Consider the following 100,890-nt stretch of genomic DNA (forward strand, 5'->3'; position numbering starts at 1 on the left):
GTCTTGCCGTGGTCAACGTGGCCAATCGTGCCGATGTTGACGTGCGGCTTATTACGCTCAAACTTTTCCTTTGCCATTCCTCAGGCGCCCTTTTGTGCTTTGGGGGACCCTTGGTCCCGTGGTTACATCTGCGCGCGCGAGATATTGGGTTCAAAGGAGAAAATCAAGCACATCCTGCGGGAAATGCCGTTCTTTAAGCCGGATTTTGCGTTGCTACACCTGAATCGAGTGGCTGGATCAGTTCGGGACGCCGGTCGAACCAACCGTTTTCCAAATGTTCCTCGGCCAACCATTCTTCGACTCGGTCCGCAACTTTCAGAGCCAGCCCGCTCATTTGCTCTTGCTTTGTCCGTTCATGGCCCGACCCTTTCAGGGCACTGCCGCCGGTTGTGTCTTCCAGCACCTGGAATTGCTTACCTTTGGCAAGAAACTCTTTCTTGTTCACGTCATAAACGTTGACCAGAACAATCGCAGTGCTCTTGGGGTTATAGATCACCGGAATGCCGGGAGGGGCCAGCATGTAGCCCTCGAGGCTGATGCCGATGTCGTATTCCTGAGCGCCCGTATAGCGCCCAAGGCGGATGTCCAACGCGTTTTGAATGGCAGCAGTCCATTCGTCGGGCGTCGCATCCCGGCTTACCGGTCCCTGCACCGCCTTATCGGCAAAGGCATAGTTTACCCGCAACTTGAATTCGCCCAGCGACTCAGGCTCTTCGTAAACCTGCGTTTGGGTGCAGGCGCCCATCAGGGCCAATCCGGTGATCAGTGTCAAAATGCGCAACATATCTCGTCTCGATAGGCCTGTTTTTCTTTGATCTAACGCACCGATACGGCTTGTGCCAAGCGGTATCGGCATAAATCCTCTGTGACCGGGCCTGATCAGGAGAATTTAAAATCACGCGGGAAGCCGTATGGCGGCTTTTTCCCGACGCTGGCACGCTTGGCCAGCCATTGCGAAAGATCTGCCTCGTGCCGGGTCTTGTCGCCACCCATGGACCATTTCAGGCCCTCTTCCCAGTTGAAGGTGGTGATATCTGACAGCCCGCCGTCCAATTCCAGCGTCCCCTGCCGCCCGCGCGCCATATTGTATTTTTGCAGGCGAACGCCCTTGCCGCGGGTCATTTCAGGCAGTTCCTCGGTCGGGAAGACCAGAAACTTGCCGTTCTGAGAAACCACTGCAACGTGGTCACCTTCGATCGGTTTACAGATAATCGCTGTTTCGTCGCCTTTGACGTTCAGCACCTGTTTGCCGTTTCGGGTCTGTGCCAGCACATCATCCTCGGGCACGGTGAAGCCGTTACCCGCATCCGAGGCCACCAGCAGCTTGCGCCCCGGCTTGTGGATCAGGATGTCGATTATCTGCGCCTCATTCGGCAGGTCAACCATCAGGCGCAGCGGCTCGCCCATACCCCGACCGCCGGGCAGATTCGCGGCACTGATGGTATAGAATCGACCGTTCGAGGCAAAGACCAGCAGCCGATCGGTGGTTTCCGCATGGAAGATAAACCGTGGCCCATCGCCATCCTTGAACTTCAACTCGCGGTTCAGGTCGATATGGCCGGTCATGGCGCGAATCCAGCCCATCTGAGAGCAGACAACCGTTATCGGTTCGCGGTCGATCATCGCCTCAAGCGGGACCTCTTCGACCTGACCGGCTTCGGCAAACTGGGTGCGCCGCGCGCCGCCCTCATAGTCCTTGCCGAAGGTTTTCTTGGTCTCTTTCAACTGCTCGGCGATACTGGCCCATTGCAGGCTTTCATCGGCTAGCAGATCTTCGAGATTGGCACGTTCCAACATCAGCTCATCGCGTTCGCGAACCAGCTCCATCTCTTCCAGACGGCGCAAGCTGCGCAGACGCATGTTGAGAATTGCGTCGACCTGGACCTCGGACAGCTCGCCCTCGCCCGGTTTGGGCGAGACATAGTCGGCCTCATTGGTGGCGCGGACATGGTCGATGCCCCAGTCTTCGCGCATCAGCGCAGCCTTGGGGTCATCGTCATAGCGGATAATGTCGATCACGCGGTCAAGATTCAGGAAGGCAACGATAAAGCCCTCCAACACCTCCAGCCGATGGTCGATCTTGGCCATCCGGTGGCGCGACCGGCGCAGCAGAACCTCTTGCCGGTGATCAAGGAAGGCGCGAAGCACTTCTTTCATCGAGCAGACTTTGGGTGTCACCCCGTCGATCAGCACGTTCATGTTCAGGCTGAACCGCACCTCAAGGTCCGAGTTGCGATAGAGCATGCCCATCAGAACCTCGGGGTCCACATTCTTGGAACGCGGCTCAAGGATCAGGCGGATGTCATCGGCGGATTCGTCACGAACGTCGCCAAGGATCGGGATTTTCTTGGTCTGAATCAGCTCGGCGATCTTTTCGATCAGCTTCGATTTCTGAACCTGATAGGGAATCTCGGTGACGACGATCTGCCACTGACCGCGGCCCAGATCCTCGACCTCGAACTTACAGCGCAGGCGGAATGACCCGCGCCCGGTGCGATAGGCCTGCGCGATATTCGCAGGCGGTTCAACGATTACGCCGCCGGTTGGAAAATCCGGTCCGGGCACGTAGTTCAGAAGCGTATCGTCGCGCGCATCCGGCGTCTTGATCAGATGCAAACAGGCGTCACACAGTTCCGAGATGTTATGTGGCGGGATATTCGTCGCCATGCCCACCGCAATACCGCTGGAGCCATTGGCCAGCAGATTCGGAAATTGCGCGGGCAGAACCACCGGTTCGGTCAGCGTGCCGTCATAGTTGTCACGGAAATCGACAGCATCCTCGTTCAGACCCTCAAGCAGAGCCTCGGCCACGATGGTCATCCGAGCCTCGGTATAACGAGAGGCCGCCGGGTTATCGCCGTCGATATTGCCGAAATTCCCCTGCCCGTCGACCAGCGGATAGCGCACATTAAAATCCTGCGCCAAACGCGCCATCGCGTCATAAATCGCGGCATCGCCGTGCGGGTGATAGTTACCCATCACATCGCCCGAGATTTTCGCCGACTTACGGAACCCGCCCGTTGCACTGAGTCGCAACTCGCGCATCGCATAGAGGATTCGCCGATGCACCGGCTTCAAACCATCCCGTGCATCGGGCAAGGCCCGGTGCATGATGGTGGACAGCGCATAGGTCAGATAACGTTCACCAATCGCGCGGCGCAGCGGTTCGGCTACTTCGCCCCCGTTTTCGGGGGCCACCATATTGGGGTCGTCGATCGTATCATTCATAGATGATGTGATACGACGCAAGGGCGCGCGGGTAAAGCAAGCAAGACATATTTTACTGGGGACAAGTGGCGCTTTTTGCAACAGGGGGAGGCAACCCCCCGATTTCCCCCGTTTTTCGACTTGGGTCGCGAATTATGCTAGGATGTCTGACATTAGTCTGCTGCCTTTTTTTGTTTTGATTGATCGACCGGGGGATGCGCCATGACGCGCCTGATTGTAATGAGTTTCGCTGCACTTGGCTGGTGCTTTTACGTCATGAGTGGCGGGCCTAATTTCGAGCCGCGCGGTGTGCGGTCAGAACAGCCTGTGCGAGTCGCCTCGAAAGCGGCCCCCAAAACCGTAGCACCGTCTCCGGCAAAAGAGCTTGTGACAAATGTCGCTATGCGCTCGCCGGTCGTGCGCGAGCGCCCGATTGATCCCCAGCCAGCAGTCGCAGCGATTGTCGCAGAACCCGCCAGTCTGGACACTTTCAACGCGCTTTCGGTGTTTGACGATCAGACTGCCAGCATCACGCTTGCGTCCCTGGAAGACGGTGTAACTGGCCTGAAGCAAATCACCAAGGACGTGCAGCCTGAACCCGCCGCCCAGCCTGAACCCAGGAAAGATATCCGGGAAATCTCCGGGACCCGCGTGAACATGCGTGACGGCCCTGGAACGATCTACCCGATTGTTGGCAAAGCGCGCATCGGCCAGAAGGTCGAGGTGCTAAGTGACTCGGGCACCGGATGGTTGCGACTGCGCGTGTTGCCGCAGCAACAGGTGGGGTGGATTTCGACCTCTTTGGTCAGAAAAACACCAGACTGACGTGGAGCAATGATTGTCCCCATACTCTGTGCACACTAGCTTGGGGCTGGTTCAGAATCGGGAAAATCATGCAGAAGACCATTCTAATTACTGGCTGCTCATCGGGCATCGGACTGGATGCGGCGCATGGGATGCGCGCGCGGGGTTGGCGCGTGTTTGCCTCGTGCAAACAACAGCGCGATTGCGACCGGTTGCGGGCGCAGGGGTTTGAAAGCCCGCGCATTGATTATACCGATACGGCCAGCATATCGTCGGGTTTGAACGAAGTGTTGGAGGCCACCGGAGGCACCCTGGACGCGCTGTTCAACAATGGCGCACATGGCCTGCCCGGCGCGGTCGAGGACCTGCCGACCGAAGGCCTGCGTCAGATTTTCGAGGCGAACTTCTTTGGCTGGCACGAACTGACCAGGCAGGTCATCCCGATTATGCGCAGTCAAGGACACGGGCGAATCGTTCAGAACTCTTCGGTGCTGGGTCTGGTGGCCTATCCGTGGCGCGGCGCCTATGTGGCCACGAAATATGCAATCGAAGGGCTGACGGATACACTGCGCCTGGAACTGGCTGATACGGGGATCAAGGTCATTTTGATCGAACCTGGCCCGATCACATCTAAAATCCGCGAAAACTCAATCCCATTCTTCGAGCGGTTCATCAACTGGCAAAACTCGGCCCTGCGCGAGCGGTATGAGTCCTCTTTGTTGAAAAGACTGTACGAATCGTCGGGGCCGGATCGGTTTGAACTGCCCGCATCAGCGGTTACGACCAAGCTGGCCCACGCCGTAGAATCCAAGCGCCCGCGCCCCCGATACTATGTGACAACACCTACATTTATCGCCGGTTGTTTGCGCCGCATTCTATCGACACGTGCGATTGACCGCATCCTTGCAGGGGTCTGAGGCGAAATAACCCGTTCGCTTTTGGCACGCACGGGGCTAGATGATAGCCCTAGGCAAACAGAAACACGGACGGTGTACTCATGGACCTAATGATGGTCATTTTGCTTTTGGCCATGGCGGCGGTTGTCGTCGTATTGGCGCTTGGCATCTCGAATTTTGGCAAAAGCGGCAGGGACGCGGCACTGAAAAGCAACAAGTATATGCGCCTGCGTATCCTGTTTCAGTTCATCGCCGTGATTCTGATCGTGCTTTACGTCTGGCTGCGCGGTCAGGGAGGTCAGTAAATGGTCGTATTGAACAAGATTTACACCCGCACCGGTGATGATGGCAAAACCGCACTCGGCAATGGCGAACGCGTTGCCAAATACTCGGGCCGCGTCACCGCTTATGGCACCGTGGACGAGTTGAACGCCTTTGTCGGCGTCGCCCGGACCGAGGCAGATGGGGATGTCGAAGCTGCACTCGCCCGCATTCAGAATGACCTGTTTGATCTGGGCGCGGATTTCTGTCGTCCCGACATGGAAAAGGATGCCGAAGCAGACTATCCGCCTCTGCGCATCGTGCCCTCGCAGATTGACCGGCTGGAGGTTGAAATCGACGCGATGAACGAAGCCTTGGAACCACTGCGCAGTTTCATCCTGCCCGGTGGCTCGCGTCTTGCGGCGCATCTGCATGTATGTCGAACCGTATCGCGCCGGGCCGAACGGCTTGCGGTTGAGCTGACCAACATGGAGCCGGTCAACGGAACCGCAGTCAAGTACCTGAACCGTCTGAGCGACTGGTTCTTCGTCGCAGCCCGTTGTGCCAATGAAAACGGAACCCAAGATGTTCTGTGGGTTCCGGGCGCGAACCGCTGAAAGCGGCGTCGCGTCCAGTGGACGCGGCGGCGACCGGAAGGGCGAAGCCCCGGCCCGACGGGCGGGCGCAAACCGATAGCTTCCTGCCTTTTGGGTGGATGTGTGGTGCTTGGTCACGTCAAAAATAGCAAAACGCGACGTCCGTTGCAGATGACGTGACGATTTTGCCCTGTTGCCGCCTGAATTGAATCGCTATTCAAGCCCTCATGAACATTGGTGGAGTCGCGACGCGGCTTGCCGTTTTTTGTGAGGAGCTAGCGCAAAATGAAGGTACTCGTGCCTGTCAAACGCGTGATTGACTATAACGTTAAAGTTCGCGTCAAAGCGGATGGCAGCGGTGTCGATCTCGCCAATGTCAAGATGTCGATGAACCCGTTCGACGAAATTTCTGTCGAAGAGGCAATCCGTCTGAAAGAAGCCGGCAAGGCAGACGAAGTCGTCGTTGTTTCTATCGGCGTAAAACAAGCCCAGGAAACACTGCGCACTGCGCTGGCCATGGGCGCGGACCGTGCCATCCTGGTCATTGCTGCAGATGATGTCCATCAGGACATCGAACCCCTGGCCGTTGCCAAGATCCTGGCCAAAGTGGTCGAAGAAGAGCAGCCCGGTATCGTTCTGTGCGGCAAGCAGTCTATCGACAACGACATGAATGCAACTGGTCAGATGTTGTCAGCTCTTTTGGGCTGGTCACAAGGCACCTTTGCGTCCGACATCGACATCGACGGCGACAGCGCAAAGATCACTCGCGAAGTCGATGGTGGCATGCAAACCATCAGCGTCAAAATGCCGACAATCGTGACCGTGGACCTGCGCCTGAACGAGCCCCGTTACGCGTCGCTGCCCAACATCATGAAGGCGAAGAAAAAGCCGCTGGACGAGAAAACCGCCGCCGATTACGGCGTCGACGTCTCGCCGCGCCTGGAAGTCGTCAAAACCGAAGAACCACAGGCACGTGCCGCTGGCATCATCGTCGGCTCGGTAGACGAGCTTGTCGCGAAACTCAAAGAAGCGGGGGCTGTGTAATGGCTGTTCTTCTTCTCGCCGAAGTCAACAATGGTGAACTGGCGCTGGACGCAACCGCCAAAGCTGTAAACGCAGCAAAGGCACTGGGTGATGTAACCGTTCTGGCCGCAGGCGGTTCCGCTGCTGCTGCCGGTGAAGCTGCCGCCAAGATCACCGGCGTCTCAAAGGTTCTGGTCGCCGAGGACGAATCGCTGGGCCATCGCCTGGCAGAATCCACTGCTGCGCTGATCGTAGGTCTTGCTGATGGTTATGAGCACATCGTTGCCCCCGCCACCACCGATGCCAAGAACGTTATGCCGCGCGTTGCCGCGCTGCTGGACGTCATGGTCATCTCGGACGCGTCCGGTGTCGTCGACGGCTCGACCTTCGAACGCCCAATCTATGCGGGCAACGCGATCCAGACCGTCAAATCTGTGGACGCCAAAAAAGTCGTCACTTTCCGAACCGCAAGTTTTGATGCTGCGGGCGAAGATGGCTCGGCAGCAGTTGAGACCATCTCGGTCGGCGAGAACCCCGGTCTATCGTCCTGGGTCGAGGACAAGGTAGCCACAAGCGACCGCCCCGAGCTGACTTCGGCTGGCGTTGTTGTGTCGGGTGGCCGTGGTGTCGGTTCTGAAGAGGACTTTAAGCTGATCGAAGGTCTCGCTGACAAACTGGGGGCCGCAGTTGGCGCATCGCGCGCCGCAGTCGACTCGGGCTATGCTCCGAACGATTGGCAGGTGGGTCAGACCGGCAAGGTTGTTGCCCCGGATCTGTATGTCGCTGTCGGCATCTCGGGTGCGATTCAGCATCTGGCAGGTATGAAAGACTCGAAAATCATCGTGGCGATCAACAAAGACGAAGAAGCGCCGATCTTCCAGGTTGCCGATTACGGTCTGGTCGCCGACCTGTTCCAGGCCGTTCCGGAACTGACCGAGAAACTCGGCTGATCAACGGGCTAGACTTTTCCACGAAGAATCTTGCATTGGGCCCGCCATCGGCGGGCCCTTTTCATTGCAGGTTTCTGATCGGACCGACCAAGGCGTCAGCAATCGACCTGTGTGCCGCAGGACCTATCATATATTCCGCCATGGGCTGTTGCAGTGTTCCAAACAGCATATCTTCAAGCTCATCGGACTGCCCCGACACGCTGACCGTCACCTCAACGATCTCGGCGCTGAGAGGGCGCAGGGCCTCGATCATCTGTGGCGTGATCCGAATATCAGCACCGTGCTTGGGCTGATCACTTTCTGCCTCACGCAGGACCTGCAAATTCAACAAGACAACAGGCACTTCAAGCGCCTCAACAAGCCCCCCAATGCGGTCGATCCAATTCCGTCGCAGCTCTTCTGCGATTACCTCGAACCGCGCATCATTGCGGCCCTGCAACAAAATCATCAGGTGATGTACGAAATGGACATCGGCAAAGTCGATCTCGGGATAGAGAGATTTCAGATCCTCTGTCGGAGCCAGAAAACGGTCGTTGCGTCGGGGATGAACCCGGTAGAATCGATTGGACTGCCCCAATATGTCGCTAAGCTGCACCAAGCAGAGCTCTGCTTGGTTCAGTAAACCCCTCAACTCCGTGTCATCGCACAGCGCATCTACGCCGCAAAAAAGGCTTCCGAAATTCAGGCACCGTCTGTCCAACCTCTCTTCGAGAACTGCCGCGAATGGCTGCTCGACGAATCGCCCGAATGTTTCGGTCCCACCTGCGCAGGCCACAAATGACTTCTCCAGCGAACGCATTGGCCCACGAAACCACAATCGTGACTCACCGTATTGGCACACGTCATGCTCGAGTCGCCCCGAGCCAGCTTGATGATAGCTCATATCACTCACCCAATTTTCACCCGGATGCCATCTTGCAGCCGCAAGTCTTGAGAATCTCCTAATGTGCGCATTTGAAGCAAAGTCGAACGGTCTGATCCCCTTGCCGCCCGCCCCGATCTGCCGATAGTGTCATCCTACCCCGTGGCACAGAGGCATCAAAAAATGGATGTAAAATCAGTCGGAGTGATTGGCGCAGGCCAAATGGGCAATGGTATCGCCCACGTACTGGCTTTGGCGGAATATGACGTTCTGCTGAACGACGTTAGCCAGGACGCGCTGAACAGCGCCATGGCGACGATTGAAGGAAATATGGCGCGCCAGGCATCGCGCGGAAAAATTTCGGATGAGGAGATGCAATCCGCGCTGAAACGCATCACGACCACAATGGAGCTGCCACAGCTGGGCCAGACTGACCTGGTGATCGAGGCCGCAACCGAGCGTGAGACCGTCAAACAAGCCATTTTCGAAAGTTTGCTGCCACATCTGCAACCGCATACAATCCTGACGTCAAATACGTCATCTATTTCGATCACACGTTTGGCGAGCCGAACAGACCGGCCCGAACGCTTTATGGGTTTTCACTTCATGAACCCAGTTCCGGTGATGCAACTGGTTGAACTGATCCGGGGCATTGCTACGGATCAACCAACATTTGCTGCCTGTAAGGCCGTTGTAGACCGCCTTGGCAAAACCGCCGCCAGCGCCGAAGATTTCCCGGCTTTCATTGTCAACCGCATCCTGATGCCGATGATCAACGAGGCCGTATACACCCTGTATGAAGGCGTGGGGAATGTTCAGTCGATTGACCAATCGATGAAATTGGGCGCAAACCACCCGATGGGACCACTAGAACTGGCTGACTTTATCGGTCTGGACACCTGTTTGGCCATTATGAACGTGCTGCATGATGGATTGGCCGATACCAAATATCGCCCTTGTCCGCTGTTGACGAAATATGTCGAAGCGGGCTGGCTGGGACGTAAAACGCAGCGTGGTTTTTATGACTATCGGGGCGAGGCGCCAGTGCCGACCCGGTAAAGGCCACCGCCCGGAATTCATCCGGGCGCAGCCACGAGATTGTCCTGATCAGGTGAAATTGCAGGTCAGAGCTTGGTTGCCTGCCCAAGACCCAGCGTGTGCTTTCTGAGCCAAGCCATAAAGCCGCGCGGATCTCGCTCCAGCAGCTGCATATCCTCATCCGAGATCGGTTCTCCGATCACCGGGGATTGCGGTTTGTTGCAGGATCGAACGATCTCGTGCAGCAACAAACCCTGGCGCAGAATCGCAGAAAGTTTGTTGGCGATCTGGTAGGCACGCGAATTCCTGCCAGGGAAAAAGATCGGCAGGACCTGCGCGCCGGATCGACGGATCATTTTGGCCGTGAACACGTTCCACTCACGCTCGATCACCGGCCCGAACCAGTCATCCGAAGACATCACAACGCCTGAAGGGAACAAGGCCACAACGCCCCCGTTTTTCAGATGCTCCATCGCATTGCCGCGCATCTCAAGCATCTTGGCCTGTGCCTCGGGATCGTGCGGGAAGGGCACCGGAATCATGAACGACGTCGCCGCCTCGTCCAAACCTGTCAGAACCGAACGGGTCAAGATCCGATAGTCGCTGCGGACCCTGCCGATCAGCTCTGCCAGAATCATGCCGTCGACCATGCCATGGGGATGGTTGGCTACGACGACCACGGGCCCCGTTTTTGGAATACGCGCGATCTGTTCCTCTGGTGTGGTCAGGTCGATGCCCATTATATTAAGCGCACCTGCCCAGAACCGTTGGCCGCGGAATTGTTCATTCTGCTTCTCGAACTTGTTAACCATACCCAAAATGGTCAACTTACCCGTACACCATTCAATGGTGCGGATCGCTGTTGCAGTCCAAGGGTCGTCGAACGAGTTTGCGTAGGTCAGGGTCTTACGATCATAGATCTCGCCCTGGTCCTTGGTCCCATCCACCACCGGGCCTGTCTTGGTCTCGTGCGTTGTTTCCGCCAATTCCTGGTTATCCCGTTCTTCGTATCACGGCGGGTGCGGTCAGAAACCTTCTCCGAACTTGTCGTTCACCAGAGTCTCCAACGCATCAGCCAACGCCTCAGCATCCGGTCCGGACGTCTCGACGTCAATAGTCGTTCCGCGAGACGCTGCCAACATCAAAAGACCCATAATGCTGTCGCCGGATGCGGAAAGCCCGTCTTTCGACACCTCGGCCTGAGCGTCGAACCCTTCTACCAACTCAACCAGCTTGGCCGAGGCGCGGGCATGCAGGCCCTTTTCATTGATAATTTTCAAGCTTCGGGTGGTCATTCTTTATCTGTCCGGTTCTCGTCAAACGTCACATTTTGCGCATTGATATACTTACGTCCAGCTTCCATTGCCTGTCGCACGGCTTCGCCAATCGGCAGGTGGCGGGATTTGGCCAGTTTTATCAACATGGGAAGATTTGCGCCGTAAAGGATACGGCGATCCTGCGGCGCGCAGGCACGCAGGCTGAGATTCGACGGGCTTCCGCCAAACAGATCGGTCACGACGACAACACCGTCACCAACATCAACACTGTCGGCGGCCGCACAGATTTCCGATTGCTTCGCTTCGCGATCATGATCGGCCTCGATCGAGATCGCGGCCAGGCCGGGCTGATTGCCGACCACATGCTGCATCGCGGCCAAATATTCTTTGGCCAGCCCACCATGTGCTACGAGTACGATCCCGATCAATCCGGCCTCACATTCAACGATCGTCTTTCCATTTCGCGATGCCTAATTGCCACTTGCTGCCCCCCCTCTGCAAGGGCCTTTGCAACCGCTTCGGCCATTGCAACCGATCTGTGTTGCCCTCCGGTACAGCCAAAGGCCACGGACAGGTAGGCTTTGCCCTCGGCCCGGTAGGCGGGCAACAACAAAGTCAGCAGGTCAACCACCCTTTCGAAGAAAGGCGCATAGTTCGCGTCGGTTTGAATATAGCTCGCCACATCCGAATTGCGACCATCTTCGGCCCGAAGTTCGGGACGCCAGTACGGGTTGGTGAGAAAACGGCAGTCAAAGACCATATCCAATCCGCGAGGCAAACCACGCTTATAGGAAAATGATTCGATGGTTACCGCCAGATGCCGCCCACCCTGAGGTGCAAACCAGCGCTCAACCTCTTCGCGCAGTTGGTGAACATTCAGTGGCGTGGTGTCGATCAACGTATCTGCGAGTTCACGAATTGGGGCCAGCGACTCTTTTTCCTGGCGCACTCCGGTTTCAGGGCTGGCATCCGCAGACACCGGGTGACGTCTGCGGGTTTCCGAATACCGGCGCAGCAGGACTTCATCGCTGCAATCGAGATAAAGCGTGGTCAGGTCAACCTGTTCCATCCACCGAAGCTTAGCCAGCAATTCGATGACGCCAATCGTGGAAAAATCGCGGTTGCGTGCATCAATACCAAGCGCCATGGGACGGTCGGTTTTTGGCCCGTCTAATAGACGCAGCAAAAGACCCATGGGAAGGTTGTCGATGGCCTCGAACCCCAGATCCTCTAACACACGGATTGCGGTGGACCGGCCTGCGCCGGATGGGCCGGTGACAAGTACGATGCGTCTTTGGGTCGTCATTGATTGGGCCATTCCGGGTCTGCGCACCCGTTTTTCATCAGTAGCAAGAGCGCTGCTGGTAAATTGGAGACGCCAGCACCCCGAAGCAAGGGAACAGTTTGTCTCAGGATAAGAATTGAACGGGGTTCTGGCAGGCGCTCGGGTTCTTCTTGCGCCATGTCCACCACAAAGCCAACCGGTACCGGCCCAACCGAGACTGCCCGCAACAGGCCAAGACCTCTTGCCTCGATCAGTCCACCGATATTTGGAGCCGCCTCTGCCAGGGCGAGATTGCCATCCATATACAACCGAACCCGATCGTCCGCGACCAGATCGGCCCCCAACGCCATCATCTGCAAAGACAGCGCTGACTTCCCGGTGCCCGAAGGCCCCACGATCAAAACAGCACGGTCTGCTATCGCGACGCAAGAGGCGTGAACGATGGCAGTATCTTTGTGTTCAACAGAGGAGAGTGCGGACGTGCTCACCGCGTCAAACCGGCAGGCCCACGACGAATCGCGCGCCCTGAGGGTCTGAAGTTATGTCCGCTTCGGTCGGGCGGATATTCTCGGCCCAAATCACCCCGCCATGCGCCTCGACAATCTGTTTCGAGATCGCCAGACCCAACCCCGAGTTATTGCCGAAATGCTCAACGGGACGTTGGGAATAGAACCGTTTGAACACTTTGGTCAGGGCCTGCTCGGGGATGCCTGGGCCGGTGTCTTCAACAACAACCAGAACCCGATCCTCGCGCCGGCGTACCCACACACGTATGGCATCGCTTTCTTCGCAGAAGGAAATCGCATTGGTGATCAGGTTTACGAACACCTGCGCCAATCGCGCCTCAAGCCCGGTCACGGTGATTGGTTCGGGCGGCAGATCAGTGATGTAATCGATTCCCTTGGCGCGCGCATCCTCGCCCAGATACTGACCGAGGTTTCCGATCAGGTTCAACAAATCAAATGGCTGTTCTTCCTCCTTGACCAGTTCGGCGTCCAGGCGCGAGGCGTTCGAAATGTCGCTGACCAGACGATCCAGCCGACGGACATCATGTTCGATCACCCCCAACAGCTTGTCGCGCTGGTCGTCTCTTTTAACCATGCGCAACGTGCCCACAGCAGATTGAAGGCTGGCTAGGGGGTTTTTGATCTCATGCGCCACATCTGCCGCGAATTGTTCGTTTGCATCAATCCGGTTGTACAGCGCTGTAACCATGCCGCGCAAAGCTCGGCTGAGTCGTCCGATTTCGTCCGGTCGCGCGCTCAGATCGGGGATGCGGATGCGGCCCGGGTTGACCCCCGCACCGCGGTCTTTGCCCATCTCGGCGGCGGATGCCAGATCGGCCAGCGGGTTGGCGATGGTCGATGCAAGGACAAGGCTCAAGCCAACGGAAACCAAAAGCGCCACGACGAACATGCGCAGGATCCGTTCTTGATCACGGCGGGCCAATGCGTCGATTTCTCCGGCGGGACCGGCCATGGCAACTGCGCCAACGGGCTTTCCATCCAGTTGGATCGGGGCCGCAGCAACGATAACCGTTTCGCCTGCGTCATCCTGAACCGCCTGAACCTGAATATGCCCGGTCAGCGCCTGTGGAATGATGGCCTGAACGCGTTGGGCCAAGGTTGGCGCTTCGCTGGTTTCATCTTGCTTGAACACTTTGGACAGCCCGGTCCAGACCGCGTTCAAGGCATCACTGATCAGTGTGCTTCCAGTCTGCGCATCAGCTTCTGAGCGCAGCATGACCGGCATCTCTGAGACCGCAGGCGCGCCGCGCGTCCAACCAATCAGCGTCCCACGAGCATCGTAAACAAAGACTTCACCGCCGACCGGCAGGCTGAGACCAGCCAACGTATCTTTGACATCCAGGATGGCCGCGTCGCGGGTAATGCCAGTCACATTCTGTCGCAGTTGGGTTTCAAATACGTTGCTGACCAACTGCGCATCCCCAACCAGGTTCCGGGCGGTCTGCTGCACCTGTTCTTCTCGCGAATTATCCAGATATAGCAATCCGGTGACCAGAATCACCAATGCAATCATGTTGAATGTGATGATCTTGCGCGCCAGAGGCGAGCCCCGCAGGGAAAACAGATTGCGGCGGCCGCGTGTGGCCCTGAGTTCGGCGGAATCGTCGCTCTGGGGGATGACCCAGTCATCTCCAAGAACGACGTCACCGTCGCGTAACTCGTTTTCTTGCTCAGTATCGCGCACGAGACCCAGTAACCCCTTAACTTAGGCCACGCTTATTCTTCGTTGTACCGATACCCAATACCATACAACGTTTCGATGGCCGAAAACTCCGGATCAGCAGCGCGCATCTTTTTGCGCAGACGCTTGATGTGGCTGTCGATCGTGCGGTCATCTACATAGACCTGATCGTCATAGGCAACATCCATCAGCTGATCGCGGCTTTTGACAAATCCCGGACGCTGCGCCAAGGCCTGCAGCAGCAGGAACTCGGTCACTGTCAAAGAGACATCCGATCCCTTCCAGCTCACCGCGTGGCGCAAGGGGTCCATCCGCAATTCGCCCCGTTCCATCACCTTGGCATCGCCGGTGCTGGCGGCTACGGGATCACCCGAGGTCGCTTCCTGACGGCGCAGCAAGGCCCGTATCCGTTCTACCAGCAACCGTTGCGAAAAGGGCTTTTTGACATAATCATCAGCACCCATACGCAAACCCAGAACTTCGTCGATCTCGTCATCTTTCGAAGTCAGAAAGATCACCGGCATCTGAGTCTTCTGCCGCAGTCGCTGCAGCAAATCCATGCCATCCATACGCGGCATCTTGATATCCAGCACTGCCATATCGGGCAGCTTCTTGTTAAACGCATCCAGAGCAGCCTGCCCGTCGTTATACGTTTCTACCTCGAAACCCTCGGCTTCGAGCGTCATGGATACGGACGTCAGAATGTTCCTGTCGTCATCCACCAGTGCAATCTTTGACATCGGGTTAACCCCTATTCCTGCTCTCATACGAAACAATTCGCTTATTTGTAGGGCATTTTTGTCGTTTTTATGGCCGCGAATCAATCGCCATCTACGAATCGTGCGATTGTTGTCACACACATGCGGCAAAAAAGCCGTTAATGGTCTTCGAAAAGTGTCTGTATTTCCGGCAGAAAAAACATGGTGGCGCTAAACCTGAACTTGGTTGCGCTAACTGCGCCAAACCGTCCTGTTCACGCCCTAAACGACCATGATAAGACCCGCCCAATCGCCGGTTTTCCCGGTACACTGCCCCAAGAGCGCACCTTGGCCAATCTGCCACCGCGCCGCCACAGGAGAAGACACACATGACATCTGGACGGGTGAACCCGCAATTCCGCCTCGAAGATCAGGGCATCGAGGGTCTGGGCAATGTCTATTACAACTTCATGGAACCGGCACTGATTGAAGAAGCCCTCAAGCGGGGTGAAGGTACACTTGGCAATGGCGGAGCTTTTCTTGTCAGTACCGGCAAGTTCACTGGCCGTTCTCCCAAGGACAAACATGTTGTCAGCACCGACAGTGTCGCCGATTCGATCTGGTGGGAAAACAACGCCGAGATGAGTCCCGAGGGTTTCGAAACGCTTTATGCCGATATGATCGAGCACATGAAGGGTCGTGACTATTTTGTGCAGGATCTGGTCGGTGGCGCCGACCCCGCTTATTCGATCAACGTGCGCATGGTCACCGAACTGGCATGGCATAATCTGTTCATCCGTCACTTGCTGCGCCGCCCGGATCGTGAAGACCTGGATGAGTTCTTCGCGGATTTCACAATCATCAACTGTCCCAGCTTCCAGGCTGATCCGGCCAAGCACAACTGCCGTAGCGAGACAGTGATCGCACTGAACTTCGACCGCAAATTGATTCTGATCGGCGGCACAGAATATGCCGGTGAAAACAAGAAGTCCGTCTTCACCCTGCTGAATTACATGCTGCCCGAAAAAGGCGTGATGCCGATGCATTGCTCGGCGAACCACGCGGTCGGCAATCCCGTTGATACCGCAGTCTTCTTTGGCCTCTCGGGAACTGGCAAGACCACCCTGTCCGCTGATCCGGCCCGCACCTTGATTGGCGATGACGAACATGGATGGTCAGACCGTGGCACTTTCAACTTCGAGGGCGGGTGCTATGCCAAGACGATCAACCTGAACGCCGAGGCCGAACCCGAGATCTATGCAACCACCAGCAAATTCGGCACCGTGATCGAGAATATGGTTTTCGATCCCGAGACCAAGGAGCTGGATTTCGAAGATGACTCGCTGACCGCAAACATGCGTTGCGCCTATCCGCTCGAGTATATCTCCAATGCCTCGAAAAGCGCGTTGGGCGGGCATCCGAAGAACATCATCATGCTGACTTGTGACGCATTTGGTGTTCTGCCCCCGATTGCGCGGCTGACCCCCGCTCAGGCGATGTACCACTTCCTGTCGGGCTTCACCTCGAAGGTTGCTGGCACAGAGCGCGGCGTGACCGAGCCCCAACCCACATTCTCGACATGCTTTGGCGCGCCGTTCATGCCGCGTCGCCCAGAAGTCTATGGCAACCTGCTGCGCGACAAGATCGCCCAGCACGGCGCGACCTGCTGGCTGGTGAATACCGGCTGGACTGGCGGCGCCTATGGCGTTGGCAGCCGGATGCCGATCCGTGCGACCCGCGGTTTGCTGACTGCCGCCCTGGATGGATCGCTTCGGGATGCGGAATTCCGCAAGGATGCAAATTTTGGCTTTGATGTGCCGGTTTCCGTCCCCGGTGTCGCCGAAGTTCTGCTGGATCCGCGTCGCACCTGGGACGACCAGGCCGCTTTCGATAAACAGGCTGAGAAGCTGGTTCAGATGTTTGCCGAAAACTTTGAGCAGTATCTGCCTTTCATCGACGAAGACATCAAAGCCGTAGCAATCGGCTAATGTTGCAAAGGGGGGGCAAACCTCTCCCCTTTTTTCGGACAGCACATCTGCAGGCAATCGTCCTTATTCGTCTAACGTAAGGTGTCCTTACAAATTCGTTGCCCGATTTGCCGGTTTAAGCTATCCAATGATGTCATTAAGACAAATTCGCCCGACGCAATCGCGCCGGGCGTTGTTTAAAAAATACCTTGGGTAACTCAGCCGCGCACTCACATTCGCGAATTGAGAAACCTAATCAGATAGCAAGTGTATGCCAATGGGGATGAGTGTCAATATGAGACCTTCTGAACATTCAGATTTCAGTTCGTCTCATACCGCTGCTTTGTCGCAGCGCGTGACATGGGAAACGACAGGTAACGAAATGACTGAAATCTTGAAACTGACCGAACTGCGCAAACTGATGCAAAGCATGGAGCGCACGCTGGGGCTGGAACAACTCTCACCGGTAGAGCGCGATATCTATTACGCCGCCGAAGAACTGTCCAAAGCTGACCAGGAAGTTCGGACATTTGGCTTGATTGAACACACGCTTGTGCAAAGCGTCTCGCGCCCGACCTTTTTTCGTGCGCTGAAGTCGCTGGTGCAGAAGGGGTATTTGTCACAAAGCGGTAGCGCGAACCGTGGACGGTATGTTGTGCATGCGCCTAAGTAATAAAGCGTTTGATCTGCGCATTGCTGGCTGACCGCCGTGCGCAGATGGGCCTCTGAAACGTTCTTTGCCTCACTGGCCTACGTGATTGCCTCGTTCCTTACGTTCGAGGTTCTGATGCCACTGCAGAACGTATTCTTCCCCGAATATCCCAGCAAGGCCAGCTTGCTGTTTCTCCCGCATGGTGTGCGTGTGCTCTCTGCTTGGTTGTTGGGGTGGCGGGCGATTTTTGCGCTCTTGCCCGGTGTCTTTCTTGTCTTTGCCTTTCTCGGCGGAAGCGACGTCTTCCTGCCCAACCGTCTGGCCGCCATAGCAATCGCCGTCACAACCGTTCCTGCTGTATTTTACCTATGCAAATGGATCGGCTTCGATCTGTTCCCCCACCCGGACCGCAAACCATGCTGGTCCTGCGTCATGGGGGTCGGGATCGTCACGTCAATATTGGTGTCCGTACTGACCAATCTGGCTTTTGGCAGCGGTGGGCTGGAATATATCGCCTTCCTGATCGGCGATATCTCGGGCCTGTTCTTTCTGATGCTGGGGCTTTATTTCACGCTGCGCGCGATAGATCGGCGTGCCTAGCCCATCAGCCCGCGTCGCAACAGGTTCAGCCCTGCGATAAGCAGCACGAACAGGGTGATCTTGCGAAACAGCGCCTGATCTATGCGCGACTGCAGTTGCAACCCTACCCACATGCCAGCCAGCCCCGGTAGCACCAGAGCAGCCGAGAACGGCGCGGTTTCGGCGCGGAAAATCCCGGAGCCCATATGCGCGAACAGCAAGCCCAACGCCCCCAAACCATAGATGACCCCCTGCACACGCATCTGCACCGCTTTCGGGGTGTTTAAGGCGGTCAGATAAGCCACGGTTGGTGGTCCCCAAATTCCAGACATCCCCCCGACAAAGCCTGCAACCGCAGCGATCATGCCCTCTATTCGGGCAGATGGGCTGGCCAATTTCAGACGCAGCCCCAATACCTGGATCAATGCAAAGACTGTCACCGGGATGCCAATCATCAACAAAAAAGTTGATGCTGGCACTGCGCTGACCAACTGAGCACCAATCAGCAGAAACACCAACCCGACAACCAGAAATACACGGAATTGACGGATCGAGGACACGGCGGCCGGAACACCCCCGCGCAATGCCTGCACCCCATTTGTCACCAGGGTTGGCAGGATAAGCCCCGCGATCGCCATATCCGGCGAAAGGAACATGCTCAGCCCCGAGATCAGAACCATTGGCATGGCGAACCCGACCATGCCTTTGACCCAACCGGCAATGAAGGCAACCCCACAGGCCAGCAGCAGTTCTTGGGCAGAGAGTATAGAAAACAACGTCATGTCCCCCTGATATCACTCCTGACAGGTGCTGCACTGCAAAAATGATCAAGCAACTTTAGAACTTTTTAGTCGCATAATTCGTATTTTTGTTGCGCTGCACGTGCAGCATGATATGACCAGACGACTTTAGGAGAAAGCTGATTCATGGCCCATGACGGACAGGATATGACCCAGATGATTGCATCCGCGATTTTGCCCGAGCTTCTGACGCTGACACGTGCGGCTCTGCCCGCCGTGGACACCGTATTCGAACGCGCCCGCGAGTCGGTCCGCGCGATGGTGACAGAAGATGGTCGCGTGTCCGGCGCTCTGATCGAGGCCAATCAGACCGCCGCTCATGGGTTGGCATGGCTGGCGACATACAACCAGTCGCTGCAGCAAATGCAACGCTGGGCCGATGCTTTGGAGGCAGAAGGCAAATTCGGCGAGATCGAACAGCTGCTGCACCAAATCGCCTTTGGTGAATACTTGCATCAGGTCGCGGGCGGCATCCCGATGAACCAGGGTGAGGTTCTGCGCCTTCAGGATATGGGATTGGGCTGGGACGCCCTGTCCGGTTTTCAATGCGCAGAAGTGCAGACACTAATGGCGCAGGCCAACTCTCAGGCCGCCCGTACGCGTCTTGTTCAGCTGATGGAAGATCAGGCCGGTGCTACAATGTTTGGCGCTTCCGGTTTGGACGAAGAACTTGAGATGATCCGCGACCAGTTCCGCCGCTATGCGCAGGAAAAAGTCGAACCCAACGCCCACGATTGGCACCTCAAAGACGAGCTGATCCCGATGGAAATCATTGAGGAACTGGCCGAAATGGGTGTTTTCGGCCTGACCATCCCCGAAGAGTTCGGCGGATTTGGCCTGTCCAAAGCCTCTATGTGTGTGGTCTCGGAAGAGCTGTCGCGCGGCTATATCGGCGTTGGCTCATTGGGTACCCGGTCCGAAATTGCGGCCGAGCTGATCATCGCAGGCGGCACAGACGAGCAAAAAGCCAATTGGCTGCCTAAAATCGCCAGCGCCGAGATTTTGCCGACCGCCGTATTCACTGAACCCAACACAGGTTCGGACCTTGGCAGTCTGCGCGCCCGCGCCGTCAAGGATGAGAACGGCGATTACCAGATCACCGGCAATAAAACCTGGATCACCCACGCGGCGCGGACCCATGTGATGACCCTGCTAGCCCGCACCAACCCCGACAGTACCGATCACCGCGGCCTGTCGATGTTCCTGGCGGAAAAGACGCCCGGCACGGACGACAACCCCTTCCCCACCCCAGGCATGACCGGTGGCGAGATCGAAGTTCTGGGTTATCGCGGGATGAAAGAATACGAGTTGGGCTTCGATGGGTTCAAGGTCAAGGGTGAGAACCTACTGGGCGGCGAAGAAGGCAAAGGCTTTAAGCAGCTCATGGAAACCTTCGAATCCGCCCGCATCCAGACCGCAGCCCGCGCCATCGGTGTGGCCCAAAGCGCGCTGGACATCGCCATGCAATATGCGCAGGACCGCAAACAGTTCGGCAAGTCGCTGATCAACTTCCCCCGCGTGTCCGGCAAGCTGGCGATGATGGCGGTCGAGATCATGATCGCACGACAGCTGACCTATTTCTCGGCTTGGGAAAAAGACAACGGTCATCGCTGCGATCTTGAGGCCGGGATGGCCAAGCTGCTGGGCGCCCGCGTGGCCTGGGCTGCTGCCGATAACGGCCTGCAGATCCACGGCGGCAACGGCTTTGCACTGGAATACAAGATCAGTCGCGTGCTGTGTGACGCACGTATTCTCAATATTTTTGAAGGGGCTGCCGAAATTCAGGCACAGGTGATCGCGCGGCGTTTGCTGAGCTAACCTGTAACGGCAACCCTGTTTCCCCGACTTGACCCGGCGCGCGCGCCGGGTCTTTTTTTGCCCAAACTACTGCAGCCCTCAATTCCTCAAAATCCTGCCCTTACCTTCCCTGCTGTCTGCGTTCAGCCATGACCAGCCACCGCAGAAACTTCCCCCTATCGCAGCGCCGATATTCCCGGTAGATCAGCGTGCGATCACGAACCAGCGGCGAACCACATGACCCGATCCATTCTTGCCCTTCTGGCCACGCTTGCGGCCTTGGCCCTTGCTGGCTGTGCCACCACCTCTCAGCCGACAGCAACGCAGAACGACATAGACGAACTGGCGTTGGCCATCCGTTCCATGGGTCCCGCGGTTGATCCGGCCGAGGCACAGAAGGCGGCCAACATTGCCTATACCTATTCGCAGCGTCTGGCCCGAGAATGGCAGGTCACCGACCCGGCCATCATCCACAACGCCAAGGTCATTAACGGATTTCGTGAGCGCGGCCTGTGCAACGACTGGGCCGAAGCGATGACCAGCCGTTTAAGGGCCGAAAACTTCCGCACCCTGGAAATGCACTGGGCTACATCACCGCCAACGCCGCTGAGGATCATCCACCATTCCGCAGTGATCAGCGCAAAGGGCGACACGATGTTCGAAGGCATCATCCTTGACCCATGGCGCAACAGTGGCGCGCTGACATGGGCGCCAACGCGCGAAGATACGCGATACAACTGGCGTACCCGGATGGAGGTGCGCACCGCTTTGCTAAACGGAGAGCAACCCTACTGAGGTCAGGACGGGGTCTTACACTGGCTGATCCGTTCCGCCACCACGGGCAGCATCCGCGCAGCCACCAGCTTTGACCCTTCGGGCGTCAGATGCGTGTAATCGACATACAGCACCTTGTCTTTGTGGAGGGGACCGCCGATCTCGGCAATATCGGTGAAAGGCACATTGGCCTCTTCAAACAAAGCAGGGAAATCGACCCGCGCGCGATGCATCAGATCTTCGCGTCCCGGCTTGTACCAATCCCGCGTGAGCTGGGCGATTTCGCGGTCGGTCTCGCTTAGGACATTGGTGTCCTCATAGACGACCTCAGGCTGCAAAAAGACGTGATAGCAAAACCCGTGGTAGTCGCCGAATGTTTCGATCAGCTTGTAATTGCGCAAAAATCCGACCTTTGCAGTCTGCGCAAGCTCTGCTGAAAAGTCTCTTTGCAAGGCGGTAACATCCCCATACGTGATATTTTTGGGGATTTCATAGCGGTCGAACAAGCCTTGCGTAAATTTCGAAGCCAGTTTGAAGGTATAGGAATACTGCGCCGGGTACCGCAGGAACGCATAGGCTGAAAAGAAGGGTTTGCGATCATTCAAGGCGTCAATCATGCGTGCGGACGAGTAAGCATAACTTTGGACCGGATTATCGACCCCAACATTGTAAAAATCATTGTGGCCATCCAGAAACACAATCATGTCCGGGCTGTACTCATATAGCGTCTCGTACAGGTACAACACATGTTGAAAACTGTGATACGCAACAACTCCGGCGTTGATCACTTCAATCGTCACACCGGGCATCTGATCGCCCAACCGCTCGCGCAGGTCCTGCTGCAGGAAATACGCAACCGTTTCCTGATTGGCGAGCGTTGGGTGGTCAGGATAAATACTGCCCTGCGATCCGATGGCATAAGCAGTTGAGCCACCCATCAGAAAAATGCGGAACGTGTCGTCGGGTTTTGGCTGTTCAATCAGCGTATCGTGGCGGAACCCTTGATCGGAATGGATACGCTGTCCGCCAGTATCAAATCCTCGCTGATAGTCTGGGTTCAGTTTGTGACCACGGATCGAAGAGTATAGATGTCGCTCTGCCGTATTGCCCAGCGTGTTGTCATACACATAAACCACGGTGAAATACGAAAGCAGTTCAACCAGCAGGAAGAGAAAGAGGGCATAGATCAAAATCATAAAAAACTTGGTTACAGGTCGCATCCGCCCCATGCCAACATCATCATTTCCGCTCACTACGAAGCTCCAATTCTATCAGGTCAAAATCAAATAAACCTGGCGTATATACCGGTGTAAAAATTCCACCTAACTGCCCAAATCTTAGGAAAGGCCCGTTATTCGCTTTCAATATGTCCAAGATGTTTTGCAAGTCAACGGTCACCATTGTATCCGATCCTTTACCTAGTCGGTTCAAAACAATGCGTCCAAGCCCAGGAAACTGTTCTTCGCTGATTTCAGGAATTCTGCCATGTTGCGTTACATAATGCTGCTTTCCCTTTCCGGATTACTCCAATGTCAGAAGGATGAAACCGTTGCAGCCTATGGTGCTGCCGACCGGGAATGGGCCCTGCAAGAGATCAACGGTCAGCCCTACAATGCCAGTGCCCTATTGCGATTTCCGGAAGAAGGCAAAGTAGCGGGCAACGCCCCCTGCAACAGCTACACGGGCAGGCTTAACGCGCCCTATCCATGGTTTGAGCTGACCGGCCTGACAGCAACCCGTGCCGCCTGTGCCGGGCTTGAGGCAGAAGGGATCTATTTCGCCGCCCTGCTTGCCATGACCCAATCAGAAGTATCAGGGAACCTGCTGATATTGCGCAATGAGGACGGGCAGGAAATGGTGTTCAAAGCTGCCGATTGATCTGATCAATAAACCGCGCCCGTGCGCCGGGCAGAGGGTTGTTCCCCAACGACGGAGCAACACGGTTCTCTAGAAAATGTCCGGTGGTCAGCAATCCTTGCACCACTTCGGTATCCGGCGCGTCGCCCACGCCACGCAGGCAAGGTGGCAAGGGAAGCAACCTATCCACCCAGTCCCCTGCCCCATCAGCGCTTACCGCACGACCTGTTTTCGGAGAAACATAATCCAAACCTTCTGTTACACCCGTCACGGCACAGCGTGTCAGGTCAAGGCCAAACCCCAGCTCTTCCAGCAGCGACAATTCCCACCGCAGATAGGCAAGCACCCAAATTTCGTCCTGACCCAGCAGATCCATCAACTGTTCGGTTTGTTTATAGATGCGCGGATGCGCTTCGCGCTCAGGCAAACAGAACGAGAGCAGGGCCACCACCGTATTCAATCCAGCCAGCGCAAGCCTACCCGAAAACGCCGCCGCCGCCCGCGACCGCAGGGGCTCGACCTGAAAAGTGCCGATATGCTCTTCGAGCCGTGCGCGCCAAAGCACATCTAATTGCGCCCCGGGCTGCAGGATCGGCGCAATCTTGCGGCTGGTTCCACCACGTACGACGCCGGCATGACGACCGTGGCCTTCGGTAAAGACCTCGATAATTGCCGCCGTTTCGCCATGGCGGCGTGAGGTCAGAAGTATGCCGTGGTCGCGCCAGTCCAAAGCGTGTCCAATCTTGTGGGGTCAGTCCTGCCCGAGCAAAAGAACGCAAAGCCGGGACCACTGCAAGAGAGACAGGGAAATCGACGACCTATTGAGTCAGAACGTGACCCCCGCGTGGATCAGGATGCCCAGGACCATAAGAAGGTTCAGCACCATAGAAATGCCGTTGCCAACATAGATGGGCAACTTCTTGACGATCAGACCGTAGATGAACCAAAGCAAAGACAACGCCGCATAGAGCGACCATGTTAACAGCGATTGGCCCGACGCATGTTGAGAGTGGGTAAAGAAGAGCTTCACAAGCTGTGGAAGCGTGGCAAATGGGCCTAAAATGCCGACAAATACCATGAAGCCCTCGAAGTGCTTCATCACAAGACCAAGGTTTGACTTTATGAACTTCTGACCAATTGTTTCAGCCAACGTAAGACCTCTATCCTTGTCATAGGCTGCAACGACCCGTTTCCGCACCATCCGTTAAATACGCGTACAAATAGCGAAAATGGACCGTCTTACCAAGACCTATGCCATAACTTTGGCAGAGGCCTGCACCGCGTCTGTGCTAGTACCGCTAATCCAGACCGTCCTCACCCAGCAAATGGCGCCCCTGCCGGTCTTCGACCTCTATCACCCAGAGGTCAGGGTCAAAGCTGCGCTGGCGTTGGATCGCCTCGTCCACATCGACCTCGGGACCAGAGGAGAGTTCAACCCACTTGCGCTCACCGCTCATCAGATCAAAGCTGCGCTGAAAGGCTGTGGCCTGACCGTCCAACGTGTTGAGCTTGATCAAAACCGCGCCGGCTGTGTCGTCACCATGGGCCACAACAAAGGCCGGTATTTCCTGAAATCGCAACCGTGCCAGATAGGCGTGAACCCAGAAGTCTGCCGTCAGTCGCGTCATGCGTTTCCGTCTTTGAATTCCAGACCCATTTCCGAATAGCGCTCAGATTCCTCCAGCCAGTTTGGCCGGACTTTGACCTGCAGGAACAGGTGGATCTTGCGATCAAGGAACTCTTCCAGCTCGGCACGGGCCGCCTGGCTGACGGCCTTGATTGTCTCGCCCTTTTTGCCCAGAACGATACCTTTATGGCCGTCGCGCATGACATAGATGATCTGGTCGATCTTTGCCGACCCGTCCTTGCGCTCTTCCCAATTCTCGGTCTCGACGGTCAGCTGATAGGGCAGTTCCTGATGCAGCCTCAGGGTCAGCTTTTCGCGTGTCATTTCCGCCGCAATCATACGCAATGGCAGATCAGCGATCTGGTCTTCGGGATACAGCCACGGGCTTTCGGGCAATTCGCCTGCCAGCCATTTGCGCAGATCGTCAACCCCATGGCCTTTCTCGGCCGAGATCATGAAGGTCTCGGCAAACGCGTAGCGCGAATTGAGGTCGCTGGTCAGGGCCAGCAAAACTTCGGACTGCACCCTGTCGATCTTGTTGATGGCCAGCGCGACGGTGCGGCCCTGCCCGATCTCATTCAGACCTTCAAGGATGCGCTCTACGCCCTCGGTAATGCCACGATGCGCTTCGACCATCAGGACAACCACATCGGCATCCGCGGCCCCGCCCCATGCGGCGGCCACCATTGCCCGATCCAGACGGCGGCGCGGTTTGAAAAGGCCCGGCGTGTCCACAAAGACCAGCTGTGCATCTCCTTCCATCGCCACGCCCCGGATGCGGGCGCGGGTCGTCTGAACCTTATGTGTCACGATCGAGACCTTGGCCCCGACCATGCGATTCAGAAGGGTGGATTTGCCTGCGTTGGGCTCTCCGATCAGGGCGATAAATCCGGCGCGTGTCGTCATCTGGGGTTTGATCCTGTTTGCAGATGGGCCTCCCTATCGCAGAAAGAGGCAGCGGACCAGAGCGATTTGCAGCTTTGGCACATGCGTTCAGGATGGCATTGGGTGGGGTATGGTGGGCGACCCGTCACCGAAATGACCCGGGTTCGACCGATAGGCATTTCCGGCCAGCCCTCAGGAGACCGACTATTTTTACCCGGTAGACTAATTCTGCAAACGGTCCAGCAACGACTTGGCAGCCGCCTGTTCGGCCTGACGCTTTGACCCTGCTGTTGCCTGCTCTTCTGCCCCGTCCTGAAGACGCGCAGCAATGGTGAAGACCGGCGCATGGTCCGGGCCAGAGCGTCTGACTTCGACATAGCTGGGCGGTTTCTGGCCCCGTGCCTGCGCCCATTCCTGAAGCGCCGTTTTGGCGTCACGGGCGTCGGCCTCGACATCGTGGATGCGATCACCCCAGAGTTTTAGGATAACGGCGCTGGCGACCTCGAACCCGGCGTCGCGATAAACTGCAGCGATGACCGCCTCCATCGCGTCGCCAAGCAAAGCTTGTTTGCGCCGCCCACCGGACAGCATTTCAGACCGGCCCAGTTTCAGTACAGCACCCAAATCAATCTGCAGCGCCACATCTGCACAGGCCTCTTTGCGCACAAGCGCATTGAACCGGGGTGCAAGCTGACCTTCGCTGGCCTTTTTGTCCGCCTCCAGCAAGGCCGTCGCCATCACCAGACCCAGCACCCGGTCGCCCAGAAACTCGAGCCGCTGGTTGTCCGGGCGCGTAGCCGAGGATACCGATCCATGGGTCAACGCGCGCACCAACAGCTCGGGGTTGGCAAATTCATACCCTAGACGCTTTTGAAACGCCTTTATTTCGGCGGATAGCTTCAATTCACGGCCTTAAAGAAACGGTCTCCGCGCCAGGTCCAGAAGAACAGCATCGACCGGCCAGCGGAGGAGAACATGATGCGATCTGCACGACCAATCAGGTTTTCATAGGGTACATATCCGACACCCCCGGCCGATTGCGGCAGGCGGCTGTCGCTGGAATTGTCGCGGTTATCGCCCATAAAGAAGTATTCGCCTTCGGGCACTGTATAGACGCCGGTATTGTCCGACCCCTGATTACCGATATTGAGCACATCATAGGACACCCCGTTGGGCAGGGTTTCGATCATGCGGGATTTCTCACACACGCCACCACGGCCAACCGGGCCGTTTTCACAGCGCGGGCGCAACCCTTGCGGACCTTGCGGCGCCGCGACCTCGGTGAAGACGCCATCGGGTTGCTGCGGAACCGGAGTACCGTTCAGGATGATCTGGCCCTCGATGATCTGGATACGATCGCCGGGCAGGCCAATCAGGCGTTTGATATAATCGCGGCCCGTTACCGGATGACGGAATACGATCACATCCCCGCGCTCGGGATCGCCGGCCCAAATACGGGTGTTGTCATCACTTTGCATCCAGCCACAAACATCCTCGGCGTCGATATTGAGGCCGACGCTGGGGATGATCAGACTGGGGCAAGAGGCATAGGAATATCCATAGGCCATTTTGTTGACGAACAGGAAATCCCCGATCAACAGGGTCTGTTTCATCGACCCTGACGGAATCCAGAACGGCTGAAAGAACAGGGTACGGAAAACGCCCGCGATCAACAGCGCATAGACGATGGTTTTGATCGTCTCCCACACGGGATTTCCGGTTTTGACGTCCTCGGCCATACTGCTCTCCGGTCCTTGGTTTGTTGGGGTGCTACATGCGCGGCGCGGCGGGGTTAGTCAAGACAGAGCGCTGCGTTCGCGAATTGGGCGCGCCTCGATCACCACGAAGGCCTGCGCCCAGGGGTGGTCATCGGTTAGGGTGACGTGGATGATCGCCGCATGACCCTCGGGGGTCATATCGTTGAGCCGTTCCGCCGCCCAACCGGTCACATGCATCACTGGCTGGCCGGTTTTAAGGTTGGTGACAGCCATGTCCTTCCAGGAAATCCCCATACGAAGCCCGGTGCCCAGCGCCTTGGAGCACGCCTCTTTCGCGGCCCAGCGCTTGGCATAGGTGCCCGCGGTGTCGTGGCGGCGTTCGGCCTTGCGCTGTTCGATGTCGGTAAAAACACGGTTGCGAAACCGGTCACCAAACCGGTCGAGCGTGCCTTGAATGCGGTCTATGTTTGCGAGGTCTGTGCCGATGCCTAGGATCAAAGGTTATTTCCCGAGTTGTGTTTTTCTTAATCTGGACTTTAACGCCCCCTTCGCGCCCATCTGCACACACCACCGATTCACGAAATAAGTGAGAACAAAAAGAAAGAGAATTACCGCGACCATCAAGATTTTGCCGTCAGCTTGTGCAACCGATGAAAGAAACTGAATAAACTCAGCACCCATCAACAAGTATCCCCACACTAGTGACGTGATAGCTTCTGCTGCAATTGCAACAAAGATCGCCCTGCGTGCAAATCTGGTCACTTCTGATTGCGGTATCAACTCACCATACCTGTTTCCGTATTGCTGGCCTACAATCATTGCCGCAATCATTGGAGCGATTATCGAGATTCCGGATGATCCGATTTCGTAATTTAGAAACATCGCGATAAGGATCGCTAAAGCCGGGAAAGCCATTCGAATTCCGAAAAGCAATACTGTGTAGAGCGCCAGATTGGTCTTCTTCATGGTAACTCTGATATCCTGATTTTGTGTTCCAGATACATATTCAACGCCCGAAGCGTCGGCTTGTGAACTAAGAGCTAACGTTTACGACAACCGCACCGTCAAAATCTTGTAACTTGCCACCCCAAAGAACCCGGCAAAGGCAAAATCGAACCAGCGGCGGGCGCGACGGTAGGCGCGGACTGTGCGTTCGGAAGAGAAAAGGAATGCATAGCTGATGAAAATGAGCAGCGAGCCCGCGTAAAGTAGGCCGAAATAGCCAAGCAGCATCGACAAGCTGGCGTCATTCGGGGCAACGATGGCATAGATCGAGCCCCAGCTGAGGATCGCCTTGGGGTTGGTCAGGTGGATCGCCGCACCTTTGGCAAAGATGGTGCGTAGCGAGCCGGTGACCGGGTTGCCCAACGCCATCTCATCCGACGACAGCGCCCGTTTCAGGGCCTTGAGCGCCAGCCAGCCCAGATAGGCTACACCAACATAGCGGATCACTTCGAACACCCAGACATTGGCCAGCATGATCGCCGACAGGCCCAGCGCGGCGGCGATGCCCCAGGCAGCGGACCCAGCACAGATGCCCAGTGCAAAGACCAGACCGGCGCGGCGGCCTTCGTTCATTGCAGTTCCGGCGATGCCCATGGTTGCCGGACCGGGTGAGCCTCCGGCCATCAACCAGGCGATCCAGATTGCTATGAAACCCGAGGTTATCATCCCCGCGCCTCATCCATCAGGCGGCGCATTTCCTGAATGGCGGGGGTCATGCCCAAAAAGATCGATTCGCCAATCAGAAAGTGACCAATGTTCAACTCGCGCACCTCGGGAAAAGCAGCGACAGGTTTGACCGTGTCGTATGTCAGACCATGTCCGGCATGCACTTCGAGGCCAAGCGAATGGGCAAAGGCGGACATGTCGCGCAGGCCTTCCAGCTCTTGCGCTGCCTCATCCAGTTTGCCTTCGGCATGGGCGTCACAATAGGCGCCTGTGTGCAGTTCGATCACTTCGGCGCCGATGCGATGCGCGGCCTCGATCTGGCGACGGTCGGCGGCGATAAAGATCGACACGCGACAGCCCGCATCACGCAAAGGTGCAATGAAATGGGCCAGTTTGTTTTCTTCGCGCGCGACTTCCAGCCCGCCTTCGGTGGTCCGTTCCTCGCGCTTTTCGGGGACGATGCAGACCGCGTGCGGCTTATGGCGCAAAGCGATTTGTTGCATCTCGGGCGTGGCTGCCATTTCAAAATTCAGAGGTACCGAAAGAACCTCCATCAACCCGTCAATATCTGCGTCCGAAATATGCCTGCGATCTTCGCGCAGATGGGCAGTAATGCCATCTGCACCGGCCTGCTCGGCCAGCGTGGCCGCGCGCAAAGGGTCGGGATAGACCCCACCACGTGCATTCCGCACTGTGGCCACATGGTCGATATTCACACCGAGACGCAAACGGTTCTCAGACATCCTTTGATTCCTTTCCCAAATCCTGGCTCGAGCCTAGTTGGTTTGACTCTGGAACGGCAGCCTCGGATTCAGCCAGACGTTTGATTTCTTCAAACTTCTTTTTGATCCTGTCGCGACGCCGTTGCTGATAGGTGTGGACCAGCGGCAGGCTGAGATAGTAGCAAACCACCCCAGCCAGCAATCCGGGAAGAATGCCGCCAATCAGGTACGGAAAGAAAACCTCGTCGTAGAAAATTCCCAGCCCGTGCCAGTCAGCTACCCGGTCAGTGAATACTGCAATCAGGTTGTCTTTGAGATCACCGATCGCATTGGCAAACTTCCCCATAAGCCCATGGGTGTCGCCCTCTTCAAACTCGGTGCCCAACAGGAAATGCCCGGTCTGAAGGCAAACCACCCCGATGGGCACATAGGTCAAAGGGTTTCCGAAAAACGTACCGCTGAGTGCAGCCAGCATATTGCCGTTGAACAATCGCGCAGCCAGGGCGGCAATGCCAAAATGCAGCCCGTAAAAAGGTGTAAAGGCCGCAAACACTCCAAACCCTACCCCGCGGGCGATGCGTTCAGGTGAATCCGGCAATCGCCGGACGCGGTGTTTCACATAGTGAAAGGCCCGGGTCCAGCCACCACGAGGATAGACGAATTCCGATGCGATCTGGACAGGCGAGCGTCGATCTCGGCGCTTGAATACCACTCCTGATCACCCCTTCTCAGCCAGCCGCAACTGCGGATTTAGCTCTGTCTCTGAAACGTTCAACCGCTGCAACATCGCTTTCGGCCTCAAGCATCAACATCAACGAATGCAACTGCTCAAGGTCGCGCAGCTCTACGTTGACCAGCAGGCGGTAAAAATCCGGTTTGCGATCCACAAATTCTAGGTTCGAGATATTGGCCTTTTTCTCGCCGATCAATGTACAAATGCGACCCAGCACACCTGCGTCATTGCCAATCGTAACATCAATCGTTGCCCCGTAAACAGCCGGGTGAGTTCCCGAGTGCCAGTGCAGATCGACCCAGCGTTTGGGCTCACTCTCGTATTCGCTCAGGCGATCACAGTCGATTGCATGCACGACAACACCTTTGCCGCGATAAGTGATCCCGACGATCCGTTCACCCGGCAATGGCTGGCAGCAAGGGGCGCGGTCAAACTTCTGCCCCGGCTCAAGACCGATCACGGCCCGGCGCATCGGAATGGCATCACCATCATCTTGCGTCAGTTCCGGGTAGACGGCGCTGACCACATCATGGGCAGTTAGTTCTGCACTGCCCAGGCGCGCCAGCAGCTCATGCCGGTCTTTCAGGCGCAGATGCTTGGCAGCAGTGTCCAGCGCCTTGTCGGTCGCTTTGCGCCCGACATGTTCAAATCCCGATCGCGCGAGTTCTTTGCCCAGCTTGATGAACCGCTCTCGGTCAACCTCGCGCAGGGCGCGACGAATGGCTGTACGGGCTTTGCCGGTGACGGCAATTTCCAACCACGTGACTTGGGGAGTCTGACCGTCAGCTGTTATGATATCCACCGACTGACCGTTTTTGATCCGGGTCCAAAGTGGCACGCGAATACCATCAACCTTGGCCCCTACACAGGCGTGCCCGATGCGCGTGTGGATGGCATAGGCAAAGTCAATCGGCGTCGCACCACGCGGCAGTTTCACCACGTCCCCCTTAGGCGTGAAACAAAAGACCTGGTCCGAATACATCTCGAGCTTGACTGCCTCGAGGAAATCCTCGTGATCCTCTTCGCTGTCGAATTGTTCAGTCAGGTTGGCGATCCACTTAGCCGGGTCGACGGCAAAGGGGTTTTCCGAACGCACGCCATCCCGATAGGACCAGTGCGCGGCCACGCCGGTTTCGGCGACATCATGCATCTGACGGGTGCGGATCTGAACCTCGACCCGCTTGCCGTCACGGCCTGAAACGGTGGTGTGGATCGACCGATAACCGTTCGATTTCGGCTGACTGATATAATCCTTGAACCGCCCCGGCACGGCGCGCCAACGCTGGTGGATCGCGCCAAGGGTTCGATAGCAGTCTTCTTCGCTTTGCGTAATGATGCGGAACCCGTAAATGTCGGACAGACGCGAGAACCCCTGGTCCTTTTCCTGCATCTTACGCCAAATCGAATAGGGTTTCTTGGCACGGCCAAAAACCTCGGCTTCAATCCCGGCCTTTTCAAGTTCGTGCCGCATGTCGCCGGTGATCCGGTGGATCACGTCACCCGTTTCGCGCTGCAGCGTGATGAAGCGGCGGATGATGGACTGTCGGCCTTCAGAGTTGAGAACGCGGAAGGCGAGGTCTTCCAGCTCTTCCCGCATCCATTGCATACCCATACGGCCTGCAAGCGGCGCGTAGATATCCATCGTCTCGCGCGCTTTGACGATCTGCTTTTCGGGCCGCATCGCCTTGATTGTGCGCATATTGTGCAGACGGTCTGCCAGCTTGACCAGAATGACCCGCAAATCCTTGGACATCGCCATAAACAGCTTGCGGAAGTTCTCGGCCTGTTTGGTTTCGCGGCTGGACAGCTGAAGGTTTGTCAGTTTGGTGACCCCATCAACCAGCTTGGCGACTTCTTCGCCAAACAGCTCAGACACTTTGCCGTAATTGGCCTTGGTGTCTTCGATCGTATCGTGCAGCAGCGCCGTGATAATAGTCGCATCATCCAGACGCTGTTCGGTCAGGATGGCGGCAACGGCAACAGGGTGGGTGAAATAGGGCTCGCCAGAATGGCGGAATTGCCCATCATGCATCTGCTTGCCGAACTCATACGCCTTGGCAATGCGGTCTGCATTCGTTTTTGGATTGTAGTTGCGGACCAGCGCAATCAGGTCTTCAGCAGAAATCATCCGGTCCGCACCTTCATTTGTGGGGATTACCCCTGGCCTTGAGCCTCCATCAGAGCGCGCAGCAGCTTTTCTTCGGACATGTCGTCATCCGCAGGCTTGTCTGTTTCCGCACCCATCAGCAGCGCCATCTGGTCTTCTTCGGGCTCGTCGACCTCGATTTGGGTCTGGTTGGCCTCGATCAGCCGCTCGCGCAGCTCGTCAGCGCTCTGGGTCTCGTCAGCGATCTCACGCAGAGAAACAACCGGGTTTTTGTCGTTGTCACGGTCAACGGTGATCGGACCACCGGCGGAAATCTCGCGCGCACGATGGGCGGCAAGCATCACCAGTTCAAACCGGTTCGGAACCTTGTCTACGCAATCTTCAACCGTCACGCGGGCCATGGGGCGCTCTCCGTTACTGAATCCATGTCAGGAAGAGGTTTATCTAAGGGCGAATCCCTGCCTTGACAAGCAGGAAATGCTGCAAATGCACCAATCATAACGGGGTAACTGCCGCAATATCGTCCGAAGGAAGCCCCGCAAGCATTTCCCTGACGGTCAGGTCCAGTATCGGATGCCGCCAATTCGGGGCAACATCCGCCATGGGAACAAGCACAAACGCACGATCCTGTACCCTTGGGTGCGGCAGGATCAACTGATCCGGCGCCTGCTGTTTCTGATCTTCGGGCGGCAGCGATAACCAGCTTTGAAAAACCTCGCGGTCGGGCAGAACCAGATCATCGTAACAGACCAGGTCCAGATCCAACGTCCGCATTCCCCAGCGCTGAATCCTCTCGCGCCCGTAATCATGTTCAATTCCATGCAATATCTGCAGCAACTCAATGGGTGACCTTTCAGTCTCGATCAACACGGCCGCATTCACATAGTCAGGGCCCGCGCCCTCAGGAAAACAAGGGGTCGCATAAAAGCGGCTTTCAGCCCGAATCAACAGCCCCTGGCGCAAAATCGCTTCAATGGCATGCCGTAGCGTCAGATGGGGCTCAAAACCTCTCACTTTGAGATTTGCACCGAGGGCAAGCACTGCTTTTGAGGTGGTTTTGCGCATCCTACTCCCTATATTCGGCGAATTGCATACTTGCGATACACCATAAAACCCCTAATTATGGGGATATCAATGCGCTGTATTTTCCCAAGACTCACTCACGTAACACGCAGCGCGCTGATTTGTACCGGAAGGACCTATTTATGTTTTATAAAGACGAACGGCTAGCGCTGTTCATCGACGGCTCGAATCTTTATGCAGCCGCAAAAGCACTGGGGTTTGACATTGACTATAAACTGCTGCGCCAGGAATTCATGCGCCGCGGTAAGATGCTCAGAGCTTTCTATTACACAGCGCTACTTGAAAATGACGAGTATTCGCCCATCCGTCCACTGGTTGATTGGCTGCATTACAATGGCTTCACCATGGTTACGAAACCGGCAAAAGAATACACCGACAGCATGGGGCGTCGGAAAGTCAAAGGTAACATGGATATCGAACTGACCGTCGATGCCATGGAGCTTGCACCACGTGTAGACCATATCGTGCTGTTTTCCGGCGATGGGGATTTCCGCCCGCTGATTGCAAGCCTGCAACGTCAGGGGGTACGCGTTTCTGTGGTGTCGACCATCCGCAGCCAGCCACCCATGATCTCGGACGAATTGCGCCGCCAGGCCGACAACTTCATCGAGCTGGAAGATCTCCGCGACGTGATCGGTCGCCCGCCGCGCGAAATGCCGATGGAACCGCGCACCGTTGCCGCAGGCGGGTAATAACCTGGCCCCAAAGCAAACTCGGTTGAAAATAAGCGCGGTCAGGGGAAACCCTGGCCGCGCTTTTTAAACAAAGATCAGGTGCTGAAAACACCTATTGGCTAGCATTGAACCATGTCGGATCAATGACATTGTCCTGACTGGACCATGGCCGTGAAAAGACTTACCTGTGTCGGTAAGGAGAACGCGACATGACCAAGCCCCCCCTGACCCTCTATCTTGCCGCCCCGCGCGGGTTCTGTGCTGGTGTCGACAGGGCCATAAAGATTGTCGAGATGGCGCTGCAGAAATGGGGCGTCCCGGTCTATGTTCGGCACGAGATTGTCCATAACAAATTCGTGGTCGATGGATTGCGCGCCAAAGGTGCGATCTTTGTCGATGAACTGGAAGACTGCCCCGACGATCGCCCGGTAATATTCTCGGCGCACGGGGTTCCCAAATCGATACCCGCGACGGCGGCGCAGCGCCAGATGGTCTATGTCGACGCCACCTGCCCGCTGGTCTCCAAAGTCCATGTCGAAGCACAGCGCCACGCCGAAGCCGGGCTGCAGATGATCATGATCGGACATAAGGGCCATCCCGAAACTATCGGAACGATGGGACAGCTACCGGAAGGAGAGGTTTTGCTGGTCGAAACCGTTGCAGACGTCGCAGACGTCCAGGTCCGCGACCCTGACAAACTGGCCTTTGTCACTCAGACGACCCTGTCGGTTGACGATACAAAGGATATCATTGCAGCGCTTCAGACCCGATTTCCATCTATCGTCGGCCCTCACAAAGAAGATATCTGTTACGCTACAACCAACCGGCAAGAAGCAGTCAAGGTTGTGGCCCGGAAGTCCGATGCCCTGTTGGTTGTGGGGGCGCCGAATTCATCTAACTCACGCCGTTTGGTCGAGGTCGCGGCACGCGCTGGATGCAGCTATGCCCAACTGGTGCAGCGCGCGACCGACATCGACTGGCGCGCACTCGAAGGTATCTCTTCGATCGCTCTGACAGCAGGCGCTTCTGCCCCCGAGGTTCTGATCAACGAAGTTATTGATGCGTTCAGACAGCATTACGATGTGACGGTCGAGATGGTCGAAACAGCGACCGAGAATGTCGAATTCAAAGTCCCGCGCGTCCTGCGCCAACCCGCATGAGTGGCATACCAAGGGCGCCGCTGTTTCTGGGGTTGGCCGGGCTGATCCCCTTCATCTGGGGCGCGCTGACCTATCTGAACGGCGATCTGAACGACTGGGGCCGACAGGCGCTGGGCGCACGTTTTGTCGGTCCGTATATCCAGTTGTATTATGGGGCGATCATCCTCAGCTTTATGTCCGGCGTGCTGTGGGGGTTTTCCAGTAAAACCTCTGGCAGCAAGGCCGCGACCTGTTATGCGCTGTCCACATTACCCGCCCTGTGGGCCTTTCTGAAAACCGGCAGCGGGCCTGTCAGCACTGGCACAAATCTGATGTGGGGGTTTGGCGGGCTACTGGTGTTGGATGCCATCTTTTCGTATTGGCGGCTAACACCAGTCTGGTGGATGCGGTTGCGCATTTTGCTGACCGCAGTCGTATTGGCCTGCCTTGCCGTCGGAGTCTATCTGTGAGCGATCCCAAAACTATCAACGCCTATACCAACAACGTGGCCGAATACCTCAAGGTTCCTCTACCACCGGAGCAGCTGACATCGCGTCAGGAATTTGTCGATGCCGTCGGAAAGGGGCATGTGTTGGATCTGGGCTCGGGCCCCGGGTCAGACAGCGCGTTCTTTCTACGCCAGGGCCTGAGCGTGCATGCGCTGGATGCGACGCCCGCTTTTGTTGACTATGCGCGTGCCAATGGCGTGGACGCGCATCTGGGTACTTTCGACGACGTGACCGAAGTGGCCGCATATGACGGCATCTACGCCAGCTTCTCGCTGCTGCACGCGCCTCGCAAGGATTTCCCACGCCATTTGGCGGCCATCCACCGGGCGCTGAAACCGCAGGGCGTTTTTTTCCTGGGCCTCAAACTGGGCACGGGCGAACATCGCGATCATCTGGATCGCTATTATAGCTACTTCTCGCAGAACGAGATCGAGGAGGCCCTGGCAGATGCCGGCTTTACCATCGACGGGATTAGGACCGGGATCGGCAAAGGTCTGGCGGGTTCTTACGATGGCTTCATTCTGGTGCTGGCCCATGCCTGAACTGTTTGCCTATACTGACGGTGCTTGTTCCGGCAATCCAGGCCCGGGTGGCTGGGGCGTGTTGCTGCGTGCAATGGAAGGCGACACCGTCCTGAAACAGCGTGAACTGAGCGGCGGCGAAGCTGAAACCACCAACAACCGAATGGAACTGCTGGCCGCGATCAGCGCGCTTGAAACGCTTGAACGTGCCTCTAAAATCACCGTAATCACTGACAGCGCCTATGTGAAAAACGGCGTCACCGGTTGGATCTTCGGCTGGAAAAAGAATGGCTGGAAGACCTCGAACAAAAAGCCGGTTAAGAATGTCGATCTGTGGCAACGGCTGGATGAGGCGCAGATGCGCCATGATGTGACTTGGGAATGGGTCAAGGGCCATGCGGGTCACCCGGAAAACGAAAAGGCCGATGAACTTGCCCGCGCAGGCATGGCCCCATTCAAACCAAAGAAGGCACAGACATGAGCGGTTTGGACCTGCTCGATTATGCCTCGGTTCTGGTTTTTGCGCTGACTGGCGCATTGGTCGCCAGTCGCGCGCAGCTTGATCTTGTAGGGTTTGCCTTTATCGCCTGCCTGACCGCCGTTGGCGGCGGCACGGTGCGTGACCTGCTGTTGGATCGGAATCCGGTGTTCTGGGTTGGCCAGCCCAGCTATGTCCTGATGGCCTGCAGTGCGGCGGTGCTTGTGTTCTTTACAGCCCATCTGGTCGAAAGCCGATATAACTGGCTGGTTTGGTTGGACAGTTTCGCCCTGTCCATTGCAGTAGCTGCCGGCACGGGCGTCGCATTATCCTTGGACCAATCCGGCACGATCGTGGTGTTGATGGGTGTCACCACCGGATGCTTTGGTGGCCTGATGCGGGACGTGGTCTGCAACGAGGTTCCGCTGGTGCTGAAACAGGGTGAGCTTTATGTGTCTTGCGCCCTTGCAGGCTCGGTAGCGGCCGTTATTGCCAAACGGATGGGGTTCGAGGAGCTGACCGTGCTTGCCGCCTGCGCCCTGATCTGCTGGGCATTGCGGGCAGGATCGCTGCTGTTCGGCTGGAAACTGCCCGTCTACAAAAGCCGCCCGCCACGCAGTCGCCCTTGATCAAGGCTTAGCGGCGCATATAGGTCTGCCAGATCCAGATCACCAGAAGCGCGCCCAGCACAGCGCCGATGAACCCGGACAGCCAGCCCATCATCGTGACCAATGCCCGCAGGAGAAACCCACCTACCAAGGCACCAATGATACCGATCAGCATGGTGGTGGGAATATCTGCCTCAATCCGCATCAGGCGGGTGGCCAGAAAACCCGCAGCGGCGCCGATGACGATCAGGGCGATGAGGGGCATGTCACTTCCTCCAATGGGTCGGAACGATGATCAGCGCCCCGACAGAGGACAGCACTGCATCCAGACCGGGCGGGCCAAAGCTGACCCCGAACATGATGCGCACGAAATAGAACAGGAATGCACCACCTACGCAGATGATGATCGACTGCAGAATGCCATTATGGGTAAAGCCGGATTTCTCGGACAGATAGCCGACAATCCCAGCAATAACGACAGTCCCCATCAGGATCATGAACATGGCGGCCTACTCCGATGACAGGCGGGTACCAACGGCAATCGGCCACCCCCGCAGAAAAGTTTCCCTATCCTGCGCCCCTTTACCCGCCCGTTGCAAGCGCAGCAGCTCGATCGCGTCATCGTCACAGGCAACCTTCAGTTGGTCGTCAAGAACCTCTCCTGCAACACCCTGCCCCTCAGCTAATTTGGAACCAAGCAGCTTGATCCGCTCGCCATTCATCTCGGTCCAGGCGCCGGGAAAGGGGGACAGGCCACGGATCTGACGGTCAATTTCGACCGCGGGTCTGGCCCAGTCAACACGCGCCTCAGCCTTGTCGATCTTGGCGGCATAGGTCACGCCGTCGTCGGTTTGAGGCTCGGGCGTCAGGTTCGGCAGTTTGGACAGTGCCTCGACGATCAGAGAAGCGCCCATTTCGGACAGCCGGTCATGCAACTGCCCTGTGGTCTCCCGCGCACCAATGTCGGTGGCCCGCCGCAACAGGACTGGCCCGGTATCCAGACCAGCCTCCATCTGCATGATGCAAATACCGGTCTGCGCATCACCCGCCATGATCGCCCGATGGATCGGAGCGGCCCCGCGCCAACGCGGCAACAGGCTTGCATGAATGTTCAGACATCCCTGCGATGGCGCATCCAGAATCGGTTGGGGCAGCAACAGGCCATAGGCCACGACGACAGCCACATCCGCATTCAACGCGGCAAAGGCGTCCTGTTCTTCCGCCGATTTCAATGAGACCGGATGCCGAACGGTCAGTCCCAATGCCTCGGCCCGAGCATGAACGGGGGTTGGACGATCCTTTTTGCCTCTGCCCGCTGGGCGCGGAGGCTGGCAGTAGACGGCGGCAACCTCATGCCCCGCATCAATCAGCGCGTCCAGCACCGGAACCGAGAAATCGGGTGTCCCCATAAAGATCAGCCGCATGCCTACCCCAGCTTTTTAGCTTTGCGCAGCAGAATGTCGCGTTTGACCTTGCTGAGCCTGTCGAAATACATCTGCCCGTTTAGATGGTCGATCTGGTGCTGCACGCTGGTGGCTTCGATCCCGACAAAGTCACGGCGGTCGATGATGCCTTTTTCGTTGAGAAACTTTACCGTCACTGCCCGGGGACGTTTCACCTTGGCCGACACGCCAGGCAAGTTTGGGCTGGCTTCTTCATGCTCGCGCAATTCGACCGATCTGTGCAGGATCTCAGGGTTTGCCAGCAGCACAGCCCGCCCCCGCTCGGTCGAGCCATCGACCACCGCCAGCCGCAGCATGACGCCGATCTGCGGTGCGGCAAGGCCCACGCCGGGCATCGCCTCCATTGTGTCGATCATGTCATCCCAGATGGCACGAACCTCGTCAGTAATTTCGGTGATATCTTCGGCTTTGGTCCGCAGGCGCTTATCAGGCCATGGCAGGCAGGTACGAACGGTCATTCGCGCGCCTGCTCGCGTTTCAGCTTTTGCATTTTTCGGGTGATCATCTGGCGTTTCATAGGCTTGAGATAGTCGATGAACAGCTTCCCGTTCAGGTGGTCAATCTCATGCTGGACACAGGTTGCCCAAAGGCCATCGAATGTTTCCCGCTGCGCGTTGCCATCACGATCGATCCAAGCCACGTCCACGACCTTTGGGCGCGTGACTTCGGCGAATTGTTCGGGGATCGAAAGACAACCTTCTTCATAGACATTCGTCTCGTCAGACGACGCGACCACTTCGGGATTGAACATAATCAGCGGGCGTGGAGCCTCGCCCTCTTCCTTGACACAGTCCATAACGATCAGCCGGTCCAGCATCCCAATCTGAGGCGCTGCCAGCCCGATACCAGGCGCATCATACATCGTCTCAAGCATGTCATCAGCCAGCTGGCGCAATTCGTCCGTCAGATCCACTACGGGAGAGCAGATCTTTTTCAGGCGGGGGTCGGGATGGATCAGTATATTGCGTTTCATGAGGTTGATTTAGGCCATCACGCCCTAAGCCGCAACGCCCCCCTTGCACCTGCCGAATATGCGGCTAGCTTTCATCCGGACAGATGGAGCAGATATGACATTCAACGACCTGATCGACCGCCGCGGCACCAACAGTTCGAAATGGGACAAGCTTGAAAAGCTGTATGGCCTTTCGCCGGATGACGGTCTGGCAATGTGGACGGCCGATTCCGACTATTCTACGGCGCCTTGTGTGATCGACGCTGTGCGTAACGCGGCGGATCACGGTGTTTTCGGATATTCCTGGATGCACCCGGACTACCTGAATTCCGTCCAATGGTGGATGAAGAACCGCCACGGGTGGGAGATCGATTCTGATTGGATTCTGACGTCGCAGGGTCTGGGAAATGCGATTGCGCTCTGCCTCGATGTCTGGACCAGTCCGGGCGACGGAGTGGTCATCTTTACACCCGTCTACCATGAGTTTGCACATAAGGTGAACAAGTCGGGTCGGCGCGTGGTGGAATGCCCCTTGATGCGCGACGGCGACGGCTATGGCCTTGATCTGGAAGACGCGCAGTCGCGGCTGGATGGAACCGAGAAGATGCTTTTGTGGTGCTCGCCTCAGAACCCCTCGGGCCGGGTCTGGACGCCAGAGGAATTGCGCGCAGTCGCGGCATTTGCGGAACGGAACAGCCTTATTCTGGTATCGGATGAGATTCACCACGATCTGGTCTATCCCGGCACGACCTTTGTTCCGATGGATGTCGCCGCGCTGGATGCGCGGCCCTGGACCGTGACACTGACTGCAGCGTCCAAGACCTTCAACATCGCAGGTCAACGGACGGGGAATATGATCATTCCCGACCCGGACCTGCGCGCCGCGATGCGCCGCCGAATCCAGACACTGGATTATGATCCCAGCGCATTGGGAGTCGCAATGATCACCGCTGCTTATTCGCCTGAAGGGGCCGCTTGGGTGGATGAACAGATCGCCCATCTTGATAGCAACCGAAAAATCTTTGACGCTGCAATCGCAGAAATCCCTGGCCTGTGGTCAATGCCCTTACAGGCAACCTATCTGGCTTGGATTGATTTCTCGGGCACCGGAATGGACCACGCAGAATTTACCCGGCGTCTGCGCGAGGATGCAAAAATCGCCACCTCGCCCGGCCCCGGCTTTGGTGCGGGCGGAGAGACATTCGAGCGGTTCAATCTTGCGACGCAACGCGGGCGTGTTGAAGAGGCCAGCAAACGGCTGAAACACGCGTTTTCCGATCTGCAATAGCGGGATGCCCATCGGCAGACCCGATGGGCAAAAGCCTAGTCCTTGTTTCCAAGCAGCGCGATGGGCGCGTCCGGAGATCGATAGAAATCCAATGGGGCCTTGTCGGAGGCGGCCGTGCTGCGCTTGAATTCATAACGCATTTCGCCTGCCTCACATTCATCGGCAATGATCAGGCATTGATATAAGTGACGCGCGCCATCGTAGATATCGACCAAACCGCGCAATCGAGGCGTGGTCGCGGCCTCTACGGTGAAGCCATCCTTCCACAATCGGAGAATTTTGTAGGTATTGTCACCCAATTCGACACGAAGTCGGCTGGTTTTCTTCAGACTCGCGATTCGCGCAGCATCCAATTCGGCGCTGATTTCTTTGGAAACATAGGTACTCATATCAAAACTCCCCCGCAGCGGACTCTATTTTGGAACGTAGACTGTAAAAATCCAGTGAAGCCGATCATTCAACGCGGTCGAATCCAAATCTGTTGCACGGAAATCCCATTCCAACCTGTGCGAAAACGCAGGCACAATGCGCGGCGGCTCGCATAGGATCAGTCCCCTTCAAAGCGTATGTTCCGGGAAACCGCATTACGGAGGATTCAAGCATGGGCCTATTGGTCGACGGCAAATGGCACGACACATGGTATGATACCAAATCCACAGGCGGCGCCTTCAAGCGTAGCGCGGCGCAATTTCGCAACTGGTTGACCGCTGATGGCAGCGCCGGACCCTCGGGCACGGGCGGCTTCAAAGCCGAACCTGACCGGTACCATCTTTATGTCAGCCATGCCTGCCCCTGGGCCCACAGGACACTGATATTCCGCGAACTGAAAGAGCTGTCCGATCTGATCCCGGTTTCGGTCGTACACCCAGACATGCTGAACAAGGGATGGACATTTGCAACCGACGAACACGGGGCGGCGGGCGACGTACTGTACGGAATGGACTATGCCCACCAAATCTATACCAAGGCTGACCCGACCTATTCGGGGCGCGTAACCGTTCCAATCCTGTGGGACAAGGAACAGGAAACCATCGTCTCGAACGAAAGTTCGGAAATCATCCGGATGTTCAACTCGGCCTTTGACGGGATCACCGGGAACACCGATGATTACTGGCCCGAGGCAATGCGTGACGAAATCGAACAGGTCAATGCCCGCATCTATTCCGACATCAATAACGGGGTCTACAAATCCGGCTTTGCCACCAGCCAGGCGGCGTATGACGCAGCCGTTGGCCCGCTCTTTGACACGCTGGACTGGCTCGAAGACCGGCTGTCCACCAGCCGCTATCTGATGGGCGACCGCATCACCGAGGCCGACTGGCGGTTGTTCACCACGCTGATCCGGTTTGATCCGGTCTACCATCTGCATTTCAAATGCAACCGGCGGCGTCTGATCGACTATCCCAACCTGTGGGCCTATACCCGCGAGCTGTACCAGTGGCCGGGTGTTGCGCGGACCGTGAACTTAAACCATATCGTGCGCCACTATCACTACAGCCATGAGAGCATTAACCCGCACCGGATCATCCCGACGAACCCGATCCTGAACTATCTGGAGCCCCATGGGCGCGATCAGCGCCCCGCCGCGTAATGCTCAACCATCGCCGCCAGATCCTCTGGCGGCGTGCCGCTTTGCACATAGGCGCAGGCATTCGGGCTATGGGCAAAGATCGAGCCATCCGAAAAGAAAGTGGTGTTGGTCACGAAAATCACACGGGCCTCGGGCCTGCGATAGCTGGCAAAGTCTGCCACGGCCAAAGCGCTGCCGGTCTCCAGCACCAAATCCAGAACGATGATTTCAAACTCGGCCCCATACAGGGCGAGGATTGCATCCTCCTGACCGGCCACAAGCGTGACATCGGCACCCTGGCGTTCAAGATGCCTTTTCCAAACCCGACCTAAATCGGGGTTACTCTCAACAATCAATACATTCATTCTCAACAACCTCGGCACATTTATGGTGAGTGGTGCCGACCCCTAAGGTTTGTGTTCACGCCAATTCATTAACAAAGTGTTAACCGAGCCGGAGCACGCCCCTGATCACGCGGATTTGCTTGTAAAACTGGCAGAAATCCGCTTGAAACAGGCAAAATTTGGTGATTCCGGCGAGGGGCCCGATGGCGCGCGAAAATAGAGATTTGAATCCGCGGGCCGCTCGGGACCATGGCGGTGGGCTGGATGGGGCCATGTCAGTTTATGGCGGTAAGCGAACCGATTGGATCGACCTGTCCACCGGAATCAATCCGGTTCCATACGAGGTTGCCGGGCTCACCCCATCGGATTGGATGGAATTGCCCGACCATGGCGCATTTGAACGGCTGGCCGATGCGGCCCGCAGTTTCTGGTCAGTTCCCGAGGGTGCAGAGATCCTGCCTGCGCCCGGCGCATCTGCTCTGATCGCCCGCATTCCTGCGCTGGCTGCAACCGGCCGGGTTCAGATTACCACTCCGACCTATAACGAACATGCCGCCGCCTTTGCCGTGCAGGGCTGGACGCTACAGAACTCCGGCCCAGTTGAGGCACGCGTGATCGTGCACCCCAACAACCCAGATGGGCGCATCTGGAGCGTGGGCGATGTGGATGCCCCCCTGACGATTATCGACGAGAGCTTTTGCGACGTCACGCCCGATGCCTCGCTGATCCATCTTGCCGACCGGCCCGGAGTTATCGTGCTGAAAAGCTTTGGCAAGTTTTGGGGGCTGGCGGGGCTACGGCTGGGATTTGCCATCGCACGCTCCGGTCTGATCGCACGTTTGAACGATCTGACCGGGCCTTGGGCGGTCTCAGGTCCCGCCTTGCGGATCGGAGAGCAAGCGCTGCGCGACACGGCCTGGGCTGACGAGACCCGCCTGCTTTTGGCGGCCGATGCCGCCCGGATGGATCGGATGGTAACGCAGAAAGGCGCGCAGCTGATCGGCGGCACCAGCCTGTTCCGGCTCTATCAGGTCGACGACGCCAGTGCCTGGCAAGACCGTCTGGCCCGCGCACATATCTGGAGTCGTGTATTCCCCTATTCGCAAACCTATCTGCGCCTTGGCCTGCCACCGGCAGATGGCTGGGCGCGGCTTGAGGCGGCCCTGTGAGCACCGCCTTTATCTTGGTCTGCGCCATGTGTCTGGATGCGGCACTGGGCGAGCCGGATTGGCTGTGGTCGCGCATCCGGCACCCCGCCGTTATGATTGGTAAACTCATCGAGTGGCTTGACGACCGCCTGAACCATGACTCGTACCGTCGCCTTAAGGGCATAGCTGTTGCCGCGCTGCTGGTCGCAGGTGCCGCTGGGCTTGGGGGGCTTCTGTCTTTGCTTGGCCCGATCATCGGCACCATCATCTGCGCTGTGCTGTTGGCACAAAAATCGCTGGTGGAACATGTTCGCGCTGTTGGCGAGGGTTTGCAGACCTCGCTGGTCGATGGGCGCGCGAAGGTCGCCATGATCGTGTCACGCGACACCAAGGACATGACCGAAGCACAGGTCGCCCGATCCGCGATCGAGAGCGCGGCTGAAAACCTCAGCGACGGAGTCATCGCGCCGGCCTTCTGGTTTCTGGTGGGTGGCCTGCCAGGGCTTCTGGTCTACAAGGCGATCAATACCGCCGACAGCATGGTCGGCTATCGCACGGATAAATACCGTGATTTCGGATGGGCAGCTGCGCGGTTGGACGATGTCCTGAACCTGGTCCCCGCACGACTGACCTTTCTATTGATCGTCATCTTGTCAAACCAATGGGCGAAATGGGAGCAGATGGTGGGCGATGCGCGCCGCCATATCTCTCCCAACGCTGGCTGGCCCGAGGCGGCAATGGCACGCGCGCTGAGCGTGGCCCTTGCCGGGCCGCGCAGCTATGACGGGCAGCTCAGGGATCTGGCTTGGGTCAACGGCGAGGCCCCGCGCGACATCGGCGCGCCAGAGGTTTTCCGCGCATGCGACATGCTTTGGAGGATATGGGGGCTTGCGCTTGGCCTCGTGTCAGTGTGGGTTGGGGTCAGCTTCATAATCTGACGGACCTGTCCATGCGTTTTCTTTCCGGCCTTGTTGCCGCCGCCTTGTTTGCTTCACCTGCGTTTGCCCAATGTGGTGGGGGTTTCAACTCCTTCGTGAAGGGGTTGAAGGCCGAGGCCGTTCAGCAAGGCTTTGACAAATCCACCGTCAATGCCTTCTTCAAAGGTGTGCAACAAGACAACGCGGTATTGAAAGCCGACCGGGCACAGGGCGTGTTCCAGAAACCGTTCATTGATTTTTCGCGACACCTGATTTCACAAAACCGGATCGACCGGGGTCAGGCCATGTCGCGCAGATACGACGCGGTGTTTGACCGAATCGAGCAACAATATGGTGTCTCGCGCGGGGTGCTGTTGGCATTTTGGGCGTTCGAAACGGATTACGGGTCGTTTCAGGGGGATTTCAACACCCGCAATGCGCTGGTGACACTGGCGCATGATTGCCGTCGTCCAGAATTGTTCCGGCCTCAGGTGTTCGCCGCGATTGAGCTGTACAGCCGGGGAAATTTCGACCCGGCCCGCACGTCAGGTGCTTGGGCTGGCGAGATTGGAATGGTACAGATGCTGCCCCGAGACATTCTGGAAAACGGGGTCGATGGCGATGGTGACGGCAAGGTTTCGCTAAAGACCTCTGCGCCCGATGCGCTTATGTCGGGCGCCAAGATGCTGTCGCATCTGGGCTGGCAACCGGGGCAGCCTTGGCTGCAAGAGGTCACCGTACCCGCACGGATGGATTGGTCGCTATCGGGCCCGGGCAAACCGCGTTCGATTTCTGACTGGCAGGCGATGGGCGTTCAGGCGCGCAACGGGTCGCTGTCCAACCTGCCCGCCTCGCTGATCCTACCGCAAGGGCATAACGGGCCGGCGTTTTTGGCCTATCCAAATTTCGATGTGTATTTCGAATGGAACCAGAGCTTTGTCTATGTGCTGACCGCCGCCTATTTCGGCACCCGGCTTGAAGGGGCACAGGTCTATGACGCGGGCAACGCGGCCCAAGGCTTATCGGGTCCACAGATGAAGCAGCTGCAAAGCAAGCTGCAGGCGCGCGGCCATAATGTGGGCAAGATCGACGGGATTCTGGGCGCTGGGACCCGCGCGGCTGTCCAGTCAGAGCAAACACGACTTGGCCTGCCTGCGGATGCCTGGCCAACGGCTGAGTTGTTGAACCGGCTCTAGTCGCTCTTCGATACGGCGATCTAGGCGACTTCGGCGTCCAAAGATCGCCCGTTCGGCTCAAACACATGCATCTGCAGCCTATCGCCGCGTGTCTCGATGGCGGTATTTGCCGGGATCTCGGCCCAATCGCCATTCTTCGCATCCAGCGGCTCAGACGCGATAATGATCCCATCATCGCAGGGCCTGTAATGCAGGCTGGGTGCGAAACGGTCCGAGGCATAGCGCGCAGCAAACAGGCGATCTCCATCGGACCAGCAGGCGGCAAAGCGCATATGGGGTAGGCTTCCTTTGGCGCGGGCAAGCACCTCGACACGGTGCACCGCACGCTCCATCGCGGCGATGGGTTCGGCGTCCAACCCTTCGCCATGGGCAATCAGAAAAATCGCCTCGCTTTCAGTTGCGCCAAGGCGATGATCGTACAGGTGGCTAGGTATCATCCCGTCAAGCTGTTGGCGGATACGGTCATGGCCACCTGCCTGCCCGTTATGCATAAAGCTCCACTTACCACAGCCAAAAGGATGGCAGTTGTTCCGCGACGTGGCAGTCCCAGTTGAGGCACGTACATGCGCCAGGAACAGGTGCGATTTCGTGTGATGGGTCAACTGTTTCAGGTTGGCATCCGACCAAGCCGGGTTGGTGTCTTTGTAAAAACACGGCGTTTCGCGCCCGGAATACCAGGCCAACCCAAAACCATCCGCGTTGATCGGCGTTTTGCCAATCAGGGCGTTTCTGCTTTGATGCACCAGCGACTGTTCCTGGTCCATGACAAGTTCGTCCAGAAACCGTTTCGCACCCGCCCAAGCCAGAAATCTGCACATCGACCCGCCTCTTTTGATCCGTTGTTGATACGGGAACTTACAACAACGCGGGGTGAGAATTCGCCCCTGATCCCCATCTAATTTTGAAATATTACGATTAAATGACCACCAAAGATCCAAATTTTCAGATCATTTTCAACAGATGCCGCGGTTTCTTGAATGTCACTCGGGCCGTACCGGGAAACGCTCTCCCTTTTCCGTGATCAGGATCAGGCGTCCAGCACTCAGGACATAAAGATCACATCGACCGAACCCGTTTCTGTATTGCACGCAGATACTGCCATCCTCCGCGATGGAATAGGTTCCGAACGCGGATTCTCCGCTGGCATAGGTATAGGAATAGGCCCCGCCAGCCGAGTATCGCGACTGCCCGTCATCATAAAAGGTCAGCGTCCGACCCGCCAGCGCCGTCAACTCTTGTTGGGTCAGAGGGACGTCATCGGGCTTGGTCGTCCATTCCGCGGCCCCTAAAGGGGTAGCAGTCAGTAGGGCGATGATCAGGAAACGGGTCATGGCAGCAGCCTAACCCAATTCTTACGAAACCGCTCATAACGTTGCAGTGAGAGGTCAGGCGACCATCTGTTCGGCTTTCTTCAGATCAACCGAGACCAGCTGGCTGACACCCTGTTCTTGCATGGTGACGCCGAACAGACGATCCATCCGCGCCATGGTCACCGCGTGGTGGGTGATGATCAGGAACCGTGTGTCGGTCTGGCGGCACATCTCGTCCAGAAGGTCGCAGAACCGGGTCACGTTGGCATCATCCAGCGGCGCATCGACCTCGTCCAGAACACAGATCGGAGCCGGGTTCGCCAGAAAGACGCCAAAGATCAGGGCCGTCGCGGTCAGGGTCTGTTCACCGCCCGAAAGCAGGCTGAGCGTCGACAATTTCTTGCCCGGCGGCTGGCACATGATTTCAAGGCCGGCATCCAGAGGGTCGTCGCTTTCGACCATGACCAGATTGGCCTCGCCACCACCAAAGAGATGCTTGAACAACATGGCGAAGTTCGAATTCACCTGTTCAAACGCGGTCAGTAGCCGTTCGCGTCCTTCGCGGTTGAGGCTGGAGATGCCGCTGCGCAGCGCTTTGATCGCCTCTTCGAGATCGGCCTTTTCGCCGTTCAGCGTGTCGAATTCTTCCTGAACATCTTTGCTGTCCTCTTCGGCACGCAGGTTTACCGCGCCCATCGCATCGCGCTGGCGTTTGTGGCGGTTGACCTCGGCCTCAAGAGCATCGGCAGCCGGCATCTGGTCGGGATTCACATCCAGCTGGTTCAGCAACTGGTTCGGGGTTAGCTGTTGATCCTCAGCGATACGCTCGGCCGCTGCCGATACGGCCTCTTTGGCTGCATCACAGCGCGCCTCAGCGGCGGCGCGGCTTTCGCGCGCCTCCGAAGCCAGACGTTCCGCTTCGCGCTCAGCCAGCACAATCTCTCGCTGGCGGGCCTCGGCGGCAGCCAACTTGTCGGCGGCCTCGGCCCGGCGGGCTTCGGCAGTTTCGATCAATTCGTTCAACTCTTCACGCGCCTCGGCGATTTCGCCCGGAGCAGCCATCGCTTCGGATAGCTCTTCCTCGGAACTTTCCTTGCGCTCGGCCAGTTCCGAGATTCGCTTTTCGGCGCTGTCCAGGCGGTGCCGCCAACCGCTGAGGTCTTTGGTGACCTCTTGTGTACGGCGGGTACGGGCCTCGCCCTCGCGGCGCAGCTCGTCATGGGACGAGCGGTGAGTCAGCATCGTGATCCGCGCCGCCTCGACCGTCTGTTTGATGTCTTCGACCTGCGCGCGGGCATTGTCGAGATTGCCCAGACCGGTCAAGGCGCCCTCGGCCTCGCGCAGCTGGGCACGGGCGGACATCGCATCCTCTTTGTGGCGATCAACGGCAAGCGCCAGCGTTTCCAGCCTGCCCTGCGCCAGATTGCGATCGGCCTCGGCCCTGCTGAGCAGACGCGCGGTTTCAGCCATACGCTGATCGGCGGCGCGGCGTGCCTCGCGGGCGCGGCGGTCAGCCTCGGTCACGTCGGCCAGTTGTTGCGACAGCGTCTCGTGCGCGGCGCGGGCCCCGTCGGCCTGCGCCTCGGTCCTGGCCAGTTCCTGTTTCAGTGCCTCAAGTTTGTTGAGCTGTTCAAGCCGCAGGGCGGCCGCACTTGGCGCATCCTCGGCCCAGGCACGGAATCCGTCCCACCGCCACAGGTCGCCCGAACGCGAAACCAACCGTTGACCGGGTTTCAGCGAGGCTTGCAAGCGTGCGCCCTGATCCGCGTCAACCAAACCGATCTGCGCGATCCGGCGGCTGAGGCGATCAGGACCGGATACATGCAAGGCCAGCGGCTCGGCCCCATTGGGCAGCGATTGATCGGCATCATAGCCAGCAACCGGTACCCAGCCTGATGGCCCGTCGCCCTCGACCAAGGGTGCCCTCAGATCATCCGCAAGCGCAGCGCCCAATGCCTTTTCATAACCCGGAGCCACACGCAGCATGTCGAGCACCTGCCCGCCTTCTGCGGTATCCCGTTCAACCAGCTTGGCCAGAGCTGTGGTTTCGGCGCGGATCGCACCCAGCTCACCTTCAGCTTCGGATCTTTTCGCACGGGCCTCGGCCTCGCGGCCCTGGGTTTCATTGCGTAACTCGTCAGCGGCGGCCAGTGCCTCTTCGGCGGCTTCAGAGGCCTCGCGAGCCTCTTCTTCACCCTCTTGCGCGGCCTCAAATGCCTCGGCGGCGCGGGTCAGGGCTGTTTTCGCCTCATCCACCGCTGCGCGGGCCTTTTCCTCTTCACCTTCCGACCTGGCCAGCGTTTTGCGGCTGTCGTCGACCAATCGCTGGCCGGATTGGTGGCGCGCAACCAGACGCGCCATATCCTCAGTCTCTTGTGACAAGTGGTCTTCGCGGTCTTGCAGGACAGAGGCCGCTTCGCGCGCGACCTCGGCGGCCTCGGCGACTTTTTCGTCGTGGCCATCGGCAGCTTTGGCCAATTCACGAGCTTCCCATTCCAGCCGTTCGATCATCTGCCCCGCATCGCGGTTCAGCCCGGCCTCGCGCTCGATATCGTTACCAAGCTGCTGAATGCGATTAGTCAATGTCTCAATCGTCTGACGGGCGCGGGTTTCCTGATCTGACAACTGATCCCGCTGCACCTGCTGGCGCTGCAGGACGGCGGCGGCAATGGCCTCTTCTTCGCGCAGGGGTGGCAGGGTTTCTTCGATTTCCGCCCGACTTGCGACGGCAGAGCGTGCATCAGCTTCGGCGCGCGACGCCTCGGTCAGGCGTTCGCGCAGCTTTTCCTCGGCCTGCTGGCGGGCCATGTCGGCCTCTTTCCAGCGACGATAGAGCAACATGCCTTCGGCTTGGCGCAGCTGCTCTCCGATTTCGCGATAGCGGGCGGCCTGACGCGCCTGACGGGCCAGCTGCGCCAGCTGTCCGCCCAGTTGTTCCAGCACGTCATCCACACGGGTCAGGTTGGCCTCGGTACCCTTCAGCTTCAACTCGGCCTCGTGTCGGCGCTGATAGAGGCCCGAAATTCCGGCCGCCTCTTCCAGAATGCGGCGGCGAGAGCGGGGTTTGGCGTTAATCAGTTCGGCAATGCGGTTCTGTCCGACCAGCGCCGGAGAATGCGCACCCGTTGAGGCGTCGGCGAACAACATCTGCACATCACGCGCCCGCACATCCTTGCCATTGGTCTTATAGGCGCTGCCGACATCTCGGGTGATGCGGCGGACAATCTCAAGCTGGTCGCTGTCATTGAAACCCGAGGGCGCGAGCCGCTCGGAGTTGTCCATGGTCAGCACAACTTCGGCAAAATTGCGGGCCGGCCGCGTGGCGGCCCCGGCGAAAATCACATCTTCCATCGCGCCACCGCGCATGGATTTGGGTCGGTTTTCCCCCATCACCCAACGCAGAGCTTCCAGCAGATTGGATTTGCCACAACCATTAGGGCCCACAACACCGGTCAACCCATCCGCGATAATCAGATCGGTCGGATCAACAAAGCTTTTGAAGCCGGTGAGTTTGAGTTTGCTAAAGCGCAAAGGCAATGGGTCCCGTGATTCCTATACCTTCGAAGTCTGCGCAACGGATTGGGGGTGAGTCAACGGAGTCGCGCAGGATATGGGATATATGGCCCACTTATCCACAACATCTTGCCTAAATCCGCAAGAAAAAGCGCGATTCAGTAGGCTGTACACTCAAAGACCTGATAGCCGTCGCCGTTACCAAGGTCTTGAAACAGCCCGGTATCAATGCATTCGTAATTCGGGACTGAAACCGCCGTCAGCAGCAACCGCTTGCCCATGGCGCGGTCACAACCCAAAACGCCAACGGTCACGGCCGCGTCGCCCAGGACATCCAGTATCGGGCATCCCGAGACCTGAGCCATCGCCATGGCCGCTCGTTCGCGGATCGGGCCAAGACGCGGAGCGTATTGCGAATTAACCCGAACGGCTTCGGCCAGATCTCCGCGCACGCGAACATCAAATACGCTGCCATTCACAGCGATACGCGTCACCTGAACATCGCGAAAGTGAGGGGTCCCGGCCGAACATGCTGCCAGCATCAGAAAAGACAAAATCCGGATCATATCCGCATCATTGCCAAAACTGGTTAACAGAACCTTTCCTTCGCTCAGGCCCTAAGTACTGTTCCCAAGCGGCGAATACCTTCGCGGATCGTATCCTCATCCGAGTTCGAGAAACTCAACCGGATCGTATTGGCGCCCGAACCATCTGCGAAAAAGGCCCGACCCGGCACAAAGGCCAGTTTCACTGTGTCGAGCGCACGGGCCAGCAGGTCTGCCCCGTTCATACCGGCAGGCAGAGTCACCCAGATGAACATGCCCCCGTGCGGATGCGTCCACTGAACACCATCGGGCATGTTCTGTTGCAGCGCCTCCAGCATCGCATCACGCCTGGCACCATAGGCCTGCCGCAACAGTGGGATGTGTGTGTCAAAATGCGTGCGCGCAACCTGCTCAACCGCCATCTGGTTCAATGTGGGCGAATGCAAATCCGCCGCCTGCTTGACCAACACCAGTTGCGAGATGACAGGCTTGGCAGCCACCACCCAACCAACGCGCAAACCCGGAGACAGCGTTTTCGAGAAGCTGCCGCAATAGATCGTACGGCAGGCCTCGATCGACCCTTTTCGCGCCTGTTCCAACGCCAGGACCGGAGGGATCGCGTCACCCTCATAGCGCAGAGCCTGATAGGCGCCGTCCTCGATCACCGCGATATTCAGATCATCGGCAAGATCCAGCAGGTATTCTCGACCACGCAGGTCAACGGTTTCACCGGTTGGATTTGCGAAATCAGGCGACAGATAAGCGAATTTGACCGCGCCCTCGCCTGCGGCTTCGGAATATTCGGCGGCACCTCTATTGCCATTAAGCATGAGACGGTCGAACCGGGGCTCATAGGCATCAAAGGCGTTGATCGCCCCCAGATAGGTCGGCCAGCCGATCAACGCAGTATCCCCTGGCGACAAATAGAGCTTGCCCAGATAATCCAAGGCCTGTTGCGATCCCGAGGTGATCAGGATGTTATCGACACTACAATCGACGCCGATCTCGCGCATATGCTGCACAAGCCATTCGCGCAATGGACCATAGCCCTCGCTGACTGAATATTGCAGCGCCTGCGGCCCAGCATTCAAAGCGGCCTGACAAGCTTGGGCAAAGGCCTCGGTGGGAAACAGGTTTGGGTCTGGGATGCCGCCCGCGAACGAGATGATTCCCGGCTGATCAAGAAGTTTCAACAACTCGCGGATTTCCGATGCTTTCATCCGGGACGCCCGCGTTGCAAATAGTTTCTGGGTCATCCTTGGCCTCCTCCTGCCCTGTTGCGACCTACCCTAGGGGCAATTTCTTTAATGTCAACATTGCTGACCTAAATTCAACTCCACCCCCCTGCTTGAACCAGACCCGGATACGTGGTCATATGAATTGACCAATTTCGAAAACGCGCCGCCATGCCCTTCCAAAAGATCCAAACTGAAAAGCTGTCCATTGCGGTGGTCAAACAAATCGAGTTGCTGATTCTGCGCGGGATCCTGCGCCCCGGAGAACGTTTGCCTGCAGAACGGGAACTGGCCGACCGTCTGGGCGTTTCACGCCCCTCACTGCGCGAAGCGATTTCTGATCTTCAGCATCAGGGTTTGCTGACAGCCAAGGCGGGGTCAGGAATCTATGTTGCCGAAGTCTTAGGCTCGGCTTTTTCACCGGCTCTGATCCGGTTGTTCAGCAGCCATGACGAGGCGGTTTTCGACTATCTGTCCTTCCGTCGGGACATGGAAGGGCTTGCAGCAGAACGCGCGGCAAGACTGGGGTCGGAAAGCGACCTGAAGGTCGTACAGGCGATCTTTGACAAGATGGAAGCCGCCCATGCCCGCAATGCGGCCGAGGAAGAGGCCCATCTGGATGCGCAGTTCCACATGGCCATCATTGAGGCCAGTCACAACGTGGTCATGCTGCATATGATGCGGTCGATGTTCGACCTGCTACGACAGGGTGTCTTCTACAATCGGCAGATGATGTTCCGGCAGCGTACGACGCGAGACGCCATTCTGGATCAGCACCGGGAAATCAATTCAGCGCTGCAGGCACGCGACCCTGAGGCTGCGCGCGTTGCAGTCCAGGAGCATCTGGGCTTTGTTCGCATCTGCATGGAAGACCACCAGAAAGCCCTGCGGAACGAAGCCATTGCGCAGCAGCGCCTGGACCATGAGACAGGACAGCACTGATGTTCATTGGGCACCTACCTGGTGCGTATCTGGTCTTTCGCACTGCGACGCCCGGATTGGATAAAGCTGCGTTTGCCGCTGCGATGATTGGTTCCATCGCCCCAGATATCGATTTGCTGTGGTTCTATTTCGTAGACAATCGCAGCCACCACCATCACGAATACCTCACACACCGCCCTCTGCTTTGGCTCGGCATCCTGACGCTCGGCCTGCTGCTGTGGCTAAGATTCCCGCGCGCAGGACTCATTACTGCAGCCTTCGGCGCCGGGGGTCTGGTGCATATGACCTTGGATTCGATTGTTGGCGAAGTGGCATGGGCTTGGCCAATTTTCGAATTCACCCACCCGCTGGTGGTTGTTCAGGCCACGCATTCTCATTGGATTTTATCTTTTCTAAGCCATTGGACCTTCAAGATCGAAATCGCAATCACTCTCCTGGCGGCCTATGTGTGGTGGACCAGCAGGCGCAAGAAACAGCAGGGCCTTGAGGGTTAAATTCCGTTCAACCGCCGCTTAAGACTGTGAACCCACAAATTTGGCCGTTTCATTGCCTTCGGGTCCTGACTGGACAGCGACGGAAACAACCCTTCAGCTTCGGTCCGAGAGCGCAATTCCAACGGCGTGTCCAATATCGCCCCGATCAGGTCATCCGACCGGCTCTGCGCCTGACGCTCGACCTCAATCGCCTGAAGCATTTCCGCATGGTAAGCCTCAGCCGCTTCGGACCGCTGGCCCTTGCGGAACCGGAAAGCCCCAACCTGAGCATGCACGGGCACCAAATCGGTATGTCGCGAAAACCGCAGCCATAACTCTCCGTCGACGGCAAGCTTGAGGTTCTCGTTCAGTTGGCCCCCGACCTGATCCCATAGGTCACGCCGCCAATAGGTCGATTCCTGCTGAACCCACTGATAATCCCCGGCAAGCAGTCTTACCCGTGAAACAGGCTTTGGGCGCCGTACAGTCAGGACATTGTCTTCCTCGTCAATGCACGTGACCCGCCCGGTCATCCAATTCATGTTTTTGTTCAACGCAAACAGCGATCCTACCGTGGCAAGGCCGCCGGGAATAAGAACATCGTCCGAATTGATCCAACCCATTACGTCGCCCGTGGCCACTGCAAAGCCTTTGTTTACAGCGTTGGCCTGCCCGGTATCCGGGCCCGAGATGATATGTGAAAACGCATCGCGGTACTTTTCGACCACCTCCATCGAACCATCGGTGCTACCGCCGTCCGACAGGATCAGGTCCAGCTTGGGATATTCCTGCTCGAGCACAGAGAGGATTGTCCGTTCGATGAAATCGACGCAGTTCAGGTTGGGAATAACGACACTGATCGTCGGCAATTCGGTCATAAAGGGCTCTTATCCAGTCCGGTTTCGGCATATGCCGTCGCACGGGCGCAAAATTTGGTTGGAGTGTTTCCGAATATGTAACGCAGACAATCGGTCCCCGGTCAAATCGGGAAGCGGGGCGCGAGATTCGCAGCCCAATGTCCGGACCCGGCAGATGTGCTGCCGGGCCGGAATTGTCTTAGTGAAGCTTTTCGTTCACATCCGCAATGGATGCGTCGATCAGCTTGTTGGCCTGCGTGGCGGTCATCTGCTTGGCCAGCACAGCATTGGCTGCAGAAATAGCAACGGTGATGGCCTGATCGCGGACTTCCTTGACAGCCGACGCTTCAGCCGAAGCGATCTGGTCCTGCGCGGTCGCCAGACGGCGCGCGATGGATTTCTCCAGATCGACCTTGGCTTGCTCAGCTGCCAGAACCGCATCTTCCTTCGCGGCGGCCACGATGGCATCCGCCTGACCCTGAACCTCGCGTTGCTTGCGCTCGTACGAGGCAAGCAGGCTGCGCGCTTCTTCATGCAGGGCGCGAGCTTCGTCCAGTTCGGACTTGATGCTTTCGGCACGCTTATCCAGCGCTCCACCAATCATGCCCGGGACCTTGAAGTAGAACAGGACTGCGATGAAAACGATGAAGCCCAGCAGAACCACAAAGTCGGTGTTGCCAAGCGAGAAAAACGGGCCACTTGCGGCCAGCGCGGGGCTGGCGGCAGCAAATGTCAGGATAAGGGCAAGAGTGTTCCGCATGTCACTTATCCTTTTGTCTGCGCGTCAACCGCACCGTTGATGGTTTTGGCATCAGCCTCGCCACCCAGAGCGGTAACTAGTTCTACTGCCGTATCCTTGGCAACGTTTTGAATGCTTTCCAGCGCACCTGCACGGATGTCGGCAATAGCCTTTTCCGATTCAGCCGCTTTTGCAGCGATTTCAGCATCTGCCTTGGCAATCGCGTCATCCAGACCAGACTGGATTTCGGCGCGTGCTTCGGCAGCGATACGCTGTGCCTCAGAACGGGCATCGGCCAGCGCCTTGTTATAGGCCTCTTCAGCCTCGACCGCTTTGGCCTTTAGATCTTCGGCCGCAGCCAGGTCATTTGTAATGGTCCCCTGACGTTCCGCCAGGATTGCCGCGATGCGGGGCAGAGCCACGCGGGACAGGACCAGAAAGATGACGACCAGCGTGATGACCAGCCAGAAGATCTGGTTGGGGAACCAATCGAAGCAAAGCTGAGGCATACCAATCGCCGACCCATGAGAGTCAACGCAGGTGCCAGCCACCTCTTCGTATACGGGTTCTGTCGCCATGATGTCCTCCGTCGGAACGTTGTCTTTACAACAGGCGGGCCGCTATGGCTTGGGCCCACCTGCGCGTAAGGATCAGGTTCCGCAGATTAGACGGCGAACATCAGCAGCAGCGAAACTAGGAATGCAAAGATCCCCAGGGCTTCTGCAAATGCGATACCGATGAACAGGGTTGCGGTCTGCGAAGCAGCCGCCGAAGGGTTGCGCAGAGCGCCAGCCAGGAAGTTGCCTGCTACGTTGCCCACCCCGATTGCGGCTGCGCCGGAACCGATTGCTGCCAGGCCTGCGCCGATGTGTGCGAGATCGCCTTCCATGATGTTTCTCCTTACGAATTGGAAGTTTCGATGTTTGGGTATCGGACCTTAGTGCGACGGATGCAGTGCATCCTTGAGATATACACAGGTCAGAATGGTGAATACGTAGGCCTGGATGAAGGCCACCAGGACCTCAAGACCATACATTGCGGTGATCGCCAGAACGGACACGGGCGAGATCACGGCAATCGCGGCGAAGCCTGCGAAAACCTTGATAACCGCGTGGCCTGCCATGACGTTACCGGCAAGACGAATAGAGTGGCTGACCGGGCGCACAAAGTACGAGATCAGCTCGATGATCGCCAGGATCGGGCGCAGCGCCAGCGGCGCGCTGGAGACCCAGAACAGGCCCAGGAATCCGGCGCCGTTCTTGACAAAACCCAGAATGGTCACAGTCAGGAACACGGCCAACGCCAGTGGGATGGTCACGGCGAAATGCGATGTGGTTGTGAACGAGGTCGGGATCAGACCCAGGAAGTTCGCGGTCACGATGAACATGAACAGGGTCATGACATAGGGGAAGTATTTGACGCCATCCTTGCCGCAGATGTCTTCAAGCATCTTGTAGATAAAGCCATAGGCCAGTTCGGCCACCGACTGCATGCGCGTCGGGACAATGGCGCGCTTGGACGTGCTGAGCACCAGCAGGCCGATCACGGCGAGAATTGCGAAAAACAGCCACAGAGTGACGTTAGTGGGCGTGTACCAAGCAATCGCACCGTCGCCAAAAAGCGGTTTGACGATGAACTGATCCATCGGATGGAAAACCAGGCTGCTGCCTTCTGCTGCGGTGGTCTCGGTTGCCACGTTCAGTCCCTCTCGTCTTCGTCGGCCTTGTCGGCCATCTGTTTCTCTTGCGCCTGTTGTGCGCTGCGGAGCATAACTTTCACTCCGGCGACCAGGCCCAGCAATGTGAACAGCACCAGGAAGATCGGGATTGTCCCGAACAGGCTGTCCAGCCCGTATCCGATGCCAAATCCGATCCCCAGACCGGATACCATTTCGATGACCATCCGCCAGGCAAGCTCGCCTCCCGAATAATCGGCGTCCGCACGGGCCTCAGGCTTTGACTTGGCCTTTTTTGCCGCCGTGATCTTAGCCTCAAGCTGCGCCATACGCTGCTTTTGGTCATCATCAGTCACGGGCGTTTCCCTCGTACAGTCTTGGGCACGGTGCTAAGGGGCGGAGAGCGCAGAGTCAACGGCGTTGGCAGCCCGAATTGCCGCACTTTACTCTATTGTTTTTAAAGACATTTTTTCCGAGTCAGCATAGACGTGATCAGCCCGAACCACAGGAAGCGGGTACAAAGGTACGGAATCCGCATATTCAACCTTTTGGTTGATCTTTGCCCGACACCCCCTGCCAGATACGTCTGATCACGCGCCCGTCGATCAGCAGCAGACCGGCGAAGATCGCTGCCATTCCCAGCAGATGCTCGGGCCGCAGGGTTTCTCCCAGCACCCATGTTCCAAGCACCAGCGCCGAAACAGGCGCAATCAATGTCACTGTCGAGATATTGGTCGGGCCAACCTTGGGCAGCAACCAGTAGAACGCGATAAAGGCGGCGGATGTCAGCACAAACCCGATCATCGCCAGCGAGGCCCAAGTCTCGGCCCGGGTTATTTGGGGTAGTCCTTCTTGCCAAAGCGCCAAGGGCGTGATGGCCAGCGTAGCACCCGTCAATGCAAGGGCGGTCAGAACCACAGGTTGCATATCCCGGAAGGCCCGCGCGATGTTGACTGAGAACGCATAGCAGATCGGTGCGCAAAGTGTCAGAAGGATCGCCCAAAATTCGGACGACGCGCCACCGCCCAGTACAGGCAGGGACAGCACAACGATGCCGGTGAAACCGCAAACCACGCCCAAAGACTTTAACAGGGTGGCACGTTCACTTCCGGGCCAGAAATGCGAAACAATGACGGCAAAGGCCGGTGTCGTTGCATTGACGATCCCTGCCACACCCGAAGCGATATGCTGTTGCCCAAGCGCATAGAAGGCAAAGGGCGCGGCATAGCTGAGCGCACCAAATCCCAACAACCCAAACGCACGTGCCAGTGTCAGATTGACTGGCAATCGCGCCCCGATCACATAGACCCAGCACCCCAGCGCCCCAAATGCAACCCGTCCCATCGACACCGAAAGCGGCCCAAGTTCCCGCAGCAAAATGGCATTGAACATGAAGGACATGCCCCAGCCGATGCCAAGAATACAAATCACCAGCCAGTATTTTAGTGACATCCCAACCCCCGATACACATGCCGGGGCACAGTGACCTCATACCGAAAATTGTCAAACCGGTTCTTGCGCTTTAGGAAAGGAGTATGTCCAACGATCTCGATACCGTTTTTGCGGCCCTTGCCGACCCCACACGCCGCGCCATCCTTGCGATGCTGCTGGAGGATGACATGGCGGTGACGGATGTCGCCGAACCGTTCGAGATGTCGCTTGCCGCGATTTCAAAACACCTGGTGATCCTGACCAGAGCCGGTTTGATCAGCCAGGAAAAGCGTGGACGGGTGAAGTGGTGCAAGCTGGAGCCTGACGCGCTGCGATCCGCATCCGTCTGGATGCAAGGGTTCGGGCAGTTCGAGCCGGTCAATCTGGACGCGTTCGAACGATTTCTTGAGGTTGAACTGCCCGCAGCCGAGGAATGATCCGCCTACCTGACTACAAAAACAGAGACACTGGCATGTTTCGCCAGATACCCCGCATGGCTCGAGAATATATAGTCGGTAATACGCGGCGCATGGGTGCCGACGACGATAAGGTCAGCTTCGATTTCTTCGGCAGTCCGTGTCAAGTCACCGTCAACTTCGGCGGCGACATCAACCGAATGGATATTGCGATACGCCACTTCGGTCCCGCTGCTTTCAGCCAACTGTTTGGCAAAATCACGTAGGTTCTTGTCAATCGCAGCATCTGACTGAACAGGGTCACCCGGTTGGGTGCCGGTGACACTGACCAAAGTAATCTTGGCCCCCTGCCATTCGGCTATAGCTGCTGCAACTTTGGCGGCCTTGCGCACCTCGGGTGGCAGATGAAGATCAACCGGGATCATGATATGACTGTACATGGGACGTTCCTCCTTGGCCTGAAGCATAGAGAAACCAGAGGGTGCCAGGCCTTGATCTGCCTCAACACCGTCGCCCGCTTGGTCAAACATTGAAACGGGCTAGCCTTCCTGACTGTATTCAACACCGGTCACGACCCCCGAAGGGTCCGCCCGACACAACCACGGGGCCTGGGCCCCGGTAACGGAAACCGTCGTGACCGACCCGCCCGGTTCGGTATCGGTGGACAATGCCCGAACATCTCCGGGCCGCGTTCCGGTTTCGGCTGCCACCAGCGCCTCGCAACTGGCTTGTAAATCCGTTTCAGATGACCCGGCACAGGCGCCGCAAACCACCAATACCATTATGGAAAGAACTGGTTTCATGTCGTCCCCTTGGACGTTTCATATTCTGGTCTAGGGCCAAGCCTGACACAATTTGGTCGTTTCACAAGTTCAATCGGCTTGCGGCAAAGGACGCGCGGGTTTGCCCTCCTCGGATTTCAGCAGCAAAACCAGGGCCAGGATCGTCAGACCGGCACCAAAATAGACGACAGGGCCAACCGCCTGCTGCCCCAGAGAGATTTCCCACAGAATGACCCAACTGGGAACCAGATAAGTATAAGCCATCACCTTTGCCGATGGCAGGCGCAACGTTGAATACTGAACCAGCACGAAACTTGCCGCGGTTGCAAAGACCGAAACATAAATCAAACCCACCCAGACTATCGCTGGCAGGTTCGCCCAGTCGGTGGCACGGATCTCGGACCACCCGTAGATCGTCAGCATTAGGCATCCCGCCAGAAGCGTACCAAAGGTAAACACCACTGCAGGCTCTCCACGGTTCAGCTTGCGTACAAGGGGGGTATACAAAGCATGCGCGACACAGCCCCAGAAATAGATGATTTCCCCCTGCCCGATATCGAACGCGCGCACAGCTTGCCAATCGGCGCGAAAGATCACCCACAGCGCGCCGACTGCCCCAAGGGTCAGTGCAAGCGCCATCCTTGGTGTGGTGATCTGGCGCAACAAGATCCAACCGGCGAATGCGGCCATAACCGGAGTCAGCGTAAAGACCGCTGCCGCGTTGACAGGCGGTGCAGTTTTCAACCCGTAGAACATCAACACGAAATAGGCCGCGAATACTCCGCCCAGAACCAAATAGCGCCACGGGGCTTGTGCCGCGCTGCGCGGCAGACCGGTGGTCATAAGGGCGGCACCCCCAATCACCACGGATGCGATGCCGAACCGGGCCGCGGTAATGGCTTCGGGCGCGATCTGATTGGCGATCAGTGACCCCAGCGAGAAACTCCCTGCAACCAGGGCCGAAAAAATCAGCATGGCCAGATGGCCACGCGCCTGTTGACTCATTTTGCCCAGCTCTTGGATTGCTCTTTCAGATAGGTCAGAAAGGCCTGCACCTTGGTCGTGCGATGCAGATCCACATGGGTAACAAGCCACAGATCACCAAACCACTCCGGCATCGGGTCGATCACTTCGACCAGATTCGGGTCTCCTGCAGCTGACCAACGTGGCATGAAACCGATACCCGCGCCGGACAGGACCGCCTCGCGGATACAGAAGTTGTTGGTACAACGGAAGGTGATGCGCTCGGCTGGCACGGTCTGGCGCAACCAGCGGGAAAACGGCGCTCGGCTGTTTTCGTCATCGGTACTGATGAAAGAATGATCTGCAAAGTCATCCAGGCTGCCAGGCTTGCCGTGCAGCGCGACATAATCAGTGCTGGCGTATAACCCGACCTCTTGCTTCATAAAGGACTGAACCACGTTGTCGGGCTGATCAGGCGCTGACCCGGCACGTATCGCCACGTGCGCTTCGCCATATTCCAGACGAAACAGCCGATCACCGGTCAGATACCGAACGATCAGTTCCGGGTGCCGTCGCTGAAACTCGGCAAGAACTGGCACCACCAGAGATGCCAGAGAGGACAGCGACGTCACGACCAACTCGCCCGACACGTCATCACCCCGACCCTTCATCCGGCCGATCAGTTGATTGAACTGATCCTCAGTCGCTTGTGCCACACGCAACAGGTCCTCTCCGGCTTCGGTCGGGGTGTAGCCGCGCGCATGGCGCTGGAACAGCTTGACCGCCAGCCGGGCCTCAATTGCATCAATGTGGCGAATGACGGTGGCATGATGCACACCCAGGACCTCGGCCGCGCCACTGACCGTTCCCATACGCGCCACCTGATAGGCGGTTCTTACCTCGTCCCAGTTGTCCACTGCGGTTTTCCATTGTGCAAATTCTAACAGACCCTGTTGACTTACCAGAGTTTTGTTCGCTCGCGCAACGCTCATATCGGGCCAAGACACATCCTGCACACCAAAGGAAACTGAACCATGACCAAAACTATCCTGCATATCGACGCATCGGCCCGCCGCGAAGGCTCGACCACTCGTGACCTGTCGGCACGCATCGTCAATCACCTGGGCGCTGACCGCATAATTCGCCGTGACCTTGCCACACCTCTGCCGCTGCTGACCGAAGCTTGGGTCAGCGCAAATTTCACCCCTGCCGATCAGCGCAGTGCCATGCAACAGGACCAGTTATCCCTGTCTGACGAGCTGGTAACTGAACTGCAGCAGGCCGATACGCTTGTCATAGGCCTGCCGATCTACAATTTCTCGGTGCCCGCGGCGTTCAAAGCCTGGATCGACCTGATTGCCCGCGTCGGAGTGACTTTTTCGTATTCCGAAAGCGGTCCAAAAGGCCTGTTGGATGGAAAGCGCGCGGTTTTAGCCGTGGCGTCGGGTGGCACAGCTGTCGGGTCTGATGTCGATTTTGCCACCACCTATGCCAAGCATGTACTTGGCTTTATCGGTATCCATGACGTCGAAATCGTCGCCGCCGACCAGTTGGCGCTGGATGCCGAAGGTTCTCTCAGCAATGCACGAAATGCGGTTTCGCAACTGGCAGCCTGATTGACCTTCACCTCAGAAAACGTCCAGTCTGTCCTGGATACCAAATGGGCAGACTGGACGCACGCAATGAAAAAGATCGGCATTCTGGGCGGCGTGGGCTGGGCCTCGACCGTTGATTATTACCGGGCGATTGCCGAAGGCGCGGGGCGGTTTTTCGCCCAGCGCGGACATGGATCCCCTCTGCCCATCCCACCCATGACCATCGAGTCCGTGACCCAGGCTAAAACCCGCGCCCTACGCGGCGTCGCGGGCGATGAGGCCAGTTGGACCGGATTTGATGCTGTATTTCGGGAAGCTTTGTTAACTCTTGAAGCCGCTGGCTGTGACTTTGGGATTATCGCCTCGAACACACCCCACGCGCGGCTGCATGCAATCCGACAGGGCGTTACGATGCCCATTCTCAGCATCTTCGATGCAACCGCCGAGGTTACGGCCTCGACAGAGGCCACGCGCGCGCTGGTTCTGGGCACCACGGTAACGATGCAGGCGACGCACTATGCCAACAAACTGGGCGAGATTGGCATCAGCGCAAACGCCCGCCTGCCCGAAGGCGAAATTGCAAAGATGCAAGCGATGATCGACGGTGATTTCTACGGCGGCGCGTCAGATAGCGCCCGTGCGCGCCTGCTGGCCTTTTGTAACCGGTATGCCGAACACGGAACCGCAATCCTTCTGGCCTGTACGGAACTGCCGCTGGCATTTCCCGATCATCTGGACGACCCTGTGTTCGAGGCTGACGGGCATCTGTTCATCAACCCGTCCGCTGCACATGTGGCCGCGGCCCTGGAGGAGGCGTTAGTGCCCTGATCAGGGCAGCCAGTTCACCGCGCATGTAATCCGATCGAAGAAGGCCATCAAATCAGCGCGCGAGATGGCAACTGTGCGGTCGTTGACCAAGGGATGCATGTTGATCACATCGGCCTGTTGTGCGGCAGCATCCATGTAAAAGCGTACATCATTCTGCACCCCGTTGATCATCGCCAGCGGGCTGACAGCCCCAGGGCGGATGCCGAGGTTTTGCAACAGCCGATCCGCCGAGCCAAAGGACAGGCTGCCGACACCCAGCTCGGCGCCCAGCGCCTTGAGGTCGATGTCGCGGCTCTGTTCCAGCGTCACCAGATAGTTCCGCTTTTTCTTATCGCGCAGATAGAGGTTCTTGAGGCGCAGGGTACGCTCACCCGGCACAAGAAACTGATCTTCGACGCCTTTCGCATCCTCAACCGTGCGCAGCGGGATGTGGGTATGCAGCCTATAGGTCAGGCCCCACGCATCCAGCTGCGCCAACAGCCCATCGGAACTGAGCGGCAATGTGTCTTGAAAAGCGGATGATGCGTCCATGGGAACCTCCTGTCTACCTCGCTCATCGCCCAACACGGGCACGATTTCAAGCCGAGACAAACCGCAAAACGGGTGCTAGCGTGCCGCCATGAAAGTGACGCGCAACAATTCGAACCAGCTAATAGTGTCTTATGTGCCCTGGTTGACCGGCTTGTCTTTGATCGGCTTTCTTATGATCTTCGTTGCAAGCGCCGCAGGAGGGTATTTTCGTAGTGAAAATAGCCTGCTCGAAACCATTCTGATACTGTCGATAGTATTCTGCATCGTCGGGTTTATGGGACACCATTTAGTACAGCGCATTCAGGTCATTTTTGACAAACCAAGTGACACGGTCACTATTCAGCGCCGCAACGTTCTGATGACTTATCAAACCGAAACCCACAAGTTGTCCGATTTCCGCTGTGCAGAGATGCAACCGGAGAACAGCCAAGAAGGCCGCCACTCTTGTCGACCAGTGCTGCATTTTGCCCGCACTGATGGCGCGTCTTCGATACCTCTAATCAATGCGTATACCCAATGGTCAGGTCAAACACACAGTGCAATGGCCCTAATGAACCACTGGGCCAAAGTGAACGTGGTTGACTCGGACAGTCAATCAGCCTAAATCCCACCGCAACATCCGGAAGCCTCAGATCTTCCGGTCCCTTGAGTCGTTCAGGGATCGCCCCCCACCAGCGAGTTTCGCCCGTGGGGGCAATTGTGTATTTAACCGGTGTTTCTTATCTGAGAAGCGCCACCAGATAACCGGCTAAGGAGGCCGCAGGCATGTTTGAAAATCTATCCGAACGCCTCTCTGGCGTCTTTGACCGGCTGACCAAACAGGGTGCGCTGTCTGAAGGGGACGTCAAGACCGCCCTGCGCGAAGTACGGGTTGCCTTGCTTGAGGCTGACGTCTCGCTGCCGGTCGCGCGGGAGTTCGTCAAGAAGGTACAGGATCAGGCCACCGGTCAGGCTGTCACCAAGTCGATCACACCCGGCCAGCAGGTCGTCAAGATCGTGCATGACACGCTGGTCGAGGTGCTGCGCGGCGAGGAGGACCCCGGCGTTCTGAAGATCGACAACCCGCCTGCTCCGATCCTGATGGTCGGCCTGCAGGGGTCAGGTAAGACGACCACAACCGGGAAACTGGCCAAACGTCTGAAAGAAAAAGAAGGCAAAAAGGTCCTGATGGCCTCGCTGGACGTCTATCGCCCGGCGGCGATGGACCAGCTGGCGGTTCTGGGTACGCAGGTTGGTGTCGACACTCTGCCGATCGTACCGGGCCAGAAACCCGTCGATATCGCCAAACGTGCCAAACAGCAGGCCACATTGGGCGGCTATGACGTCTACATGCTGGATACCGCAGGCCGTTTGCACATCGACGAAGTGCTGATGGGTGAAGTCGAGCAGGTCCGCAACGCGGTTGACCCGCGTGAAACCCTGCTGGTGGTCGATGGCCTGACCGGTCAAGTTGCTGTCGAAGTGGCCGAAGAATTCGAAGCCAAGGTCGGCATCTCGGGCGTGGTTCTGACCCGGATGGACGGTGACGGGCGCGGCGGTGCGGCGCTGTCGATGCGCGCAGTTACCGGCAAGCCCATCCGCTTTGTGGGCTTGGGCGAAAAAATGGACGCGCTTGATACCTTTGAGCCGGACCGGATCGCCGGTCGTATTCTGGGCATGGGCGACATCGTGGCCCTGGTCGAAAAGGCCCAGGAAACAATGGAGATCGAACAGACCGAGCGCATGATGAAGCGCATGGTCAAAGGTCAGTTCAACATGAACGACCTGAAGATGCAGCTGGAACAGATGATCCAGATGGGCGGCATGCAAGGCATGATGGGCATGATGCCCGGCATGGGCAAGATGGCCAAACAGGTCGAAGAATCGGGCATGGATGATAAGGTGCTCAAGCGCCAGATCGCCTTGATCCAATCCATGACCAAGCGTGAACGCGCCAACCCGCAACTGCTGCAAGCCAGCCGCAAGAAACGTATCGCGGCGGGTTCGGGTATGGAGGTCAGCGACCTCAACAAGCTGCTCAAGATGCACCGGCAGATGTCGGACATGATGAAGAAGATGGGCAAGATGGGCAAAGGCAAGATGCTGAAACAGGCCATGAAGGGCATGTTTGGCAAAGGCGGCCCCTCGCCAGAAGACATGGCGGCAGGCATGGACCCCAAGGCGCTGGAGCAGGCGGCCAAAGCGATGGGTGGCAAGATGCCCGGAATGGGCGGAGGCATGGCCCTGCCTCCGGGCCTCAGCGGATTTGGCAAAAAGAAGTAAATGACCGCCGCTGCACCTCATATCCCCCGGCTTGAAACCGAACGCCTGATCCTGCGCGCCCCGTGCGAGGACGATTTCAGCGCGCTGGAAGCATTCTTTGCCAGCGACGCATCGAAATTCGTCGGCGGTCCCAAACGTGCGGATGAGACATGGCGGACACTTGCCCTACTGCTGGGTCACTGGACCCTTCGCGGCTATGGGTATTGGGCGGTAGAGGAAAAAGGCGCCGGCAAATACATCGGCCATGTAGGGCTGTGGTTTCCGCATAGCTGGCCTGAGCCGGAAATCGGCTGGACACTGTTGAGCAGCGCAACAGGCAAAGGATACGCGACCGAGGCGGCGCTCGCAGCACGGACATATGCCTATGACGTACTGGGCTGGGATACTGCTATTTCTCTGATCGACCCCGACAATCTGGCGAGCAGAGCCGTGGCCGATCGATTGGGTGCGCGGTTTGACAGCATCTATAAACACCCGGCCTATGGCGAGATGCAGGTTTGGCGGCATCCGGCTCCATCAGACCTTGAGAACGGTGGAGTGGAGGCATACGCATGACGACGTTCTCCATCCCGATCATCGAAACTGAACGCCTTGTTCTGCGGGCCCCGCATGCGGATGACTTGCCTGAGTTGACTGCCTTCTATGCATCCGAGCGCAGCCATATGGTTGGCGGTCCGCGGGATCAGGTGGGCAGCTGGAGCTCTCTGGCAACGCGTCTGGGTCACTGGGCGCTGAAAGGCTACGGCCTTTGGCATCTGACCGAGAATTCCAGCGGTCGCTTTGTTGGCGCGGTTGGCATCATTGATGTACCTGGCTGGGACGAACCCGAACTCGGCTGGACCCTGATGGACGGGGCGGAAGGCAAAGGTCTGGCTTTCGAGGCAGCCCTTGCAGCTCGCGACTATGCTGCGCGCCAACAGGGTTTGAATGGCGTCATCAGCTATATCGCGCATGAAAACACGCGCTCTCGTGCCTTGGCCGAGCGTATGGGGGCCAGCTTCGAGCGCGAAGGCGAAGTGATGGGCAAGCCCTGCCAGGTCTGGCGCCATCCCACGCTCGATTTATCCGAACCTGCTTTGACCACCGAAAGGACCGGCCAATGACCAATCCCGTGACTCAGGCTGCCGCGTTGCTCAAGGACCACCGCGAAAGCATCGATCGCTTGGACGCGATTCTGGTTTACACACTGGGCGAGCGGTTCAAGCACACACAAGCCGTTGGCAAACTGAAAGCGGCACACGACCTTCCCCCGTCCGATCCCACGCGCGAAGCTGCGCAGATCGCACGGTTAGAAGACCTGGCGAAAGAGGCCGATCTTGACCCCGATTTCGCCAAGGCTTTTCTGAATTTCATCATTCAGGAAGTCATCCGACACCATAAGAAACACCAGAATTGACCGGGCCGTTCCCGGCACACGCCATCTAAAGGAGATACCACCATGGCAATGAAAATTCGTCTCGCCCGCGGCGGCTCGAAAAAGCGTCCCTTCTACCGCATCGTGGCTGCCGACAGCCGCATGCCGCGCGACGGCCGTTTCATCGAAAAGCTGGGCACCTACAACCCGCTGCTGCCGAAAGACAACGAAGAGCGCGTTAAAATGGACATGGAGCGCATCCAGTACTGGCTGGACCAGGGCGCCCAGCCCACCGACCGGATCGCCCGCATGCTGGAAGCAGCCGGCGCCAAGGAAAAAGCTGAGCGTAGCAACCCCAACAAGGGTACCCCGGGCAAGAAAGCTCAGGAGCGCGCGGAAGAAAAAGCTGCAAAGGCCGCTGAAGCTGCCGAAGCTGCTGCTGCGCCTGCTGAAGAAGCAGCAGCAGAAGAGTAAGCAGGGCGGCGCGTGCGGGATCAGACCTTTACCGACGATTTTCGCACGCAGTTCGATCTGTTGCTGCGACTCCGGCGCGATGTGCGCCGGTTTCGCGACGAAGCTGTGGACGAGGCAGTGCTGACGCGCTGCCTCGACGCGTTTCGACTGGCACCTTCTGTGGGGCTAAGCGAGCCCTGGCGAGTGGTCCGTGTCGAAAGCACGGCCGCGCGCGAAGCGGCGCTAAAGAATTTTCAGGCTGCGAATGCCCAGGCCCTACAGGGATACTCGGGCGATAATGCGCGGCTGTATAGTCAGTTGAAGCTGACGGGAATGCAGGAAGCACCGGTGCAGCTGGCCGTGTTCTGCGACGATTCCACCGACAAGGGGCGCGGTTTGGGTGCAGGTTCGATGCCCGAGATGCGGCGCTATTCCGTGGTCTCGGCAGTCACCCTGTTCTGGCTTGCCTTGCGGGCCGAAGGGTTGGGTTTGGGATGGGTGTCTATTCTGGACCCCGAACGAATGGCGCGTGATCTGAATGTGTCGGATAGCTGGCGGTTGATCGGTTACTTCTGTGTCGGATGGCCCGAAGAGCACTCGGAAACCCCCGAGTTGCAGCAATCTGGCTGGGAAATCCGCGACGACAACCTGCTTGTGGAGGTACGATAGACGTATGTTCGGACTATTACGGCTTCCTATCCTGTTGATGATCGCCTTTATTGTGGGCGTGTTTTTCGAACGCTCGAACCAGCGCGAAGCGTGTGAGGCACGCGGGTTATGGCAAGACGGGCTATGTGTGACGGTGGATGGACCAAATGAATGACCTGATCTGCGTAGGAAGTGTTGCGGGCTCATACGGGGTGCGCGGCGAAGTGCGCCTGAAAAGCTATTGCGCGATCCCTGAGGATATCGAAGCCTATTCGCCGCTGACGGATGAACAGGGCGCGGAACGCTATCCGCTGGTCCTGACTCGTCCAATCAAGAATGGCTTTGCCGCCAGATTGGGCGGAGTTGAAACCAAGGAACAGGCAGACGACCTGAAGGGGCTGCGCCTGTTTGCGCGGCGCGATCAGTTGCCTTCGCTACCTGATGACGAGTTCTACCACACAGATCTAATCGGGCTTGCGGTCTATGACACAGGGGGCGCGTTGCTGGGTCAGGTTAAATCTGTCCAGAACCACGGTGCGGCGGACCTGTTGGAATTGCACGGGCCGGGCCTGAATTCCACTGTTTTGCTACCGTTCACACTCGAGTCGGTTCCTACAGTTGATCTGGAACAGGGCCGCATCGTCGCCGACCCGCCCGAAGGGCTGATCTGATGCGTCGGGTCCTGCTGCATCTGGGCCTGCACAAAACTGGCACAACAGCAGCGCAATCCTTCCTCTATGAAAATCGCGAGCTGATTTGGCCGCATTTTGCGCTGGTCCTACCGTATCGCACCCGCAATTCCGGCCTGTCCCGCGCGGCCACCAACCATTCCGTCTATGGAACAGTGGGAACCCTCTCCGAGTTTGGCAGCCAGCTGCGCGAATTTCTGGACAGCCTGGATTTCGGCGACAAGCGGGGACTGATCCTGAGCGAAGAAAACTTCGCCGGCCTCAGGCCCAGCCGCAATATCGACCAAGGCTATGCTGCAGCCCCCGATCTGGCTGCCTGTCTGGTGGATTCAATTCGCCAGCGATTTTCAGGGCAAGAGGTTGAGATCACGATATACCTGTCTCTGCGCCAGCGCGGAGGCTGGTTGCGCAGCCTGTGGGCACATGATCTGGAACGGATGCGACAGGTTTTTGACTTTGAAACCTTTCGCGACAACCTGGACCACCTGCCACCGCTGCAAGACACCGTCAGCCGCATCAAGGAAAAGCTGCCTTCCGTCTCTGTTACGACTGAATGGCTGGAAGATTTGCAACTGCGACGGCTTGGACCTGGCGACCCCTTTGCCGAATTTATGGACCTGTCGCGTGACAAGGCCAACCTTCTGGTGCCTCCGACTCAGGTCAATACCCGGCTCCCCGAAGACGTCCTGTCCGAGTTGCTGGAACTGAACCGTTCGCGCCTGGACGAAGCGGCTCTGGTTGCGCAAAAGACTGCCGTGATTGAACGCGCGCAGACAGACCTGATTGGTACATCATGACTGATACGTCCCCGAAATCTCATGGTCGCAAGGCGATCCGTCCTACGCTGAAACCGCGCGAACTGCTTACGCCCACGCCCGATTTGCATGGGGTGTGGAAGGCCAAGATCATCACCTTGTTTCCGTCGGCCTTTCCCGGAGTTCTTGGCGAAAGCCTGACTGGAAAAGCCCTGCAAGAAGGGTTGTGGCAGCTGGAAACCGTTGACCTGCGTCAGTTCGGTGTCGGCAAGCATCGCAATGTGGACGACACCCCGGCCGGGGGCGGAGCGGGGATGGTGTTGCGCTCTGATGTATTGGGCGAAGCAATCGAGCACACGATGACCGAGGCGCAAGGAAACTGGCCTCTGATCTACCTTAGCCCGCGCGGTCGCCGCATGGACCAGCGCATGATGCAGAACCTCGCGCGCTGTGATGGCATGACCCTGCTATGTGGGCGGTTTGAAGGTGTTGATGAACGGGTGCTGGAGCATTACGGCGTCCAAGAGGTCTCGCTGGGGGATTTCGTGATGACCGGAGGCGAGATTGCCGCGCAAGCGCTGATCGACGCCACGGTGCGTCTGATCCCCGGCGTTCTGGGCAATCAGGCCTCGGCCGAAGAAGAGAGTTTTTCGTCGGGCCTGCTGGAGCACCCCCAGTACACCCGCCCGGCCGAATGGAAAGGCCGCCCAATCCCCGAGATTTTGATGTCAGGCCATCATGGTCGCATCGCCGAATGGCGTCACGATATGTCCGAACAGATCACCCGCGAACGGCGACCCGATCTGTGGGAGGCCTATCTGAGTGAACGGGAAGAGACGTCTGACTGACATCCCCCGTGTGACATGAGCCCCGCAGCTGAGCGGTCCCGGTTGCAGAATTATTCGGGGGGGAAAAGCGCGAATGCAGGCTTGATCACTTCGTCGTGGGCGACACCATCGAAACCTATGGGGTGCCCAAAGTCTAAGGGCTACCAGATTTCCAGCGCGCCCAGATTTCCGGTGGCCCGTTGAAGACATTGATATCAACCCTCCCCTGAACACCGGGCACCAGCCCGGTGCCGGTGTATTGCCAGAGCCGCCACACCGCTTTGGGATACACATTTCGCGGATGACCGGCGACCGAACGCAACCAGAACTCAGTCTTGGGCAGCCGCCCGATATTCGTATCACCATAGAAATCCACCGTCGTATAGACGATCGGACGGCGCCCATAGTGGCGTTCGAGGATATCCAGGAACTGTTGAGCCTCGGCCCGGACCGTCGCACCATCGGGGCGCAAGGTGCAGGTCTTAGAATGCGGGGTCCACTCCATGTCCAGCACATGTGGCAGATCCGATCCCTTGGGTACGTTCTGGATGAACCAGCGGGCCTGTTCCCGCGCCGACCGGCAGAAATAGTAGTAATGATATGCCCCCCACGGCACGCCCGCAGCCTGCGCACCTTGCCGATGGCTGGCAAACATGGGGTCGGCGACATCGCCCCCTTCGGTCGCTTTGATAAAGACGAAACTAACGCCGGACTGCTTGGCGGTGCGCCAGTCTATCGCTCCTTGCCAACGCGATACGTCCAGCCCGTGCACCGGGTAATGCCCCGGATGTCTCCCTTCCCATTCGTGGGGGTCTGCATCTGCAAAGGCTGGGAAGATCACAGAGGGCGGCGTAGCATCTGGAAACGACTGGGCCTCGACCAGTTGCGGCGGCGGGCTGCTGCGACCGCAGGACAGGGTCGCAAAGGCCATGACGGCGAGCATCAATGCGGTGCGCATGATCTAATCCTGTATCAAATGACTGCTCTTATAATTACGTCCAGTTTGCCTGATCAGCCCCGCAAGGCAATGGTTCTGTTTGCGTGCGGCGGAAACCCACCGTTTTCCCCGCCTTGCATGGCGATTTAGGCTTGATCCCTGCCCCCGATGCCCGTAAATGACCGCAATCCGGTGCCGCAACTTCGCGACTCCGGTGTTTTGGTTTGCATCATGTCGTGACGCCCGGCTTTCTTCAGCCACGGCGCGGCGGGCAGGCCAGAGACCAAGTGAACATTCGATCTGACCTCTGGCGGGCTGTACGCAGGACCCGGTGAAGACCAAGAGCTCTCAGGCCGTGCCCAAACTTCGTGGACCAACCACGAGCAGATAGGAGAACCTGCGATGGACCTGATCGCACAGCTTGAGGCGGAACAGATTGCCGCCCTGGGGAAAGACATCCCTGATTTCAAAGCCGGTGACACCATTCGTGTCGGCTTTAAAGTGACCGAAGGGTCGCGCACCCGTGTTCAGAACTACGAAGGCGTCTGCATCGCCCGTAAAGGTGGCAACACCATCGCCGGTGCGTTCACCGTGCGTAAGATTTCCTTTGGTGAAGGCGTGGAGCGTGTGTTCCCGCTGTATTCAACCAATATCGACAGCATCACCGTTGTCCGCCGTGGCCGCGTTCGTCGCGCCAAACTGTATTATCTGCGCACTCGTCGCGGTAAATCCGCACGTATCGCAGAGGTCACCAACTACAAGCCCAAAGCTGGCGCCGAAGCGTAAGGAACGGAAAGATGAAAAAAGACATCCATCCCGATTATCACGTCATCGACGTCAAAATGACCGATGGCACCATAGTTCAGATGAAATCCACCTGGGGCTCCGAAGGCGATCAGCTGGCTCTGGAAATCGACCCCTCCGTGCACCCCGCATGGACCGGTGGCGGCGCGCGTCTGATGGACGCCGGTGGCCGTGTGTCGAAGTTCAAAAAGAAATACGAAGGTCTGGGCTTCTAAGCCTGACCCGTTTCGAATGCGAAAGGCCGCCCTTCTGGGCGGCCTTTTTCGTTTTACCCGAAACCTCTGACACCGCCCTGACAAGAAACGGGTCAGGATCAATCCCTCAGGGTTTCGTCGCGCGTGTCAGATCCGCCGCGCTGTGCACCGGGGGCACAGGGCCGCGCAGCAACATCAACCCCAGCGTCACGCCGATCAGCGCCGCAATCGCCGTCACCATCATGGCGCTGTCAAAAGCGTTGTCCTGCAGGTCGCGCAAAGCCTTTGACAGAGCACTTCCCGACGTCGGATCCATGCCGGCGATCAGTTGCTGGATTTGACTGGGCGTTCCGTGGGTCAGCGCATGAGCCAGATCATCGCGGGGGGCCGAGCCGGCCGGTAACGCGTCGATCACTTCGGTAAGACCCCGACGAGAGGTGATGGCTTCGGCAAGCCCGCAGACCACAGCCCCCAACGTAGCCCCGAAATAGAGGCAGGCATTGATTACACCTGATCCTTGCCCCACATGCTCATCAGGCAAAAGCCGCAACCCAAGACGCGGTAGCAGCGAGAAACAGATACCAAGACCAATGCCGACGATCATCAACTTCCACCAGATCTGCGCATATTGAGTGGGAACTGTAATCGTGGTCAGCAACAAAAACCCAGCGGCCATTGCGCCCAGCCCGATCACAACAGGCCATTGAAAGCTGTAGGGCGCAAGAAATCGGGGCGCGATGACCGAGATCGCGAACATGCTTAGGCTCAACGGCATAATCGCAAGCCCAGCCCCGACAGACGTGTATCCGAATGTATCAGGCGATTGGACGAATGTGTTGAAGTAGACGAAAAAACCAAACAGCATAAAGCCGGTAAGGAACATCCCCGCTGCCGCCATGAAATAGCGCGGATGAAGGAAATAGCGCAGCTCGACCAACGGATCTTCACTGCGGCGCGAAGCCAGCACAAGGCCGACCATGGCCAGCATGGCCACACCCAACGGCACCAGCGTCAACGGTGCCTGCCATCCTCCACTTTCCCCATTGCTCAGGGCAAATGACAGCGGCCCCAGAAACAGCACAAGAGCCACAGCGCCGAGATAATCGAACCGGGCACCGGCCAGTCGCGTGTTCGGTACATAGTTCCGTTTTCTCACGGTCAAGCCAATGATAAACGCGGTGGTCAGCAGGATCAGATCGGTGGCGAATACGGCTCTCCAACTGATGTAATGGGCGAATGCGCCGCCAAGGATAGGGCCGATCCCGATCGACAGTCCGACGATGGCGCCCCATGCTCCGGTAACGCTGGCGCGTTTTTCCTCCGGGGTCGCTGCCGTCAACAAGGGCAACGACGTGCCAAACAGCGCTGCGGCCCCTGCCCCCTGCGCCCCACGGCCAAACAGCATCATCGCCCCGTCCTGCGCGAACAAGGCCGAGGCAGAGCCTATGGCAAAAACGATCATGCCAACCAGAAACACGCCCAGCTTGCCCGTGATATCACCCAGCCGACTGATAATCGTCACCAACGTGGCACTGACCACGGTATAGATGGCCATGACCCATTGCAGGTCCGAAGGCGACAGATCGAACTCATTCTTAAGATCAGGCAGGATGGTCGCAACCGCCGTGGAATTGAAGCCAACAACAACCATGCAAATCGCCGTCATGACCAATACAACGCGTGCGCCGACATCAGATGAATTCGTTTGTAACATCAAATACGTCCTAAAATACGGGCGGCGACTATGGAGCGCCACACCGACAGCTTAGCAGGAATGTGCAAACCGCCTAGCCTTAGATCCAGTAGGACAGCGCCAGCGGCAAAGCGATGATCGTTGTCAGGGTCGAAACCAGTATGAACCCGGCAACATCGGGGCCGTATTCCGGCACATGCTGGTCTATGAACAGATAGGTCGCCACCGATGACGGCATCAAACAGCACAGGATCACCGCGCCGCGCTCAGCGCCTGTAAAGCCGAAGGCCCAGACCAACCCGCTGGCGATTGCAACTGCCATCACCAGGTGCAAAGCGGTCAGCGTCACCGCACGCCCAAGGCGGTTGACCCGAAGGCTGGCCAATGTGTGGCCCAATGTCAGCAGCATCAGCGGGATGGAAAGCCCACCCAGGATATCGAATGACTTCGCAACAGGCTGAGGCAGGCTATAGCCGCTGGCCATCAGCACCAGCGATAGGACCACCGCATATATGATCGGCGAGGTGGCGAGCTTTCTGGGCGAAAACTCTTTGGCTGGTATCCACATCCCTACAGTGAAGATGCTGACAAGAACGACCACTACAAATGCCATCGTATAGGCCATCCCCGCATCGCCTAACGCAAGCAAGGTGATTGGCAATCCGATATTGCCCACATTCCCATGCATCAGAGGCGTCAGAAAGGCCCGCGCCGGCAGGCGCATAACCTTCAGCGCCGCAAATCCCAGAACGCCAAACCCGGCAATCGCCAACACCGCAGCGGCCATCACGTCCAGAAACGTTCCAACAGCGATCTTTGTGGCCGACAGATGCGAGATGATCAGTGTGGGATATCCAACCCGCGAAACGATCGCGCCAATGACCTTGTTGTCAAAGGGCGTTTTGGTCAACGCCAGTACATACCCAGCCCCGGCACAGATCAGCACCGGCAGCACCACATTCAGTACGTTCAGAAACAGATGCTCCAAGCCATGTCTTTCTCACAGTCCTTAAGCCTGGAGATTGAAACATAGTCCCGGCTTTCGCAAGTCAGCGGCCTATGGGCAGGCTGAGATTTCCGCAACAGGGGCTTTTTATGCAGCCCTACCTTGTTTCGGGTTCTTCCCTTCCCGCTTTCCACAACATATAGTGGCCTGCAACAACGTGTACGCAAACACGGCGAGACTTGGGAATACAGGCATGGCACATATTATCGTAGTTGGGAACGAGAAGGGCGGCGCGGGCAAATCGACTGTGTCGATGCATGTGGCCACCGCACTCGCCCGCCTGGGTCACAAGGTCAGCACCCTGGATCTGGACCTGCGGCAACGCAGCTTGGGACGGTATTTCGAGAACCGGAATAGCTTTCTGAAAAGCGCGGACCTGACCCTTCCCAGCCCCCGCCACCATGACCTGCCCGAGATTGATGCAAGCACGCTGAAACCCGGCGAGAACATCTATGACCACCGCCTGTCAGCAGCTGTGTCCGAGCTGGAAAGCGATAGCGATTTCATCCTGATCGACTGCCCCGGCTCTCATACCCGTCTCAGCCAGGTGGCGCATTCGCTGGCTGATACGCTGATCACTCCGCTGAACGACAGTTTTATCGATTTTGACCTGCTGGCACGCATCGATTCAAAGGGTGAGAAAATTCTGGGTCCGTCGGTCTATTCCGAGATGGTCTGGAACGCACGCCAGCTGCGCGCGCAAGCCGGCCTGAAGCCCATCGACTGGGTCGTTGTGCGCAACCGCGTCGGTACCCAACGCATGGTCAACAAGGAAAAGATGCAGCGCGCGATCGAGATGCTGTCGCAGCGGATCGGCTTCCGGGTTGCTTCGGGCTTTTCCGAACGCGTTATTTTCCGTGAGCTGTTCCCGCGCGGGCTGACCCTATTGGACCTCAAGGATATCGGGATCAAACAGCTGAACATTTCGAACATCGCAGCACGTCAGGAATTGCGCGACATGATGAAAGAACTGAACTTGCCGGGTGTTGAGATCGATTTTTAGAAGCTTTTTACGACGGGTAGACGGACTATAATGCCGCTCACCTGGAAAAACGAAAGTCCGTTTTTGGCAATCGTTTTAGCTTTAGAACGCTTGTTGGGCCTAAGCTATCACTGCTTTCCAAAACTCAGGGTAAACTCGAACGAAACCAAATCCATCGACAGTCAAATTTGCTTCGTATCCACTATTGATCGAAGTGTACCTATAGGTATTTTCGTTCAGCCGCTCATATCGTTGCTTCAGCGGTTTGAATGTCCAGGTTTCATCATCCAACCAAACAGCAGTGAACTCTGCCTGATCTCCAATCCCAAGCTGGAGTCGCTTGATCGCATTCGTGTTCGTGGCCGGTGTAAACCCAAGATCGATGTCGAGCAATTCATCAACAGCATCCACAACTTTGTCATTCGAGGTCCATGTACCATCGTCTTGCTTCACTAAAACAAGATCAACCCTATCTGCCCCAATCCAACGCTGTACGGTGGCGGCGCTACACTCCCATTCGTCATTACAGGTCACGGAATAAGCTATTCTGACAGGAGAATTTTAAACTACGTAGACAGCCATGCCCGAGATTACGCGAGACGTTCCGTTACCATTAACCGAACAGGCTTCTGTGCCCACGACATCAATCCGTCGCCACATTGTACTTCGCATCATCGCCTCAACCATCGCTATTGCTTTGCTTGCCCCATAGCGGACATTCATGCGTGTATCAGCATAGGTCAATCAGGGCTCTCTCCAGCCGTTCTCGGCGGCGTGCATGAACGGCTGGGTCAGTGTTGTCAGATGTCGAACGACTAACCGCTGTTCCTTGCGATGATGAAAGCAGTCGAACCCGTTTCGGGACGCCACTTTTGTTCAATTTCGAACCCATGAGCTTGCATACGCTCTACAAGGATTTCTTGCGTCAGGGCGCGGATCTTGGGCAATAGGCCGATGGTCCCGAGAGCTGGTATGACGAACTTCTCGAGACCTTCCAGGCAGACCGTCGAGCTGAAGAACAGGCCACCTTCCTTCAAGGAACTACGAACACGGTCCAGTGTCGCGTCAAGATCCAGTACCAAGTGCAGGATCGACATAGCCAGTACGGCATCATACTGTTGACCCTTCGCCGGAATAGGCCAGCACTCGAACGCGCTAACTTCAAAGTTGATGTTCTTGCTGCCCTGCGCGTCGGCTTTTTCCCGGGCGATTGAGATCATTTCGGATGAATAGTCGATGGCGTCGATATGGGCGACTTTTGGGGCGTGAATGAGCGCCGTCGTACCTGTGCCACAGCCAAATTCCAGGACGCGGTCTTGGGGGGACAGGTGTCTTGCAGTTATGTCCAGTTTGTATTCATAGGCGGCTTGGTTTTGGACCGGACGGCGGGCATAGGATCTCGCCATCAGATTCCAGAACCGGGTGGGTTTGATGAACATATCTAATCCTTTGGTAGGGTGCAGCAGACGCGATGATTTAGCTGGCGTCTTGGATGTCGAAGACTTTTTCGAGGGGCTTGTCGAATACACGAGAAATCAATATCGCCAGTTCGAGCGTTGGTGAATATTTGGCGTTTTCAATGGCAACGATGGTTTGTCGGGTGACTCCAACCTTTTCGGCGAGTTCTTTTTGCGTCATTTCATCTGCGTCAAAGCGTAGACGTCTAATATTGTTGGTGATCCTGAGTTTGCCCATGGATCAGTACCCCCGCCGATAGCTAGCAAATTTGACAATATCTGCTGACAGGGATCCGAAGGCCATTCCGAAATAAATGATGTTGAAGCCAGTGAGCGCTGATGCGTTGAGAGCCATGGCGACGACAGCTGAGATAAAACCCGCACCGGCGAAGATAATGATGGCGTAGCTGCCTCGGCGCTCGAACATCTTGTCACGTTCATCAACGACGAAGCTGGGTTTGGGTTCGTGTGTAACAATCGCAAACCCAATGTTGAACAGTATGGTGCCGATGATGGTGGCCACGACGCCCAAGGGGATCAGCCAGATCACCATGCGGGCCCAGTTGTTTACAGCGTCTGGGCCATCAAACAATCCAGAGGCATTCATATCCAGAAGCCGTGAAACAACAAATGCACTAACGGCGAGGTTCACGAAGATCGAGACGACCGTATTGCGATCTTGGTAGGTCATTTCTGAAATCCTTTCTGGACAAATCACTTCTAGTGAGTCGATTATTACTTACATCTTGTATGAAATATTATACCTAGTGTCAAAAATAATATACCTCACTATCGAAGCGTAGTTGCAGCTTGTGCTCGATGATGGGCATCTACGACTCCAACTGGAGTGCTGCGCGTTTGCGACTGGCCCAAAGGTTGTGTCGCCAACTTTTCGAAGACTAGAACCAGCGTTATGCTAGACCCAATTATCCTGCGATCTCAGCAAACATCCGAAAGCCAGAGGTTGTATTACTAGAGAGTTGTTTCTTCCGGATCATGTTGACTACCTCAACGCCATCCAGTGTAGCTGAAGCTGATCTAAATGGCTTGAACCCACACATGTGCCGTACGCGTCATTTAAAGTTTGCGACACAACCCCTTCGCTTCAGCAGCGGCAACTTTGGACGATATCGAAGTCCCTCACATAATCCGCAAGGGGCAATTCACACCCGGATTCTGTCCGTTTCGGCAGTTCGCCAAGCTCGCGGCCTAACTCACGAGCGATTGCTGAAACCGCTCGCCGGGTTCAGAACTTTCCAACAGAACCGTTCGAGTGCCCGAAATAGTTAAGAATCACCTGGGTCAAAGGCTGCGAATGCGTGGCAAGAAAGGTATGAGGTTCGTTCTGGGAAATCTCAGGGAAAACCTGAGCCCCTAAAATCACGACTCAATTCGACGTTGAATCGCGTCAGCTGCGGATACAAGCTAAGAAAGAGCGCCAACTGTGGTCAGAATCTGCCTCAAACGTGTCCATAAGTGGGGGGAAGCAAGGCAATTTTATGTACCCCCTCTGCAGCCTTGACTAAACTTCCCGGGTCCCGCTACGTCATTAAGAAATTATGAAGGTTGTATCAGTTTTTGCGAAACAACCTTGAGTAAAATGAGAATCAATAATCAGAAGTTTGAGGTTAGGAAAATGTTAAATCGGGTCCTGAAAACTACCTCTGGTGCGTTGATGTTGTCCGTCGCGACCATGGCAAACGCTGAAACTGTTCAATTGAACAGTTTAGACGGCGGAATGACTCTGACCGGAGAGCTAATAGATTTTGATGGCGCCAATTACGAACTCCGAACGGTGGTTGGTACAATCACGGTTGACGCTTTCAAAGTTGAATGCATTGGCGAAGCCTGCCCCAGTCGGAACGAAGGTCCGGTCGAATATGGCATTTCTGGTTCTTCTCGCCTGGTCGATGTCTTATTCGCTGACCTTACGACGCAATTCGGTGAGGAGATTGGCGGCACTGCTTTGCGCTCTGAGGAAGAAGGTGTTGATAAGCTACTGCTCCGCAACGAACTAGGCGAGTTTTTGGCCGAAGTCTCCTTGATGGGTGGTGACTCCGCAGACGGGATCAAACAACTGGTCGATGGAAACTCAGCACTGGCAGTGACCACACGCCCGGCTCAACCCGACGAGCTGGCAAGCGCATCGCAGGCTGGACTCGGGGATATCACCACGAGTGAAAACGAGAAAATTTTTGCGCTGGACGGTCTAGTTGTTATTACATCGCAAAGTAACCAACTGCGGGCAGTCGCCGAACAGGATCTAGCGCGAATATTTTCCGGAGCCATTTCCAACTGGAGTCAGATTGGTGGGCCCGATGCCCCGATCCAGCTTTACATGCGAGTGCCTGAAAGCGGAACTGCGTTGGTTTTCAATGACCTGATCATGAACCCCGTGGGCGCAACATACGCGAGCGATACAAGCTTTTTCGAAACAGACACGGAATTGGCTGCAGCAGTTGCTTCTGATCCGCTTGGTATCGGAATTACCAGCCTCGCAAGTGCTGATGAGGCCAAGGTTCTTGCAATTCGCGGTGTTTGTGGAATTCAGGTTCCAGCGACACCTTTCACCATCAAGACAGAAGAATACCCGCTTAGCCGACGCTTGTATGCATATACCGGCAAAACTGCGCCAGCACAGTTGAACCGCTTCATGCAATTCCTCGAAAGCGAAAAGGCGCAAGAGACAATTGATGCTTCGGGCTTTGTGTCACTTGGTGAATCCCTGCAAGGCCCCAATGAGCAGGGACTACGCTATCTTGGCGCAGTAATGCCAACCGATGCAGAGGTTACCCTGAAACAGTTGCAGGAAATGTCGGCTGAGCTGTCCGGTGCCGACCGTAGTTCTATAACCTTTCGGTTTGCATTCGGATCCTCTCGCCTGGATACGCGGGCACAGGACGACATAAGGCGCCTTGCTTCATTGCTTGCCAAGGAAGAAACCACAAACAAAGAACTTCTTTTGATCGGATACACAGACTCTGTCGGTGCTGGCGGATCCAACCGGTCACTCAGTCAGCAGCGTGCCAAACAAGTTAGCAATGCGTTGCTACAAGCAGCGCCTACCAACAGCCTGGACGGGTTAACCATCCGAACTCTGGGTTATGGTGAGATCTCGCCGCTAAGTTGCAACGACACTGAGAATGGTCGCCGTATCAACCGCCGAGTGGAAGTCTGGTTGCGAGACGTCGTCACCACATCCCAGTAGCGAAGCGCCAACTCAGCTTCGGAACGGGAATACAACGGTCAGTGACCAAGACGATAATTCAATGGAGTAACGTCGTATGAGAATGCTCGCAGTATTGGCCAATGTTTTCCTACTGCAATTGTCAGGGGCGGCTGTCGCGCAGGAAGACCCATACAAAACCGCAGTAGACACCTGGCTCAATGGTAGCGAGGCCGAAGGCCTGCAAGGATTGTCGGAAGCGGCCAGTCAGGGGAACACGTCGGCGCAAATGATCCTTGGTCAGATCGATCGCGATACTGTACCTGGAGGATTTTCCGATTACTTGATCAATCATCAGGCACGAGACCAGCTTCTTCGTGCACCGGATCCCGATAAGGGGACCGTAAACTGGTTGCTTGCTCTGAGCAATCCTGCCCTACAAAAACACGGCGAGGCCATCTTTGGATATCGGGTTGGTCGTCAGCCAATCAGCAATGCGATAGCACTGCAAACTCATGGTGAGATTGAAGGCGCCGAGTATGTACTGTGGAATACACTGAATAACGGCCGTTTTGATCTGATCAATTCCATGCCTTCAGAAAACTACGGCCTGTCCGAAGCCGGTTTTCTCAAGTGGATCGAAGCTTATATGGCGCGGGAAAACAAGGCGATCACGATGCGGGCCTTTGTGGAAGAATCCAATCCCAAACGTGTTTCGGGGTTGTTGGGTCTCAAACGACTGGCACGACTGTTGAACCTCAATCAGCATTTTTCCGACGAAGCCAACCAGTTCACAACAGTGATGCTGGGCCGGGGCTCGGACTTGCCTGAAAGTGTCGATTTGGTTCGCTTGAACGAAAGCATTTCCCGCATCAGTGAAACCGATAAATACTTGAACATCGTAAAACGCTACTGCGACTCATGCGAAGGTGAAACAGTGGACTACGATTGCGTGGTTCAGGCTCTGGAAATCATAGGTGGCTACAAGACGCTGATGTCCATCCGCACCCCAGTTGAGGGGTCAATTGACCAGGCTACATTCATGAATTCTAATCGTGCGGTCGAAATCTTCGCGCAGCTGGTAAACAACATGCGCCGCCACTACTCTCGTGGCATTCGATCGTCTTGCATTGCCGCTAATCTGAAAGCCAAGATCTAACATATAGCTAAAACAAGGTTTGATTGAGATTATCACATGTTTGAAGGCGTCGTGAACCTTTGCAAAATAGCTTAACCGTTCAATGGTTCCGGTTCCGGTAAAGCAAAAGTAAAACGTTTGTATGTACTGACTTCCTACGCTGACCAACTTGGATCGAACAGTGTTCATACTGGAAATCACGAAACAAACGGACTCGCGTAAAGAGTGCGTATAACTGAGAAACGTTTTGTGATTGGAAATTGAATAATTCCTGATGTGCAAGGGACGATAACGGACGGGACGAGGCATGGGCAACGTAATGAAACTAGTAACGACTGGTGATGAAGATACGGGTCAGATGATCGGAGCCTCTTCCGCAGACGACCTCCCTGCAGGCGCCCGGTTGTTGCATGGTCAGTACAAAATTGACCACTACCTGAACAGCGGCGGCTTCGGCATTACCTATCTGGCCAATGACAGTCTCAACCGCAAGGTGGTCATCAAAGAGTGTTTTCCAGCCATGTTCGCGCGCCGACAGAATCTGCTGGTGAAGGCTCGTGTGCAAAAACACAAAGAAGATCTTCGCCAGATTGTGCGGCACTTCATCAACGAAGCCCAGCGCCTGGCAACTATGGATCACCCCAATATCGTTGGTGTGCACCAAGTCTTTGAGGACAACGACACCGCCTATATGGCACTGGACTTCGTTGAAGGCCCGGACCTTTTGGACGCAATCGACGACGCTGAAACCCAGCTGGACGAAGCCGATGTCATGTCGATCCTGCGGCAGATTCTGGATGCGGTCGCATTTATGCACAAGCAAGGGATGTTGCATCGGGACATATCGCCTGACAACATTCTGGTCGGACCCAACAAGATACCTGTATTGATTGATTTTGGTGCTGCGCGTGAGCAAAATAGGAAAACAAACCGTGTTTTGTCTGCCTTACGCGCAGTCAAGGATGGCTATTCCCCACAGGAATTTTATGTCGCTGACGGCGTGCAAGGACCGTTTAGCGACCTCTATTCCTTGGCTGCAACATTCTATCATGTGATCACCGGAGAGCGCGCGCCAGACAGCCAGACTCGGGTCTCTGCGATTGCCGAGCAAAAGCCCGATCCTTGCAAACCTTTGCAGGGGCGCTTTGATAAGTATGATGACGTCTTTCTCGAAGCGCTCGACAAGGCTATGTCGGCGATGCCAAAGGATCGCTTTCAAACCGCTGATGAGTGGCTCGAGGCGATAGATCACTTGACCGAACCGACCGCCGTTGAACAGGATGTTAGAGTTGCGGTCTCTTCATCCGGCGGAATCAACCGTGTCGCAATAACCGGCGGGCTGCTGGCATTTGGAGTTGTAGGTGCCGTAGTCGGCGTGCTGGCCATCGGAGCATTTTCACCATCCTCCGAGCCACAAGCAACGCAAGAGGACGTTTTGGCTGCCGAAGCTGAAGCCCGCGCCCAAGCTGAGATCGAAGCAGCGGCGACAGCAGAAGCAATCGCAGATGCCACCGCACGGGTCGCAGAAGCCGAGGCACGACTGGCCCAAGCCGAAGCCCGCGCGCAGGCAGAGACCATAGCGCGTGCTGAGGCCGAAGCCGCAGCTCAGGCAGCGGCTCAGGCCGAAGCCGAAGCCCGCGCCAAAGCGGCAACCGAATCGGAAGCTCGTGCACAGGCTGAGGCCGAAGCGGCTGCTCAGGCGGCGGCCCAAGCCGAAGCCGAAGCACGTGCCAAAGCCGCTGTCGAGGCAGAAGCACGCGCGCAAGCCGAGGTTGAAGCGGCCGCCAAAGCCGCGGCAGAGGCAGAAGCGCGCGCGCAGGCCGAAGTCGAAGCGGCAGCCAAAGCCGCAGCAGAAGCGCAAGCCCGAGCACAGGCTGAGATCGAAGCAGTCGCAATGGCGATGGCAGAGGCAGAATCGCGCGCGCAGGCTAGCGTTGAAGTTGCTGCTAAAGTGAGCACTGGCGACACAGATCAGGCGAATCTCGAAGCTGATACTACCACTCAAATCGTTCAGGATTTAGGGCCGACTTCAGTGAAATCTGAATGGAAGGTTCTTCTGCCTTTTGTAGCGTCGGCGGATAGTCCCGATACTGTGGAATACGTCGCTAGCGAGGCCCCGGTTTGGGTTCACGCGGGGCTGCGTATTGACTCTGTCAATGGGATTGAAATCAATGATCTGAACTCCATCGCTGCCGTTCTACTTCAATCTGGGGCTACTCCTTCGCAAGAGGGAACCATGGATGTGACCATCGGGCTTTCAAACCCAAGAGACGGTGTAGAAGTGCGGGACGTTACACTGGGTGTCGTACAAGACACGACCTTGTCGAATGGAGTCGTTTTTCAAACTCAATATGCAGAGAATGGAAAATGGGTTACGAGCGTGGTTCATGTCCCAGAAGATGTAGGCCCAGGCACAACTCTGAAACCGAACGACCAGCTGACAGCATATTTTCCGACAGATGAAAATATCGATGGGCAAGATACGATTGCCGATCTTCTGCGTGCAGGTTTGAATGACGGCCAGACTGACTTCAAGTTCACGGTCAGAAGAGGCACTTCTTTGTGGCTGGCGGACTTGCACTACGTGGGCAAGTAATAGAGAGATCATGGCTGAACGCAGTGTGCGAGTTGACCACGCCACATTGAATAGGTGGGTTGTGAAAAAGCATAACACTGGTTCTAGTCTTTCGAAAAGTTTGCGACACCACTGTCTGGGCGTGCGTAACAGACAAAGATAACGAAACCGGTATGTTTCATTTCACCGTATATGGTGAGAGTGAGCCAAAGTTCTCTGAACAAGCCGGTGTTCTGAGCAGCGGTATGGTTACTCGTCGGTTGTTTCTGTGAACCAACGGTATTTAAATTCAGTAGGACAATATGGCTCGCAGAGATGAAAAGCGCATATATAGAATGTGAACGTTGGATGAACGGTATTTCCATGCGAAAAGATGGCTAGGCTTTATTGTTTGGAAGCCTCTCGGTATCAGGTCCGGATACTAGAGACTCAGGATCTGAAAATGCAGTGTTTTCAGTTTCCTACCAGAGAAAATCGGAGTGCAGGTGCTGGGCAATTGCCGTCTTTGGTCCTCACGGAAAAACCTTCTTGGCCTTTTAACCTTGGTTTGGTCCATCAATCAGTACTCGAAGCCAACAACGTGGGTTCGTTTCAAACAGATCAAAAGGACTTCGATAATCTTGCAATTTACATAACTCAATCAGAGGCTTTCTCCACAGAAAGAAGTCTACTGTTTCTGTCAGATTGAAGGTTTGATCTTATCCAGCAACCGTTCAGTTTTACATCACCACCGAAGGCCTACTTCCCGCCAGAGATGTTTTTCACCGCGATCACAAAGCGTACAAAGCGGTCATTCGAGCGGAAAATACCAGGGGCATGTTTGTCCGCACAGCAGACATCGACCACCACTTCTGATCGTTTGAACCATACAAAAACTGTCAGATGACGGCTTTGAGCCCAATCTGTACCTTTGGTATTTTTGCTGCGCGCGCTCGCGCACGAAAATCTCCGTAAGAGGTCAGGTTCCGCCGCCGCAAGACAGCGGCAAAATCTGCCATTCGCCGATTGCGCAGAATTTCTAATACGACATATTCACAGGTTACGGGACAAGACCGCCATCGGCTTCAATCGCGCCAACAGCCGCTGACAAATTTAAGAACCGGATTTCCCAGTCAGCATAAATTGATTTGAAGGTGCGCCTGCCCGTCGCTTGTCCGTTCAACAGAATGTCCTTTGGGACCAATTACACCACGAATGCGCGAGCGGAAATTTGAGAAGCCTTCGGATGTGACAACGTCTACGGCTTCATCCAAGTGCAGCTCTAACCGGAACCATCCTGGTTTCATGATCGAAATAGAGACCACATGCCCCGTGAACGGTTGCGATAGATACGTTCCGCTGACCTTGTCCCCGATGGCCCATCCATTGGGTGGTCCGTTTCCGATGGCTGCAAACATCGTGTTCCAATCGCGGAACCCGTGTTGGTGGGCGACCAACTCGAGGGACTTGGCATGGCCAATCGATGCCCCTTCTTCGGTCAATTTTGTGCGCAAACGCTTAGCTTGATCCTTGGCTTGCGTAGCTGACGGAAATTGCGTGTTCATGACGCCACTCCTTTTTTGGTGTGGAAAATACCCCATTTTAACTCTGGGTCTTGGGCGGAGAGCCACAACACTACAACAGTGAGACCCAACATCATCACTTCGGCCAGCGGGCCCGCATACCAGATGCCAACTTCGCCAAACCAGAGGGGCAACAGGAACGTCAACGGGATCGCAAAGGCATAAGGTTTTGTCAGCCCTAGAAGGGCTGCCTTTCCTGCAGATCCAATCGCCTGAAAATAGGTCGCAATCATCATCAACGGGCCCAACAGGAAAAAGACACATGTCATTACCGGCAAAATGCGCGCAACCTCTGCAATGACCGACGTGTCGTCTACAAACGCGCTGGCGATCCGGCTAGGCATGCTAATCACAACGACCTGTACGATTGCGCAATAAACAAACGCGACCCAAAGTGCCATGCGCAGGCTTGCATCTGACCTTTGCCAAAGTTCAGCACCATAGTTGTTGCCCGTGATCGTCTGCATTGCAAACGACAAGCCCAGAAGAGGCAGGAAAGCAAAGGTGATGACTCGCGTGATGATCCCGTAAGCAGTAATTGTGTCGGCATAACCCGGACGACCAATCCATTGCAGGGCTGAGATAATCGCGGCCGACCCGAGAGCTAGTCCAATGAAATTGAGGCTTTGTGGTGCACCCAGTGCGAGGATCCGCCCCCATTTTCCGCATGCGGAATGGGACAGCAAGGTCGCAGGACGCAGCGATGTTTCCCCAAACAATCGGAACGCAAAAATGATCGCAAACGCGAGCGCTTGTGCCGCCGCAGTTCCATAGGCTGACCCAGCGACGCCCATGTCCAGAACGGCGATTAGTACGTAGTTGAACCCGATGTTTGCAATCGAAACCAACAGACTCATCGCCGCCATGAAGCCCACGCGCCCTTCGTTGCGCAACGCATCAGAATTGACTGACAACACGAACAACAGTGGCGAGAAAAACACCGTAATCCGCAGGTAGACCACCCCCATCTGGGCCAAAGTCTCTGACCCACCAGCGGCCAGCAATGCAACTGGCTGGCCCAATAGAAGGAACAACACTATCAGGACTGCGCCCAGTCCAATTGCCAGCCCATGTGCGCCTGCAAACGTGGCACGCGCGGCGTTCATGTCACCCGCGCCAAGGGATCGCGCCAGAAGGCTCGACATGCCGTTCGCCACAAGCGTGGAAAGCGCCACAATCAGCATGTAGATCGGGAACATCAACGTGACCGCAGCCAGCGCATCAGGACCCACATAAATGCCCAGAAACAGCGCATCTGCAACAGACAGAAGCCCATTCATCCCCATCACGAAAATGATCGGAAATGCGGTCCTAAAGTAGATGGTGCCAAGCGGCCCATCGGTGAATGTATTAGTGGGGGTATCAGTCATATCCCATATCTCTCTTGCCTGATCGCGCAATTTGAGATGGGACCCGCATTACCATCCGCGCGATATGCGGAAAGAGGTAGATAGAGAATTAAGTCGCAGAACTTAACCAAGACAAAAGTCAGCGGGAGGCAGGCGTCCACAGCCTGTACGTTGGCTAATCTGAAATTTTTCTGTCGTCAAGCGGTTAGACTGCATCCGATTTTGCGGAAGCTGACTTACGCCGCGTTGCAGAAAATCGCTAATATGGGCTCAAACCGGACGCTCAAACGCCTGATTGCGTTCCGGCAACATTATAAACCGTAAACAGCTCTTTCGGCTCGGCCACACCGCGCAGCATATAGCGCCCGACCGAGATCAGATCCTGATCGCAGGGCTGCGCCGCGCGAGCTACGTCATCCGAGATCAGTATCCGTTGCCCCAAGGACCGATGCATGCCAGCGATACGCGCGGCCTGATTCACCGCTGGGCCGATCACCGTGAAATCCAAACGTGTCTCAGAACCGATATTGCCATACAGAATTTCGCCCGCATGCAAGGCCAGTGTGAAGTTGGCCACCGGCAGTCCAGCGGATTCGCGCTGCGCATTCAGTTCGGCGATCCGGTCCTGCAACATGGGAACCGCCTGCAGGGCCGCCTGCACGTCCTCTTCAATCTCGCCGACATTGAACATAGCCATCAGTCCATCGCCCATGAACTTCAGGATATTGCCGCCATTATCGTGCACGACGCCAACGGCAACCGCCAGATAGTCGTTCAACATATCGATGATCTCGATTCCGGGCAGATTCTCGGAGAGGCTGGTAAAGCCTTCAAGGTCGAAATTCCATATCACGGCGTCGATCTGCTGTAGGGATCCGCGACGAATTTCACCCGACAAAACACGCCGTCCAGCATCCCGACCTAAGTAGACGCGCATCAGATCTTTGGATATCCGCGCGTTCGAGGCTGACTTTAGTGCCAGGCCCAAATGGGGCAGAGCCGTATTGATAAGGTCAAGATCCTGTTCCCGAAACCCATCCGGCGCGTTCGAGGCCCACGACAACAGGACTCCATCTACGGCTTTTTTTGAGGTCTGCGACCGCGGATCGAAATTCACACCTTTAGCGTAATACTCGGTCGCACCAGCTTCGCGTAATTCATTGATCAATGGATAGCGGCTGGGCTCGTTCTGATCGACCATGCGTTCATGGACGCCGTCAAGATCGTGATGTAAAATCGCATATAGAGGACTGCTCATCCAGTCTTCTCTGGTCTCTTCTGAATACTCGAATTTCTGATAATCACCGCCGGTGTCTTGATACCAGCTGTATCCGGTGCCGCCATATACCGGGTGCAGCGCCGATTGCGCCGCGTGAAATCGCATCAGGGGCACACCAAGTTCAATCAGACGGGTACAATAGCCGTCCAGCAATTCTTCTTTTTCGGCACCTTCAATGCCCCGCGTCACCAGCCAGTTGATCAGATCATTTGATTTTGCCGCGTTTTGGTTCGGGGCTGTCATTTCACATTCCTGTGTCCGCTCTGGCTTCCATCTGGGAGCGAAGGGTTCGAATTACCAGAGGTCAATTCATATCAGCCAGCTTTCGCAACATTTTGCGCAACAAGGTAGCCTCGTTTTCTGTGAACATTGCGGCAAGCTGAGCATCATATTGCTGCGCAATACCACGCAATTCGCGATAAACCGACCGTCCGGCCGTGGTCAATGCAAGATGTTCAACGCGGCGATCCGTCTGGCTGACGGTTCTGACAAGAAATCGGCGCTGCTCAAGCCTGCTGACCGCGCGGCTTATCTTGGTTTTGTGAATCCTGGCGCGTTGACCGATTTCTTTCGCGCTCAATTCTCCGTAATTGCCCAGATGAAACAACACTCTCCATTCCGTGCGCAGCATCCCATAGCGGTCTTTGTATACACGCTGAAATTCCAGTGCGCTTTCTTCGGCTGCCCGGTTCAGCAGATAGGGCAGGAAATCCAGCAGATCAAACCCGTCTCTTTCGGTACTTTCTGTCTTTGTCATGCTTGTTAGTTACAAAATCAACTATTATCTCACAAGCAGAAAACAGCAGGAGCCAAGGATGAACCATCCGACAGACCCGCATAAAATGATCCAGGCCAGTACGCCCGCTGGCACCCATCCGGGCTATATGCCCGGCTTTGGCAATGATTTCGAAACCGAGGCCCTACCCGGTGCGCTGCCGCAGGGCATGAACAGCCCGCAACGCTGCAACTATGGGCTATACGGCGAACAACTGAGCGGCACTGCCTTTACCGCCAACCCACCCGAGCGCACCTGGTGCTATCGTATCCGCCCTTCGGTGAAGCATTCGCATCGCTACGATAAGATCAACCTGCCCTATTGGAAATCGGCACCTTGTGTTGACCCAGATGTGACCAGCCTGGGCCAGTATCGCTGGGACCCCGTCGCTCATACCCGAGATAGGCTGACATGGCTGACAGGCATGCGCACGATGACCACAGCAGGGGATGTGAATACGCAGGTCGGGATGGCCAGCCACATCTATCTGGTCACCGAATCGATGGTGGATGACTATTTCTTCTCGGCCGATTCCGAATTGCTGGTGGTGCCGCAAGAAGGCCGCCTGCGCTTTGCGACCGAGTTGGGGATCATCGACCTTGAGCCCAAGGAAATCGCCATTCTGCCGCGCGGGTTGGTCTATCGGGTTGAGGTTCTTGAGGGCCCTGCCCGCGGCTTTGTCTGCGAGAATTACGGGCAAAAATTCGAACTGCCCGGACGCGGGCCGATCGGCGCCAACTGCATGGCCAACCCACGCGATTTCAAGGCACCTATCGCGGCCTATGAAGACCGTGAGGTACCATCGACCGTCACTGTCAAATGGTGCGGGCAGTTCCACACCACAAAGATTGGGCAAAGCCCGCTGGATGTAGTCGCCTGGCACGGCAATTATGCCCCGTACAAATACGACCTGCGCACATATTGCCCGGTGGGTGCGATCCTGTTTGACCACCCTGACCCGTCGATCTTCACCGTACTCACCGCGCCGTCTGGACAACCGGGCACGGCCAATATCGACTTTGTCCTGTTCCGCGAACGCTGGATGGTGGCCGAAGATACGTTCCGCCCCCCTTGGTATCACAAGAACATCATGTCTGAGTTGATGGGGAATATCTATGGCCAGTATGACGCCAAACCACAGGGCTTTGTTCCCGGCGGCATGAGTCTGCACAACATGATGTTGCCGCACGGACCTGACCAGGATGCCTTTGACAACGCGTCGAATTCGAACCTTGGACCGGATAAGTTGGATAATACGATGTCCTTCATGATCGAAACCCGGTTCCCGCAGCATCTGACATCATTTGCAGCGACCGAGGCCCCGCTGCAGGATGATTACATTGACTGCTGGACGTCGCTTGAGAAAAAGTTCGACGGTACACCGGGCAAGAAATAATTCCGATTGAGGTCGCAGATTTTTCGACGAAAAATCTTGGCCCCTGACAAAGGTTTGGAGACAAAATGCCATTGAAGAAATCCTGGGTGAGCTCGGCCAATTCTGCCGATCACCCTTTTCCTTTGAACAACCTGCCTTATGGCGTGTTTTCGACAGGCGGCGAAGACCCGCATTGTGGTGTTGCAATCGGCGAAATGATCCTTGATGTCACAGCTGCCGAGGCCGAGGGACTGGTCGTTCTGGACGACGAACCGCTGTTCGACCTGCCTTTCTGGAACCCGCTGATGGAGCAAGGCCCCGCCGTTTGGGCCGCCCTGCGCAACCGTCTGATGGATCTGCTGGCCGAAGGCAGCGCGGCACAAGATGACGTCGCGCCTTTGCTTGTGGCACAGGTAGATGCCGAGCTGCACATGCCTTTTGCCGTCAGCGAATATACCGATTTCTACGCCGGTCGGCACCACGCCCAAAATGTCGGCACCATGTTCCGTGGACCAGAGAATGCATTGCCCCCTAACTGGCTGCATATTCCCATCGGGTATAATGGCCGGGCGTCTTCGGTCGTGGTGTCGGGAACAGATATCCGCCGCCCCTGGGGCCAGTTGAAATCCCCCGATCAGGACCTTCCGGCCTTCCTTCCCAGCCGTCGTTTCGACATCGAGCTTGAGATGGGCGCCATCGTGGGCACGCCCTCTGACGGACCAATTTCCGTACAAGAGGCAGACGACAATATCTTTGGCTATGTCCTTCTGAATGACTGGTCCGCCCGCGATATTCAGGCGTGGGAGTATCAGCCGCTTGGGCCGTTTCAAGCCAAGGCAACCGCAACGTCGATCAGCCCATGGATCGTGACCAAGGCGGCGCTGGAACCTTTCCGCTGTGACACGCCCGAGCGGGATTTTGAGTTGCTGGGTCACCTCAAAGAGACCGGCCCGATGCTGTATGACATTGATCTGTCGATCACGATGGCTCCGGACGGCAAGGCCGCAACCACAATCGCGCGAACAAACTATAGTCAGATGTACTATTCCGCCGCACAGCAGTTGGCCCATCACACGACGTCGGGCTGCCCGATGAACACAGGTGATCTGCTGGGGTCCGGCACGATCTCTGGCCCGACAAAGCCCGAGCGCGGTTCGTTGCTGGAGCTCAGCTGGGGCGGGAAAGAGCCGCTGACACTGGAAACCGGCGAAAGCCGCAGCTTTATCGAGGATGGCGACACGCTGACCCTGACAGGAGCGGCCAAGGGGAAAGGGTACACGATCGGATTTGGCGAATGTGCCGGAACCGTGCTGCCCGCTCTCGAAAACCCATACTCGCGATAAGGAACCACAAATGGCCAAGGCATTTGCGTCCCAGGGGGACATGTCGGAAAAGAAAATCTCGTTCACCGAGGTAGGAGACGGGCTTTATGCCTTTACCGCCGAAGGAGATCCGAATTCGGGCGTCATCATCGGTGATGACAGTGTCATGATTGTCGAGGCACAGGCGACGCCCCGTTTGGCCAACAAGGTAATCGAATGCGTGCGCTCGGTCACCGACAAGCCGATCACGCATGTGGCGCTGACCCATTATCACGCCGTCCGTGTTCTCGGTGCCAGCGCCTTTGGGGCGCAGCAGATCCTGATGTCAGACATGGCCCGCGCGATGGTGGTGGAACGGGGACAGGAAGATTGGGACAGTGAGTTCCAGCGTTTCCCGCGCCTGTTCGAAGGGCACGAAAGCATTCCCGGTCTGACTTGGCCCACGACCACGTTCAGCGACACCATGACGGTGTATCTGGGCAAACGTCGGATTGACCTGATGCATCTGGGCCGCGCACATACAGCAGGCGATATCGTGATCCATGTACCCGATCAGAATGTGATGTTTACCGGTGACATCGTCGAGTATCACTCGGCCTGCTACTGCGGCGATGGGCATTTCGGCGACTGGGGCGATACACTGGATGAGATCAAGTGGTTTGATGTCGACGCCATTGCGCCAGGCCGTGGCGATGCCCTGGTCGGCAAGGACATGGTCAATGCAGCCATCGAAAACACCCGCGATTTTGTCGACAGCACCTATCGTCCGGCAGCCAAGGTTGCGGCGCGCGGAGGAAGCCTGAAGGAAGCATGGAACGCGGTGCGCGCCGAATGCGACCCGAAATTCGCCGATTACGCGATCTATGAACACTGCCTGCCCTTCAACGTCGCCCGTGCCTATGACGAGGCCCGCGGGATCGACACCCCGCGCATCTGGACCGCCCAACGAGATCTGGAGATGTGGGAAGCCTTGCAGAGTTAAGGACATACGGTCGCATTTGATCCAGATCGTTTTTCGCAGGACGGATTGGTGAGACCCTGGGATCGGGACCACTGAGCCTGAACGGCTGGTGGAAAGGACCCTCAGCGCAGCGCAATGGGAGAGCCCCATGAACAAGATCTTCGAAATATCGCTTTACGCCTACGCGCGAAATCCCGATCAGGACGCCGTAGCCCCAATACGCCACAAGGTGATCGTCATCGGCGCCGGGCCAATCGGCTTGGCCACAGCTATTGATCTGGCACAACAGGGCGTTGAGGTTGTCGTTCTGGACGAAAATGACAAGGTCAGCTTTGGCAGCCGGGCCATCTGTTTTTCACAGCGCACGCTGGACATAGCCGACAGGCTTGGATGCGCAGAGCCCTTGGTCCGGAAAGGTGTTCTTTGGGATACCGGCAAGGTCTTTTTCGACACAAGACAGATCTATGAATTCAATTTGCAGCCAGAACAAGGCTATGCCAATCCGGCATTTATCAATCTGCAGCAATATCACCTAGAACAGATCCTTGTGGACCGCTTGCGCGCACTCCAAGCTGAAGGCGCGCCAATCGATATTCGCGGCCGCAATAGGGTCGAGGCGATCGGCACCCATGAGGACCATGTCACGCTTGAGGTAGAGACCCCCGAAGGCCCCTACAACATCGAAGCCGACTGGTTGATCGCCTGTGACGGCGCGCACTCTCCGGCCCGCAGGATGCTCGGGTTGGATTTCGACGGGCGCGTGTTCGAAGATAACTTCCTGATAGCTGATGTCGTGATGGAGGCTGACTTTCCTTCCGAACGCTGGTTCTGGTTTGATCCACCGTTCAACAGGGGGCAATCCGCCCTGCTGCACAAACAGCCCGACAATGTCTGGCGCATTGACCTGCAACTGGGGTGGGATATCGACAAGGAACGGGAAAAACGGCCCGAGAATGTGATCCCGCGCCTCAAGGAGATGCTGGGCGAAGATGTCGAATTCGATTTGGAATGGGTCTCGATCTATACCTTCCAGTGTCGCCGGATGGAGCGATTCCGGTATGGCCGGGTCTTGTTTGCCGGCGACAGCGCCCATCAGGTTAGCCCGTTTGGTGCGCGTGGGGCCAATTCGGGTGTACAGGATTCGGACAACCTGAGTTGGAAGCTGAAGCTGGTTATCGACGGAAAAGCGCCCGATTATTTGCTGGATAGCTACAGCCATGAACGGGTGCAGGCCGCTGATGAGAATATTGCCTATTCCAGTCGCTCGACCGACTTCATCACGCCGAAATCCCAGATGTCCCGCTTGTTGCGCGACGCCGTTCTGGACCTGGGCGAGCACTACGAATTCGCGCGCCCTCTGGTGAATTCCGGCCGTCTGAGCACACCTTGTACCTATGCGGGCTCGTCGTTGAATTCCGCAGATGCGCTGAACGGGCCAGATTTCACCCGTCCCGGCGCAGCGTGCCCGGATGCCCCCCTCGGCGCCGCATTTCTGCTGCCGAAACTCGCGGGCAAGTTTACCCTTTTGACGATTGACGCCGACGCACCAGACACTCTTGAGGAAGACGGGGTTCAGGCAACCCGCTTGGCGTTGTCGGTTAAGGACGATCCGACCCTGGCGCTCAAGCGCCGCTATCTGGGGGATGCCACCAGCGCGGTTTATCTGATCCGTCCCGATCAACACGTGGCCGCCCGCCGTGATACGTACGAAGAAAACGCATTCCGGCAGGCGATCCGCAGGGCCACCGGTAAGGAGTAAGCGAGATGACCCAACTGATCCTCACACCTAATCTGGACAATGCAGATGATTTCTATTTTGAACTGATCGCTGCCCATGACGGGCTGGATAAATCCGACAGCGACGCGCTGAATGCGCGGCTGGTACTGGTGCTAGCCAACCATATCGGAAATGCCGAGGTGTTGTCTGAAGCCCTGAAAGCCGCCAAGCTGAACGAGAATTGACGTAAACAGGAGGCCAGCGATGAGTGGCGTAGTTCTGTATGATTATTGGCGCTCGTCGGCCAGCTACCGGGTGCGGATCGCGTTAAACTTGGCTGGCATCACCTATCGTGCGGTGTCTGTCGATCTTGTCGCCGGAGATCACAAATCTGATGCGCATCTGAGGCGCAACCCTCAGGGGCTGGTTCCTGTGCTTGAGATTGACGGGCTGCGGCTGACGCAATCTTTGGCAATCATCGACTATCTGGACATGACGCGGGGTCTGGGGTTGCTTCCTGCGGAACCCGGTATTCGCGCACAAGCACTGGCGCTGGCACAAACCATCGCAATTGATCTTCACCCAGTCTGCAATTTGTCAGTCGCACGCCATGCAACCGCGCTCAGTGGGAATGCGGAAGGTATGCCTGGCAAATGGATGAACCATTTCATACGACCGGGTCTGCTTGCGTTCGAAGCCCAGTTGGGCGGTTTCCAACAGACCCCCTATTGCACTGGGCCGCAGCCAGGGCTGGCTGATCTGTGCCTGGTCCCACAGATGTACAATGCCCGCCGCTATCAGGTCGATCTGACCGACCTGCCCCGTATTCTGGGCGTAGAGGCCGCCTGCGCCAAACACCCAGCCTTTGCCGCAGCGTATCCCGATCAACACGCCCCCACCTGATCCTCTGCACAGGGTCTGTGTGCCGATGCGAATGGGAATTGCCTGACCCCTGCCTTACGTTCTTCAAAACAAAATGCAGGAGGCCCCAATGCCCGAAATCATCGGCTATCACGCCCATGTCTATTTCGATGCAGAAACGCAGGATACCGCCCGGCAGCTCTGTGAAGAAGCAGTGCGCCTGTTCCCAGTTGCAATGGGGCGGATGCACGCCCGCAATGTAGGCCCACATCCAAGGTGGAGCTGCCAGTTGGGCTTTGCAGCCGACGCATTTGATCAGGTCATTCCCTGGCTGACGCTGAATCGGCAAGGGTTGACGATATTCACCCATCCCGAAACCGGCGAGCATCTGGCAGACCACCGCGACCGCGCCATTTGGATGGGTGAGATGCTGGATCTGGATCTGTCGATCTTCGACCAGCTTTAACCCAACGCCTTCGCCTGATCTCTCAGCTTGAACTTCTGAATCTTGCCGGTCGAAGTCTTTGGCAAAGGACCGAAGACCACCGTCTTAGGCACCTTGAAATGGGCCATGTTGTCCCGGCAGAACGCGATGATCTCTGCTTCTGTCGCTTGCCCATCTGGTTTGAGTTCAACAAAGGCGCAGGGTGTTTCGCCCCATTTGTCATCGGGGCGGGCGACCACGGCGGCCTCCATCACGGCGGGGTGCTTGTACAAGATATCCTCAACCTCAACCGATGAGATATTCTCACCTCCCGAGATGATGATATCTTTGGACCGGTCCTTGAGTGCGACATATCCATCCGCATGCATCACCCCAAGATCGCCCGAGGCGAACCAGCCGCCCCGGAACGCCTTGTCCGTGGCATCGGAGTTTTTGAGATAACCTTTCATGACAACATTGCCCTGCATGAAAATCTCACCCAGCGTCTCGCCATCCGCAGGCACGGGTTCCAACGTATCCGGGTCGGCCACCATAAGGCCGGACAGGGCCGAATACCGCACACCCTGACGAACCTTCAAAGCGGCGCGTTCTTCGCCTTCTTTGCTGTTCCATTCATCCTTCCAGGCGCAGACCACGGACGGACCATAAGTCTCGGTCAGGCCATAGACATGGGTAACTTCGATCCCCATATCCTCCATCTTCTTAACCACAGCGGCCGGAGGTGGTGCGCCTGCGGTCATCACTTTGATCTCGTGATCGAAATCCTTAAGGTTATCAGGCGCGTTGGCCAACATGTTCAGAACAATCGGCGCACCGCAGAAATGCGTGACCTTCTCATCCCGGAAGGCGGCATAGATCGGCTCATCCCGCACCGCCCGCAGGCACACCGAGACCCCTGCATTTGCCGCCATGGCCCAAGGGAAACACCAGCCGTTGCAGTGGAACATCGGCAAGGTCCACAGATAGACTGAATGCCGGGGCATGCCCCAGTCCAGCAGATCAGATTGGGCATTCAGGGACGCACCGCGGTGATGATACACAACCCCTTTTGGATTGCCTGTGGTGCCCGAGGTATAATTCAGCGTGATCGCATCCCATTCATCCGCTGGCAGGGACCATGCGAACTCGGGATCGCCTTCGGCCAAGAGCGCATCGTAAGTCAGACTGCCCTGTTTCTCGCCACCATCAAAGCTGGGATCCTCGATATCGATGACGAGAATATCGTGATCAACCTGTTCCAGTGCGTCTTGCACAACCGTAGAAAATTCCGGATCGACCAGCAGCACCTTGGTTTCCGCATGGTTCAGGATGAAGGCAATGATCGGCGCGTCCAGCCGGGTGTTAATCGCGTTCAGCACGGCGCCGGCCATGGGAACGCCAAAATGGGCCTCGTACAGTTCGGGGATGTTTGCTGCGATGATCGAAACTGTATCTCCTCGCCCTATTCCACGCCTATCCAGAGCGCTCGCCAGTCGACGACAACGGGTATAGGTTTCGGCCCAGGAATACCGGCGGACGCCATAAACAACTGACGGGTAATCAGGGTAGACCTGCGCCGTCCGTTCGATAAAGCTTAGCGGTGACAGCGGCGTATAATTCGCCTGACATTGATCCAAGTGGCGTTCATATATGTTGGCCCCTGTCATCTGCGGATCCTCCCAAATCGCAAGTTGCGCGAATTGAACACAAACATGGTCCCATGACAAACCCGTAGAAATACGGGCTGAGGCGGCCAAATAACTGTGCTGTGCCCGACTGGCGATACCAACCTACCCGATCTGGCCCTATCTTGTACTGGCCATTCACGCTGATCTGAGCCATCGAATATACAAGCCGAGGCGACACCGCCTCTGTAAGATGTGCACACGCTAATTTTGAAAGGACATGTCATGGACGGCACGTTCAACGAAAACGATCTTTCCCGCGTCGTCGAAGCCGACCGCGCCCATATTTGGCACCACTTGATCCAGCATAAACCCTTTGAAACCAACGACCCGCGCATCATTGTCGAAGGTAAGGGCATGCGTGTCTGGGATCAAAAAGGCAAAGAGCATCTGGACGCTGTATCGGGCGGCGTATGGACTGTGAATGTCGGCTATGGCCGCGAATCGATCTGTAAGGCGGTTTACGACCAGCTGATGAAGCTGTGCTATTTCGCCAACTCGGCGGGCTCGATCCCAGGTGCTTTGTTCGCCGAAAAGCTGATCGAGAAAATGCCTGGCATGAGCCGCGTGTATTACACCAACTCGGGCAGCGAGGCGAATGAGAAGGCGTTCAAGATGGTTCGCCAAATCGCCCACAAGAAATACGGTGGCAAGAAGACCAAGATTTTGTACCGTGACCGCGACTATCACGGCTCGACCCTGGCAGCGATGTCGGCAGGTGGTCAGGACGAGCGCAACGCGCAGTACGGGCCTTTCGCCCCCGGTTTCATCCGCGTGCCGCATTGCATGGAATACCGCAAGCACGAGCTGGACGGTGCGCCCGAAGAGAATTTCGGCGAATGGGCCGCGGATCAGATCGAAGAGGTGATCCTGCGCGAAGGCCCGGATACGGTTGGCGCCCTGTGCCTTGAGCCCGTGACCGCAGGCGGCGGCGTGATCGAAGCGCCCGAGGGTTATTGGCAGCGTGTGCAGGAGATCTGCAAGAAGTACGACATCCTGCTGCATATCGACGAGGTCGTCTGTGGCGTTGGCCGCACCGGTACCTGGTTCGGGTATCAGCAATATGGTGTGAAGCCGGATTTCGTGACCATGGCCAAGGGTGTCGCCTCGGGCTATGCCGCCATCGCCTGCATGGTAACTACTGAGGAAGTCTTTGACATGTTCAAAGAAGACGCCTCGGACCCGATGGGCTATTTCCGCGACATCTCGACCTTTGGGGGCTGCACCGCCGGTCCAGCGGCCGCGATCGAGAACATGCGGATCATCGAGGATGAGAACCTGCTGGCCAACTGTGTCGCTATGGGTGACCGGATGACGGGCAACCTTCAGGCGCTGATGGAAAAGCACAAGGTCGTCGGCGACGTCCGCGGCAAGGGCCTGTTCCTGGGTGCTGAGCTGGTCGCAGACCGCGCGTCCCGTGAGCCAGTTGATGAGAAGCTTGCCCAGGCCGTTGTGGCCGACTGCATGGCGCAAGGCGTGATCATCGGCGTCACCAACCGCTCGGTCCCCGGTCGGAACAACACTCTGTGCTTCTCACCAGCGCTGATTGCCACCGCGGATGACATCGACCAAATCACCGATGCTGTCGATGGCGCACTGGGGCGTGTATTCGGCTGACACCGTTAGCAGTCTCTTAGGATGAGACTATGAAAACCGGCGCTGCTTGCGTCGGTTTTTTCTCAATACGGATGCCCGAACCCTCAATATGCGACCGGATGCTCCCGCTCAGTGCTGAATGTCGGTGGCCCGGGTTGTAGAATCCGTTGATGTATTCTTTGAGCGTAAGCGGTGCAACTGACCCCCGAATTAGCCCCTGATCTGCCTCTTGTTTCCATTGCATATTGTCTAGGGTCAGGACCCATTGATTTCCGTTTTGCGGCGTGATTCACGGTTCAAAAACGAGCGGTGAACATGTCTGATC

At 56.9% G+C, this 100,890-nt stretch carries 117 protein-coding genes; 54 read left to right on the forward strand and 63 right to left on the reverse strand.

Translation table 11 applies throughout. The features are described 5' to 3' along the window. Positions 1-193 precede the first annotated feature (193 nt). Positions 194-784, reverse strand: coding sequence for a hypothetical protein (locus tag AC2FIM_RS16715; RefSeq protein ID WP_142639296.1), 591 nt, complete (start codon positions 782-784; stop codon positions 194-196). A 95-nt stretch (positions 785-879) separates the two neighbouring features. Next, a complete protein-coding gene (locus AC2FIM_RS16720) occupies positions 880-3,228 on the reverse strand; it encodes a DNA topoisomerase IV subunit A (protein ID WP_281995885.1) in 2,349 nt (782 codons plus the stop codon). 201 nt (positions 3,229-3,429) lie between these two features. On the opposite strand from AC2FIM_RS16720, the gene AC2FIM_RS16725 reads away from it, so the two are divergent. The 6 genes from AC2FIM_RS16725 to AC2FIM_RS16750 all read left to right on the forward strand — a co-directional run bounded on the left by AC2FIM_RS16725 (position 3,430) and on the right by AC2FIM_RS16750 (position 7,737). Beyond that, the gene (locus tag AC2FIM_RS16725) at positions 3,430-4,032 is read left to right on the forward strand and encodes an SH3 domain-containing protein (RefSeq protein ID WP_246097307.1); all 603 of its coding nucleotides are present in this window, start codon (positions 3,430-3,432) and stop codon (positions 4,030-4,032) included. Between the two features lie 68 nt (positions 4,033-4,100). Continuing rightward, positions 4,101-4,928 (forward strand): SDR family NAD(P)-dependent oxidoreductase, encoded by an 828-nt coding sequence (locus AC2FIM_RS16730; RefSeq protein ID WP_271951289.1) that lies wholly within the window; start codon positions 4,101-4,103, stop codon positions 4,926-4,928. 80 nt (positions 4,929-5,008) lie between these two features. Then, positions 5,009-5,212, forward strand: a complete 204-nt coding sequence (locus tag AC2FIM_RS16735) for a twin transmembrane helix small protein (protein ID WP_142639289.1) — start codon at positions 5,009-5,011, stop codon at positions 5,210-5,212. After that, positions 5,213-5,785, forward strand: coding sequence for a cob(I)yrinic acid a,c-diamide adenosyltransferase (locus AC2FIM_RS16740; protein WP_271951294.1), 573 nt, complete (start codon positions 5,213-5,215; stop codon positions 5,783-5,785). 264 nt (positions 5,786-6,049) lie between these two features. Continuing rightward, on the forward strand, positions 6,050-6,808 hold the full coding sequence (locus AC2FIM_RS16745) for an electron transfer flavoprotein subunit beta/FixA family protein (protein WP_271951297.1): 759 nt from the start codon (positions 6,050-6,052) through the stop codon (positions 6,806-6,808). Further along, positions 6,808-7,737, forward strand: a complete 930-nt coding sequence (locus AC2FIM_RS16750; RefSeq protein WP_142639283.1) for an electron transfer flavoprotein subunit alpha/FixB family protein — start codon at positions 6,808-6,810, stop codon at positions 7,735-7,737. Before AC2FIM_RS16745 ends, AC2FIM_RS16750 begins: the two co-directional genes overlap by 1 nt. 61 nt (positions 7,738-7,798) lie before the next feature. On the opposite strand, the gene AC2FIM_RS16755 is transcribed toward AC2FIM_RS16750, so the two are convergent. Beyond that, positions 7,799-8,620: a DUF6473 family protein gene (locus AC2FIM_RS16755; RefSeq protein WP_496678802.1), complete on the reverse strand. Its 822-nt coding sequence runs from the start codon at positions 8,618-8,620 to the stop codon at positions 7,799-7,801. Between the two features lie 162 nt (positions 8,621-8,782). On the opposite strand from AC2FIM_RS16755, the gene AC2FIM_RS16760 reads away from it, so the two are divergent. Continuing rightward, the gene (locus AC2FIM_RS16760) at positions 8,783-9,658 is read left to right on the forward strand and encodes a 3-hydroxybutyryl-CoA dehydrogenase (RefSeq protein ID WP_142639281.1); all 876 of its coding nucleotides are present in this window, start codon (positions 8,783-8,785) and stop codon (positions 9,656-9,658) included. 65 nt (positions 9,659-9,723) lie between these two features. Here the strand turns inward: AC2FIM_RS16760 and AC2FIM_RS16765 are convergent, their stop codons facing one another. The 7 genes from AC2FIM_RS16765 to AC2FIM_RS16795 are packed head-to-tail and all read right to left on the reverse strand — an operon-like array spanning position 9,724 to position 15,147. Then, positions 9,724-10,623 (reverse strand): lysophospholipid acyltransferase family protein, encoded by a 900-nt coding sequence (locus tag AC2FIM_RS16765; RefSeq protein ID WP_271951305.1) that lies wholly within the window; start codon positions 10,621-10,623, stop codon positions 9,724-9,726. Positions 10,624-10,662: 39 nt separating this feature from the next. Beyond that, the gene (locus tag AC2FIM_RS16770; RefSeq protein ID WP_142639277.1) at positions 10,663-10,932 is read right to left on the reverse strand and encodes an HPr family phosphocarrier protein; all 270 of its coding nucleotides are present in this window, start codon (positions 10,930-10,932) and stop codon (positions 10,663-10,665) included. Next, positions 10,929-11,342: a PTS sugar transporter subunit IIA gene (locus tag AC2FIM_RS16775; RefSeq protein ID WP_142639275.1), complete on the reverse strand. Its 414-nt coding sequence runs from the start codon at positions 11,340-11,342 to the stop codon at positions 10,929-10,931. Before AC2FIM_RS16775 ends, AC2FIM_RS16770 begins: the two co-directional genes overlap by 4 nt. Then, positions 11,339-12,232, reverse strand: a complete 894-nt coding sequence (gene rapZ, locus AC2FIM_RS16780; protein WP_271951311.1) for an RNase adapter RapZ — start codon at positions 12,230-12,232, stop codon at positions 11,339-11,341. The genes AC2FIM_RS16775 and rapZ overlap by 4 nt, the downstream gene beginning before the upstream one ends. After that, positions 12,217-12,687: an HPr kinase/phosphorylase gene (locus tag AC2FIM_RS16785; protein ID WP_142639273.1), complete on the reverse strand. Its 471-nt coding sequence runs from the start codon at positions 12,685-12,687 to the stop codon at positions 12,217-12,219. Before AC2FIM_RS16785 ends, rapZ begins: the two co-directional genes overlap by 16 nt. Positions 12,688-12,691: 4 nt before the next feature. Beyond that, positions 12,692-14,410: a sensor histidine kinase gene (locus tag AC2FIM_RS16790; RefSeq protein ID WP_281973490.1), complete on the reverse strand. Its 1,719-nt coding sequence runs from the start codon at positions 14,408-14,410 to the stop codon at positions 12,692-12,694. Positions 14,411-14,442: 32 nt separating this feature from the next. Further along, a complete protein-coding gene (locus tag AC2FIM_RS16795; protein ID WP_281973491.1) occupies positions 14,443-15,147 on the reverse strand; it encodes a response regulator transcription factor in 705 nt (234 codons plus the stop codon). Between the two features lie 347 nt (positions 15,148-15,494). On the opposite strand from AC2FIM_RS16795, the gene AC2FIM_RS16800 reads away from it, so the two are divergent. From AC2FIM_RS16800 to AC2FIM_RS16810, 3 genes are all read left to right on the forward strand, one after another. Then, positions 15,495-17,093 (forward strand): phosphoenolpyruvate carboxykinase, encoded by a 1,599-nt coding sequence (locus AC2FIM_RS16800; RefSeq protein WP_496678797.1) that lies wholly within the window; start codon positions 15,495-15,497, stop codon positions 17,091-17,093. Positions 17,094-17,454: 361 nt separating this feature from the next. Then, positions 17,455-17,745: a hypothetical protein gene (locus tag AC2FIM_RS16805; RefSeq protein WP_142639308.1), complete on the forward strand. Its 291-nt coding sequence runs from the start codon at positions 17,455-17,457 to the stop codon at positions 17,743-17,745. A 36-nt stretch (positions 17,746-17,781) separates the two neighbouring features. Then, the gene (locus AC2FIM_RS16810) at positions 17,782-18,324 is read left to right on the forward strand and encodes a hypothetical protein (RefSeq protein WP_281973493.1); all 543 of its coding nucleotides are present in this window, start codon (positions 17,782-17,784) and stop codon (positions 18,322-18,324) included. On the opposite strand, the gene AC2FIM_RS16815 is transcribed toward AC2FIM_RS16810, so the two are convergent. After that, positions 18,321-19,085 carry a sulfite exporter TauE/SafE family protein gene (locus AC2FIM_RS16815; RefSeq protein ID WP_496678795.1) on the reverse strand — a complete coding sequence of 255 codons (765 nt, stop codon included), beginning with the start codon at positions 19,083-19,085 and terminating at the stop codon, positions 18,321-18,323. The genes AC2FIM_RS16810 and AC2FIM_RS16815 overlap by 4 nt on opposite strands. A gap of 144 nt (positions 19,086-19,229) precedes the next feature. Between AC2FIM_RS16815 and AC2FIM_RS16820 the strand changes: the two genes are divergently transcribed. Both AC2FIM_RS16820 and AC2FIM_RS16825 read left to right on the forward strand, forming a co-directional pair. Next, a complete protein-coding gene (locus AC2FIM_RS16820; protein ID WP_496678793.1) occupies positions 19,230-20,921 on the forward strand; it encodes an acyl-CoA dehydrogenase family protein in 1,692 nt (563 codons plus the stop codon). Positions 20,922-21,137: 216 nt separating this feature from the next. Further along, positions 21,138-21,695 carry a hypothetical protein gene (locus tag AC2FIM_RS16825; protein WP_142639261.1) on the forward strand — a complete coding sequence of 186 codons (558 nt, stop codon included), beginning with the start codon at positions 21,138-21,140 and terminating at the stop codon, positions 21,693-21,695. A gap of 2 nt (positions 21,696-21,697) precedes the next feature. Here the strand turns inward: AC2FIM_RS16825 and AC2FIM_RS16830 are convergent, their stop codons facing one another. Continuing rightward, the gene (locus AC2FIM_RS16830; protein WP_496678791.1) at positions 21,698-22,927 is read right to left on the reverse strand and encodes an SGNH/GDSL hydrolase family protein; all 1,230 of its coding nucleotides are present in this window, start codon (positions 22,925-22,927) and stop codon (positions 21,698-21,700) included. 232 nt (positions 22,928-23,159) lie between these two features. Between AC2FIM_RS16830 and AC2FIM_RS16835 the strand changes: the two genes are divergently transcribed. Then, a complete protein-coding gene (locus AC2FIM_RS16835; protein WP_496678789.1) occupies positions 23,160-23,552 on the forward strand; it encodes an META domain-containing protein in 393 nt (130 codons plus the stop codon). Here the strand turns inward: AC2FIM_RS16835 and recO are convergent. From recO to folK, 14 genes are all read right to left on the reverse strand, one after another. Further along, positions 23,536-24,261, reverse strand: coding sequence for a DNA repair protein RecO (gene recO / locus AC2FIM_RS16840; RefSeq protein WP_496678787.1), 726 nt, complete (start codon positions 24,259-24,261; stop codon positions 23,536-23,538). The genes AC2FIM_RS16835 and recO overlap by 17 nt on opposite strands. Positions 24,262-24,357: 96 nt before the next feature. Further along, positions 24,358-24,681: a SemiSWEET transporter gene (locus tag AC2FIM_RS16845; RefSeq protein WP_271951337.1), complete on the reverse strand. Its 324-nt coding sequence runs from the start codon at positions 24,679-24,681 to the stop codon at positions 24,358-24,360. 148 nt (positions 24,682-24,829) lie between these two features. Further along, positions 24,830-25,159, reverse strand: a complete 330-nt coding sequence (locus AC2FIM_RS16850; protein ID WP_142639253.1) for a DUF1491 family protein — start codon at positions 25,157-25,159, stop codon at positions 24,830-24,832. Continuing rightward, a complete protein-coding gene (gene era, locus AC2FIM_RS16855; protein ID WP_271951341.1) occupies positions 25,156-26,064 on the reverse strand; it encodes a GTPase Era in 909 nt (302 codons plus the stop codon). Before era ends, AC2FIM_RS16850 begins: the two co-directional genes overlap by 4 nt. 201 nt (positions 26,065-26,265) lie before the next feature. Then, positions 26,266-26,946 carry a ribonuclease III gene (gene rnc / locus AC2FIM_RS16860; RefSeq protein WP_496678783.1) on the reverse strand — a complete coding sequence of 227 codons (681 nt, stop codon included), beginning with the start codon at positions 26,944-26,946 and terminating at the stop codon, positions 26,266-26,268. After that, the gene (gene lepB, locus AC2FIM_RS16865) at positions 26,943-27,782 is read right to left on the reverse strand and encodes a signal peptidase I (protein ID WP_271951346.1); all 840 of its coding nucleotides are present in this window, start codon (positions 27,780-27,782) and stop codon (positions 26,943-26,945) included. The genes rnc and lepB overlap by 4 nt, the downstream gene beginning before the upstream one ends. A 57-nt stretch (positions 27,783-27,839) precedes the next feature. Further along, entirely contained in the window at positions 27,840-28,259 is a 420-nt protein-coding gene (gene acpS / locus AC2FIM_RS16870) for a holo-ACP synthase (RefSeq protein ID WP_271951349.1), read from the reverse strand. 3 nt (positions 28,260-28,262) lie between these two features. Further along, the gene (locus AC2FIM_RS16875; protein WP_281973501.1) at positions 28,263-28,727 is read right to left on the reverse strand and encodes an ABZJ_00895 family protein; all 465 of its coding nucleotides are present in this window, start codon (positions 28,725-28,727) and stop codon (positions 28,263-28,265) included. A gap of 81 nt (positions 28,728-28,808) precedes the next feature. Then, positions 28,809-29,432, reverse strand: coding sequence for a LysE family translocator (locus AC2FIM_RS16880; protein ID WP_271951355.1), 624 nt, complete (start codon positions 29,430-29,432; stop codon positions 28,809-28,811). Next, complete coding sequence (locus AC2FIM_RS16885) at positions 29,429-30,175, reverse strand: pyridoxine 5'-phosphate synthase (protein WP_142639241.1); 747 nt, start codon at positions 30,173-30,175, stop codon at positions 29,429-29,431. The genes AC2FIM_RS16880 and AC2FIM_RS16885 overlap by 4 nt, the downstream gene beginning before the upstream one ends. Next, complete coding sequence (locus tag AC2FIM_RS16890; protein ID WP_142639238.1) at positions 30,168-30,866, reverse strand: DUF2062 domain-containing protein; 699 nt, start codon at positions 30,864-30,866, stop codon at positions 30,168-30,170. Before AC2FIM_RS16890 ends, AC2FIM_RS16885 begins: the two co-directional genes overlap by 8 nt. A 16-nt stretch (positions 30,867-30,882) precedes the next feature. Then, the gene (locus AC2FIM_RS16895) at positions 30,883-33,015 is read right to left on the reverse strand and encodes a RelA/SpoT family protein (protein ID WP_142639236.1); all 2,133 of its coding nucleotides are present in this window, start codon (positions 33,013-33,015) and stop codon (positions 30,883-30,885) included. A 26-nt stretch (positions 33,016-33,041) separates the two neighbouring features. Next, the gene (gene rpoZ / locus AC2FIM_RS16900) at positions 33,042-33,395 is read right to left on the reverse strand and encodes a DNA-directed RNA polymerase subunit omega (protein WP_142639234.1); all 354 of its coding nucleotides are present in this window, start codon (positions 33,393-33,395) and stop codon (positions 33,042-33,044) included. Positions 33,396-33,489: 94 nt separating this feature from the next. After that, positions 33,490-34,059, reverse strand: a complete 570-nt coding sequence (gene folK / locus AC2FIM_RS16905) for a 2-amino-4-hydroxy-6-hydroxymethyldihydropteridine diphosphokinase (RefSeq protein WP_496678776.1) — start codon at positions 34,057-34,059, stop codon at positions 33,490-33,492. A 140-nt stretch (positions 34,060-34,199) separates the two neighbouring features. Between folK and AC2FIM_RS16910 the strand changes: the two genes are divergently transcribed. From AC2FIM_RS16910 to AC2FIM_RS16935, 6 genes are all read left to right on the forward strand, one after another. Further along, complete coding sequence (locus AC2FIM_RS16910) at positions 34,200-34,769, forward strand: LabA-like NYN domain-containing protein (protein ID WP_142639223.1); 570 nt, start codon at positions 34,200-34,202, stop codon at positions 34,767-34,769. Between the two features lie 191 nt (positions 34,770-34,960). Next, entirely contained in the window at positions 34,961-35,911 is a 951-nt protein-coding gene (gene ispH / locus AC2FIM_RS16915) for a 4-hydroxy-3-methylbut-2-enyl diphosphate reductase (protein WP_496678773.1), read from the forward strand. Beyond that, on the forward strand, positions 35,908-36,360 hold the full coding sequence (locus AC2FIM_RS16920) for a DUF3429 domain-containing protein (protein ID WP_496678771.1): 453 nt from the start codon (positions 35,908-35,910) through the stop codon (positions 36,358-36,360). Before ispH ends, AC2FIM_RS16920 begins: the two co-directional genes overlap by 4 nt. Continuing rightward, entirely contained in the window at positions 36,357-36,941 is a 585-nt protein-coding gene (locus AC2FIM_RS16925) for a class I SAM-dependent DNA methyltransferase (protein ID WP_281973504.1), read from the forward strand. Before AC2FIM_RS16920 ends, AC2FIM_RS16925 begins: the two co-directional genes overlap by 4 nt. Next, positions 36,934-37,401, forward strand: coding sequence for a ribonuclease HI (rnhA, locus tag AC2FIM_RS16930; RefSeq protein ID WP_142639217.1), 468 nt, complete (start codon positions 36,934-36,936; stop codon positions 37,399-37,401). The genes AC2FIM_RS16925 and rnhA overlap by 8 nt, the downstream gene beginning before the upstream one ends. Further along, on the forward strand, positions 37,398-38,027 hold the full coding sequence (locus AC2FIM_RS16935) for a trimeric intracellular cation channel family protein (RefSeq protein WP_142639216.1): 630 nt from the start codon (positions 37,398-37,400) through the stop codon (positions 38,025-38,027). Before rnhA ends, AC2FIM_RS16935 begins: the two co-directional genes overlap by 4 nt. Before the next feature lie 7 nt (positions 38,028-38,034). Here the strand turns inward: AC2FIM_RS16935 and AC2FIM_RS16940 are convergent, their stop codons facing one another. The 5 genes from AC2FIM_RS16940 to def (AC2FIM_RS16960) are packed head-to-tail and all read right to left on the reverse strand — an operon-like array spanning position 38,035 to position 40,442. Beyond that, positions 38,035-38,271: a GlsB/YeaQ/YmgE family stress response membrane protein gene (locus AC2FIM_RS16940; protein WP_271951375.1), complete on the reverse strand. Its 237-nt coding sequence runs from the start codon at positions 38,269-38,271 to the stop codon at positions 38,035-38,037. 1 nt (position 38,272) lies between these two features. Further along, the gene (locus AC2FIM_RS16945; RefSeq protein WP_271951377.1) at positions 38,273-38,509 is read right to left on the reverse strand and encodes a hypothetical protein; all 237 of its coding nucleotides are present in this window, start codon (positions 38,507-38,509) and stop codon (positions 38,273-38,275) included. Between the two features lie 6 nt (positions 38,510-38,515). Beyond that, entirely contained in the window at positions 38,516-39,430 is a 915-nt protein-coding gene (gene fmt, locus AC2FIM_RS16950; RefSeq protein ID WP_496678768.1) for a methionyl-tRNA formyltransferase, read from the reverse strand. Between the two features lie 2 nt (positions 39,431-39,432). Further along, positions 39,433-39,927 (reverse strand): peptide deformylase, encoded by a 495-nt coding sequence (def, locus tag AC2FIM_RS16955; RefSeq protein WP_496678766.1) that lies wholly within the window; start codon positions 39,925-39,927, stop codon positions 39,433-39,435. Further along, positions 39,924-40,442 carry a peptide deformylase gene (gene def, locus AC2FIM_RS16960; protein ID WP_271951383.1) on the reverse strand — a complete coding sequence of 173 codons (519 nt, stop codon included), beginning with the start codon at positions 40,440-40,442 and terminating at the stop codon, positions 39,924-39,926. Before def (AC2FIM_RS16960) ends, def (AC2FIM_RS16955) begins: the two co-directional genes overlap by 4 nt. Before the next feature lie 94 nt (positions 40,443-40,536). On the opposite strand from def (AC2FIM_RS16960), the gene AC2FIM_RS16965 reads away from it, so the two are divergent. Then, positions 40,537-41,709: a MalY/PatB family protein gene (locus tag AC2FIM_RS16965; RefSeq protein WP_496708270.1), complete on the forward strand. Its 1,173-nt coding sequence runs from the start codon at positions 40,537-40,539 to the stop codon at positions 41,707-41,709. Positions 41,710-41,744: 35 nt separating this feature from the next. On the opposite strand, the gene AC2FIM_RS16970 is transcribed toward AC2FIM_RS16965, so the two are convergent. Further along, complete coding sequence (locus AC2FIM_RS16970; RefSeq protein WP_142639206.1) at positions 41,745-42,098, reverse strand: hypothetical protein; 354 nt, start codon at positions 42,096-42,098, stop codon at positions 41,745-41,747. Positions 42,099-42,310: 212 nt separating this feature from the next. Between AC2FIM_RS16970 and AC2FIM_RS16975 the strand changes: the two genes are divergently transcribed. Further along, the gene (locus AC2FIM_RS16975; protein WP_271951390.1) at positions 42,311-43,300 is read left to right on the forward strand and encodes a glutathione S-transferase family protein; all 990 of its coding nucleotides are present in this window, start codon (positions 42,311-42,313) and stop codon (positions 43,298-43,300) included. Here the strand turns inward: AC2FIM_RS16975 and AC2FIM_RS16980 are convergent. After that, complete coding sequence (locus AC2FIM_RS16980; protein ID WP_271951393.1) at positions 43,282-43,644, reverse strand: response regulator transcription factor; 363 nt, start codon at positions 43,642-43,644, stop codon at positions 43,282-43,284. The genes AC2FIM_RS16975 and AC2FIM_RS16980 overlap by 19 nt on opposite strands. 182 nt (positions 43,645-43,826) lie before the next feature. Between AC2FIM_RS16980 and AC2FIM_RS16985 the strand changes: the two genes are divergently transcribed. The 3 genes from AC2FIM_RS16985 to AC2FIM_RS16995 are packed head-to-tail and all read left to right on the forward strand — an operon-like array spanning position 43,827 to position 46,884. After that, complete coding sequence (locus AC2FIM_RS16985) at positions 43,827-44,792, forward strand: threonine-phosphate decarboxylase (RefSeq protein WP_271951396.1); 966 nt, start codon at positions 43,827-43,829, stop codon at positions 44,790-44,792. Continuing rightward, complete coding sequence (gene cbiB, locus AC2FIM_RS16990) at positions 44,789-45,709, forward strand: adenosylcobinamide-phosphate synthase CbiB (protein WP_271951399.1); 921 nt, start codon at positions 44,789-44,791, stop codon at positions 45,707-45,709. Before AC2FIM_RS16985 ends, cbiB begins: the two co-directional genes overlap by 4 nt. An 11-nt stretch (positions 45,710-45,720) precedes the next feature. After that, on the forward strand, positions 45,721-46,884 hold the full coding sequence (locus AC2FIM_RS16995) for a lytic murein transglycosylase (RefSeq protein WP_496678759.1): 1,164 nt from the start codon (positions 45,721-45,723) through the stop codon (positions 46,882-46,884). A gap of 20 nt (positions 46,885-46,904) precedes the next feature. Here the strand turns inward: AC2FIM_RS16995 and AC2FIM_RS17000 are convergent, their stop codons facing one another. From AC2FIM_RS17000 to AC2FIM_RS17020, 5 genes are all read right to left on the reverse strand, one after another. After that, positions 46,905-47,702 (reverse strand): class II glutamine amidotransferase, encoded by a 798-nt coding sequence (locus AC2FIM_RS17000; RefSeq protein WP_271951405.1) that lies wholly within the window; start codon positions 47,700-47,702, stop codon positions 46,905-46,907. 162 nt (positions 47,703-47,864) lie between these two features. Further along, positions 47,865-48,215, reverse strand: coding sequence for a hypothetical protein (locus AC2FIM_RS17005; protein WP_281973514.1), 351 nt, complete (start codon positions 48,213-48,215; stop codon positions 47,865-47,867). Positions 48,216-48,269: 54 nt separating this feature from the next. Further along, on the reverse strand, positions 48,270-51,725 hold the full coding sequence (locus AC2FIM_RS17010) for a chromosome segregation SMC family protein (RefSeq protein ID WP_496708271.1): 3,456 nt from the start codon (positions 51,723-51,725) through the stop codon (positions 48,270-48,272). Between the two features lie 140 nt (positions 51,726-51,865). Continuing rightward, entirely contained in the window at positions 51,866-52,273 is a 408-nt protein-coding gene (locus AC2FIM_RS17015; protein WP_281995869.1) for a hypothetical protein, read from the reverse strand. Between the two features lie 44 nt (positions 52,274-52,317). Further along, positions 52,318-53,508 (reverse strand): aminotransferase-like domain-containing protein, encoded by a 1,191-nt coding sequence (locus AC2FIM_RS17020; RefSeq protein ID WP_496708272.1) that lies wholly within the window; start codon positions 53,506-53,508, stop codon positions 52,318-52,320. 150 nt (positions 53,509-53,658) lie between these two features. Here AC2FIM_RS17020 and AC2FIM_RS17025 point away from each other — a divergent pair, with 150 nt between their 5' ends. Together AC2FIM_RS17025 and AC2FIM_RS17030 are read left to right on the forward strand one after the other, a co-directional pair. Then, complete coding sequence (locus AC2FIM_RS17025) at positions 53,659-54,429, forward strand: FCD domain-containing protein (RefSeq protein ID WP_142639185.1); 771 nt, start codon at positions 53,659-53,661, stop codon at positions 54,427-54,429. Continuing rightward, on the forward strand, positions 54,429-54,923 hold the full coding sequence (locus tag AC2FIM_RS17030) for a metal-dependent hydrolase (protein WP_281973518.1): 495 nt from the start codon (positions 54,429-54,431) through the stop codon (positions 54,921-54,923). Before AC2FIM_RS17025 ends, AC2FIM_RS17030 begins: the two co-directional genes overlap by 1 nt. Here the strand turns inward: AC2FIM_RS17030 and AC2FIM_RS17035 are convergent. From AC2FIM_RS17035 to AC2FIM_RS17065, 7 genes are all read right to left on the reverse strand, one after another. Continuing rightward, complete coding sequence (locus tag AC2FIM_RS17035; protein ID WP_271951424.1) at positions 54,920-55,780, reverse strand: glycosyltransferase family 2 protein; 861 nt, start codon at positions 55,778-55,780, stop codon at positions 54,920-54,922. The two genes, AC2FIM_RS17030 and AC2FIM_RS17035, sit on opposite strands and share 4 nt — an antisense overlap. Before the next feature lie 178 nt (positions 55,781-55,958). Beyond that, positions 55,959-56,519, reverse strand: coding sequence for a F0F1 ATP synthase subunit B (locus AC2FIM_RS17040; RefSeq protein WP_496678750.1), 561 nt, complete (start codon positions 56,517-56,519; stop codon positions 55,959-55,961). Between the two features lie 5 nt (positions 56,520-56,524). Next, positions 56,525-57,076, reverse strand: coding sequence for a F0F1 ATP synthase subunit B' (locus AC2FIM_RS17045; protein WP_496708273.1), 552 nt, complete (start codon positions 57,074-57,076; stop codon positions 56,525-56,527). Between the two features lie 86 nt (positions 57,077-57,162). Further along, a complete protein-coding gene (locus tag AC2FIM_RS17050; protein WP_005981269.1) occupies positions 57,163-57,387 on the reverse strand; it encodes a F0F1 ATP synthase subunit C in 225 nt (74 codons plus the stop codon). Between the two features lie 48 nt (positions 57,388-57,435). Beyond that, positions 57,436-58,194, reverse strand: coding sequence for a F0F1 ATP synthase subunit A (locus tag AC2FIM_RS17055; protein WP_142639176.1), 759 nt, complete (start codon positions 58,192-58,194; stop codon positions 57,436-57,438). 2 nt (positions 58,195-58,196) lie between these two features. Then, on the reverse strand, positions 58,197-58,529 hold the full coding sequence (locus tag AC2FIM_RS17060) for an AtpZ/AtpI family protein (RefSeq protein WP_142639174.1): 333 nt from the start codon (positions 58,527-58,529) through the stop codon (positions 58,197-58,199). Between the two features lie 184 nt (positions 58,530-58,713). Continuing rightward, on the reverse strand, positions 58,714-59,625 hold the full coding sequence (locus tag AC2FIM_RS17065; protein ID WP_496678747.1) for a DMT family transporter: 912 nt from the start codon (positions 59,623-59,625) through the stop codon (positions 58,714-58,716). Positions 59,626-59,708: 83 nt separating this feature from the next. Between AC2FIM_RS17065 and AC2FIM_RS17070 the strand changes: the two genes are divergently transcribed. Then, on the forward strand, positions 59,709-60,041 hold the full coding sequence (locus AC2FIM_RS17070; RefSeq protein WP_142639170.1) for an ArsR/SmtB family transcription factor: 333 nt from the start codon (positions 59,709-59,711) through the stop codon (positions 60,039-60,041). Between the two features lie 5 nt (positions 60,042-60,046). On the opposite strand, the gene AC2FIM_RS17075 is transcribed toward AC2FIM_RS17070, so the two are convergent. From AC2FIM_RS17075 to AC2FIM_RS17090, 4 genes are all read right to left on the reverse strand, one after another. Further along, positions 60,047-60,550, reverse strand: a complete 504-nt coding sequence (locus AC2FIM_RS17075; protein ID WP_281995864.1) for a universal stress protein — start codon at positions 60,548-60,550, stop codon at positions 60,047-60,049. A 9-nt stretch (positions 60,551-60,559) separates the two neighbouring features. Further along, entirely contained in the window at positions 60,560-60,823 is a 264-nt protein-coding gene (locus AC2FIM_RS17080) for a hypothetical protein (RefSeq protein WP_496678744.1), read from the reverse strand. Between the two features lie 69 nt (positions 60,824-60,892). Further along, complete coding sequence (locus AC2FIM_RS17085; RefSeq protein ID WP_271951443.1) at positions 60,893-61,807, reverse strand: DMT family transporter; 915 nt, start codon at positions 61,805-61,807, stop codon at positions 60,893-60,895. Next, a complete protein-coding gene (locus AC2FIM_RS17090; protein WP_142639300.1) occupies positions 61,804-62,682 on the reverse strand; it encodes a LysR family transcriptional regulator in 879 nt (292 codons plus the stop codon). The genes AC2FIM_RS17085 and AC2FIM_RS17090 overlap by 4 nt, the downstream gene beginning before the upstream one ends. A gap of 117 nt (positions 62,683-62,799) precedes the next feature. Here AC2FIM_RS17090 and AC2FIM_RS17095 point away from each other — a divergent pair, with 117 nt between their 5' ends. Together AC2FIM_RS17095 and AC2FIM_RS17100 are read left to right on the forward strand one after the other, a co-directional pair. Beyond that, positions 62,800-63,381: an FMN-dependent NADH-azoreductase gene (locus AC2FIM_RS17095; RefSeq protein WP_271951444.1), complete on the forward strand. Its 582-nt coding sequence runs from the start codon at positions 62,800-62,802 to the stop codon at positions 63,379-63,381. A gap of 66 nt (positions 63,382-63,447) precedes the next feature. Continuing rightward, positions 63,448-64,188: an aspartate/glutamate racemase family protein gene (locus tag AC2FIM_RS17100; protein WP_496708275.1), complete on the forward strand. Its 741-nt coding sequence runs from the start codon at positions 63,448-63,450 to the stop codon at positions 64,186-64,188. Here AC2FIM_RS17100 and AC2FIM_RS17105 read toward each other — a convergent pair whose 3' ends face one another. Continuing rightward, the gene (locus AC2FIM_RS17105) at positions 64,189-64,719 is read right to left on the reverse strand and encodes a prolyl-tRNA synthetase associated domain-containing protein (protein WP_142639160.1); all 531 of its coding nucleotides are present in this window, start codon (positions 64,717-64,719) and stop codon (positions 64,189-64,191) included. Positions 64,720-64,807: 88 nt separating this feature from the next. On the opposite strand from AC2FIM_RS17105, the gene AC2FIM_RS17110 reads away from it, so the two are divergent. The 11 genes from AC2FIM_RS17110 to trmD all read left to right on the forward strand — a co-directional run bounded on the left by AC2FIM_RS17110 (position 64,808) and on the right by trmD (position 71,728). Then, positions 64,808-65,323 carry a hypothetical protein gene (locus AC2FIM_RS17110; RefSeq protein WP_271951448.1) on the forward strand — a complete coding sequence of 172 codons (516 nt, stop codon included), beginning with the start codon at positions 64,808-64,810 and terminating at the stop codon, positions 65,321-65,323. 161 nt (positions 65,324-65,484) lie between these two features. Next, positions 65,485-66,981 (forward strand): signal recognition particle protein, encoded by a 1,497-nt coding sequence (gene ffh / locus AC2FIM_RS17115; protein ID WP_496708276.1) that lies wholly within the window; start codon positions 65,485-65,487, stop codon positions 66,979-66,981. Beyond that, the gene (locus AC2FIM_RS17120) at positions 66,982-67,536 is read left to right on the forward strand and encodes a GNAT family N-acetyltransferase (RefSeq protein WP_496732191.1); all 555 of its coding nucleotides are present in this window, start codon (positions 66,982-66,984) and stop codon (positions 67,534-67,536) included. Further along, a complete protein-coding gene (locus AC2FIM_RS17125; protein ID WP_142639152.1) occupies positions 67,533-68,084 on the forward strand; it encodes a GNAT family N-acetyltransferase in 552 nt (183 codons plus the stop codon). The genes AC2FIM_RS17120 and AC2FIM_RS17125 overlap by 4 nt, the downstream gene beginning before the upstream one ends. After that, the gene (locus AC2FIM_RS17130; RefSeq protein WP_142639150.1) at positions 68,081-68,377 is read left to right on the forward strand and encodes a chorismate mutase; all 297 of its coding nucleotides are present in this window, start codon (positions 68,081-68,083) and stop codon (positions 68,375-68,377) included. Before AC2FIM_RS17125 ends, AC2FIM_RS17130 begins: the two co-directional genes overlap by 4 nt. 42 nt (positions 68,378-68,419) lie before the next feature. Continuing rightward, on the forward strand, positions 68,420-68,809 hold the full coding sequence (gene rpsP / locus AC2FIM_RS17135; RefSeq protein WP_142639148.1) for a 30S ribosomal protein S16: 390 nt from the start codon (positions 68,420-68,422) through the stop codon (positions 68,807-68,809). 12 nt (positions 68,810-68,821) lie between these two features. Then, complete coding sequence (gene bluB, locus AC2FIM_RS17140) at positions 68,822-69,457, forward strand: 5,6-dimethylbenzimidazole synthase (protein ID WP_496708277.1); 636 nt, start codon at positions 68,822-68,824, stop codon at positions 69,455-69,457. Positions 69,458-69,461: 4 nt separating this feature from the next. After that, on the forward strand, positions 69,462-69,611 hold the full coding sequence (locus AC2FIM_RS17145) for a hypothetical protein (RefSeq protein WP_185956731.1): 150 nt from the start codon (positions 69,462-69,464) through the stop codon (positions 69,609-69,611). After that, on the forward strand, positions 69,604-70,107 hold the full coding sequence (gene rimM, locus AC2FIM_RS17150; RefSeq protein WP_271951457.1) for a ribosome maturation factor RimM: 504 nt from the start codon (positions 69,604-69,606) through the stop codon (positions 70,105-70,107). Before AC2FIM_RS17145 ends, rimM begins: the two co-directional genes overlap by 8 nt. Continuing rightward, a complete protein-coding gene (locus tag AC2FIM_RS17155) occupies positions 70,107-70,922 on the forward strand; it encodes a hypothetical protein (protein ID WP_496703705.1) in 816 nt (271 codons plus the stop codon). The genes rimM and AC2FIM_RS17155 overlap by 1 nt, the downstream gene beginning before the upstream one ends. Continuing rightward, complete coding sequence (gene trmD / locus AC2FIM_RS17160) at positions 70,919-71,728, forward strand: tRNA (guanosine(37)-N1)-methyltransferase TrmD (protein WP_271951461.1); 810 nt, start codon at positions 70,919-70,921, stop codon at positions 71,726-71,728. The genes AC2FIM_RS17155 and trmD overlap by 4 nt, the downstream gene beginning before the upstream one ends. Before the next feature lie 133 nt (positions 71,729-71,861). On the opposite strand, the gene AC2FIM_RS17165 is transcribed toward trmD, so the two are convergent. Then, complete coding sequence (locus AC2FIM_RS17165) at positions 71,862-72,665, reverse strand: glycoside hydrolase family 25 protein (protein ID WP_142639140.1); 804 nt, start codon at positions 72,663-72,665, stop codon at positions 71,862-71,864. Positions 72,666-73,046: 381 nt separating this feature from the next. Here AC2FIM_RS17165 and rplS point away from each other — a divergent pair, with 381 nt between their 5' ends. Together rplS and rpmE are read left to right on the forward strand one after the other, a co-directional pair. Then, positions 73,047-73,430, forward strand: a complete 384-nt coding sequence (rplS, locus tag AC2FIM_RS17170) for a 50S ribosomal protein L19 (protein ID WP_142639138.1) — start codon at positions 73,047-73,049, stop codon at positions 73,428-73,430. An 11-nt stretch (positions 73,431-73,441) separates the two neighbouring features. After that, positions 73,442-73,663, forward strand: a complete 222-nt coding sequence (rpmE, locus tag AC2FIM_RS17175; protein ID WP_142639136.1) for a 50S ribosomal protein L31 — start codon at positions 73,442-73,444, stop codon at positions 73,661-73,663. A 106-nt stretch (positions 73,664-73,769) separates the two neighbouring features. Here rpmE and AC2FIM_RS17180 read toward each other — a convergent pair whose 3' ends face one another. Then, positions 73,770-75,356, reverse strand: a complete 1,587-nt coding sequence (locus AC2FIM_RS17180; RefSeq protein WP_142639134.1) for an MFS transporter — start codon at positions 75,354-75,356, stop codon at positions 73,770-73,772. A gap of 79 nt (positions 75,357-75,435) precedes the next feature. Continuing rightward, the gene (locus tag AC2FIM_RS17185; RefSeq protein WP_142639132.1) at positions 75,436-76,323 is read right to left on the reverse strand and encodes an AEC family transporter; all 888 of its coding nucleotides are present in this window, start codon (positions 76,321-76,323) and stop codon (positions 75,436-75,438) included. 211 nt (positions 76,324-76,534) lie between these two features. Here AC2FIM_RS17185 and AC2FIM_RS17190 point away from each other — a divergent pair, with 211 nt between their 5' ends. Then, complete coding sequence (locus AC2FIM_RS17190) at positions 76,535-77,344, forward strand: division plane positioning ATPase MipZ (RefSeq protein ID WP_142639130.1); 810 nt, start codon at positions 76,535-76,537, stop codon at positions 77,342-77,344. A 99-nt stretch (positions 77,345-77,443) separates the two neighbouring features. Here AC2FIM_RS17190 and AC2FIM_RS17195 read toward each other — a convergent pair whose 3' ends face one another. The 5 genes from AC2FIM_RS17195 to AC2FIM_RS17215 form a co-directional block, all read right to left on the reverse strand. Further along, positions 77,444-77,869, reverse strand: a complete 426-nt coding sequence (locus AC2FIM_RS17195; RefSeq protein ID WP_496678808.1) for a putative glycolipid-binding domain-containing protein — start codon at positions 77,867-77,869, stop codon at positions 77,444-77,446. Positions 77,870-77,884: 15 nt separating this feature from the next. Beyond that, positions 77,885-78,067, reverse strand: coding sequence for a hypothetical protein (locus tag AC2FIM_RS17200; protein WP_496678720.1), 183 nt, complete (start codon positions 78,065-78,067; stop codon positions 77,885-77,887). Positions 78,068-78,138: 71 nt separating this feature from the next. Beyond that, positions 78,139-78,762 (reverse strand): class I SAM-dependent methyltransferase, encoded by a 624-nt coding sequence (locus tag AC2FIM_RS17205; protein WP_496678718.1) that lies wholly within the window; start codon positions 78,760-78,762, stop codon positions 78,139-78,141. Positions 78,763-78,799: 37 nt separating this feature from the next. Continuing rightward, positions 78,800-79,018 carry a helix-turn-helix transcriptional regulator gene (locus AC2FIM_RS17210; RefSeq protein WP_142639124.1) on the reverse strand — a complete coding sequence of 73 codons (219 nt, stop codon included), beginning with the start codon at positions 79,016-79,018 and terminating at the stop codon, positions 78,800-78,802. A gap of 3 nt (positions 79,019-79,021) precedes the next feature. Continuing rightward, positions 79,022-79,471 (reverse strand): hypothetical protein, encoded by a 450-nt coding sequence (locus AC2FIM_RS17215; RefSeq protein ID WP_142639122.1) that lies wholly within the window; start codon positions 79,469-79,471, stop codon positions 79,022-79,024. Between the two features lie 909 nt (positions 79,472-80,380). On the opposite strand from AC2FIM_RS17215, the gene AC2FIM_RS17220 reads away from it, so the two are divergent. The 3 genes from AC2FIM_RS17220 to AC2FIM_RS17230 all read left to right on the forward strand — a co-directional run bounded on the left by AC2FIM_RS17220 (position 80,381) and on the right by AC2FIM_RS17230 (position 85,680). After that, entirely contained in the window at positions 80,381-81,988 is a 1,608-nt protein-coding gene (locus tag AC2FIM_RS17220) for a phosphate ABC transporter substrate-binding/OmpA family protein (protein WP_496678715.1), read from the forward strand. A gap of 76 nt (positions 81,989-82,064) precedes the next feature. Then, positions 82,065-83,105, forward strand: a complete 1,041-nt coding sequence (locus tag AC2FIM_RS17225; RefSeq protein ID WP_496708278.1) for a hypothetical protein — start codon at positions 82,065-82,067, stop codon at positions 83,103-83,105. Between the two features lie 298 nt (positions 83,106-83,403). Then, entirely contained in the window at positions 83,404-85,680 is a 2,277-nt protein-coding gene (locus tag AC2FIM_RS17230) for a serine/threonine-protein kinase (RefSeq protein WP_496708279.1), read from the forward strand. Between the two features lie 1,091 nt (positions 85,681-86,771). On the opposite strand, the gene AC2FIM_RS17235 is transcribed toward AC2FIM_RS17230, so the two are convergent. From AC2FIM_RS17235 to AC2FIM_RS17250, 4 genes are all read right to left on the reverse strand, one after another. Then, a complete protein-coding gene (locus tag AC2FIM_RS17235) occupies positions 86,772-87,203 on the reverse strand; it encodes a glyoxalase superfamily protein (RefSeq protein WP_271951480.1) in 432 nt (143 codons plus the stop codon). Then, entirely contained in the window at positions 87,200-88,591 is a 1,392-nt protein-coding gene (locus AC2FIM_RS17240) for an MATE family efflux transporter (RefSeq protein ID WP_271951482.1), read from the reverse strand. Before AC2FIM_RS17240 ends, AC2FIM_RS17235 begins: the two co-directional genes overlap by 4 nt. Before the next feature lie 262 nt (positions 88,592-88,853). Beyond that, complete coding sequence (locus AC2FIM_RS17245; protein ID WP_271951484.1) at positions 88,854-90,092, reverse strand: adenylate/guanylate cyclase domain-containing protein; 1,239 nt, start codon at positions 90,090-90,092, stop codon at positions 88,854-88,856. A 61-nt stretch (positions 90,093-90,153) separates the two neighbouring features. Beyond that, on the reverse strand, positions 90,154-90,606 hold the full coding sequence (locus AC2FIM_RS17250) for a MarR family winged helix-turn-helix transcriptional regulator (RefSeq protein WP_142639108.1): 453 nt from the start codon (positions 90,604-90,606) through the stop codon (positions 90,154-90,156). A gap of 58 nt (positions 90,607-90,664) precedes the next feature. Between AC2FIM_RS17250 and hmgA the strand changes: the two genes are divergently transcribed. The 7 genes from hmgA to AC2FIM_RS17285 all read left to right on the forward strand — a co-directional run bounded on the left by hmgA (position 90,665) and on the right by AC2FIM_RS17285 (position 97,326). Next, on the forward strand, positions 90,665-92,020 hold the full coding sequence (hmgA, locus tag AC2FIM_RS17255) for a homogentisate 1,2-dioxygenase (protein WP_496708280.1): 1,356 nt from the start codon (positions 90,665-90,667) through the stop codon (positions 92,018-92,020). Positions 92,021-92,085: 65 nt separating this feature from the next. Then, positions 92,086-93,342 (forward strand): fumarylacetoacetase, encoded by a 1,257-nt coding sequence (gene fahA, locus AC2FIM_RS17260; RefSeq protein ID WP_271951488.1) that lies wholly within the window; start codon positions 92,086-92,088, stop codon positions 93,340-93,342. A gap of 10 nt (positions 93,343-93,352) precedes the next feature. Beyond that, the gene (locus AC2FIM_RS17265) at positions 93,353-94,303 is read left to right on the forward strand and encodes an MBL fold metallo-hydrolase (protein ID WP_271951490.1); all 951 of its coding nucleotides are present in this window, start codon (positions 93,353-93,355) and stop codon (positions 94,301-94,303) included. A gap of 127 nt (positions 94,304-94,430) precedes the next feature. After that, the gene (locus AC2FIM_RS17270; protein ID WP_496708281.1) at positions 94,431-96,041 is read left to right on the forward strand and encodes an FAD-dependent oxidoreductase; all 1,611 of its coding nucleotides are present in this window, start codon (positions 94,431-94,433) and stop codon (positions 96,039-96,041) included. A gap of 5 nt (positions 96,042-96,046) precedes the next feature. Beyond that, a complete protein-coding gene (locus AC2FIM_RS17275) occupies positions 96,047-96,244 on the forward strand; it encodes a DUF2783 domain-containing protein (protein ID WP_271951493.1) in 198 nt (65 codons plus the stop codon). Positions 96,245-96,263: 19 nt separating this feature from the next. Continuing rightward, entirely contained in the window at positions 96,264-96,902 is a 639-nt protein-coding gene (maiA, locus tag AC2FIM_RS17280) for a maleylacetoacetate isomerase (protein ID WP_271951495.1), read from the forward strand. A gap of 88 nt (positions 96,903-96,990) precedes the next feature. Further along, complete coding sequence (locus AC2FIM_RS17285) at positions 96,991-97,326, forward strand: DOPA 4,5-dioxygenase family protein (RefSeq protein ID WP_142639094.1); 336 nt, start codon at positions 96,991-96,993, stop codon at positions 97,324-97,326. Here the strand turns inward: AC2FIM_RS17285 and AC2FIM_RS17290 are convergent. After that, positions 97,323-98,951, reverse strand: coding sequence for an acyl-CoA synthetase (locus tag AC2FIM_RS17290; protein ID WP_496678703.1), 1,629 nt, complete (start codon positions 98,949-98,951; stop codon positions 97,323-97,325). The two genes, AC2FIM_RS17285 and AC2FIM_RS17290, sit on opposite strands and share 4 nt — an antisense overlap. Positions 98,952-99,194: 243 nt before the next feature. On the opposite strand from AC2FIM_RS17290, the gene AC2FIM_RS17295 reads away from it, so the two are divergent. Further along, the gene (locus AC2FIM_RS17295) at positions 99,195-100,586 is read left to right on the forward strand and encodes an aminotransferase family protein (RefSeq protein ID WP_142639090.1); all 1,392 of its coding nucleotides are present in this window, start codon (positions 99,195-99,197) and stop codon (positions 100,584-100,586) included. Positions 100,587-100,890 lie beyond the last annotated feature (304 nt).

This window comes from Ruegeria sp. CDSC052 (genome assembly GCF_059610685.1).

Bases quoted from the DNA above. Each gene is read 5' to 3' on its own strand.
- AC2FIM_RS17165 (WP_142639140.1), bottom strand. From the start codon at position 72,665: ATGCGCACCGCATTGATGCTCGCCGTCATGGCCTTTGCGACCCTGTCC.
- hmgA (WP_496708280.1), top strand. From the start codon at position 90,665: ATGAACCATCCGACAGACCCGCATAAAATGATCCAGGCCAGTACGCCC.
- AC2FIM_RS17220 (WP_496678715.1), top strand. From the start codon at position 80,381: ATGAGAATCAATAATCAGAAGTTTGAGGTTAGGAAAATGTTAAATCGG.
- def (WP_271951383.1), bottom strand. From the start codon at position 40,442: ATGAAACGCAATATACTGATCCATCCCGACCCCCGCCTGAAAAAGATC.
- AC2FIM_RS17290 (WP_496678703.1), bottom strand. From the start codon at position 98,951: ATGACAGGGGCCAACATATATGAACGCCACTTGGATCAATGTCAGGCG.
- AC2FIM_RS17045 (WP_496708273.1), bottom strand. From the start codon at position 57,076: ATGGCGACAGAACCCGTATACGAAGAGGTGGCTGGCACCTGCGTTGAC.
- AC2FIM_RS17025 (WP_142639185.1), top strand. From the start codon at position 53,659: ATGCCCTTCCAAAAGATCCAAACTGAAAAGCTGTCCATTGCGGTGGTC.
- ffh (WP_496708276.1), top strand. From the start codon at position 65,485: ATGTTTGAAAATCTATCCGAACGCCTCTCTGGCGTCTTTGACCGGCTG.
- AC2FIM_RS16935 (WP_142639216.1), top strand. From the start codon at position 37,398: ATGAGCGGTTTGGACCTGCTCGATTATGCCTCGGTTCTGGTTTTTGCG.
- AC2FIM_RS16715 (WP_142639296.1), bottom strand. From the start codon at position 784: ATGTTGCGCATTTTGACACTGATCACCGGATTGGCCCTGATGGGCGCC.
- rnhA (WP_142639217.1), top strand. From the start codon at position 36,934: ATGCCTGAACTGTTTGCCTATACTGACGGTGCTTGTTCCGGCAATCCA.
- AC2FIM_RS17145 (WP_185956731.1), top strand. From the start codon at position 69,462: ATGTTCGGACTATTACGGCTTCCTATCCTGTTGATGATCGCCTTTATT.
- AC2FIM_RS17120 (WP_496732191.1), top strand. From the start codon at position 66,982: ATGACCGCCGCTGCACCTCATATCCCCCGGCTTGAAACCGAACGCCTG.
- AC2FIM_RS16875 (WP_281973501.1), bottom strand. From the start codon at position 28,727: ATGAAGAAGACCAATCTGGCGCTCTACACAGTATTGCTTTTCGGAATT.
- AC2FIM_RS16980 (WP_271951393.1), bottom strand. From the start codon at position 43,644: ATGAATGTATTGATTGTTGAGAGTAACCCCGATTTAGGTCGGGTTTGG.
- AC2FIM_RS16895 (WP_142639236.1), bottom strand. From the start codon at position 33,015: ATGATTTCTGCTGAAGACCTGATTGCGCTGGTCCGCAACTACAATCCA.
- AC2FIM_RS16885 (WP_142639241.1), bottom strand. From the start codon at position 30,175: ATGTCTGAGAACCGTTTGCGTCTCGGTGTGAATATCGACCATGTGGCC.
- AC2FIM_RS16995 (WP_496678759.1), top strand. From the start codon at position 45,721: ATGCGTTTTCTTTCCGGCCTTGTTGCCGCCGCCTTGTTTGCTTCACCT.
- AC2FIM_RS16720 (WP_281995885.1), bottom strand. From the start codon at position 3,228: ATGAATGATACGATCGACGACCCCAATATGGTGGCCCCCGAAAACGGG.
- AC2FIM_RS17240 (WP_271951482.1), bottom strand. From the start codon at position 88,591: ATGACTGATACCCCCACTAATACATTCACCGATGGGCCGCTTGGCACC.
- AC2FIM_RS16805 (WP_142639308.1), top strand. From the start codon at position 17,455: ATGACTGAAATCTTGAAACTGACCGAACTGCGCAAACTGATGCAAAGC.
- AC2FIM_RS17005 (WP_281973514.1), bottom strand. From the start codon at position 48,215: ATGACCCGTTTCCTGATCATCGCCCTACTGACTGCTACCCCTTTAGGG.
- AC2FIM_RS16745 (WP_271951297.1), top strand. From the start codon at position 6,050: ATGAAGGTACTCGTGCCTGTCAAACGCGTGATTGACTATAACGTTAAA.
- AC2FIM_RS16800 (WP_496678797.1), top strand. From the start codon at position 15,495: ATGACATCTGGACGGGTGAACCCGCAATTCCGCCTCGAAGATCAGGGC.
- rimM (WP_271951457.1), top strand. From the start codon at position 69,604: ATGAATGACCTGATCTGCGTAGGAAGTGTTGCGGGCTCATACGGGGTG.
- era (WP_271951341.1), bottom strand. From the start codon at position 26,064: ATGACGACACGCGCCGGATTTATCGCCCTGATCGGAGAGCCCAACGCA.
- AC2FIM_RS17235 (WP_271951480.1), bottom strand. From the start codon at position 87,203: ATGAACACGCAATTTCCGTCAGCTACGCAAGCCAAGGATCAAGCTAAG.
- AC2FIM_RS16850 (WP_142639253.1), bottom strand. From the start codon at position 25,159: ATGACGCGACTGACGGCAGACTTCTGGGTTCACGCCTATCTGGCACGG.
- AC2FIM_RS16820 (WP_496678793.1), top strand. From the start codon at position 19,230: ATGGCCCATGACGGACAGGATATGACCCAGATGATTGCATCCGCGATT.
- AC2FIM_RS17000 (WP_271951405.1), bottom strand. From the start codon at position 47,702: ATGTGCAGATTTCTGGCTTGGGCGGGTGCGAAACGGTTTCTGGACGAA.
- def (WP_496678766.1), bottom strand. From the start codon at position 39,927: ATGACCGTTCGTACCTGCCTGCCATGGCCTGATAAGCGCCTGCGGACC.
- AC2FIM_RS16920 (WP_496678771.1), top strand. From the start codon at position 35,908: ATGAGTGGCATACCAAGGGCGCCGCTGTTTCTGGGGTTGGCCGGGCTG.
- AC2FIM_RS17245 (WP_271951484.1), bottom strand. From the start codon at position 90,092: ATGACAGCCCCGAACCAAAACGCGGCAAAATCAAATGATCTGATCAAC.
- AC2FIM_RS16730 (WP_271951289.1), top strand. From the start codon at position 4,101: ATGCAGAAGACCATTCTAATTACTGGCTGCTCATCGGGCATCGGACTG.
- fmt (WP_496678768.1), bottom strand. From the start codon at position 39,430: ATGCGGCTGATCTTTATGGGGACACCCGATTTCTCGGTTCCGGTGCTG.
- AC2FIM_RS17085 (WP_271951443.1), bottom strand. From the start codon at position 61,807: ATGAGTCAACAGGCGCGTGGCCATCTGGCCATGCTGATTTTTTCGGCC.
- folK (WP_496678776.1), bottom strand. From the start codon at position 34,059: ATGCGCAAAACCACCTCAAAAGCAGTGCTTGCCCTCGGTGCAAATCTC.
- AC2FIM_RS16835 (WP_496678789.1), top strand. From the start codon at position 23,160: ATGTTGCGTTACATAATGCTGCTTTCCCTTTCCGGATTACTCCAATGT.
- AC2FIM_RS17205 (WP_496678718.1), bottom strand. From the start codon at position 78,762: ATGTTCATCAAACCCACCCGGTTCTGGAATCTGATGGCGAGATCCTAT.
- AC2FIM_RS16975 (WP_271951390.1), top strand. From the start codon at position 42,311: ATGGGCCTATTGGTCGACGGCAAATGGCACGACACATGGTATGATACC.
- AC2FIM_RS16815 (WP_496678795.1), bottom strand. From the start codon at position 19,085: ATGACGTTGTTTTCTATACTCTCTGCCCAAGAACTGCTGCTGGCCTGT.
- rplS (WP_142639138.1), top strand. From the start codon at position 73,047: ATGGACCTGATCGCACAGCTTGAGGCGGAACAGATTGCCGCCCTGGGG.
- AC2FIM_RS17230 (WP_496708279.1), top strand. From the start codon at position 83,404: ATGAAACTAGTAACGACTGGTGATGAAGATACGGGTCAGATGATCGGA.
- AC2FIM_RS16795 (WP_281973491.1), bottom strand. From the start codon at position 15,147: ATGTCAAAGATTGCACTGGTGGATGACGACAGGAACATTCTGACGTCC.
- rpoZ (WP_142639234.1), bottom strand. From the start codon at position 33,395: ATGGCCCGCGTGACGGTTGAAGATTGCGTAGACAAGGTTCCGAACCGG.
- rpsP (WP_142639148.1), top strand. From the start codon at position 68,420: ATGGCAATGAAAATTCGTCTCGCCCGCGGCGGCTCGAAAAAGCGTCCC.
- AC2FIM_RS16970 (WP_142639206.1), bottom strand. From the start codon at position 42,098: ATGAGTACCTATGTTTCCAAAGAAATCAGCGCCGAATTGGATGCTGCG.
- AC2FIM_RS17050 (WP_005981269.1), bottom strand. From the start codon at position 57,387: ATGGAAGGCGATCTCGCACACATCGGCGCAGGCCTGGCAGCAATCGGT.
- rapZ (WP_271951311.1), bottom strand. From the start codon at position 12,232: ATGGCCCAATCAATGACGACCCAAAGACGCATCGTACTTGTCACCGGC.
- AC2FIM_RS16735 (WP_142639289.1), top strand. From the start codon at position 5,009: ATGGACCTAATGATGGTCATTTTGCTTTTGGCCATGGCGGCGGTTGTC.
- AC2FIM_RS17270 (WP_496708281.1), top strand. From the start codon at position 94,431: ATGAACAAGATCTTCGAAATATCGCTTTACGCCTACGCGCGAAATCCC.
- AC2FIM_RS17095 (WP_271951444.1), top strand. From the start codon at position 62,800: ATGACCAAAACTATCCTGCATATCGACGCATCGGCCCGCCGCGAAGGC.
- AC2FIM_RS16880 (WP_271951355.1), bottom strand. From the start codon at position 29,432: ATGATAACCTCGGGTTTCATAGCAATCTGGATCGCCTGGTTGATGGCC.
- fahA (WP_271951488.1), top strand. From the start codon at position 92,086: ATGCCATTGAAGAAATCCTGGGTGAGCTCGGCCAATTCTGCCGATCAC.
- AC2FIM_RS17105 (WP_142639160.1), bottom strand. From the start codon at position 64,719: ATGGACGCATCATCCGCTTTTCAAGACACATTGCCGCTCAGTTCCGAT.
- AC2FIM_RS17030 (WP_281973518.1), top strand. From the start codon at position 54,429: ATGTTCATTGGGCACCTACCTGGTGCGTATCTGGTCTTTCGCACTGCG.
- AC2FIM_RS16945 (WP_271951377.1), bottom strand. From the start codon at position 38,509: ATGTTCATGATCCTGATGGGGACTGTCGTTATTGCTGGGATTGTCGGC.
- AC2FIM_RS17210 (WP_142639124.1), bottom strand. From the start codon at position 79,018: ATGGGCAAACTCAGGATCACCAACAATATTAGACGTCTACGCTTTGAC.
- AC2FIM_RS16965 (WP_496708270.1), top strand. From the start codon at position 40,537: ATGACATTCAACGACCTGATCGACCGCCGCGGCACCAACAGTTCGAAA.
- AC2FIM_RS16755 (WP_496678802.1), bottom strand. From the start codon at position 8,620: ATGAGCTATCATCAAGCTGGCTCGGGGCGACTCGAGCATGACGTGTGC.
- AC2FIM_RS17020 (WP_496708272.1), bottom strand. From the start codon at position 53,508: ATGACCCAGAAACTATTTGCAACGCGGGCGTCCCGGATGAAAGCATCG.
- AC2FIM_RS17080 (WP_496678744.1), bottom strand. From the start codon at position 60,823: ATGAAACCAGTTCTTTCCATAATGGTATTGGTGGTTTGCGGCGCCTGT.
- AC2FIM_RS16770 (WP_142639277.1), bottom strand. From the start codon at position 10,932: ATGACCACCCGAAGCTTGAAAATTATCAATGAAAAGGGCCTGCATGCC.
- AC2FIM_RS17190 (WP_142639130.1), top strand. From the start codon at position 76,535: ATGGCACATATTATCGTAGTTGGGAACGAGAAGGGCGGCGCGGGCAAA.
- AC2FIM_RS17265 (WP_271951490.1), top strand. From the start codon at position 93,353: ATGGCCAAGGCATTTGCGTCCCAGGGGGACATGTCGGAAAAGAAAATC.
- AC2FIM_RS16940 (WP_271951375.1), bottom strand. From the start codon at position 38,271: ATGCCCCTCATCGCCCTGATCGTCATCGGCGCCGCTGCGGGTTTTCTG.
- trmD (WP_271951461.1), top strand. From the start codon at position 70,919: ATGACTGATACGTCCCCGAAATCTCATGGTCGCAAGGCGATCCGTCCT.
- lepB (WP_271951346.1), bottom strand. From the start codon at position 27,782: ATGGCCGAGGACGTCAAAACCGGAAATCCCGTGTGGGAGACGATCAAA.
- ispH (WP_496678773.1), top strand. From the start codon at position 34,961: ATGACCAAGCCCCCCCTGACCCTCTATCTTGCCGCCCCGCGCGGGTTC.
- AC2FIM_RS17130 (WP_142639150.1), top strand. From the start codon at position 68,081: ATGACCAATCCCGTGACTCAGGCTGCCGCGTTGCTCAAGGACCACCGC.
- AC2FIM_RS17110 (WP_271951448.1), top strand. From the start codon at position 64,808: ATGAAAGTGACGCGCAACAATTCGAACCAGCTAATAGTGTCTTATGTG.
- AC2FIM_RS17215 (WP_142639122.1), bottom strand. From the start codon at position 79,471: ATGACCTACCAAGATCGCAATACGGTCGTCTCGATCTTCGTGAACCTC.
- AC2FIM_RS16725 (WP_246097307.1), top strand. From the start codon at position 3,430: ATGACGCGCCTGATTGTAATGAGTTTCGCTGCACTTGGCTGGTGCTTT.
- AC2FIM_RS16750 (WP_142639283.1), top strand. From the start codon at position 6,808: ATGGCTGTTCTTCTTCTCGCCGAAGTCAACAATGGTGAACTGGCGCTG.
- AC2FIM_RS17015 (WP_281995869.1), bottom strand. From the start codon at position 52,273: ATGATCCGGATTTTGTCTTTTCTGATGCTGGCAGCATGTTCGGCCGGG.
- AC2FIM_RS17040 (WP_496678750.1), bottom strand. From the start codon at position 56,519: ATGCGGAACACTCTTGCCCTTATCCTGACATTTGCTGCCGCCAGCCCC.
- AC2FIM_RS17225 (WP_496708278.1), top strand. From the start codon at position 82,065: ATGAGAATGCTCGCAGTATTGGCCAATGTTTTCCTACTGCAATTGTCA.
- AC2FIM_RS16740 (WP_271951294.1), top strand. From the start codon at position 5,213: ATGGTCGTATTGAACAAGATTTACACCCGCACCGGTGATGATGGCAAA.
- AC2FIM_RS16760 (WP_142639281.1), top strand. From the start codon at position 8,783: ATGGATGTAAAATCAGTCGGAGTGATTGGCGCAGGCCAAATGGGCAAT.
- AC2FIM_RS17100 (WP_496708275.1), top strand. From the start codon at position 63,448: ATGAAAAAGATCGGCATTCTGGGCGGCGTGGGCTGGGCCTCGACCGTT.
- AC2FIM_RS17180 (WP_142639134.1), bottom strand. From the start codon at position 75,356: ATGTTACAAACGAATTCATCTGATGTCGGCGCACGCGTTGTATTGGTC.
- AC2FIM_RS16985 (WP_271951396.1), top strand. From the start codon at position 43,827: ATGGCGCGCGAAAATAGAGATTTGAATCCGCGGGCCGCTCGGGACCAT.
- AC2FIM_RS17125 (WP_142639152.1), top strand. From the start codon at position 67,533: ATGACGACGTTCTCCATCCCGATCATCGAAACTGAACGCCTTGTTCTG.
- AC2FIM_RS17285 (WP_142639094.1), top strand. From the start codon at position 96,991: ATGCCCGAAATCATCGGCTATCACGCCCATGTCTATTTCGATGCAGAA.
- AC2FIM_RS17275 (WP_271951493.1), top strand. From the start codon at position 96,047: ATGACCCAACTGATCCTCACACCTAATCTGGACAATGCAGATGATTTC.
- AC2FIM_RS17070 (WP_142639170.1), top strand. From the start codon at position 59,709: ATGTCCAACGATCTCGATACCGTTTTTGCGGCCCTTGCCGACCCCACA.
- AC2FIM_RS17250 (WP_142639108.1), bottom strand. From the start codon at position 90,606: ATGACAAAGACAGAAAGTACCGAAAGAGACGGGTTTGATCTGCTGGAT.
- AC2FIM_RS17155 (WP_496703705.1), top strand. From the start codon at position 70,107: ATGCGTCGGGTCCTGCTGCATCTGGGCCTGCACAAAACTGGCACAACA.
- AC2FIM_RS17075 (WP_281995864.1), bottom strand. From the start codon at position 60,550: ATGTTTGACCAAGCGGGCGACGGTGTTGAGGCAGATCAAGGCCTGGCA.
- AC2FIM_RS17295 (WP_142639090.1), top strand. From the start codon at position 99,195: ATGGACGGCACGTTCAACGAAAACGATCTTTCCCGCGTCGTCGAAGCC.
- rpmE (WP_142639136.1), top strand. From the start codon at position 73,442: ATGAAAAAAGACATCCATCCCGATTATCACGTCATCGACGTCAAAATG.
- AC2FIM_RS16825 (WP_142639261.1), top strand. From the start codon at position 21,138: ATGACCCGATCCATTCTTGCCCTTCTGGCCACGCTTGCGGCCTTGGCC.
- AC2FIM_RS17065 (WP_496678747.1), bottom strand. From the start codon at position 59,625: ATGTCACTAAAATACTGGCTGGTGATTTGTATTCTTGGCATCGGCTGG.
- AC2FIM_RS17035 (WP_271951424.1), bottom strand. From the start codon at position 55,780: ATGACCGAATTGCCGACGATCAGTGTCGTTATTCCCAACCTGAACTGC.
- maiA (WP_271951495.1), top strand. From the start codon at position 96,264: ATGAGTGGCGTAGTTCTGTATGATTATTGGCGCTCGTCGGCCAGCTAC.
- AC2FIM_RS16910 (WP_142639223.1), top strand. From the start codon at position 34,200: ATGTTTTATAAAGACGAACGGCTAGCGCTGTTCATCGACGGCTCGAAT.